This is a genomic window from Ruegeria sp. G10 (genome assembly GCF_056533645.1).
In genome coordinates this window covers 111,440-225,612 of record NZ_JBQFOQ010000001.1, presented here as the reverse complement: position 1 = coordinate 225,612, position 114,173 = coordinate 111,440, and the positions used below count along the sequence as shown (strand labels likewise).

At 59.7% G+C, this 114,173-nt stretch carries 101 protein-coding genes, 3 tRNA genes, 1 pseudogene and 1 riboswitch (2 of these 106 running past the window's edge); of the genes and pseudogenes, 61 read left to right on the top strand and 44 right to left on the bottom strand.

The window, feature by feature from the left end; genetic code table 11:
* The 10 genes from ACR0KM_RS01070 to cbiE all read right to left on the bottom strand — a co-directional run.
* Positions 1 to 1,018: the 5' portion of a tetratricopeptide repeat protein gene (locus ACR0KM_RS01070; protein ID WP_480819527.1), read on the bottom strand. The gene continues 353 nt to the left of window position 1, outside the view; only the first 1,018 of its 1,371 coding nucleotides appear in the window; the start codon lies at positions 1,016 to 1,018; its stop codon lies off the left edge, out of view.
* A 179-nt stretch (positions 1,019 to 1,197) separates the two neighbouring features.
* The gene (locus tag ACR0KM_RS01065; RefSeq protein ID WP_480857115.1) at positions 1,198 to 2,382 is read right to left on the bottom strand and encodes a CaiB/BaiF CoA transferase family protein; all 1,185 of its coding nucleotides are present in this window, start codon (positions 2,380 to 2,382) and stop codon (positions 1,198 to 1,200) included.
* Positions 2,369 to 3,988, bottom strand: coding sequence for a thiamine pyrophosphate-binding protein (locus ACR0KM_RS01060; RefSeq protein ID WP_480857116.1), 1,620 nt, complete (start codon positions 3,986 to 3,988; stop codon positions 2,369 to 2,371). Before ACR0KM_RS01060 ends, ACR0KM_RS01065 begins: the two co-directional genes overlap by 14 nt.
* Positions 3,989 to 4,067: 79 nt before the next feature.
* Positions 4,068 to 4,532, bottom strand: coding sequence for a DUF302 domain-containing protein (locus tag ACR0KM_RS01055; protein WP_480857118.1), 465 nt, complete (start codon positions 4,530 to 4,532; stop codon positions 4,068 to 4,070).
* Positions 4,533 to 4,615: 83 nt separating this feature from the next.
* Positions 4,616 to 5,365, bottom strand: coding sequence for a precorrin-6A synthase (deacetylating) (cobF, locus tag ACR0KM_RS01050; RefSeq protein WP_480857120.1), 750 nt, complete (start codon positions 5,363 to 5,365; stop codon positions 4,616 to 4,618).
* The gene (gene cobA / locus ACR0KM_RS01045; protein ID WP_480857122.1) at positions 5,358 to 6,086 is read right to left on the bottom strand and encodes a uroporphyrinogen-III C-methyltransferase; all 729 of its coding nucleotides are present in this window, start codon (positions 6,084 to 6,086) and stop codon (positions 5,358 to 5,360) included. The genes cobF and cobA overlap by 8 nt, the downstream gene beginning before the upstream one ends.
* Positions 6,083 to 7,405: a cobyrinic acid a,c-diamide synthase CobB gene (locus ACR0KM_RS01040; RefSeq protein ID WP_480857124.1), complete on the bottom strand. Its 1,323-nt coding sequence runs from the start codon at positions 7,403 to 7,405 to the stop codon at positions 6,083 to 6,085. The genes cobA and ACR0KM_RS01040 overlap by 4 nt, the downstream gene beginning before the upstream one ends.
* The gene (cobM, locus tag ACR0KM_RS01035) at positions 7,392 to 8,186 is read right to left on the bottom strand and encodes a precorrin-4 C(11)-methyltransferase (protein ID WP_480857126.1); all 795 of its coding nucleotides are present in this window, start codon (positions 8,184 to 8,186) and stop codon (positions 7,392 to 7,394) included. The genes ACR0KM_RS01040 and cobM overlap by 14 nt, the downstream gene beginning before the upstream one ends.
* Positions 8,183 to 8,551: a cobalamin biosynthesis protein gene (locus ACR0KM_RS01030; protein ID WP_480857128.1), complete on the bottom strand. Its 369-nt coding sequence runs from the start codon at positions 8,549 to 8,551 to the stop codon at positions 8,183 to 8,185. The genes cobM and ACR0KM_RS01030 overlap by 4 nt, the downstream gene beginning before the upstream one ends.
* Positions 8,548 to 9,747: a precorrin-6y C5,15-methyltransferase (decarboxylating) subunit CbiE gene (gene cbiE, locus ACR0KM_RS01025; protein ID WP_480857130.1), complete on the bottom strand. Its 1,200-nt coding sequence runs from the start codon at positions 9,745 to 9,747 to the stop codon at positions 8,548 to 8,550. Before cbiE ends, ACR0KM_RS01030 begins: the two co-directional genes overlap by 4 nt.
* Here cbiE and ACR0KM_RS01020 point away from each other — a divergent pair.
* The gene (locus tag ACR0KM_RS01020; RefSeq protein WP_480857132.1) at positions 9,746 to 10,495 is read left to right on the top strand and encodes a cobalt-precorrin-6A reductase; all 750 of its coding nucleotides are present in this window, start codon (positions 9,746 to 9,748) and stop codon (positions 10,493 to 10,495) included. The genes cbiE and ACR0KM_RS01020 overlap by 2 nt on opposite strands.
* Here ACR0KM_RS01020 and cobJ read toward each other — a convergent pair.
* From cobJ to ACR0KM_RS00985, 7 genes are read right to left on the bottom strand one after another with little or no spacing between them, the layout of a single operon-like run.
* Entirely contained in the window at positions 10,468 to 11,220 is a 753-nt protein-coding gene (gene cobJ / locus ACR0KM_RS01015) for a precorrin-3B C(17)-methyltransferase (protein WP_480857134.1), read from the bottom strand. The two genes, ACR0KM_RS01020 and cobJ, sit on opposite strands and share 28 nt — an antisense overlap.
* Complete coding sequence (locus tag ACR0KM_RS01010; RefSeq protein ID WP_480819538.1) at positions 11,217 to 11,945, bottom strand: precorrin-2 C(20)-methyltransferase; 729 nt, start codon at positions 11,943 to 11,945, stop codon at positions 11,217 to 11,219. The genes cobJ and ACR0KM_RS01010 overlap by 4 nt, the downstream gene beginning before the upstream one ends.
* Complete coding sequence (locus tag ACR0KM_RS01005) at positions 11,942 to 12,571, bottom strand: precorrin-8X methylmutase (protein ID WP_480857136.1); 630 nt, start codon at positions 12,569 to 12,571, stop codon at positions 11,942 to 11,944. The genes ACR0KM_RS01010 and ACR0KM_RS01005 overlap by 4 nt, the downstream gene beginning before the upstream one ends.
* A complete protein-coding gene (cobG, locus tag ACR0KM_RS01000) occupies positions 12,571 to 13,698 on the bottom strand; it encodes a precorrin-3B synthase (protein ID WP_480857138.1) in 1,128 nt (375 codons plus the stop codon). Before cobG ends, ACR0KM_RS01005 begins: the two co-directional genes overlap by 1 nt.
* Complete coding sequence (gene cobN, locus ACR0KM_RS00995) at positions 13,695 to 16,988, bottom strand: cobaltochelatase subunit CobN (RefSeq protein ID WP_480857141.1); 3,294 nt, start codon at positions 16,986 to 16,988, stop codon at positions 13,695 to 13,697. The genes cobG and cobN overlap by 4 nt, the downstream gene beginning before the upstream one ends.
* A gap of 3 nt (positions 16,989 to 16,991) precedes the next feature.
* Positions 16,992 to 18,047 (bottom strand): cobalamin biosynthesis protein CobW, encoded by a 1,056-nt coding sequence (cobW, locus tag ACR0KM_RS00990; protein ID WP_480857144.1) that lies wholly within the window; start codon positions 18,045 to 18,047, stop codon positions 16,992 to 16,994.
* Positions 18,044 to 18,424: a DUF1636 family protein gene (locus ACR0KM_RS00985; protein WP_480857145.1), complete on the bottom strand. Its 381-nt coding sequence runs from the start codon at positions 18,422 to 18,424 to the stop codon at positions 18,044 to 18,046. Before ACR0KM_RS00985 ends, cobW begins: the two co-directional genes overlap by 4 nt.
* Positions 18,425 to 18,507: 83 nt before the next feature.
* Positions 18,508 to 18,710: riboswitch (cobalamin riboswitch) on the bottom strand.
* On the opposite strand from ACR0KM_RS00985, the gene ACR0KM_RS00980 reads away from it, so the two are divergent.
* Positions 18,676 to 19,812, top strand: a complete 1,137-nt coding sequence (locus tag ACR0KM_RS00980) for an NAD(P)-dependent oxidoreductase (RefSeq protein ID WP_480865448.1) — start codon at positions 18,676 to 18,678, stop codon at positions 19,810 to 19,812. (Overlaps the previous riboswitch by 35 nt.)
* 113 nt (positions 19,813 to 19,925) lie before the next feature.
* On the top strand, positions 19,926 to 20,726 hold the full coding sequence (locus ACR0KM_RS00975; RefSeq protein ID WP_480819544.1) for a DeoR/GlpR family DNA-binding transcription regulator: 801 nt from the start codon (positions 19,926 to 19,928) through the stop codon (positions 20,724 to 20,726).
* Positions 20,727 to 20,762: 36 nt separating this feature from the next.
* On the opposite strand, the gene ACR0KM_RS00970 is transcribed toward ACR0KM_RS00975, so the two are convergent.
* The 6 genes from ACR0KM_RS00970 to ACR0KM_RS00945 all read right to left on the bottom strand — a co-directional run bounded on the left by ACR0KM_RS00970 (position 20,763) and on the right by ACR0KM_RS00945 (position 25,572).
* Positions 20,763 to 20,837: transfer RNA gene (locus ACR0KM_RS00970), tRNA-Glu, on the bottom strand.
* Between the two features lie 21 nt (positions 20,838 to 20,858).
* A tRNA-Glu gene (locus tag ACR0KM_RS00965) sits at positions 20,859 to 20,933 on the bottom strand.
* A gap of 109 nt (positions 20,934 to 21,042) precedes the next feature.
* Positions 21,043 to 22,785: a single-stranded-DNA-specific exonuclease RecJ gene (recJ, locus tag ACR0KM_RS00960; RefSeq protein WP_480857146.1), complete on the bottom strand. Its 1,743-nt coding sequence runs from the start codon at positions 22,783 to 22,785 to the stop codon at positions 21,043 to 21,045.
* 91 nt (positions 22,786 to 22,876) lie between these two features.
* Complete coding sequence (gene glpX, locus ACR0KM_RS00955) at positions 22,877 to 23,860, bottom strand: class II fructose-bisphosphatase (RefSeq protein ID WP_480857149.1); 984 nt, start codon at positions 23,858 to 23,860, stop codon at positions 22,877 to 22,879.
* Between the two features lie 69 nt (positions 23,861 to 23,929).
* Complete coding sequence (locus ACR0KM_RS00950) at positions 23,930 to 25,216, bottom strand: homoserine dehydrogenase (protein WP_480857151.1); 1,287 nt, start codon at positions 25,214 to 25,216, stop codon at positions 23,930 to 23,932.
* Between the two features lie 107 nt (positions 25,217 to 25,323).
* Positions 25,324 to 25,572: a hypothetical protein gene (locus tag ACR0KM_RS00945; protein WP_480857152.1), complete on the bottom strand. Its 249-nt coding sequence runs from the start codon at positions 25,570 to 25,572 to the stop codon at positions 25,324 to 25,326.
* A gap of 100 nt (positions 25,573 to 25,672) precedes the next feature.
* Here ACR0KM_RS00945 and ACR0KM_RS00940 point away from each other — a divergent pair, with 100 nt between their 5' ends.
* Entirely contained in the window at positions 25,673 to 26,260 is a 588-nt protein-coding gene (locus ACR0KM_RS00940) for a TetR/AcrR family transcriptional regulator (protein ID WP_480857154.1), read from the top strand.
* Between the two features lie 2 nt (positions 26,261 to 26,262).
* On the opposite strand, the gene ACR0KM_RS00935 is transcribed toward ACR0KM_RS00940, so the two are convergent.
* A complete protein-coding gene (locus ACR0KM_RS00935) occupies positions 26,263 to 27,174 on the bottom strand; it encodes a pirin family protein (protein WP_480819550.1) in 912 nt (303 codons plus the stop codon).
* A 160-nt stretch (positions 27,175 to 27,334) separates the two neighbouring features.
* Between ACR0KM_RS00935 and ACR0KM_RS00930 the strand changes: the two genes are divergently transcribed.
* Positions 27,335 to 27,814 carry a hypothetical protein gene (locus tag ACR0KM_RS00930; RefSeq protein WP_480857155.1) on the top strand — a complete coding sequence of 160 codons (480 nt, stop codon included), beginning with the start codon at positions 27,335 to 27,337 and terminating at the stop codon, positions 27,812 to 27,814.
* Here ACR0KM_RS00930 and ACR0KM_RS00925 read toward each other — a convergent pair.
* The 3 genes from ACR0KM_RS00925 to ACR0KM_RS00915 form a co-directional block, all read right to left on the bottom strand.
* Entirely contained in the window at positions 27,811 to 28,368 is a 558-nt protein-coding gene (locus ACR0KM_RS00925; RefSeq protein WP_480819552.1) for a hypothetical protein, read from the bottom strand. The genes ACR0KM_RS00930 and ACR0KM_RS00925 overlap by 4 nt on opposite strands.
* A gap of 72 nt (positions 28,369 to 28,440) precedes the next feature.
* Positions 28,441 to 28,974: a TadE/TadG family type IV pilus assembly protein gene (locus tag ACR0KM_RS00920; protein ID WP_480819553.1), complete on the bottom strand. Its 534-nt coding sequence runs from the start codon at positions 28,972 to 28,974 to the stop codon at positions 28,441 to 28,443.
* Entirely contained in the window at positions 28,971 to 30,671 is a 1,701-nt protein-coding gene (locus ACR0KM_RS00915; protein WP_480819554.1) for a pilus assembly protein TadG-related protein, read from the bottom strand. The genes ACR0KM_RS00920 and ACR0KM_RS00915 overlap by 4 nt, the downstream gene beginning before the upstream one ends.
* Positions 30,672 to 31,001: 330 nt before the next feature.
* Between ACR0KM_RS00915 and ACR0KM_RS00910 the strand changes: the two genes are divergently transcribed.
* From ACR0KM_RS00910 to rpoD, 9 genes are all read left to right on the top strand, one after another.
* Positions 31,002 to 32,432, top strand: coding sequence for a Glu/Leu/Phe/Val family dehydrogenase (locus ACR0KM_RS00910; protein ID WP_480857157.1), 1,431 nt, complete (start codon positions 31,002 to 31,004; stop codon positions 32,430 to 32,432).
* 120 nt (positions 32,433 to 32,552) lie between these two features.
* Complete coding sequence (locus ACR0KM_RS00905; protein ID WP_480857159.1) at positions 32,553 to 33,422, top strand: hypothetical protein; 870 nt, start codon at positions 32,553 to 32,555, stop codon at positions 33,420 to 33,422.
* Positions 33,423 to 33,565: 143 nt separating this feature from the next.
* Positions 33,566 to 34,819 carry a sarcosine oxidase subunit beta family protein gene (locus ACR0KM_RS00900; RefSeq protein ID WP_480857161.1) on the top strand — a complete coding sequence of 418 codons (1,254 nt, stop codon included), beginning with the start codon at positions 33,566 to 33,568 and terminating at the stop codon, positions 34,817 to 34,819.
* 55 nt (positions 34,820 to 34,874) lie between these two features.
* Positions 34,875 to 35,138 carry a sarcosine oxidase subunit delta gene (locus tag ACR0KM_RS00895; RefSeq protein WP_480857162.1) on the top strand — a complete coding sequence of 88 codons (264 nt, stop codon included), beginning with the start codon at positions 34,875 to 34,877 and terminating at the stop codon, positions 35,136 to 35,138.
* Positions 35,135 to 38,068 (top strand): sarcosine oxidase subunit alpha family protein, encoded by a 2,934-nt coding sequence (locus ACR0KM_RS00890; protein ID WP_480857163.1) that lies wholly within the window; start codon positions 35,135 to 35,137, stop codon positions 38,066 to 38,068. The genes ACR0KM_RS00895 and ACR0KM_RS00890 overlap by 4 nt, the downstream gene beginning before the upstream one ends.
* Positions 38,061 to 38,606 carry a sarcosine oxidase subunit gamma gene (locus ACR0KM_RS00885; RefSeq protein WP_480857164.1) on the top strand — a complete coding sequence of 182 codons (546 nt, stop codon included), beginning with the start codon at positions 38,061 to 38,063 and terminating at the stop codon, positions 38,604 to 38,606. Before ACR0KM_RS00890 ends, ACR0KM_RS00885 begins: the two co-directional genes overlap by 8 nt.
* 35 nt (positions 38,607 to 38,641) lie before the next feature.
* Positions 38,642 to 38,938: a hypothetical protein gene (locus tag ACR0KM_RS00880; protein ID WP_480857165.1), complete on the top strand. Its 297-nt coding sequence runs from the start codon at positions 38,642 to 38,644 to the stop codon at positions 38,936 to 38,938.
* Between the two features lie 80 nt (positions 38,939 to 39,018).
* A complete protein-coding gene (gene dnaG / locus ACR0KM_RS00875) occupies positions 39,019 to 40,968 on the top strand; it encodes a DNA primase (RefSeq protein WP_480857166.1) in 1,950 nt (649 codons plus the stop codon).
* Between the two features lie 114 nt (positions 40,969 to 41,082).
* Positions 41,083 to 43,071 carry an RNA polymerase sigma factor RpoD gene (gene rpoD / locus ACR0KM_RS00870; protein WP_480528654.1) on the top strand — a complete coding sequence of 663 codons (1,989 nt, stop codon included), beginning with the start codon at positions 41,083 to 41,085 and terminating at the stop codon, positions 43,069 to 43,071.
* Positions 43,072 to 43,242: 171 nt separating this feature from the next.
* On the opposite strand, the gene ACR0KM_RS00865 is transcribed toward rpoD, so the two are convergent.
* Entirely contained in the window at positions 43,243 to 44,256 is a 1,014-nt protein-coding gene (locus ACR0KM_RS00865; protein ID WP_480819563.1) for a helix-turn-helix domain-containing protein, read from the bottom strand.
* Between the two features lie 309 nt (positions 44,257 to 44,565).
* On the opposite strand from ACR0KM_RS00865, the gene ACR0KM_RS00860 reads away from it, so the two are divergent.
* From ACR0KM_RS00860 to ribD, 6 genes are all read left to right on the top strand, one after another.
* The gene (locus ACR0KM_RS00860) at positions 44,566 to 44,991 is read left to right on the top strand and encodes a thiol-disulfide oxidoreductase DCC family protein (RefSeq protein ID WP_480819564.1); all 426 of its coding nucleotides are present in this window, start codon (positions 44,566 to 44,568) and stop codon (positions 44,989 to 44,991) included.
* Complete coding sequence (locus tag ACR0KM_RS00855) at positions 44,981 to 45,535, top strand: DUF4166 domain-containing protein (protein WP_480857167.1); 555 nt, start codon at positions 44,981 to 44,983, stop codon at positions 45,533 to 45,535. The genes ACR0KM_RS00860 and ACR0KM_RS00855 overlap by 11 nt, the downstream gene beginning before the upstream one ends.
* Before the next feature lie 68 nt (positions 45,536 to 45,603).
* Positions 45,604 to 46,008 carry a hypothetical protein gene (locus tag ACR0KM_RS00850; protein ID WP_480857169.1) on the top strand — a complete coding sequence of 135 codons (405 nt, stop codon included), beginning with the start codon at positions 45,604 to 45,606 and terminating at the stop codon, positions 46,006 to 46,008.
* Between the two features lie 3 nt (positions 46,009 to 46,011).
* Positions 46,012 to 46,425 carry a secondary thiamine-phosphate synthase enzyme YjbQ gene (locus tag ACR0KM_RS00845; protein WP_480857170.1) on the top strand — a complete coding sequence of 138 codons (414 nt, stop codon included), beginning with the start codon at positions 46,012 to 46,014 and terminating at the stop codon, positions 46,423 to 46,425.
* Between the two features lie 119 nt (positions 46,426 to 46,544).
* Positions 46,545 to 47,015 carry a transcriptional regulator NrdR gene (gene nrdR, locus ACR0KM_RS00840; RefSeq protein ID WP_480469369.1) on the top strand — a complete coding sequence of 157 codons (471 nt, stop codon included), beginning with the start codon at positions 46,545 to 46,547 and terminating at the stop codon, positions 47,013 to 47,015.
* On the top strand, positions 47,012 to 48,112 hold the full coding sequence (ribD, locus tag ACR0KM_RS00835) for a bifunctional diaminohydroxyphosphoribosylaminopyrimidine deaminase/5-amino-6-(5-phosphoribosylamino)uracil reductase RibD (protein ID WP_480857173.1): 1,101 nt from the start codon (positions 47,012 to 47,014) through the stop codon (positions 48,110 to 48,112). The genes nrdR and ribD overlap by 4 nt, the downstream gene beginning before the upstream one ends.
* A gap of 3 nt (positions 48,113 to 48,115) precedes the next feature.
* On the opposite strand, the gene ACR0KM_RS00830 is transcribed toward ribD, so the two are convergent.
* From ACR0KM_RS00830 to ACR0KM_RS00820, 3 genes are all read right to left on the bottom strand, one after another.
* Positions 48,116 to 50,116, bottom strand: coding sequence for a capsular polysaccharide biosynthesis protein (locus ACR0KM_RS00830; RefSeq protein WP_480857174.1), 2,001 nt, complete (start codon positions 50,114 to 50,116; stop codon positions 48,116 to 48,118).
* Positions 50,117 to 50,119: 3 nt separating this feature from the next.
* Positions 50,120 to 51,253, bottom strand: coding sequence for a polysaccharide biosynthesis/export family protein (locus ACR0KM_RS00825; protein WP_480819570.1), 1,134 nt, complete (start codon positions 51,251 to 51,253; stop codon positions 50,120 to 50,122).
* Between the two features lie 79 nt (positions 51,254 to 51,332).
* The gene (locus tag ACR0KM_RS00820; RefSeq protein WP_480857176.1) at positions 51,333 to 52,631 is read right to left on the bottom strand and encodes a capsule biosynthesis protein; all 1,299 of its coding nucleotides are present in this window, start codon (positions 52,629 to 52,631) and stop codon (positions 51,333 to 51,335) included.
* Positions 52,632 to 52,772: 141 nt separating this feature from the next.
* Between ACR0KM_RS00820 and ACR0KM_RS00815 the strand changes: the two genes are divergently transcribed.
* The 6 genes from ACR0KM_RS00815 to ACR0KM_RS00790 all read left to right on the top strand — a co-directional run bounded on the left by ACR0KM_RS00815 (position 52,773) and on the right by ACR0KM_RS00790 (position 56,640).
* Positions 52,773 to 53,360 carry a riboflavin synthase gene (locus ACR0KM_RS00815; RefSeq protein ID WP_480857178.1) on the top strand — a complete coding sequence of 196 codons (588 nt, stop codon included), beginning with the start codon at positions 52,773 to 52,775 and terminating at the stop codon, positions 53,358 to 53,360.
* A 72-nt stretch (positions 53,361 to 53,432) separates the two neighbouring features.
* Positions 53,433 to 54,554: a 3,4-dihydroxy-2-butanone-4-phosphate synthase gene (gene ribB, locus ACR0KM_RS00810; RefSeq protein ID WP_480857180.1), complete on the top strand. Its 1,122-nt coding sequence runs from the start codon at positions 53,433 to 53,435 to the stop codon at positions 54,552 to 54,554.
* 2 nt (positions 54,555 to 54,556) lie between these two features.
* Positions 54,557 to 55,108: a 6,7-dimethyl-8-ribityllumazine synthase gene (locus tag ACR0KM_RS00805; protein ID WP_480857182.1), complete on the top strand. Its 552-nt coding sequence runs from the start codon at positions 54,557 to 54,559 to the stop codon at positions 55,106 to 55,108.
* On the top strand, positions 55,105 to 55,587 hold the full coding sequence (nusB, locus tag ACR0KM_RS00800; protein ID WP_480819575.1) for a transcription antitermination factor NusB: 483 nt from the start codon (positions 55,105 to 55,107) through the stop codon (positions 55,585 to 55,587). The genes ACR0KM_RS00805 and nusB overlap by 4 nt, the downstream gene beginning before the upstream one ends.
* A gap of 59 nt (positions 55,588 to 55,646) precedes the next feature.
* A complete protein-coding gene (locus tag ACR0KM_RS00795; RefSeq protein WP_480857184.1) occupies positions 55,647 to 55,952 on the top strand; it encodes a hypothetical protein in 306 nt (101 codons plus the stop codon).
* Between the two features lie 256 nt (positions 55,953 to 56,208).
* The gene (locus ACR0KM_RS00790) at positions 56,209 to 56,640 is read left to right on the top strand and encodes an MmcB family DNA repair protein (protein WP_480819577.1); all 432 of its coding nucleotides are present in this window, start codon (positions 56,209 to 56,211) and stop codon (positions 56,638 to 56,640) included.
* Here ACR0KM_RS00790 and ACR0KM_RS00785 read toward each other — a convergent pair.
* Positions 56,637 to 56,825 (bottom strand): DUF6324 family protein, encoded by a 189-nt coding sequence (locus ACR0KM_RS00785; protein WP_480515802.1) that lies wholly within the window; start codon positions 56,823 to 56,825, stop codon positions 56,637 to 56,639. The genes ACR0KM_RS00790 and ACR0KM_RS00785 overlap by 4 nt on opposite strands.
* A 78-nt stretch (positions 56,826 to 56,903) precedes the next feature.
* Between ACR0KM_RS00785 and ACR0KM_RS00780 the strand changes: the two genes are divergently transcribed.
* From ACR0KM_RS00780 to ACR0KM_RS00765, 4 genes and pseudogenes are all read left to right on the top strand, one after another.
* Positions 56,904 to 57,386 carry an N-acetyltransferase family protein gene (locus tag ACR0KM_RS00780; RefSeq protein ID WP_480819578.1) on the top strand — a complete coding sequence of 161 codons (483 nt, stop codon included), beginning with the start codon at positions 56,904 to 56,906 and terminating at the stop codon, positions 57,384 to 57,386.
* A gap of 47 nt (positions 57,387 to 57,433) precedes the next feature.
* Positions 57,434 to 57,510 (top strand) — tRNA-His (locus ACR0KM_RS00775).
* A 1,460-nt stretch (positions 57,511 to 58,970) separates the two neighbouring features.
* Positions 58,971 to 59,955: pseudogene (locus ACR0KM_RS00770) on the top strand (transposase); the annotation flags it as partial.
* A 290-nt stretch (positions 59,956 to 60,245) separates the two neighbouring features.
* The gene (locus ACR0KM_RS00765) at positions 60,246 to 62,159 is read left to right on the top strand and encodes an adenylate/guanylate cyclase domain-containing protein (protein ID WP_480857185.1); all 1,914 of its coding nucleotides are present in this window, start codon (positions 60,246 to 60,248) and stop codon (positions 62,157 to 62,159) included.
* 571 nt (positions 62,160 to 62,730) lie between these two features.
* Here ACR0KM_RS00765 and ACR0KM_RS00760 read toward each other — a convergent pair.
* The gene (locus ACR0KM_RS00760) at positions 62,731 to 64,587 is read right to left on the bottom strand and encodes a sigma 54-interacting transcriptional regulator (RefSeq protein WP_480857187.1); all 1,857 of its coding nucleotides are present in this window, start codon (positions 64,585 to 64,587) and stop codon (positions 62,731 to 62,733) included.
* 203 nt (positions 64,588 to 64,790) lie between these two features.
* Between ACR0KM_RS00760 and ACR0KM_RS00755 the strand changes: the two genes are divergently transcribed.
* From ACR0KM_RS00755 to ACR0KM_RS00735, 5 genes are all read left to right on the top strand, one after another.
* Positions 64,791 to 66,182: a CmpA/NrtA family ABC transporter substrate-binding protein gene (locus tag ACR0KM_RS00755; RefSeq protein ID WP_480857189.1), complete on the top strand. Its 1,392-nt coding sequence runs from the start codon at positions 64,791 to 64,793 to the stop codon at positions 66,180 to 66,182.
* On the top strand, positions 66,183 to 67,019 hold the full coding sequence (gene ntrB, locus ACR0KM_RS00750; RefSeq protein ID WP_480819582.1) for a nitrate ABC transporter permease: 837 nt from the start codon (positions 66,183 to 66,185) through the stop codon (positions 67,017 to 67,019).
* Positions 67,020 to 67,031: 12 nt separating this feature from the next.
* Positions 67,032 to 67,937, top strand: a complete 906-nt coding sequence (locus ACR0KM_RS00745) for an ABC transporter ATP-binding protein (RefSeq protein ID WP_480819583.1) — start codon at positions 67,032 to 67,034, stop codon at positions 67,935 to 67,937.
* Positions 67,938 to 67,976: 39 nt separating this feature from the next.
* Complete coding sequence (cynS, locus tag ACR0KM_RS00740; protein WP_480798096.1) at positions 67,977 to 68,447, top strand: cyanase; 471 nt, start codon at positions 67,977 to 67,979, stop codon at positions 68,445 to 68,447.
* A gap of 227 nt (positions 68,448 to 68,674) precedes the next feature.
* Positions 68,675 to 68,854, top strand: a complete 180-nt coding sequence (locus ACR0KM_RS00735; RefSeq protein WP_480857191.1) for a hypothetical protein — start codon at positions 68,675 to 68,677, stop codon at positions 68,852 to 68,854.
* A 58-nt stretch (positions 68,855 to 68,912) separates the two neighbouring features.
* Here the strand turns inward: ACR0KM_RS00735 and ACR0KM_RS00730 are convergent, their stop codons facing one another.
* The 3 genes from ACR0KM_RS00730 to ACR0KM_RS00720 all read right to left on the bottom strand — a co-directional run bounded on the left by ACR0KM_RS00730 (position 68,913) and on the right by ACR0KM_RS00720 (position 74,664).
* Positions 68,913 to 72,029: an efflux RND transporter permease subunit gene (locus ACR0KM_RS00730; RefSeq protein WP_480857193.1), complete on the bottom strand. Its 3,117-nt coding sequence runs from the start codon at positions 72,027 to 72,029 to the stop codon at positions 68,913 to 68,915.
* On the bottom strand, positions 72,029 to 73,135 hold the full coding sequence (locus ACR0KM_RS00725; protein ID WP_480857195.1) for an efflux RND transporter periplasmic adaptor subunit: 1,107 nt from the start codon (positions 73,133 to 73,135) through the stop codon (positions 72,029 to 72,031). Before ACR0KM_RS00725 ends, ACR0KM_RS00730 begins: the two co-directional genes overlap by 1 nt.
* A gap of 140 nt (positions 73,136 to 73,275) precedes the next feature.
* Entirely contained in the window at positions 73,276 to 74,664 is a 1,389-nt protein-coding gene (locus ACR0KM_RS00720; RefSeq protein WP_480857197.1) for a tetratricopeptide repeat protein, read from the bottom strand.
* A gap of 123 nt (positions 74,665 to 74,787) precedes the next feature.
* Between ACR0KM_RS00720 and ACR0KM_RS00715 the strand changes: the two genes are divergently transcribed.
* The 9 genes from ACR0KM_RS00715 to ACR0KM_RS00675 all read left to right on the top strand — a co-directional run bounded on the left by ACR0KM_RS00715 (position 74,788) and on the right by ACR0KM_RS00675 (position 83,306).
* Entirely contained in the window at positions 74,788 to 75,006 is a 219-nt protein-coding gene (locus ACR0KM_RS00715) for a hypothetical protein (RefSeq protein ID WP_480819587.1), read from the top strand.
* 483 nt (positions 75,007 to 75,489) lie between these two features.
* On the top strand, positions 75,490 to 76,908 hold the full coding sequence (locus ACR0KM_RS00710; protein WP_480819588.1) for a circularly permuted type 2 ATP-grasp protein: 1,419 nt from the start codon (positions 75,490 to 75,492) through the stop codon (positions 76,906 to 76,908).
* A 1-nt stretch (position 76,909) separates the two neighbouring features.
* Positions 76,910 to 77,851 carry an alpha-E domain-containing protein gene (locus tag ACR0KM_RS00705; protein ID WP_480819589.1) on the top strand — a complete coding sequence of 314 codons (942 nt, stop codon included), beginning with the start codon at positions 76,910 to 76,912 and terminating at the stop codon, positions 77,849 to 77,851.
* Between the two features lie 3 nt (positions 77,852 to 77,854).
* Positions 77,855 to 78,652, top strand: coding sequence for a transglutaminase family protein (locus ACR0KM_RS00700; RefSeq protein ID WP_480857199.1), 798 nt, complete (start codon positions 77,855 to 77,857; stop codon positions 78,650 to 78,652).
* 11 nt (positions 78,653 to 78,663) lie between these two features.
* Complete coding sequence (locus tag ACR0KM_RS00695; RefSeq protein WP_480857201.1) at positions 78,664 to 79,413, top strand: proteasome-type protease; 750 nt, start codon at positions 78,664 to 78,666, stop codon at positions 79,411 to 79,413.
* A 488-nt stretch (positions 79,414 to 79,901) separates the two neighbouring features.
* Complete coding sequence (dusA, locus tag ACR0KM_RS00690) at positions 79,902 to 80,909, top strand: tRNA dihydrouridine(20/20a) synthase DusA (RefSeq protein WP_480857204.1); 1,008 nt, start codon at positions 79,902 to 79,904, stop codon at positions 80,907 to 80,909.
* Positions 80,910 to 80,937: 28 nt separating this feature from the next.
* The gene (locus tag ACR0KM_RS00685) at positions 80,938 to 81,762 is read left to right on the top strand and encodes a sulfite exporter TauE/SafE family protein (RefSeq protein ID WP_480857206.1); all 825 of its coding nucleotides are present in this window, start codon (positions 80,938 to 80,940) and stop codon (positions 81,760 to 81,762) included.
* The gene (locus ACR0KM_RS00680) at positions 81,756 to 82,541 is read left to right on the top strand and encodes a hypothetical protein (RefSeq protein ID WP_480857207.1); all 786 of its coding nucleotides are present in this window, start codon (positions 81,756 to 81,758) and stop codon (positions 82,539 to 82,541) included. Before ACR0KM_RS00685 ends, ACR0KM_RS00680 begins: the two co-directional genes overlap by 7 nt.
* Positions 82,542 to 82,577: 36 nt before the next feature.
* The gene (locus tag ACR0KM_RS00675) at positions 82,578 to 83,306 is read left to right on the top strand and encodes a SpoIIAA family protein (protein WP_480819595.1); all 729 of its coding nucleotides are present in this window, start codon (positions 82,578 to 82,580) and stop codon (positions 83,304 to 83,306) included.
* A 495-nt stretch (positions 83,307 to 83,801) separates the two neighbouring features.
* Here ACR0KM_RS00675 and ACR0KM_RS00670 read toward each other — a convergent pair whose 3' ends face one another.
* From ACR0KM_RS00670 to ccmI, 3 genes are read right to left on the bottom strand one after another with little or no spacing between them, the layout of a single operon-like run.
* A complete protein-coding gene (locus ACR0KM_RS00670) occupies positions 83,802 to 84,035 on the bottom strand; it encodes a DUF1289 domain-containing protein (protein ID WP_480857209.1) in 234 nt (77 codons plus the stop codon).
* Positions 84,036 to 84,052: 17 nt separating this feature from the next.
* Positions 84,053 to 84,517 (bottom strand): Holliday junction resolvase RuvX, encoded by a 465-nt coding sequence (ruvX, locus tag ACR0KM_RS00665; protein ID WP_480819597.1) that lies wholly within the window; start codon positions 84,515 to 84,517, stop codon positions 84,053 to 84,055.
* Positions 84,514 to 85,734, bottom strand: coding sequence for a c-type cytochrome biogenesis protein CcmI (gene ccmI / locus ACR0KM_RS00660; RefSeq protein ID WP_480857211.1), 1,221 nt, complete (start codon positions 85,732 to 85,734; stop codon positions 84,514 to 84,516). Before ccmI ends, ruvX begins: the two co-directional genes overlap by 4 nt.
* A 176-nt stretch (positions 85,735 to 85,910) precedes the next feature.
* Here ccmI and ACR0KM_RS00655 point away from each other — a divergent pair, with 176 nt between their 5' ends.
* The 7 genes from ACR0KM_RS00655 to ACR0KM_RS00625 all read left to right on the top strand — a co-directional run bounded on the left by ACR0KM_RS00655 (position 85,911) and on the right by ACR0KM_RS00625 (position 94,332).
* Positions 85,911 to 87,155 (top strand): sarcosine oxidase subunit beta family protein, encoded by a 1,245-nt coding sequence (locus ACR0KM_RS00655; RefSeq protein WP_480819599.1) that lies wholly within the window; start codon positions 85,911 to 85,913, stop codon positions 87,153 to 87,155.
* An 88-nt stretch (positions 87,156 to 87,243) separates the two neighbouring features.
* Positions 87,244 to 87,573: a sarcosine oxidase subunit delta gene (locus ACR0KM_RS00650; protein ID WP_480819600.1), complete on the top strand. Its 330-nt coding sequence runs from the start codon at positions 87,244 to 87,246 to the stop codon at positions 87,571 to 87,573.
* A 67-nt stretch (positions 87,574 to 87,640) separates the two neighbouring features.
* A complete protein-coding gene (locus ACR0KM_RS00645; protein ID WP_480857213.1) occupies positions 87,641 to 90,670 on the top strand; it encodes a sarcosine oxidase subunit alpha family protein in 3,030 nt (1,009 codons plus the stop codon).
* Entirely contained in the window at positions 90,663 to 91,229 is a 567-nt protein-coding gene (locus ACR0KM_RS00640) for a sarcosine oxidase subunit gamma (protein WP_480857214.1), read from the top strand. Before ACR0KM_RS00645 ends, ACR0KM_RS00640 begins: the two co-directional genes overlap by 8 nt.
* A 391-nt stretch (positions 91,230 to 91,620) precedes the next feature.
* Positions 91,621 to 92,220 (top strand): superoxide dismutase, encoded by a 600-nt coding sequence (locus tag ACR0KM_RS00635; protein WP_480857216.1) that lies wholly within the window; start codon positions 91,621 to 91,623, stop codon positions 92,218 to 92,220.
* A 406-nt stretch (positions 92,221 to 92,626) separates the two neighbouring features.
* Positions 92,627 to 93,478: a glycosyltransferase family 2 protein gene (locus ACR0KM_RS00630; RefSeq protein ID WP_480865368.1), complete on the top strand. Its 852-nt coding sequence runs from the start codon at positions 92,627 to 92,629 to the stop codon at positions 93,476 to 93,478.
* A gap of 401 nt (positions 93,479 to 93,879) precedes the next feature.
* Complete coding sequence (locus ACR0KM_RS00625; protein WP_480819605.1) at positions 93,880 to 94,332, top strand: host attachment family protein; 453 nt, start codon at positions 93,880 to 93,882, stop codon at positions 94,330 to 94,332.
* Positions 94,333 to 94,375: 43 nt separating this feature from the next.
* Here the strand turns inward: ACR0KM_RS00625 and ACR0KM_RS00620 are convergent, their stop codons facing one another.
* On the bottom strand, positions 94,376 to 94,927 hold the full coding sequence (locus tag ACR0KM_RS00620) for an LOG family protein (protein WP_480819606.1): 552 nt from the start codon (positions 94,925 to 94,927) through the stop codon (positions 94,376 to 94,378).
* Positions 94,928 to 95,053: 126 nt separating this feature from the next.
* Between ACR0KM_RS00620 and ACR0KM_RS00615 the strand changes: the two genes are divergently transcribed.
* Genes ACR0KM_RS00615 through ACR0KM_RS00605 form a run of 3 tightly spaced genes read left to right on the top strand, consistent with a single transcriptional unit; the run spans position 95,054 to position 98,708 of the window.
* On the top strand, positions 95,054 to 96,394 hold the full coding sequence (locus ACR0KM_RS00615) for a LysM peptidoglycan-binding domain-containing protein (protein WP_480857218.1): 1,341 nt from the start codon (positions 95,054 to 95,056) through the stop codon (positions 96,392 to 96,394).
* A 57-nt stretch (positions 96,395 to 96,451) separates the two neighbouring features.
* Positions 96,452 to 98,263: an ABCB family ABC transporter ATP-binding protein/permease gene (locus ACR0KM_RS00610; protein ID WP_480857220.1), complete on the top strand. Its 1,812-nt coding sequence runs from the start codon at positions 96,452 to 96,454 to the stop codon at positions 98,261 to 98,263.
* A 52-nt stretch (positions 98,264 to 98,315) separates the two neighbouring features.
* Complete coding sequence (locus ACR0KM_RS00605) at positions 98,316 to 98,708, top strand: DUF2147 domain-containing protein (protein ID WP_480857222.1); 393 nt, start codon at positions 98,316 to 98,318, stop codon at positions 98,706 to 98,708.
* A 33-nt stretch (positions 98,709 to 98,741) separates the two neighbouring features.
* Here ACR0KM_RS00605 and ACR0KM_RS00600 read toward each other — a convergent pair whose 3' ends face one another.
* Both ACR0KM_RS00600 and ACR0KM_RS00595 read right to left on the bottom strand, forming a co-directional pair.
* Positions 98,742 to 102,506: an efflux RND transporter permease subunit gene (locus ACR0KM_RS00600; protein WP_480857224.1), complete on the bottom strand. Its 3,765-nt coding sequence runs from the start codon at positions 102,504 to 102,506 to the stop codon at positions 98,742 to 98,744.
* Positions 102,503 to 103,732, bottom strand: a complete 1,230-nt coding sequence (locus ACR0KM_RS00595; RefSeq protein WP_480857226.1) for an efflux RND transporter periplasmic adaptor subunit — start codon at positions 103,730 to 103,732, stop codon at positions 102,503 to 102,505. Before ACR0KM_RS00595 ends, ACR0KM_RS00600 begins: the two co-directional genes overlap by 4 nt.
* Positions 103,733 to 103,957: 225 nt before the next feature.
* Between ACR0KM_RS00595 and ACR0KM_RS00590 the strand changes: the two genes are divergently transcribed.
* The 5 genes from ACR0KM_RS00590 (at position 103,958) to ACR0KM_RS00570 (ending at position 109,286) form a co-directional block, all read left to right on the top strand.
* Positions 103,958 to 104,629: a hypothetical protein gene (locus tag ACR0KM_RS00590; RefSeq protein ID WP_480819612.1), complete on the top strand. Its 672-nt coding sequence runs from the start codon at positions 103,958 to 103,960 to the stop codon at positions 104,627 to 104,629.
* Positions 104,630 to 104,671: 42 nt separating this feature from the next.
* A complete protein-coding gene (locus tag ACR0KM_RS00585; RefSeq protein ID WP_480857228.1) occupies positions 104,672 to 105,994 on the top strand; it encodes a PQQ-like beta-propeller repeat protein in 1,323 nt (440 codons plus the stop codon).
* Between the two features lie 49 nt (positions 105,995 to 106,043).
* Complete coding sequence (der, locus tag ACR0KM_RS00580; RefSeq protein ID WP_480857230.1) at positions 106,044 to 107,507, top strand: ribosome biogenesis GTPase Der; 1,464 nt, start codon at positions 106,044 to 106,046, stop codon at positions 107,505 to 107,507.
* Positions 107,508 to 107,670: 163 nt separating this feature from the next.
* The gene (locus ACR0KM_RS00575; protein WP_480857232.1) at positions 107,671 to 108,657 is read left to right on the top strand and encodes a fatty acid desaturase; all 987 of its coding nucleotides are present in this window, start codon (positions 107,671 to 107,673) and stop codon (positions 108,655 to 108,657) included.
* A gap of 80 nt (positions 108,658 to 108,737) precedes the next feature.
* A complete protein-coding gene (locus tag ACR0KM_RS00570) occupies positions 108,738 to 109,286 on the top strand; it encodes a helix-hairpin-helix domain-containing protein (protein WP_480865367.1) in 549 nt (182 codons plus the stop codon).
* Positions 109,287 to 109,337: 51 nt separating this feature from the next.
* On the opposite strand, the gene serS is transcribed toward ACR0KM_RS00570, so the two are convergent.
* Both serS and ACR0KM_RS00560 read right to left on the bottom strand, forming a co-directional pair.
* The gene (gene serS / locus ACR0KM_RS00565) at positions 109,338 to 110,630 is read right to left on the bottom strand and encodes a serine--tRNA ligase (protein ID WP_480857238.1); all 1,293 of its coding nucleotides are present in this window, start codon (positions 110,628 to 110,630) and stop codon (positions 109,338 to 109,340) included.
* Between the two features lie 72 nt (positions 110,631 to 110,702).
* A complete protein-coding gene (locus tag ACR0KM_RS00560) occupies positions 110,703 to 112,367 on the bottom strand; it encodes a mechanosensitive ion channel family protein (RefSeq protein WP_480819618.1) in 1,665 nt (554 codons plus the stop codon).
* Positions 112,368 to 112,569: 202 nt separating this feature from the next.
* Between ACR0KM_RS00560 and yajC the strand changes: the two genes are divergently transcribed.
* Both yajC and secD read left to right on the top strand, forming a co-directional pair.
* Positions 112,570 to 112,857, top strand: a complete 288-nt coding sequence (gene yajC / locus ACR0KM_RS00555; RefSeq protein WP_480819619.1) for a preprotein translocase subunit YajC — start codon at positions 112,570 to 112,572, stop codon at positions 112,855 to 112,857.
* Between the two features lie 33 nt (positions 112,858 to 112,890).
* On the top strand, positions 112,891 to 114,173 hold the 5' portion of the coding sequence (gene secD / locus ACR0KM_RS00550) for a protein translocase subunit SecD (protein ID WP_480857239.1). The gene runs 379 nt beyond the window's last position; only the first 1,283 of its 1,662 coding nucleotides appear in the window; the start codon lies at positions 112,891 to 112,893; the stop codon falls past the right edge of the window.

The following is a 114,173-nucleotide window of genomic DNA, read 5'->3' as shown; positions in this document are numbered from 1 at the left end:
CTTTCTGGATGCGCTGCAACATCTTGCCGGTCGCGTCCGAACGATTGTCGCCGGTCAGGGCCAGCAGGTAATGCAGATCGGCAAAGATCAGGCAGCCATCTTCGGTGCGCGCAGCGCTGAGGTCCGCCAGTTCTTCCCAGCGGTCGCCTACATCCACACCCTCAAGCTCGAGCCGCGACAGCAGCGAGGTGGCATTTGATATATCGCGGTAATCGTCCGTTTTATCCTGACGGATGTGGTGATCATAAAGCGCCATCACCTGATCGACCTGACCCAGATCCAGATGCATCAGCGCCTTGTGCCACCAGACGTGATAGCGGAAGTTGTTGCAATGCGCCCAGGCATCCTCGCGCCCCGCCAGCCAATCCAGACCCAGCTGCGCGTTGCCCGTCATTTCATGCACATGCGCAACGGCGTGCAGACCCCAGGCGTCGTCCGAGACCATCCAAAGCGCCTGACGTCCGGCGATCTCGGCCTTCTCGTAAGCGCCGGTTTCCTCAAGCGCGAAGGAATGACAGCCCAACAGGTATCCGCGACCGGCGTGATCAGGTTCATAGGCGGGCATCACACGTTCAATCGATCGACGCATCCCCTGCGCGTCACCCAGAACAAACCGGGTGGCATGGCTGAGTTTCATCGCCAGCGTATCGGTGGGGTGGGCGCGCAGAACCTCTTCGAATTTCTGCACCGCCTGCGAAGGCAGGTCAGCCATATACAGCGCCAGCGCCTCAACATAGAGCCTTTCGCGCGCCGAGACCGGCTGCCGTTCCATCGCCGCATTGGCTGCATTCAGCGCCTCGGTCGCGACTGGGATCATCTCGCGCCGACCCAGCAGAACCATGAACAAACCCTTGACCGCATGACCCAGCGCAAAATCGGGCTCAAGCTCGAGCACCTTACCCAGATGCTGAGGTGTAACAGCCGCGTGCGCCATGAACCCGAGCAGAACACCATTCCAGGCCTCGACACTTGCCGGCAGGCTCAGGGTGTTCATCTGTCCAAAAACGTCTTGTTTCATGCTCGGGTCCAATCTGGTTGCGATTTTTACACTCTACGACTTAGCAGAGAGTGTATGCGGGTCGTAACAGTATCGACCCTGCTCTCGAATTGGTGAAAGCCCGTGTGGGCAAAAAATGAAAAAAACCGCCGATTCAAGGGCATGTTTCAGCAACTTGCCGCCGAATTAGGCGGAGTGTTTCAATCCTCGAAGGGATTTTTGGCGTTCAGAACCGCGTCGGTATCGGCCCCGCAGACCGGGGGTGCGCTGCGATATGTTACAGGCGTACGCGACAGGTTCAGTGGATTCCCGATCAGATTGACCGGGCCCGGTTCGGCCTGCATCGAAATCTGCATGTCCCGCGCAGCGACCTGATCGCTGGCAAAGACCTGATCCAGCGTCTGCACCGGCCCGACAGGGACTTTCAGCGTTTCCAGACCGTCGATGACGGTTTCGGTATCCAGCATCTGTACGGCGGGGCGCAGAATAGCGTTCAGGGCATCGCGATGTTCCAATCGCGCCGGGTTGGTGGCGAAACGCGGATCATCGGGCAAATCGGGGCGTTTGATGAAGCCGCAGAAGCGTCTGAACTGACTGTCATTTCCAACGGCCAGAATCACATGCCCATCCGCTGTCTGGTAGACATCATAGGGCACGATGTTCGGGTGCCCGTTTCCGCGCCGCTGAGGCACATCGCCTGACGTCAGATAGTTCACGCCCTCATTGATCAGCCACGCGACCTGCGCGTCGACCAGCGCCAGATCGATTTGCTGACCTTCGCCAGTCCGGTCGCGGTGGCGCAGCGCGGCAAGGATTCCAACACAGGCATACATGCCGCACATCACGTCGGCGATGCCGACGCCGACCTTCATCGGCGCTCCATCGGGGTCGCCAGTCAAAGACATGACGCCACCATAGCCTTGCGCCATCAGGTCATAACCGGGCTTGCTGGCATTTGGCCCTGTTTGCCCATAGCCGGAGATCGAACAATAGACGAGGCCCGGAAATTCCTGCGAAAGAGTGGCATAGTCGAGCCCATATTTCGCCAACCCGCCGGGTTTGAAATTCTCGATCAGGATATCCGCATGGGCCGCCAACCGCCGGATTTCCGCCTGACCTTCGGAGGTTGCAATGTCCAAGGCCACGGATTTCTTGTTGCGGTTCGAGGACATGAAATAGGCGCTCAGGTCAGATCGCTTGCCGTCCGCGTCCTCGACATAGGGCGGGCCCCATTGCCGCGTATCGTCCCCTCCGGTGGCGGGGTTTTCGATCTTGATGACCGTTGCACCAAGATCGCCCAGCAACTGCGTACAGGTCGGCCCCGCGAGAATACGTGACAGGTCCAGAACCTTGACGCCTTTCAGCGGTCCCTCAGATGCGGCCATCATATCCTCCACGCTCGATCTCTGCTGCAATCACGGTGAATTTGTCCGCTTTTACAGCATCTTCCAGCGCAGAGCGCAACTCGGATCGGGTGCGCACGGTATGGCCATAACCGCCAAAGGCGCGGCCCATGGCGGCAAAGTCGTGACGGTCGAAATCCACCCCGCGATTGCCCATCTGACGCTGGCGCTGCTTCAGCTCGATCAGCGCAAGGCTGGCGTCGACAAAGACCAGAAAGATGGGGTTGCCGCCCAGCTCAGCGGCGGTCGAAAGCTCTCCGGCGACCATAAGGAACCCGGCATCACCAGAAAAGCTGATCACGGGGCGGTCGGGTTCGGCCAGTTTCAGGCCGATTGCCATCGGCACCGCGCAGCCCATGGTGCAGAGCGCCGAGGACTGGATCAGCCCGCGCTCCTCGGTGCATTGCCACATCTGGCTGAGAAGAATGCGATGCGCGCCGCTATCAGCGGTGGCCAGCGTTTCGGGCGGCAGGGCGGCGCGGGTCTCGGCGATGATCGCTGCTGGTCCCCAGTCTTCATCCGTCGGGAAGGCCTGCGCCAATGCGGCCTTGACCTGCCCAGGTTCGCCGCCCGGCCACGTCGCCCGGGCCGGGTTGCCCTTGGCTATAGCCTCAAGAGTTGCGCCAGTGTCGGCAACCAGATTGAGCCCCGACTGGTGCATATAGTGATCGTTGACCACCGCCGAGATATCGATGACGCGCTTGGTTTCGGGGTCCCAGATCTCGCGCCAGCCGGGGCGCATTTCGATGGGGTCATAGCCCAGACACAGCACCAGATCGGCCTGTTCCACCAATGGCACCAGATGTTTGTCGGCCAGCGGGGACAGCCCCGCGCCACCCAGACATAACGGATGATCCTCGGCCACGACACCCTTGGCCTTATAGGTGGTCACGAAGGGAATGCTGAAATGTTCCAGAAACGCCTGCACCACCGAGCGCGAGTCGTCATAGAGCACGTCCAGACCGACAATCGCGATGGGCCGCTCGGCCTCGGCCACCCAGCGGCGGGCTTTCTCCAGACATTCACCTTCGGGCGCGACGGGGGCGACTTTGGCCAGACGGCGGCGTTTCACATTCGCCACGCGAGTATCAGCCACCGAGATAGGCACGTCGATATGGACCGGGCCGGGGCGCGGCTGGTTGGCCAGCGATACGGCCTTGTCAGCAATGATATCAGCACCCTCGGCCGTTAGCATGAACGTACCCTTCGTGATCGAGCGATAGACCTGCGCGTGGTCCATCACCTGATGGGTGTAGGTCAGCGCCTCATCCGCGTCGACGCAGCCGGTCAGCACGATCATCGGCACCCGGTCCTGCAGCGCGTTGGCGACCACGTTGATCCCATTCATCGCACCGGGCCCCAGCGTGGCCACCAGAATCGCGGGCGCGCCATCGCGGTGGTGGACGGCCTCGGCCATGAAACCGGCGGAATTCTCGTGTTTGGCCAGATGGAAGGTGATCCCCGCCTGCTCCAAAGCGTCCACCAACGTTAGAACCTCACCGCCCGGCATGCCAAAGGCATGGCGGCATCCAGCCTCATAGAGGCGTTGCGCCAACAGATCCGCAGCGCGGGGGGACAGGTCCTGCATCACTCAAGCTCCGATCATCACGTTATGCAGCAGATTGCGGAGGACAGGCCCGGACGCAAGCAGGTTCACGTCAGTGTGACTATTTGACTGCGCTTTCCGCGACTGCCTGAAACTTGGCGTCAAGTTCGGCGGCGATCTCGCTCAGCGCTTCTCCGCCTTCATGGGCATAAGGGGCAAAGACGAATCCCGGGGTTTTGTAAGACAGGGTTGCAGTGCCATCGCCATTTTCGGTCACATAAAACCGGATCGGTGCTTCGATCATCGCGTTGGTCGAGGTTTCAAGCACCCGCACCGCATAGTCATTGTTGAACGCCCCGATCACCCGGTTGCCCGGAATGGTAATGCCGCGCGCAGCGGCGGCCTTGGTTGGACCCGCCTGCGTGACGACGATCAGTCCATTTTCCTTAACGGCGGTATTGGTGTCCTCGACCAGTTGGTCATAGCTTTTGGCGCTGGGATAAACTGCCCACCCGGGAAGAGGCTCGGGGCTGTCGGCCCATGCGGGCAGGGCCAGCAGGGATAGTACGATGCAGAATGCTCTCATGTTCCAGCCTTCCTTCGGTGGTCATCGAAGTGATGGCAGAAAAGCGATGAAATCGCACTCACAATCGCGTGGGCGGCGGCTGGTCAGCTCTGATCCGGGCGTTTTTTCAGCAGATAGATATCCATGATCCATCCGTGATCGGCGCGCGCACGAGCGCGGGTGTCAAGGATTTGCTGCGCCACCTCGGCCAATGGCCCCTTGACCAGCAGCTCTTCGGCCATACCCACATAAGCCCCCCACCAGATGTCATAGCCGTCCATCTCAAGGCTCTGGAATGAGCATTCACCGTCCAGCATCACGGCCACGGTCGAGGCTGCTTCAGGCCAGCCCTCCTCGCGGATGCGCCGCCCGGTGGTGACCACATAGGGCGCGCCCAGATCGTTGATCGGGATCGCATGCGCCGCCGTCAGCGCCTGCAGCGCGGTAATGCCGGGTATCACTGTGGTTTTCGGTTGTGGACGCAGCCGCGCCGCGATGCGCAGCGAACTGTCATAAAGCGACGGGTCCCCCCAGATCAGCAGCGCCACATGGTGCGCGTCCGGGTTGGCGGCCATCGCGTCTTGCCAGCGCAGAGCTATGGCGTCGTGCCACGCGTCGACCCCGCGCAGATAGCCGTCATCCGAGCGTCGCTTGGGGATGTCGAAATAGGCGATGCGCGGCGTGGCATCAGTGACCCGAGCAATGATCTGCTCGCGCAACCCGGCCAGATCGGCCTTGTTCTCACCCTTGCGGGGGATCAGAATCAGATCGGCGTTTCGGATCGCCTGTGCGCCCTGAAAGGTCACATGATCCGGGTTGCCGGTACCAATACCGATCAGGCTGAGTTCAATCATCATCGAACTCCGCCAACGGGCCATAGAGTATCAATGCCGGGGCCTTTCCGATCTCGGATTGCAGCTTCTCGGCCAGCGCGCCGATGGTTGACCGATGCAGCGCCTGTTCGGGGGTCGAAACGGATTCAGCCATCAGCGCCGGGGTGTCCAGCGGCAGACCATGGGCATGCAGGGCTTCGACCAACAGCGGAAAGGTCCGCTTGCCCATGAATACAACCGTGGTTGCCCCGGCATCGGCCAAGGCGGGCAGGTTCAGATCGGAGGGCAGCTTGCCGCTGATATCATGGCCGGTGACAAACTGCACGCGCCGCGCCGTCAGGCGCCGCGTCAGCGGGATACCAGCCGCCGCAGCGGCCGCGATGGCCGAAGGGATGCCCGGAATGATTTCATATTCGATCCCGGCGGCACGCAGTGCGACCAGCTCTTCCTCGAGGCGGCCGAACATACCGCCATCGCCGGATTTCAACCGCACGACGCGTTGCCCGGTCTGCGCATATTCGACCAACAAACGGCTGACATGATCCTGCTTGGGCGAGGGGCGACCCGCGCGCTTGCCAACGCCGACCAGATCGGCATCGTCGCGCGCATGGGTCAGGATCGGCCCGCTGCTGAGGTCGTCAAAAAGCACTGCATCGGCCTTTTGCATCCGGTCCACCGCCTTCAGCGTCAGCAGTTCCGGGTCGCCGGGGCCGGAGCCAATGAATGAGACAAACCCGTTCATGCCGAGGCCTCTGCGATCAGGTGGAAGAACGTGCCGGTCACGTGGCCACGTACCGATCCGGTTTGCGGCCCTTCCGCGCCTTCGGCGTCAAACACACGCGCGAGCGGGGCATCGGGTTGCTCGACAATCGACGAATAATGGAACTCATGCCCGCGCAAAGCTGCCCCTTCGGCAAACCCGGGCATCTTGGAAAGCAGTTCCGCCCGGCGATAGCCCAGATTGAATTTGCGTTTCTGGTACGACGTTACCAGCCCCAGCAGGCCCGCCATCTCATGTCGCACACCCTCTTTGTCGATCAACGCCTGACCTAGCGCCATGTACCCTCCGCATTCCCCATGCACAGGTTTTGTCTCAGCATGTTTGCGCAGCCCGGCCAAAAACGTTCCCGCAGCGGCCAGCGTGCCCGCGTGTAATTCTGGATAACCACCCGGCAACCACACCAGATCGGCATCCTGTGCAGGGGCCTCATCAGCCAACGGTGAGAACGGCAAGATCTCGGCCCCTGCCGTTCGCCAACCTTCCAGCAAATGCGGATAGGTAAACGAAAACGCCGCATCCCGGGCCAACGCGATCCGTTGTGCCGGAGGACGCGGCAGCGCGGCTGACGATGGCCCCGAGGGGCCTGAGGAGGCCGCCCGTTTGATCGCCTCAATATCCACATGCTGGCGCAGAAACGCGGCGTATCCGGCAATCGCGCTTTCCAGATCGGGATGCTCGACCGCCTGTATCAGCCCCAGATGCCGCTCGGGCAGGGTCAAGTCTCCGCGACGGGGCAACACGCCCAGAACCGGCAGGCCCGCGCGCTCCATGCCCAACCGCGTCAGCCGCTCATGTCGGGGGCTGGCACAGCGGTTCAGGATCACGCCGGCAAAGGGCAGGTCGGGATTGTACATTTTGAACCCCAACGCCGTGGCTGCCGCCGATTGCGCCTGGCCGCCCACATCCAGCACCAGAACCACCGGCCAGCCCATACGCAGCGCGGTTTCGGCGCTGGACCCATGACCCAATTCTCCGGGTTTGGCCACGCCGTCAAACAAGCCCATCGAGCCCTCGGCGACGACAATATCCGCGCCGTCAGCCTGCTCGGAAATCGCGTTCAGCAATGGATCGCCCATCGCCCAACTGTCCAGATTGAACGACGCCCGCCCCGCCGCAGCGCGGTGAAAGGCCGGGTCGATGTAGTCCGGCCCACTCTTGAAAGGTTGGACGGTCAACCCATCCTCGGCCAGAGCTCGCAGCAGGCCCAGCATCACGGTGGTCTTGCCGGTCCCCGACGAGGGGGCCGAGATCAGAAGGCCGGGGGGATTAGTCATCGCCATGGCTCCAGCTTGACCATGGGCTGTCGGCGCTTTGCGGGCGATAGCGGCGGTCATAGGTCTTTGAATACAGGCAGCTTTCGTCAAACCCTTCACCCGCCAGTGCCGGGCCGACCAGAATCAGAGCGGTGCGCGAGATGCTCTCGTCCAACGCGTCCTTCAGGGTCGCCAGTGTTGCGCGGATGATCCGCTCATCCGGCCAGCTGGCGCGGTATACCACGGCCACCGGGCAGTCAGCGCCATAGGCCGGGGTCAGGTCAGCGATCACGCGCTCCAGATTGCCAATCGACAAATGAATGGCCAGTGTCGCGCCGGTGCGGGCGAAGTTCTCAAGCGTCTCACCTTCCGGCATTGACGACGCACGTCCCGGTGTGCGGGTCAGCACCACCGATTGCGCCAGCCCGGGCAAGGTCAGCTCGGTGCCCAAGGCCGCTGCGGCAGCGGCAAAGGACGGAACACCGGGGGTCACGCTGACCGGGATGCCCATCTCTTTGAGCCGACGGATCTGTTCGCCCATCGCCGACCAGACGGACAGATCGCCCGAGTGCAACCGCGCTACGTCCTGACCGGCCTGATGCGCGGCGTCGATCTCGGCCATGATCTGATCCAGATCCATCGGCGCGGTGTTGATGATTTTTGCACCTTCGGGGCAGTGGCTCAGGATCTCTTCGGGCACCAGAGAACCCGCGTACAGGCACACAGGGCAGGAGGCGATGATATCGCGCCCGCGCAGGGTCAGCAGGTCGGCGGCGCCGGGTCCGGCGCCGATGAAATGAACGGTCATGATTGTCCTCCGATGGCGATGGCGCAGGTGGCCAGCCGGTCGTCCGAGATATGTCTGGGTGAAAGCAGCCGCGCGCCAATCCCGGCGGCAGCCAATGCGGATGCTTCGGCCACGCTGCCGGTGCCATAGGTCGCCCGGCTGCGGTTCGAGCACGTGAGGGTTCGCTGTCCTGCCAGATCGGATGCGGCAACGAAATGCACTGGCACCGGCAGGTCTTCGGCGAAGGCGACAAGGGCGGGGTGCCCTTCTTTGTCCGCCACGGTCGCCAGCGCCTCGACCTCATGTCCTGCCGATGCGGCGCGGTATGCGGCGCGCAGGCTGTCCGCTGTCGCGGCTGATGAAAATCCGATCCCGGCAACGATCATAGCGTCACGCTCCACTGCACGACCGGATAGGCCGACTTCCAGCCCCGGCGCGGACCCAGAGGCGCGGACTGCGCCAGTTCGATGCGCAATAGGTCTCCGCCCAGTTCTTCGTGCCAGATGGCCAGCAAGGCCTCGCTTTCCAGAGTCACCGCATTCGCGACCAACCGTGTTCCGGCGGGCAGGGAATCGCGCAGCCATGCGAGCAGGTTCGCGCTGAGCCCACCTCCGATGAACACGACATCTGGTAAGGGAAGACCAGGCAGCGCGTCCGGGGCAGTGCCGTGCACGACGTTCAGGCGGTCTTGTCCCAGAGCGTCGGCATTGCGCCGAATACGCTCGGCGCGATCCTCGCGTGGCTCAATCGTGGTGGCCGTCAGCGTCGGATCGCACATCAGCCATTCGATGCTGATCGAGCCGGTGCCGCCGCCGATATCCCACAGATGCTCTCCGCGTTGCGGAGCCAGCGCCGAAAGGGTCAGTGCGCGGATGGGGCGTTTGGTGATCTGGCCGTCGGTTTCAAATATCTCATCCGGCTTTCCGGACGCCTTGGGCAGCGCGCGTCCCTCGCCCGCCACCTCAAGCGCGACGCAGACCGGGTGATCGAACGTACCCAGCAGCGCCTCAGTCAGCGACACCGAGCGGGCGCGTTCGCGGGGGCCGCCGAGGGCCTCAAGTACATGCAGCGTTGTGTCGGCAAAGCCTGTTTCGGTCAGGTAAGATGCCAGTTCGGCAACCGCCGCGCCGTCGCGCAGCAGAATGATGGCGCGCAGGCCGGATGACAGATGCGGGCGCAGGCGGGTCAGGGGGGCTGCGTGCAACCCGAAGGTTTGCGTGCTTTCCAGTGGCCAGCCCAAGCGCGCAGCGGCTAGCGAGAATGTCGACTGACCGGGCAACGCAGTCCATTCCCCCGCCTCGAAATTCCTTGCAATGACGGATCCCGCACCAAACCAGAACGGATCGCCCGAGGCCAGAACGACAGTCGCCCGCCCGCGCTGCTGTTGTAACAGCGGCAAACCGTCCGAGAAGGGCACCGGCCATGCAATTCGCTCGGCCTTGTTTTCGGGCACCAGCGACAAGTGGCGGGGCGGACCCATCACGACCTCGGCCCGGTCCAGCACTTGACGGCTGGCAGGAGACAGGCCATCAAGCCCATCTTCGCCCAAACCCAGAACGGTCAGCCACGGAGCGTCAGACATGCCAAACCTCCTGATCCTTGGCGGTACGACCGAGGCCAATGCCTTGGCCAAAGCCGTTTCCGAACAGGGGATTGCGGCGGTCTATTCCTATGCAGGACGGGTGGAGAACCCCCGACCGCAGCCATTGCCGACCCGCGTGGGAGGTTTCGGAGGGTCGGACGGTCTGGCCCGTTACATCCGAGATCACGGGATCACCCATGTAGTCGATGCGACCCATCCCTTTGCGGCGCAGATGAGCCGAAATGCGATTGAGGCCTGCCGAGAAATGCAGACCCCGCTGGCTGCCTTGACGCGGACGGCGTGGGTCGCGCAACCCGGCGACGTATGGCGGCACGTGCCGGATGTCGCTGCAGCCGTCGAGGCACTGTCGAGCGACCCGCAGCGGGTGTTCCTCGCCGTGGGGCGCATGCATCTTGAGGACTTCGCCGCTCAGCCCCAGCATCACTATCTGCTGCGGCTGGTGGACGAACCAGACGCATTGCCCCTGCCGAAGGCCGAGGTCGTGGTGGCCCGAGGGCCCTTCACCGAAGCCGACGACCGCGCGCTGATGCAGCGCCACGGCACGCAGTTGGTTGTGTCCAAGAACGCAGGCGGCACCGGCGCGCGCGCCAAGCTGGACGCGGCGCGGGCGTTGGGCCTGCCGGTGCTTATGATCGACCGTCCGGTTCTGCCGCAGCGGACCGAAGTGACGAGTGTCGCGCAGGTTCTGGACTGGTTGAATCATTCCGGTGTGAACCTCGGCGTGTAGACGATGGGCGCGCCGTCGCGTTCGATCAGCCGGGTGCGGGACGATCCCACGATGACCACGGTCTGCATGTCTGCCATGTCCGGAGTGGCCTCTGACAAGGTCGAAACACGGATCGCCTCATCTGCGCGTGATACGGCGCGGGCGAACAGGATCAGACGCTCAGGCTCGCATTCGTCACGCAGGATTTCCAGCGCCTTAACAAACCCTTCTGGGCGGGACTTCGAGCGCGGATTGTAGAAGGCCATCGAGAAATCCGCTTGCGCCGCCAGACGCAGCCGCTTTTCGATCAGCGACCACGGTTTGAGATTGTCGCTGAGGTTGATAGCGCAGAAATCATGCCCCATCGGGGCACCCGCGCGCGCCGAGGCCGCCAGCATGGCGGTGATACCCGGCAGCACCTCGATCTGGATATTCCGCCATTCGGAGGGGCCGTTCTCCAGCGCCTCGAACACTGCCGCCGCCATCGCAAACACACCCGGATCGCCCGAGGATACGACAACTACCCGCTTGCCCTCGGCGGCCATCTGCAACGCGTGTTGGGACCGGTCGATCTCAACCCGGTTGTCACTGGCATGCAGGGACAGGCCTTCGCGCTCGGCCACGCGGGCGACGTAGGGGATATAGCCGACCACATCGGTCGCCTCGGCCAGTGCCGCCGAGACTTCGGGTGTCACAAGTGCCTCATCGCCCGGCCCAAGCCCGGCGATCTTCACCCAGCCGCTCATGGCCGCCGCCCTTGCCCGTGGACGATGATGATCGAGAAATAGGGGGTGACCTTGTCGCAGGCCTCGGACAGTTTCGTCACTGTCTGGTTGGGCATTTGCGCGAATTCCACGATCCAAGCGCGATCATACAGGCCTGCGGTTTTCAGCGCCCGTTTAACCTTTTCGATATTGCGCCCGATCTTCATCACAACCAAAGCGTCGGTCTGCGCCATCCGCTCGGCCAGAGTATCCTCGGGCAGAGTTCCGACCAGCACTGTCAGCACGTCATCGCCCCAGGTGATCGGGTCTCCAGTGGCTGTCCATGCGCCCGACATGCCGGTGATGGCGGGGATCACATCAACATCAGCTTCGTCTCGTAGTCGGTTGTAAAGATGCATGAAAGAACCGTAGAAAAACGGATCACCCTCGCACAGAACCACGACGTCCTCGCCTTGCTCGGCGAGTGATTTAAGATGCGCCGCGCAGTCCTTGTAGAAGGTCGAAAGCAGTTCATTGTAGCGCGGATCGGTCACAGGGATTTCCGTTGTCACGGGGTATTCCATCGGAAATTCCACCGCACCCTCGGGGATCATTCCGTTGACGATCTTGCGTGCCTGACCGCTGCGCCCCGGCTTGCGAAAGAACGCCACATGCCGCGCGTTGCGCAGCAGCCGGTCGGCCCGGACGCTCATCAGGTCGGGGTCGCCTGGGCCCAGACCTACGCCATATATCGTTCCCATCTTCATTCGGCCCGGCTCGCGATCGCGTTGATGGCGGCGACGGTGATGGCGCTGCCGCCCAGACGGCCCTTGACGATGCAGCACGGCACCGGTTGCGCGGCCCACAGAGCATCCTTCGATTCCACCGCGCCGACAAAGCCCACCGGGCAGCCGATGATGGCGGCCGGGCGCGGGCAGTCGGGATCTTCCAGCATATTCAACAGGTGGAACAGGGCGGTGGGGGCGTTTCCGATTGCAACTACAGCGCCCTGCAGGTGCGGACGCCACAGCTCCAACGCGGCAGCAGAACGGGTGTTGCTCATCTCGGCAGCCAGGGGGTGCACACGTTCGTCATGCAGGGTGCAGATCACCTCATTCTCGGAGGGCAGGCGAAAGCGGGTGACGCCCTCGCTGACCATGCGCGCATCACACAGGATCGGCGCGCCACCTTCCAGCGCTGCACGGGCGGCCTGCACAAAACCGGGTGAGAAATGCACGAACTCTTCCAGCCCGACCATCCCGGCGGCGTGGATCATGCGGACGGCAACCTGTTCCTCGTCGGTATCAAACCGGGCCAGATCGGCCTCGGACCGTATGGTGGCAAAGCTTTCCTTGTAGATCGCCGCGCCATCGGTTTCGTAAGTGTAGGGCATCAGGTGAAGTCCATGGTCATAAGTGTTTCTTCGGTCAGGCCGGTCTGGCAGGGCTCATCCCCTGCGCGGCCCTGTTTGACAAGATCAAATCGTCCATCATGGCCGACCAGAGTGATATCGGCAGCCCCCATCCGGGCACACCCCTTGGCGCAGCCTGAAACATGCAGGCTGCCGGGTACGCGCGGGGCTAGCGCACGGGCGATGTCGCGGGTCGCCATATGCGCCTGCGGGCAGAACGGTGCGCCGGGGCAGGCGTCGGTGGTCATAAGCGGGTCGGTGCCGTCCGTAACAAAGGCCGGGGCAGGTTTCGCCGCCCCGCCTTCCAGCAGGATCAGCCGCCACGGGGTGACACGCAGGGCAGTTGCACCGCTTTTCTCAATCAACCGGGCAAGCTCACGCGCAGGCAATTGCCCGAACGCCGCGCCGTAAAGTGTCCCTTGTCCGCAAGAGCCGGGTTCAAGTGCGGCTCCAACCGGACCGGGCGCGGTGCCTTGCCATTCTGGCGGTAGGCCAAGTGCGGCGATGGTCCGCGCCATGCGGCGGGTCTCGGGGGTGTAATTTTTTGCGAACCATCCGGCCAGCGCGATCAGTTGATCGATGGCTTCAGCCTCCGAGACTTGTCGTCCTGTCTCGACCCCGTCAGCGCGCAGGATCAGGCCATCCGGGCTGGCTTCCAGTCGGATATCCGCCGAATCCGCTGCAAGGAGTCGCTCGGGACCGGTGTCCACTGCAAACCCGAACTTGGCGGGCAGGGCAGGCAATTCGGACAGACGATCTATCAGCTCTTGTGTCAGACGTGCAGTCAGGTCGCCCGTTTCGTAGAGCGGGGTGACAAGAATATTGCGCCGCACCTCGATGCCCGGCTCTGCATCCAGCAAGTTCAGCGCGGCCAGTTCTGCCAAAAGCGGTTGATGATCCGCCTCGGCCACCCCGCGCAGTTGCAGGTTGGCGCGGTTGGTCAGGTCGATGGTGCCATTGCCGAATTTTCCGGCCAGTTCGCACAAACCCAAGGCCTGCTTGGCGTCCAGACGCGCCAGCCGGGGGCGCACCCGCACCACGAGGCCGTCGCCCGACATCATCGGACGGTGCGCGCCGGGGCACCACCCCTGAACGATGGGGCCGCTCATCCCAGCCCCTCCAGATTGGCGCGGATCGAATTCCGGCGGGTGTCCCACAGACCCGCCTCCAGCAGCGCGCGGAACCGGTCCTGCATGGCCTGATGCGCTTGCGGATTGGATTCCTGCAAAAACGCATCCACCTCGGCATCGCCCAGCGTGGCATCGTGGTAGAGGTCAAACAGATGCGGCGCGACGGTGCCCGACAGATGCGCGAAGGAGGCCATGTGATCCAGCGTCGCGGCGATCTCGGCAGCCCCTCGGAAGCCATGCCGCTGCATCCCGGCGATCCAGCCGGGATTGGCGGCGCGGGCATGGACGACGCGGCTGATCTCTTCGGGCAAAGTGCGGGCGCGTGGGTTTTCGGGGTTGGTATTGTCCAAGTGGTAAAGCTGCGCGGTTCCGCCGGTGATCTTCTTGGCGGCAGCGAACCCGGCCTCATGCGTGGCATAGTCATTGGCCAGCAATAGGTCGGTCTCGGTCAGGTCCTGCAGGTGGACAAAGCTGTCGGCATTGGCGACGCGCTGGGTGATGCCGTCTTTGTCCTGCGCGATATGCTCGCCTTCCAGCGCAAAGGAACTCGCGTTGAGCCATGCTTCACCCGCCTGTGCCCGCGCCTCGTCGGTATAGGTTTCGGACAGGTGGGTCATGTTCAGACCATAGCTGCCGGGGGCCGGGCCATAGACGCGAGCCGCCGGTTCCTGACCGGCATAGGGGTTCCAGTCCGGGGCCTCATCCCGAGCGGACAGGGCGCGAATGGCTTGGCCGTAAAGCGCCGAGAGCGTCGGGAATACGTCGCGGAACAGGCCCGAGACCCGCAGTGTCACGTCCAGACGCGGGCGGCTAAGGTCGGTGATCGGCAGAACTTCGATACCCGAGACCCGCTCGGACCCCTTGTCCCAGACCGGTTTCACGCCCAGCAGGTGCAGCGCCATGGCGAATTCTTCCCCGGCGGTGCGCATGGTGGCTGACCCCCACAGATCGACGATCAGGCCCCTGGGATAATCGCCTTCCTCTTGCAGGTGCCGTCGCACCAGTTCCTCGGCCAGTTTCACACCTTGGGTATAGGCCGCGCGTGTGGGTACAGAACGCGGGTCGGTGGTGTAGAGGTTTCGCCCTGTCGGCAGCACGTCCGAACGCCCGCGATAAGGAGAGCCGGATGGACCAGCCTCGATCCGTTTTCCGGCCAGCGCGTCGATCAGACCCTGCCGTTCGGCATGGGCCGAGGGTGCAGGGTCGAAATTGCCAGTCACTTCGGGTACGCGGCCAAAGATGTGCAGCCCGTCGCCGAATTGGCTTTCCTTGATGTCGCAGACGAAGCGGTCGATGCGCGTGATCGCCTCGGCGGTGCAAGTGGCCTGATCCAGCCCCAGATCATTTTCCAGCCCAATGGCCTGCGCCTCGTCCCTGATGTCTTCCTGTAAGCGGTCGCGGCGCTTGGGGTCGAGCCCATCTGCATTCGAGAACTCATCCAGCAGCGATTCCAGCCGCACCATCCTGTCCGGCGTGCCGCTATCCTTCATCGGGGGCGGAATATGGCCCAGAGTGACGGCCCCGATGCGGCGCTTGGCCTGAGCGGCCTCGCCGGGGTCGTTGACGATGAAAGGGTAGATCACCGGTAGGTCGCGGATCAGAGCCTCGGGCCAGCAATCGGCAGATAGGGCGACCGACTTTCCCGGTAGCCATTCCAGAGTGCCATGGGCGCCGATATGGATCAGCGCATCCGCGCCAAGGTTTATGCGCAGCCACAAATAGAAGGCGACATAGCTATGTCGCGGGGTGCGGCTGAGGTCATGGTAGTCATCATCGCGCAGCTCGGGTGTACCGCGTTCCGGCTGCAACGCGACCAGAGCCTTGCCGCGGTATAAGGCAGTGAAGTGGAAGGCGCCATCGGTGCAGGCGGGGTCGTCTTCGGGTTTGCCCCAAACGGTTTGCAGGTCTGTGCGTAACTGTTCGGGCAGGTCCGCCAGCGCCGTTTGATACTCCGAAAGGGACCACGAGAGCCGGGCATCCAGCAGCGTTTCCGCAATCGGTTCGGCGGGCGCTGTATCATATCCTTCGCCTTGCAGGTCGGACAGCATCGCCTCGGCTGAGGCCAGTGCGTCCAGACCCACCGCATGAGCCATCTGCCAGTCTTTGCCGGGATAGGTGGACAGTACCAGCGCCGGAACCTGATCTGCTTTGGGGCTGTCCACCAGATTCAGCCAGCCGGTGACGCGGTCGATGATCGCCTCGATCCGTTCGGGTTCGGCCCGGTGGGCAAAGCGGGAATATTCCAGATGCGGGTCGCGTTTGCCGGGTTCCTTGAAGGACGCAATGCCTGCCGAAATCCGCCCGTCCACCTCGGGCAGCACCACATGCATGGCAAGGTCGGCGGGGGACAGGCCGCGTTCCGCCTCGGCCCAGGCTTTGCGGCGCGAAGTGGCAAGGGCGACCTGGAACACCGGTACATTGGCAGCGTCCAGAGGGGATGTGCCCGACGCGCCTTTCCCCGAAAAGGAGGTTGCGTTGATGATCGCCGAGGGGGTCAGCGCCACGACCTGTTCGCGTAGCCAATCGGCGGCTGCGGGCGCTTTCAACGAGGGGGCGAACAGGCCCAAGGCCTCATACCCCCGCGCGCGCAGGCTGCGGATCAAGGCTGCGACCGGAGCGGTGTCGGCAGAGGTCAGATAGGCGCGGTAGAACGTCACGAGGATGCGTTTGGCATCGCCGGAGAACGCTGTGTCCACCGGGATCACACCGCGATCCGGGCACCAGGCGCCGCATTCGGGGATCGTTTTGGCCCCCATTACCGGCCCGGCATAGAGACCCGCCGCCAGCGCCATTTGCGCCAAGGCGGCCTGTGCCGCTACCTCTCCGCCCGTATCGCAGAGATGTGCCAGCCGTCGCAGGGTTGAGACGGGCAGGGTAGAATAGTCATCCAACCGCGTATCCTCACGCCCGTCGGCGGGCAGAACGGCCACAGCAATTCCTTTGGCCTGCGCAAGCGCCAGAACCTGCTGCAGCCCGTAGGCCCAATAGGGCACCCCGCCGATCAGGCGGATCAGGATGCCCCTGGCACCCTCCAACGTCTGCTCGACATAGGTATCCACCGAGAGGGGATGTTTCAGCGCCGTCAGATTGGCTAGCCGCAGGGTCGGCATCCGACCCTCGGGGCCGCCGCCACGATGCCAGCCTGCCGCGAAAGCGCCGAGGTCACTGTCCGAAAAGGACAGCACCACCAGATCCGCCGGGCTCTGGCCCAGATCGGTTGGGGTCTCGGTTTCCTCGAGCCCGTGGCTTTCGCGGAAGACGACGTGCATGGCTTACTCGGCGGCCTCGGTGACACCCACGAGGATGTCGCGGATTTCGGCTTCCTTGATGTCGTCATGCTCGGCAATGACCACAAGGCGCGAGCGGCGGTCTTCGCCGGGTTCCCACGGGCGGTCGTATTGATGACGCACACGCGCACCAACGGCCTGTACCAACAGGCGCATCGGTTTGCCCTGAACGGCGGCATAGCCTTTGACGCGCAGGATGTTCAGTTCCTTGGCCAGACGTTCGATCTTGGCAACCAGATCCAGCGGGTCAGACTGTTCCGGCAACTCGACGATGATGCTTTCGAAATCGTCATGCTCATGATCGTGGTGGCCGTCGTGATGCGAGGGACGTGCGTCCATGTCATCCTCGGCGGCGGCTTCAAGACCCAGCACGACGCGGACGTCAACGGCTCCCTCGGCGACCTCAACTACGGGCAGGGGACGCGGGGCTTCGGCGGCGATGATCTCTCGCGCTTTGGCGACACCTTCGGGACCGGCCAGATCGGGCTTGGTCAGCAGGATGATGTCGGCGCAGGAAATCTGATCTTCGAACACCTCGGACAGGGGCGTTTCATGGTCAATCGAGTCATCGGCCAAGCGCTGGGCGTCCACCGCCTCGACATTGGGCGCGAAACGACCGGCGGCCACGGCTTCGGCGTCGGCCAGAGCGATCACGCCATCGACGGTGATCTTGGACCGGATATCAGGCCAGTCGAACGCCTTCAGCAGCGGTTTGGGCAGGGCGAGGCCAGAGGTTTCGATCAGGATGTGATCGGGGCGCGGCTCCAGCGCCATCAGCGCCTCGATGGTCGGGATGAAATCATCGGCCACGGTGCAGCAGATGCAGCCATTGGCCAGCTCCATGATGTTTTCCGCTGGGCAATCGGGGATGGCGCAGGATTTCAGGATGTCGCCATCGACGCCAACATCGCCGAACTCGTTGACCACAACGGCCAGACGCTTGCCCTGCGGGTTCTGCATCAGGTGCCGCACCAGCGTCGTTTTGCCCGAACCCAGAAAGCCGGTGATCACGGTGACGGGGAGTTTCTCAAGATTGCTCATTTCAGGGCTCCAATCGGGGGAATGCGGGCCGCACAGTTTTTGCGGAAATGTTCGGGGCGTTCGCGCCACTTGACCAGACCGTCCTCGGTCTCAAGGTACTTGGTGGCGCCGTCAACGATCACGTCGACATGGTCGGTTTCGTTCAGGTGTTCGTACACGAAGGTCCAACGATCCGGTCCGCCACGCAGGACGATGGAACAACCCTCGTCACAGTTCGACAGGCATTCCACGGCTTTCAGGGTTATCCCTTCGGGTAGCTCCGCCTGTTCCAAAGCCTTGTGCAACAGGGTGCCGGGGCGTTGCGCATCATCTTCTACGGGCAGCCCGCGACGACAAGTGGTGCAAACCAGCAATTCGACCGGAGCGGTCTCGGTCATGTCTCTCATCCCCCCAAATCCTCATCGTGGGGGACGGGGTTTCATGCGGGTCCCTTGACCCGACACCGGAACACCCCGTCCGGTTTCATCTTCGGGTGTTGGCAGGTCTCCCGGCTTGCGGATGTCAGAGGAGGCCTCTGTCGGATGTCCCGCCTTCCCGGCATTCGCCAGTGGCTTGGGCACCCTCTCCGGTCACGGTCGCGGGGGCGGCTGCGTTTGACGGATGATCCGCTGACGCATTCCCTTTTCATCTGCTGTCGCAGACACCAACGAAAGGGACATGCGGCAGGGTTGCCCCGCTTGTCAAGCGCAACACGCTGATCCGTGATCACGCGGGTAAAAAGCGACCTGTCCGGGTCGCTGGGCGGCATGATCCGGTTGGGCCGACATGCTGGCATGGTTCGCAAGACGCGAACAGGAGGATGCGGCGGATGAAAGTAGGGTTTATCGGGTTGGGAAATGTGGGGGGCAAGCTCTCGGGATCGCTGCTGCGCAACGGAATCGATCTGACGGTGCATGATCTGAACCCGGATCTGGTGGGCGCGTTTGTCACGAAAGGGGCCAAGGCCGCTGAAAGCCCGGCCCAGCTAATGCGCGATTGCGATGCGGTGATCACCTGCCTGCCATCCCCCGCCGCCTCGGATGCCGTGATGCAGGAAATGCTGCCCGAGGTCACCCCCGGCAAAATCTGGATGGAGATGTCGACCACCGACGAAGCCGAGGTCAAACGCCTTGGCGCGATGGTGATCGAGCGGGGCGGGGCTGCGGTGGATTGCCCGGTTTCGGGCGGCTGCCATCGGGCTGCGACGGGCAATATCTCGATCTTCGCGGGATGCGACCGCGCGACGTTCGAGCGTATCCTGCCCTTCCTGACGACCATGGGGCGGCGCATCCTGCATACGGGCGAACTGGGCTCGGCGTCGGTGCTGAAAGTGCTGACCAATTATCTGGCCACCGCCAACCTGATCACCTGCGCCGAGGCTTTGGTGACCGCAAAGGCCGCCGGGATGGACCTTGGCACCACCTATGAGGCGATCAAGATTTCGTCGGGCACCTCCTTTGTGCATGAGACGGAAAGTCAGGTCATCCTGAACGGCTCGCGCGATATTTCGTTCACCATGGATCTGGTGAGAAAGGATATCGGCCTGTTTCAGGAGGTCGCCGACCGCGCCGGAGTGCCGCTTGAGATCAACCCGTTGATGATCAAGATTTTCGAAGACGGGATCGCGCGCTATGGCGAGCGCGAGCTGTCGCCGAATATCATCAAACGGCTTGAGGACGCGACGGGGCTTGAAATTCAGGCCCCAGGCTTCCCGCCCGAGATGCAGGACGATGAACCCGAAGAACCGGGCTATGAGGTCGTCCCCCAGAACCGCAGGGTATCATAGACACGTTTGCATCAGGCGCGACCGGTCTGCGGGCTGCAGCACGTGTTTCGGGTTGATTGCCGAGTGGTTTTTGTGCCTTTGTCTGGGCGAATTTGGGAAATACGGAGCGTCCAGTGAAAACCCGCACCCCGCACACCCATCGTGAGCTGGAGCTGCTTGATGTCCTCAGACGTCTTGGCGGCACGGCCCGGAACTCGGAACTGGCCAAGACGCTCGGCGTGTCCGAGGAGACAGTGCGGCGCACGATCAAGTCGCTGGCGTCTTCGGGGGCCGTCGAGCGGGTGCATGGTGGTGCCTATCTGGCAGGCACACAAGGCGATCCCAGCTTCTTCCACCGCATTGCGCAGCATTCCGAGGAAAAGCGATTGATTGCCGGGCATGTGGCGGGCCTGATCCGGGACGGTATGACCGTGTTTCTGGATGTCGGATCTACCACCGCCTATGTCGCCGAGGAGTTGCGTCAGTCGGGCAATCTCACCGTCGTGACCAACTCGATCGGGGTCGGGCAGACGCTGGCCGGAACCCCGGGCAACCGTGTGCACCTGCTGGGTGGCGAACTGCAAAGCGATGAGCGCGGCGCCTTCGGCCATGTCACGCATCGGCAGGTGCAGCGCTATGCCTTCGATGTGGCCGTGCTCAGCATCGATGCGATCTCGGCGCGGCGGGGGTTCCTGTACCACAGCTCGGTCGAGGCTGATCTGGCAAGCGTTGTGGCGGGGAATGCGGATCGGCTGCTGGTGGCGGCGGCGCATTTCAAGTTTGGTGAAACCGCGCCATACGTTGGTCCCGAACCGCGCATGATCGATCAGCTTGTCACCGATCAGGCACCCGGCGGAGACGTCGCCAACGCATTGAATCAATGGGGTATTGAGGTCCAGATCGCGGTTGCAAGCGGGGTGCAGGCCGCAGGCTGACGTGGGTGTGTTCGTTGAGGCTGATCTTTGGAAAAATGGCAGCCCGTAGGGGAATCGAACCCCTCTTTCCAGGTTGAAAACCTGGCGTCCTAACCGATAGACGAACGGGCCATTTGGTTCAAACAAGCAAAATGGCAGCCCGTAGGGGAATCGAACCCCTCTTTCCAGGTTGAAAACCTGGCGTCCTAACCGATAGACGAACGGGCCACGCTGGCTTGTGGAGGGCCTTTTACGGTTTACCTTCCCCCCCCGCAAGACGAAAAACGCAAGGCTACGAAACTTTTTTGGCCGTCTCCGAAAGGCTTTGAAACGGGTATCAGACGGCCTCTGCAGCATCCTCCAACCGCAGCTGCACGCTCTGCCGACCGCCCCAGGAATTCACCTCAAGCCGGCCCGCAAAATGGAAACGCGCCCCGCCGTGATTGGACAAACGATCCCCCAGCGGGCCATCGAAGGCCCCAAATGCGATGGCGTCCAGCCCACCCGACATGCCATCCGACAGCGAGAGCTTCAGATGGGTCTCGCCGACGCGCTTGGCAAAGCGCACCTGCAGATCGGGCAGGGCATAGCGGGGGGCAGGGGCTCCAGCCCCGAAGGGACCCGCCTTTTCGATCTGTTCGATCAGGTCAACCGTTGCTGCCCCCGACATCAGAGCGCCGTCCAGTTTCAGATCGGCGGGGCCGCTTTGCCCTGCACCCTGTTTGGCAAGCAGTTCCGATAGCCGCGCCATCGCGGGCTCCAATTGATCACGCATTACGGTGAGTCCCGCCGCCATCTTGTGACCGCCGCCTTTGACCAGCAGTCCCTCGGCCGCCAGCCGCTGGATCGAAGCGCCAAGATCAACGCCCGAGACCGAACGGCCCGAACCCTTGCCCTCATCCCCGTCAAACCCGATCACGATAGCGGGGCGGTTTGCGGTCTCTTTCAGGCGCGAGGCAACGATGCCCACGACGCCCGGATGCCAGCCGTCGCCCGCCGCCCAGACCAGCGGCGCGTTCAGCCCTCGCTCCTCGGCCTGCGCTAGTGCGGCTGCGCGCACCGTGTTCTCGATCTCGCGCCGCTCCGCGTTCAGCGCATCCAGCCGCTCGGATAAGGCTTCGGCCTCGGTCGCCGAGTCGGTGCTCAGCAGCCGCGCGCCCAGATCGGCCTGCCCAATGCGCCCGCCTGCATTCACGCGCGGCCCCAGCAGGAACCCAAGATGATAGCTGTTGGGGGCGGTATCCATGCGCGCCACATCCGACAGCGCCACCAGCCCCGGCCTTTGCCTCTGGGCCATGACCTTCAAACCCTGCCGAACCAGCGCTCGGTTGGCCTCGATCAAAGGCGCGACATCGGCCACCGTGGCCAGCGCCACCAGATCGAGCATCGCCATCAGGTCCGGCCCCTTGGCCCCGGCCTCGCGCAGCTGCCGCCCGGCCTCGACCAGCATCAGAAATACCACCGCAGCGGCACAGAGATAGCCCAGATCGCCGCTTTCATCCTGTCGGTTCGGGTTCACCACGGCCACGCAATCCGGCAGGGTTTCCCCGCCCAGATGGTGGTCAAGCACGATTACGTCCGAGCCTTTGGCCGCAGCGATGGGTTCGTGGCTCAGTGTTCCGCAATCCACGCAGATGATCAGATCATGGCGTGCCGCCAGCTCTTGCATTGCGGGCACGTTGGGCCCATAGCCCTCATCAATCCGATCCGGCACATAGAGCGTTGCAGCAATCCCCATCTGTCGCAGCCACACGAGCAACAGCGCCGCCGAAGACCCGCCATCCACGTCATAATCCGCAAACACCGCGATCTTCTGACGCTTACGCACGGCCTCCAGAAACCGGGCCGCAGCAACCTCCATATCCTTCATTGCACGGGGATCGGGCAGCAGCTCTTTCAGCTTGGGCTCCAGAAATCCCGCGGCCTCCATCGCCGGAACCCCGCGCCGGGCCAGAACCTGGCACAGAGCGCGCGGCAGATCGGTCTGCTGCGCCATCATCTCGGCCGCCCGTTCGACCTCGATCCCCGGTCCAACCCAGCGCCGCCCGCTCAACGATTGCTCAACACCCAGAAACGCCACATCTCACCTCATGCACCAAGGCCGGACCCATCAGGACCCGGCCTCTTCATCTTTTCACAAATACTCTCGTCGAAGGCAGCGGCGCAAGCCGCTATGCGTCGGTATGCGACCACATCGGCGTGCGGTAGGACATGCGCCGGACCGAGCCTGTCTTGGACCGCATCAACAGCGTCGTCGTCTCGACCCAGCCCGGTTCCCGCTTGATGCGCGGCAGCAGCGACCCGCCCGTCACGCCAGTGGCGGCAAAGATCACATCGGCTGTCACCATCTCATCCCGCGCGTACACGCGGTCCAGATCGGTGATACCTGCCTTGGCAGCACGCCCCCGTTCGTCGTCATTGCGGAACAACAGCCGACCAAAAATCTGGCCACCCATGCATTTCAGAGCCGCTGCAGCAAGAACACCCTCAGGTGCACCGCCCTGACCCATATACATATCGATGCCGGTCACTTCGCTTTCGGCACAGTGCATGACACCGGCCACGTCGCCATCGGTGATCAGACGGATCGATGCACCGGTCTCGCGCACCTCGGCGATCATCGCCTCGTGGCGCGGACGTTCCAGAATGCAGACGGTGATATCGGCAGGTTCGCAGCCTTTGGCCTTGGCCAGCGCCTCGACGCGTTCGCGCGGGGTCATGTCCAGATTGACCACGTTCTCGGGGTAACCCGGACCAACCGCCAGCTTGTCCATGTAGACATCCGGCGCATGCAGCATCGAGCCGCGCGGGCCCATGGCAATCACGGTCAGCGCGTTGGGCATGTCCTTGGCGGTCAGAGTGGTGCCTTCCAGCGGGTCCAGTGCGATATCCACGCCGGGGCCGTTACCAGTGCCGACTTCTTCGCCGATATACAGCATGGGGGCCTCGTCGCGCTCGCCTTCGCCGATGACCACAACGCCCGCGATGTCCAGCAGGTTCAACTGCTCGCGCATGGCGTTAACCGCAGCCTGATCGGCTGCTTTTTCGTCGCCACGCCCAACCAGCGAGGCCGAGGCCAGTGCGGCCTGTTCCGCCACCCTTGCCAGCCCCAGCGACAGCAGGCGGTCGTTAAAATCGATCTTGGCAGCACTCATTTGTTCTTATCCTCAGGTCAACAAAGCCGTTTCTTCCGGCATAGCTTGCGTTTCATGCAGGCCGCAAGCTCAAACCTCTTCAATGCGCAGGGCAACGGGGTCGCCCGCAATAACATCGGTCTCGCGTAGGCCTTCAAGCGCGACGCCCAGCGTGGCGCGGGTGGTCTTGTGGGTGACGATCAGAACCGGCGCGGTGCTTTCAGCGTGGGCATACTGGCGCATCCGGTCGATCGAGACACCGGCATCACCCAGAATGGCCGCCACCTTGGCCAGCGCACCCGGCTTGTCCAGCAGGCCCAGCCGCAGATAATACGGCGCAGGCAGGCCGGTGACGGCGGGCGTCGCGTCTTGCAGCGAGGTGGCGGGGCGTCCAAAGGTCGGGATGTGCAGCCCGCGTGCCAGATCGCAGACATCGCCCATCACGGCACTGGCGGTGGGGCCTTCGCCGGCACCGGGGCCGCGCAGAACGATTTGCTCGATCGAGTCGCCATCCAGCACCACCATATTCGTGCCGCCTTCCAACTGACCTAAAGGCGAGTCACTGGGCACCAGACAGGGCTGCATCCGCTGAACCAGACCGCGCGCAGTGCGTTGTGCCACGCCGAGCAGCTTGATCCGATAGCCCATGTCATCGGCCTGATGGATGTCATCCAGGCTGATCTGCTGAATGCCCTCAATCTCGATCCCGTCGAAATTCGGCTTGGTGCCAAAGGCAATCGAGGACAAGAGCGCCAGCTTATGCGCCGCATCAATGCCGCCCACGTCCAGATTCGGGTCGGCCTCCAGGTAGCCAAGCTGGGCACATTCCTCGAACAACGCGTTATAGCCCAGTTCCTGCGACTGCATCCGGGTCAGGATGTAGTTGCAGGTGCCGTTCATCACACCCATGACGCGGGTGATTTCGTTACCCGCCAACCCCTCGGTCAGAGATTTGATGACCGGGATGCCGCCGGCAACAGCGGCCTCGAACCGGATCACGCGACCAGCGGCCTCGGCCTTTTCGGCAAGTTCCTGACCGTGAATGGCCAGCAGTGCCTTGTTGGCGGTGACCACATCCTTACCGCTGGCCAGCGCCGCCTCGACCGAGGCCCTGGCGGGGCCGTTTTCACCACCCATCAGTTCTACAAAAACATCAACGTCGTCGCGCTTGGCCAGCGCGACCGGATCGGTTTCCCACGCATAATCCGACAGGTTCACGCCGCGATCCTTGCCAGCATCACGGGCCGAGACTGCGGTGATTTCGATGGGCCGCCCAGTGCGGGCCTGCAGCAGTTCCGCGTGGCGGCGGACGATCTTGACCACGCCAATACCCACGGTTCCCAAACCGGCAATTCCAAGCCGCAGCGCCTGTGTCATCCCTATGGGTCCTTTCCGCTCGAAACTCCGCCGGTGGCGGGCCATCCATTGCGGGCTGCCTTAGCGGGTTCGGGGCAGGGGTGCAATCCGTCAGAACGCAAAGCGCGCTAGTTTATCTCGGCGTTTTGAAGGGCCTCGGCACGGTTTGCCAGCGCCTCAGCGCGGGCGGTCAGCTCTTCTTCGACCTCTGCAGCCTCGCTGACCGGATCGGCGGGCGCGCCCAAAGCCGCATCCAAAGGGATCAGCTTGGGGTAGGGGGCTTTGCGCAAGGCCTCGGTCTCGCTGTCTTTTAACTCTGGGATATCAACGCAGCCAGCAGCGACGAACAGCAAAAGTACCAGTGGCAGAGGCTTCATGATGATCCTTTGGGTTGCGCCGTGACCTATGTGATGCACCTTTTGTCGAGGCGGTTCAAGCGGGCTTCTATCTGAACGTTTGTTCAGATACGGTCGGATCATGGCACGCACACAAGGCTCTCATTCCGATATCACAGGCCCGCGCATCCGCAAGGCGGCGTTGGGGCTTTTTGCGCGCCACGGCTATGCCGCGGTTTCGATGCGCCAGATCGCGGGGGCGGTCGGGGTGCAGGCGGGTGCGCTTTATAATTACACCCCCGACAAGCAGAGCCTGCTTTACGATCTGATGCGTACCCATATGCAGGACCTATCGGCTGCGTATAGCGATCTCACCCGGTTTGACGATCCAAAAGACGCCCTGCGCCAGTTCGTCGGCTTCCACATCCGCTTTCATCTGGAGCGACCGGATGAGGTCTTCATCGCATATATGGAGCTGCGCAATCTGACGCCCCCGAACTTCGCCGAGATTGAAGCCCTGCGCCGCCAATACGAGGACTCGCTCGAAAACATTCTGCGACGTGGCCACGAGACCGGGCAGTTCGCGGTGACCGATACCAAAATCGCCACGCTTGCGGTCATCGCGATGTTGAATGGTGTGATCACGTGGTATCGCAGCGGCGGACGGCTGTCTCTGGACGAGGTCGAACAGGTCTATTGGGACATGGTGCGCAAGGCCGTATCCGCCTGACCCTAGTGAGCCGGGCGGATGAACGTCCCATTGCGCAATTCCCGAAACGCCTGTTGCAGCTCGGCCTGCGTGTTCATGACGATCGGTCCGTGCCATGCGACAGGCTCATTGATCGGAGCGCCCGAGATCAGCAGAAACCGCACGCCCTCGGGCCCGGCCTGAACCGTCACTTCATCTCCCGAGCCAAAGCGGATCAGCGTCCGGTCGCCGGACATATCGCGGATATTGACCTCATGCCCCGCCACCTCTTTTTCCAGCAGAACGCCAGTGGGCTGCGAGGCATCGGCAAAGGCGGCCTGACCTTCGAATACATAGGCGAACGCGCGGCGATACGTGTCGATGCGAAAGGTCTTTTTCACGCCTGCCGGGATGCTGATGTCCAGATACTGCGGATCGGCTGCAATGCCATCCACAGGGCCTGTACGCCCCCAGAATTCACCCACGATCACCCGCACCGTGGTTCCGTCATCATCGACGATCTCCGGGATATCCCGGCTTTGAACATCCTGATAGCGCGGCGCAGTCATCTTCTGATCCGAAGGCAAGTTGCCCCAGAGTTGGAACCCATGCATCTGACCGCTGGCGGTACCCTTCGGCATCTCCTGATGCAGAATGCCCGAGCCTGCGGTCATCCATTGCACATCTCCGGCCCCAAGCGTCCCGCTGTTGCCCAGCGAGTCGCTGTGATCGACTGTTCCCGACAGAACATAAGTAATCGTCTCGATTCCGCGATGCGGATGCCACGGGAAACCGGCCATGTAGTCCTGCGGGTGTTCGTTCCGGAAGTCGTCAAACAGCAGGAAAGGGTCCAGCTCCGACGGGTCCTGAAACCCAAAGGCCCGGTGCAGTTTGACACCCGCGCCCTCCATCGTCGGCACGGCTTTGCGGGTTTCCAGAGTAGGTCTGAGCGACATCCAAGCCTCCATCATCGTTGGCTGCAAATCTAAGCCGCATGTCAGTGCAATCAATTCGCGCAGAAACACGCAGTCTGTGCAGGGGTGCTCAGATCCATCCGGGGGCTCTGTCCTTTGCGCGGCAAAGCCGCTAAAGCAGGCGGCAAAGCAGGAGAGACACATGCAAGAAGATGTTCTGGCCACTGTCGCGGCCTCAGCCCCGCGCCGCTGGATGGGGGTGGGGATGCTGACAACGGTCGGCGCGCTGGTGATTTATGTCGCGCTGGCGAGCCCGCCTCAGCTGGGGTGGCAGGTGTTTCTGCTGGTTATCGGTGCTGCATCTTTCTGGCTGTCTCAGCGCATGTGGCGCGCGACCGCAGATACGATCGAGTTGACACGATCGACGTTGCGCACCGGGTCAGGGCAGGTCATCTGCACCGTCGATGAGATAGAAGCGATTGACCGGGGTATCTTTGCGTTCAAGCCGTCGAACGGCTTCCTGATCAAAACCGTTGCGCCGGCACCCAATGGCTGGGCACCGGGCCTCTGGTGGCGCTTGGGTCGGCGTGTCGGCATCGGCGGCATGACAGCGGCCGCCGAAGCCAAGTTCATGTCCGAAATGCTATCGGCGATGCTGGCCGAGCGCGGTTCAGGCGCTTAGATCGAGCCAGACTCCTCAGCATCGTCAATATCGTTGCCGACATCTTCCAGATCAATGATCAGGGTTTCAAACTCTGCACCGATCTTGTTTGTGAAGCGGGGCCGGGTGAAAACGAAATTGTCGAACGAGATATCCTTGACGATGTTTTCGTTAAAAATCGGCTGATACTTGTTTGATGTCTCAACAAGGATCAGAGTGTCTTGATTGGGCATCGGAGGCAGAGAAGTGCGAAGATGTTCAACGTTGTCGTTTGTCCATATGAACTGATACCCACGCGCTGTCGACCATTGAACGAGATGGCGATCTTTTTCCTCGTCAAAGACCAACAGCGACACGCGCATCGACAAAGGAGACCCATTGTTGATCATGCGCTTCATCAATTGGTGCAGTGAATTGATGTAAGTGTCATTGATTGTCCCAGTCTCGCGTGAGATGAGGTCGCTTACGGTGTAAGCGGCCTTCAAGTTGGACGCGCTTTGCCGAAAACCGTCGAACCACGTATATGTCCCAGTGGCGGTGAACAAAAGCAGTGGGAACATCAGGACGGCATCCAAAGTCATGGAGCCGGATTCTTTGCGCGTCAGGACTTTCAGATACTTTGAGAGTTTTGCTAGTTGTAACATCGCTTAAATCGGCTCCTGAACAAACGCGGTTGTCGCGGTAAGAGAGTATTGGCCAGACTTGTCGGATATTCCTTCTGCCATCTTCGACGTCGGGAAGATTGGATCAATACGAGCGCAGGCACGCAGGATCATGAGCTCATTCGATTGCCCATTGATGAAGTTTCTGACCGGTTTCACCTCTTCCGAGTTGTCCGTGCAATCTGGTTCTTCTTCAAGGACGATTCCTTCGAATGCACTCTGCTGAATCATCTCAAGCCGCAGGTTATTTGAACAATTTTTGATGAAAGCAGTGCGTTCACAGATGACGTCTTTGATGTCGTCATGCTCAAGGGTTGTCCCTGTACCCAAACGAATGTCTCGCACCGTCATGTCTACGGCTCTCTCAAGCATGGTCTGCTGAGCTGTTATGATTGTCAGCTCCGCGGCAGATAGAGTGAAGAGCATGAAAGCAGGAAATATGATGGCAAATTCAATTGTAGCATTGCCATTCTCCGCCTTGCGAAACCGCCGCGCGAATGAGGAAAACTTACCCATCATTGTGTCAGCCTCAGTTTGCGGATTGACGACGCGATCGACTCAAAGGCGCTTTCAAGATCCAGCCCTTTTACATTGTAGACGTGACTTGACTCAGAGCTGGCGCAATCCTGAAGCAGGCGATACCCGCTCCGAGGAGCTTCGAATGCGATACCGTAGATAATGATACCTTCGTCTTTCGCGGCGTTGCACACGTGCTTCGTACGCTGGTTCTTGGCCGAGGTTTCAACTTTTGAGAAAGCTTTTGAATACCACTCGGCCCAAGCACTGGACTGCCAGTAGAAATTGTATTCAGCATTCCAGGCCAGCGAAACGCGGTTGAACAATTCCGGATACGTCAGGCGTACAGCATCACCAGGTTCGTTGTTCTTGGCGGTTTCGGGTTCCGGGTTGCCGTATGGATGATCAGCCCACTGATTGCGCTGAGGCCAGAAGTAGTTCGGCTTACCTTGCGAGTGAAAGATTGTATAGTCGCCCTCTACATTATGACGTGTACGGCGGCCATAATCGATCCAACTGGTCAGGTTTCCAGAGTCGGGATTATACCACACATCCGAGTATCCTTCGCGAAGCGACGGATTCAGCATGTATTGATCGGTGTTCTTCCCGTCGGTCATGACGATAACGACCTTCAGCACATCCGTATTGTAGTCCGTAGGACGTTGGCTGAAATTCGCTGGAACGATGGTTGATGACGAGAACTGCGGGTCCGGATCCGTCTGTTTCGACAGATCATTCACGATGCCACGCATGCTGGGGTCCAGAAGAGCGACACCCCATTTCATACCGATATCGATCGACGTGTTCCCATTTGGCGTCAGCTGGCTGATGTGCTTCAGCAGTTTGTCACGGTTGTTGGTCACAGCAGTAATGGCACTGCCAGCGCGAACAGGACAGACCGGAATTCGGATTCCATTCTCTGAGTAGGTGAACGGATCAAAATGCGCGGTGCGTTCAAGTGTGTCACCGCGATGCAGGTCCGAGTCGCTATATTGTTCGGGAATAAAGTTCACGCAATGCGAATAATCGTGCTCTTGAGTGACATTCGTGAACTTGTCCAGGAGATCTTCGCCCGCGTTGACCTGGGTGGCGTAGGGGACGATCGAAATCGAAATCTCGCTCTCGCCAGGCTTGTCCAGCATCAGATTAACGAATTCCGTCGCCGAATCCCGCAAAACTGCCATTTTTGAATAGAGCGGATCGGCAGACCGTTCACTCATCGACCCCGAGATGTCCAGAACGAGCGAGATTTCCACCGCGCCGATTGACTCCTCAGCCGTGCTTGCGGCCGGCGCGATCATGGTTTCGACGCCAGACAGGCGCATAAAGTGCGTATTGACGATCGTTTCTGCTGTGGCCGAGACCTTCCGTGAGCCGAAGCCCTCGACAACGGTCACATCTTTCAGCTTGTCGCCAAGACCGGCTTTGTCGAGATAGGCTTCTACAACCGCTTTCGGTGGCTCTTTTTGGTCGAGATCTGCGGCAGCAAGAACCGCGCGATCAAGCGTCGACTGAAGGGCCGCGCGATCACGCTCGTAATTCATCATATCGACGCCAATCCCCGTCGTCGCAATCATGAGCAGGAAAAGAAAGACCGTGAGGATGGTGAACGAACCCTCCTCATTTTTGGGGAATTGACGGACTGTATCAAATTTGTTGTTTGGCTTGATAGAACCAAGACTGGGTAAGTTACTCTTCATATTTGGTGACTCCGCTGAGCAGGCCGATAAAGCCCCCAAGGAAAAATTTACTGTATTACGTTAATTTCCAAACGTGGCGGGAATTGGGCGAAAAAGGCTTAGTTTAGGCTGGTTTGCGGTAATTCCGAAGATAATCCCGCGCTCCGGTGTCGCTCTGTCGTCCTGCCGTGAACAATTGTCTGAGCCCACCATTTGCGACGCGACTCAGGCGCGCGACGGCAAGCTGAGTTCTCAAATTGATCAAAAAATATGCAGTTGGTGATTGCAGCCCGAGCGCAGTGGTGCGACAAAACGTCATGACATTCGTCATTTACCGGTACGGAGGATTACATGACGGCAATCAATGAACCCAGCTTTCGCGAAAGTGTAGATCTGATGTTCAACAGGGCGGCATCCTTGATGGACCTGCCGCCCGGGCTCGAAGAAAAGATACGGGTTTGCAACGCCACATATACCGTGCGCTTCGGCGTGCGCCTCCGCGGCAAAATTCAGACATTCACCGGATACCGTTCGGTGCATTCAGAGCATATGGAGCCTGTGAAAGGCGGTATCCGCTATGCGCTTGCGGTAAATCAGGACGAGGTCGAGGCGCTTGCAGCACTGATGACTTATAAATGCGCCCTGGTTGAAACTCCGTTCGGTGGCTCGAAGGGGGGGTTGTGCATCGACCCACGTCTGTACGAAGAGCACGAGCTTGAGCAGATCACCCGCCGTTTCGCCTATGAACTGGCCAAACGCGACCTGATCAATCCTTCGCAGAACGTGCCCGCCCCCGATATGGGTACGGGTGAGCGCGAGATGGCCTGGATGGCTGATCAATACGCGCGGATGAACACAACAGACATCAACGCGCGCGCCTGTGTGACTGGCAAGCCGCTGAATGCCGGAGGCATCTCAGGTCGTGTCGAAGCGACCGGACGTGGCGTTCAATACGCGCTGCGTGAATTCTTCCGCCACCCCGAGGACATCGCGAAGGCAGGTCTTTCGGGTAAGCTGGACGGCAAGCGCGTGATCGTTCAGGGGCTTGGGAATGTGGGCTACCACGCGGCCAAGTTCCTCAGCGAAGAGGATGGCGCGCGCGTCATCGGTGTCATCGAGTGGGACGGTGCGCTTTTCAACCCCGAGGGGATCGATGTCGAGGCGGTACGACAGTGGATCGTCAAGCACGGAGGTGTAAAAGACTATCCTGACGCAAATCACTCGGCTGAAGGATCTGCGGTTCTTGAAGAAGACTGCGATATTCTCATCCCGGCGGCCCTGGAAGGGGTCATCAACCTGTCGAATGCCGACCGTATCAAGGCGCCTCTGATTATCGAGGCGGCGAATGGTCCGGTGACCGCGGGCGCGGATGAAGTCCTGCGCAAGAAGGGCACGGTGATCATCCCCGATATGTATGCCAACGCTGGCGGTGTGACGGTGTCCTATTTCGAATGGGTCAAGAACCTGAGCCATATCCGTTTTGGCCGCATGCAGCGCCGTCAGGAGGAATCGCGCCACGAGTTGATTGTCAGCGAACTGGAGCGGTTGGACCGTTATCTGGGCGATGCTTGGTCAATGTCGCCGGACTTTAAGGCGAAGTATCTCAAGGGTGCCGATGAGTTGGAACTGGTCCGCTCGGGCCTCGATGACACGATGCGGATTGCTTATCAGGCCATGCGAGAGGTCTGGCACAGTCGTTCTGATGTCGAGGACCTGCGCACAGCAGCTTATATCGTCGCGATCGACCGCGTCTCAAAAAGCTATCGCGCCAAGGGGCTTTGACGCGACAGACCCAGACAGAAACCGGACCAATTTCATTGGTCCGGTTGCAGCCGCCCATCGTATACATACAAGGTGTCGAGAGGAGCGGAGCCATTGGAATTTTCCATCAGAACAGTTTTCTTGGCAGCATCGCTGTCGCTCAGCGCACCAAGCGCGATGGCGCAGGCTCCGTCAGGCTGGGGGGGCAGTGTTGAAGGCCTGGCGGTCTATCAGGGCAAGGCCGATTTGGATGACGGCGGAGATTTCAGCGCCAATCGCGCGTTCCTGCGTGGGGGCGCGATCAACCGCTTCGACGATGGGTCCTTTGCCGGTGTCCTCGTCAGCTATGGGTTGTTCTCATACGACTTTCAGCGTTCCGAAAACGCGCCGTGGGAGGATATTCGCGACATCCGGGTCACCGCGCCGATGCGCCTTATTCTGGACAATGGTGCCAGCGTGTTCATCTCGCCGCAACTGCGCTGGGATTATGAGCTGGGGGCCGATACGTCCGAGGGGTTCAGCTATGGTGCTTTTGCGGGGATTTCTTGGCAGCTGACGCCGAACCTACGGCTGGGTCCTGCGTTTGGCGTGTTTTCAGAGATTGGCTCGGGTGGCCCCGAGGTGTTTCCGGCGGTGCTTGTGGATTGGGAATTCGCTGACCGTTGGAAGCTGAGCACGGGCGGGGGTTTGGGCGCGACGCAGGGGCCGGGGCTAACCCTAGAGCGCGCGGTCTCTGACGATTTGACGGTTGGCTTGGCCGCGCGGTTCGAGAGTGTTCGTTTCCGGCTGGACGATGACGGAATTGCACCGGGTGGTGTCGGCGAGGACCGCAGTTTTCCGGTCGTGTTGTCCGTTCGATATGCCCCGAACCCGGGCGTAGCGCTGACGGCATTCGCCGGTGCAGAGTTTGGCGGCGAACTGACCCTGGAAGATGAAAATGGTCGCGAGATCAGTCAGCAGGACTATGACACAGCGCCGATCGCGGGCGTTGCTTTTCAGTTGCGCTTCTGACCTGTATTGAAAATTCGCATTCCGCTCATGTTTCGTCGCCCACGGACAAGTTGGTGTCGAAAACAGCGGTGGCGCGCCCTGGTGACATTGCTACTGCTGGTCAGAGTTTGTTTGATGCCACTCAGGGCTGCAGGGAGGTCTGAATGCGTTTTTCCGGCTTTAGGATTCTCAGAGAGGGGCTGACCGGTAACAAAGGTTGGGCCCCGCACTGGCGTGATCCGCAGCCCAAGGACGAATATGACATCATCATTATTGGCGGTGGCGGTCATGGCCTGAGTACGGCGTATTATCTGGCCAAAGAACATGGTCTGACCAATGTCGCCGTGCTGGAGAAGGGTTATATCGGCGGCGGCAATGTCGGGCGCAACACGACCATTGTGCGCGCGAACTACTTTCTGCAGGGCAATTCCGAGTTCTATTCGCATTCGCTGAAGCTGTGGGAAGGTCTTGAGCAGGACCTGAACTACAACGTGATGCACTCGCAGCGCGGGATCATCAACCTGTTCCACTCGGACGGGCAGCGGGACGCGGCGGCGCGGCGGGGCAATATGATGATCAGCCAGGGCGATGACGCCATCCTGCTGAGCCGTGATCAGTTGCGTGAGATGTTGCCTTATCTGAATTACGACGATCTGCGGTTTCCGCTATATGGCGGGTTGTACCATCCGCGTGGCGGCACGGCGCGGCATGATGCGGTGGCATGGGGTTATGCGCGCGGCGCGGATCAGCGCGGGGTGGACCTGATCCAGAATTGCGAAGTGACCGGGATAGATATCGAGAATGGTGCCGTGCGCGGCGTTCAGACCACGCGTGGTGCGATCCGGGCCAAGAAAGTGGCCGTGGTGGTTGCTGGCCGGTCGGGTCAGGTCGCGGCGATGGCCGAGATGCGCCTGCCAATTGAAAGCCATGTTCTGCAGGCTTTTGTGACCGAAGGGCTGAAGCCTTGCATCGATCACGTCGTGACCTTTGGAATGGGGCATTTCTATATTAGCCAGTCGGACAAAGGCGGTTTGGTTTTCGGCGGCGATCTGGATTTTTATGCATCTTACGCGGCCCGGGGGAACCTGCCCACGGTGGAAAGCGTGATGGAGGCCGGGGTCGCCCTGATGCCGATGATCGGCAAGGCGCGGGTGCTGCGATCCTGGGGCGGGATCATGGATATGTCGCCGGATGGCTCTCCGATCATTGATCGCACGGATATCGACGGGCTCTATCTGAACTGCGGCTGGAATTATGGGGGATTCAAGGCCGTGCCGGGCTCGGGCAATGTGTTTGCCCATCTGATCGCGACGGATCGCTATCATGAGAACGCGACCGGGTTCCGGCTGGATCGGTTCCGCACCGGGCGGAGGATTATTGATGAAGAGGGCAAGGGCTCTCAACACAATCTGCATTGAGGGTGGCGATGTTGGATTTGAGTATTTTTGAAAAGATGAAGCAACGGGTGCGGGTATGAGGGTTACCTGTCCCTATTGCGGTGAGCGTGATCGGCGCGAGTTTTACTATCGTGGCGCGGCGGTGGATCTGAATCGTCCGGCCCCGGATGCGGGGGATGATGCCTGGGATGGTTTCGTACATCTGCGTGACAATCCTGCAGGTGTGACTAGGGAGCTTTGGTATCACGAAGGCGGCTGCGGCGCGTGGATCGTTGTGACGCGCGATACGGTCACGCATGAGATGTTGGGCTCTCAACTGGCGTCCGAGGTGAAGGCATGAGGATTTCGGGCAAGGGACTGGTTGATCGGACGCAAACGGTGCCGTTTGTTTTTGATGGCGTCGGTTACGAAGGGTTTCAGGGGGACACGCTGGCCTCCGCCCTGTTGGCCAATGGCGTTCGGCTCATGGGACGGTCATTCAAATATCATCGCCCGCGTGGTGTGCTGACGGCGGGCAGTGAAGAACCCAACGCATTGGTGACTGTCGGTCACGGGGCGGCGCAAGAACCCAATGTGCGTGCCACCATGCAAGAGATTTACCCCGGGCTTGAGGCGCGCAGCCAGAATCGCTGGCCCAGCCTTGGGTTTGATGTGATGGCGGTCAATGATCTGGCCGCGCCGTTTCTGGGGGCGGGGTTTTATTACAAGACCTTCATGTGGCCCAAAAGCTTTTGGGAAAAGCTTTATGAACCCGTGATCCGCCGCGCCGCTGGGCTGGGGGCGCTGTCCGGCGAGGATAATGCCGACAAGTACGAAAGCGCCTATGCCTTCTGTGATCTGTTGGTCATTGGTGCCGGGCCTGCGGGGTTGATGGCCGCGCTGACTGCCGCGCGCGCCGGGGCGGATGTTATTCTGGCGGATGAGAATGCACGGATGGGTGGGCGGTTGTTGGCCGAGACCTATGAGGTCGACGGCAAGCTGGGCCCTGTCTGGGCGGATGAGGTTCTGGCGGAACTCAGCGGCATGGACAATGTGCGTCTGATGACCCGCACCACGGTCGCGGGTGTCTATGATCAGGGCACCTATGCGGCGCTGGAGCGGGTGTTGCATCATTCGGATCGCCGCCCGAACGGGGCGCCGCTGGAAACGTATTGGCGGATCGTGGCGAAGCGATCTGTTCTGGCCGCAGGCGCGTTGGAGCGCCCGGTCGCCTTCCGCGACAATGACCGTCCGGGGATCATGGCCGCCGGTGCTGTGCGGGCCTATTTGAACCGTTGGGGCGTCAGCCCGGGGCGCAACGTGACGATCTTCGGCAACACCAATGACATTCACCGGACCGCCCGGGATTTGCTGGACGCCGGTGTGCATGTCGCCGCAGTGATCGACAGCCGCCATGATGCGCCGTTGTCTGATGAGTACGAAGTGCTGCGTGGTGCTCAGGTCTGTGGCAGTTCCGGTCGCAAGGGGCTGGAATCGATCACGGTGCGGCGTGCCAGCGGCGAGGAGCGTATTCATACCGACTGTCTGGCGATGACCGGCGGATGGAATCCCTCGGTCCACCTGACCTGTCATATGAATGGCCGTCCGACTTGGAAACGTGAAATCGAAGGGTTTGTGCCCACACCCGGCGCTGTTCCGGGCATGGTGACGGCAGGGGCTTGCAACGGCGCGTTCTCGACCGCGTCCTGCCTGCGGGAAGGGGTTGAGGCGGCTGAAAGCGTACTGGCTGATCTGGGTTTGAAAGCGCCTAAGACCCTTCTTCCGCAGGCCGAGGATACGCCTTATGAGATTACTCAGCTTTGGGCCGTTCCCGGCAAGGGGCGCGCGTGGCTGGATTTTCAGAATGATGTGACGGTGAAAGACGTCAAACAGGCCGCGACGGAGAACTTCCGGTCCGTCGAGCACATGAAGCGTTACACCACGCAAGGTATGGCGACTGATCAGGGCAAGAACTCGAACGTGGCGGCGCTGGCCATTTTGGCCGATGCCACCGGGCGAGGGATACCCGAGACCGGGACCACCACGTTCCGCCCGCCATATTCCCCGATTGCCATTGCGGCGCTGGGCGCTGGTGCGGAAGGAAAGGGGTTCAAACCTCAGCGGTTTACCACATCGCATAAGGCGACCGTGGCGCGGAAGGCGCCTTTGATCGAGGCGGGTCTGTGGTACCGGCCCAGCTATTTCCCGCAGGACGGAGAGACCAACTGGCGGCAATCCTGTGACCGTGAGGTCAACATGGTGCGTCAGGCCGTTGGGGTCTGCGATGTCTCGACGCTTGGCAAGATCGACATTCAGGGGCCGGATGCGGGGGTATTTCTGGGTTTTGTCTATACGAACATGTTCTCGACCCTCAAAGTTGGTCGCGCGCGATATGGCCTGATGCTGCGCGAGGATGGGTTCGTCATGGATGATGGCACCACGGCACGGCTGGGTGAGACGCATTATCTGATGACCACGACCACCGCTGCGGCGGGTGAGGTGATGAAACATCTGGAGTTTGTGCATCAGGGCCTGCGCCCCGATCTGGATGTCTCGTTCACCTCGGTGACCGAGCAATGGGCGCAATTCGCTGTCGCCGGGCCGAAATCGCGCGAATTGCTGAACGACCTGCTGGATACTCCGCTGGATGATGAAAACTGGCCGTTCATGGCCTGTGGGGCGGTCTCGGTCCTGGGCGTTCAGGGACGTCTGTTCCGGATCTCATTCTCGGGCGAGCATGCCTATGAAATCGCCGTGCCCGCGCGCTATGGCGCAAGCCTGTTCGACATTCTGACCGAACGGGCCGAGGCGCTGGGCGGAGGCCTTTACGGGATGGAGGCACTGAACGTTCTGCGCATCGAGAAGGGCTTTATCACGCATTCCGAAATCCATGGTCGGACAACCGCATATGATATCGGCATGGGGCGGATGGTGTCGCAGAAGAAAGACTGTATCGGCAAGACCATGTCCGAACGTCCCGGTCTGGAAGAGGCAGGGCGCGAACGGTTGGTTGGGCTGAAACCCATCGGGGAAAGCAAGGAATTGCTGGCCGGAGCGCATCTGTACAACGAAGAGGCCGAGCCGGTGCGCACCAATGATCAGGGCTATCTGACCTCGGTCTGCTATTCGCCCACGCTCGGGACCATGTTGGGGCTGGGTTTCCTTGCGGACGGGCCGGACAGGTACGGGGAAATCGTGAAGATGGTCGATCACCTGCGCGGTGTGACCACCCTGTGTGAAGTGGTGAATCCGGTCTTCTTTGACCCCGAAGGAGGGCGCGTTCGTGGATAAGCTGATCGCCGAAACCCCCTGCGACGGGCTGCTGCCGTTGACAGTCGGATCTGTGACAGTCAGCGAAGAAGATGCGGGTGCGATCCATTCGATCTCGCCCTTCAAAGGCAAGCAAAAGACGGTGTCCGAGGCGTTGAAGGCCGCGCATGGGATGGCCTATCCGGCAGCCAATCGGGCGACGGGAAAGACAGGGGCGCGGGTGATCTGGTTCGGACCGTCCCATGCGATGCTGATGGGGCCTGTGCCCGATGCGGTGCTTGGTGAACACGCGGCCGTTGTGGATCAATCGGATGCGTGGACGGTCGTTCGGTTAGAGGGTGCTGGCGTCGAGGACGTGCTGGCCCGCGTGGTACCTGTTGATCTGCGCAGCGCACAGTTCAAGCGGGGACACACCGCCCGGACTTTGCTGTTTCACATGACAGCTTCGATCACCCGTGTCGGAGGAAACGCGTTTCAGATCATGGTTTTCCGGTCCATGGCTGAGACACTGGTTCACGATTTGAAAAGGGCGATGGAAGGCGTCGCCGCGCGCGGGTAAACTGCCCGGAACGAAACGAATCCTCGGAGAACTTTATGTTGCGTATCGCCATTGTCGCGGCCCTGCTTGCCACCCCGGTAGTTGCTCAGGAAACCAAGGAGCAAAGCTGCAAGTATCAGGCAGAGGTTGTGGCCGCGATCCAGAAGGCGCGCCTTGATCGGGTCAAGGAACGGGACGTGGCGCAGGCCGTCGCTGACAGTGGCCCGACATGGCCCGAGAATTATAACGCGGCGGTCCCGCTGATCACGCCGTGGGTTTATGAACAAAAGATGCGCGACGTGCGGAAAAAGGACCTTGGTGCAGCGTGGCTGGAGCTGTGCCTGCAGCAGTAATCCACAAGGCGCGCATTTCCTTGTGGACAACCGCGCGCCTTCCCCTTGGCGCGCGTTTTCATTTCTGGCAGGTTTGACCCATGTCTTTGCCCCCCGGATTTCTGGATGAACTGCGCACGCGCCTCAGCCTGTCTCAGGTTGTCGGGCGCAAGGTCATGTGGGACCAGCGTAAATCCAATCAGGGCAAAGGCGATATGTGGGCGCCGTGCCCGTTTCACCACGAAAAGACAGCCTCGTTCCACGTCGATGACCAGAAGGGGTTCTATTACTGTTTCGGCTGCCATGCCAAAGGCGACGCGATCAGTTTCGTGAAAGAGACCGAGAATGTCTCGTTCATCGAAGCGGTCGAGATTCTGGCGCGCGAGGCCGGGATGCCGATGCCCGCGCGCGATCCCAAGGCGCAGGAAAAGCAAGACCGCCGCGCGCAACTGGCCGAGGTGATGGAGCAGGCGGTGCAGTTTTTCCGCCTGCAGCTAAAGACCGGGGCAGGGGCGGCGGCACGCGATTATCTGACCCGCCGGGGCTTGAATGCGCAGGGGCTGGACCGGTGGGAGATCGGCTTTGCCCCCGATGGCTGGCAGGCGCTGTGGGATCATCTGACCGGCAAGAACGTGGCCGAGGATCTGATCCTGGGGGCCGGGCTGGCGAAACCGTCGAACAAGGGTAAGAAGCCCTATGACACCTTCCGCAACCGGATCATGTACCCAATCCGCGATCCGCGCGGGCGGTGCATCGCGTTTGGCGGTCGGGCGATGGACCCCAATGACAACGCCAAATACCTGAACTCACCCGAGACCGAATTGTTCGATAAAGGCCGCAGCCTCTATAACCACGGCCCCGCGCGGCAAGCGGCGGGGAAGGGGCAGCCTCTGATCGTCGCCGAGGGGTACATGGACGTGATTGCTTTGGCCGAGGCCGGGTTCGGCGCGTCGGTCGCACCGTTGGGAACGGCGATCACCGAGCATCAGTTGCAACTGCTCTGGCGGATTTCCGATGAGCCGATCATCGCGCTGGACGGCGACACGGCGGGCCTGCGCGCTGCGATGCGGGCGGTCGATCTAGCTTTGCCGTTGTTGGAAGCGGGCAAGTCCCTGCGCTTTGCCCTGATGCCCGAAGGTAAGGACCCTGACGACCTGCTGCGCGCCGAAGGGCCGGGGGCGGTACAGGCCGTTCTGGAAGGCGCAATTCCGATGGTCAAACTGCTGTGGCAGCGCGAGACGGACGGCAAGGTCTTCGACAGCCCCGAGCGCAAGGCGGCGCTGGACAAGTCGCTGCGGGACAAGATCAAGCTGATCCGCGACCCCTCGATCCGGTCCCATTACGGGCAGGAAATTAAGGACCTACGCTGGCAATTGTTTCGCCCACAGCGACAATCGCCCAACCGCCAATGGCAACCGCGCGGAAAATGGCAACCACCGGCGCAGCCCGCGACACCGGGCGCGCGCGCGTCGTTTCTGGCCTCGTCCGAGAACGCGGATATTCAACTGCGTGAGGCGGCCATTCTGGCAATTGCCATTCTAAATCCGCAGGTTGTCGTGCAATTCGAAACCCAGCTTGAAGAAATGGAGTGCCACGATCCCGACCACGCGGCGCTGCGTGGGGCGATCCTGCGCCATGCGATTGACGACCCCGAAAACCTGCAGGACCACATCATGCAAACTTTGGGGCCTGAACCCCTTGAAAACCTGCTGGCCCTTCGCCATGTGGCAGTGATCCCCTGTGTGTATAAACCGGGCGACGTTGAAAAGGCCGAGATGACGCTGGCCGAGGAACTCGCAAAGATCAAAGCGCTCCGGGGGTTGGATGCTGAGATTGCCGAAGCGGCGGAGGAGTTGTCTGATCTGGCCGATGAGGCGCTGACATATCGGCTGGCGCAAGCCGCCGAAGAGCGTAACCGCACAAGCCGCAGCCAGAATGAGGACAGGGCCGTTTTCGACATCGCCGACAATGGTGCGCGAATCAACCGCGACGAGAAAGACGCGTTTGAAGCCATCATGTCTGGTATCAATTTCGAGCGGAAACGCCGGTAAACTGGTGTTTTCGTAAGGCACTGGAAAAGAAAAACAGGTAAACGGGTGGCCGAATCACTTCTACGCGCTAATGATTCGGCTTTAACGAATCACCCATCCCTGCAGGAGCATTGAATGGCCGCCAAGGATACGAACGAAGACCGCAAATCCGACGAGCAGGAACAGGAAATCTCGCTGGACATGAGCCAGGCCCAGGTCAAGAAGATGATCGCCGAGGCCCGCGAGAAAGGCTACATCACATACGACCAGCTTAATCAGGTGCTGCCGCCTGATCAGGTCAGCTCGGAACAGATCGAAGACGTGATGTCGATGCTGTCCGAGATGGGCATCAACATCATCGAAGATGAAGAGGCCGAGGAAGAAGAAAACAAGGGTTCAACGGAACTGGTCACCACGGAAGGCCCGCGCGAGGTTGCGCTGGCCGGTGCCGCGACCGAGAAACTGGACCGTACCGACGACCCCGTGCGCATGTATCTGCGCGAGATGGGATCGGTCGAACTGCTGAGCCGCGAGGGCGAGATTGCCATCGCCAAACGGATTGAGGCGGGGCGGAACACCATGATCGCCGGGCTGTGCGAAAGCCCGCTGACCTTCCAGGCGATCACCATCTGGCATGACGAACTTCTGTCCGAAGACATTCTGCTGCGCGACGTCATCGATCTGGAAACCACCTTTGGCAACCAGATGGACGAAGACGGCGATGTGTCCGAGCCGGTCGTCGATACCTCGGCGGTGCAGGCGGCGAAGCCTGCCAAGGATGAGGGCCCCGAGTTGGATGCCGATGGCAATCCGATTGCCAACGATGACGACGATGATGACGACGATCAGGCCAATATGTCCCTCGCCGCGATGGAAGCGGCGCTGAAGGATCAGGTGCTGACCACGCTGGAACGGATCTCGACCGACTTTGCCATGTTGTCCGAGATGCAGGACAGCCGGATTTCGGCGACGCTAAACGAAGACGGTTCGTTCAGCGAAAAAGACGAAGACACCTATCAGAAGCTGCGCGCCGAGATTGTCGAGCTGGTGAACGGCCTTCACCTGCACAACAACCGGATCGAGGCGCTGATCGACCAGCTTTACGGCATCAACCGCCGGGTCATGTCGCTGGACAGTTCGATGGTGAAACTGGCCGACCAAGCCCGCATCAACCGGCGTGAGTTCATCGATGCCTATCGTGGCCGTGAGCTTGACCCGAACTGGCTGTCCGAGATGGCTGAAAAGCCGGGCCGGGGTTGGCAGATGTTCATCGAACGCTCGACCGAGAAGGTTGAGGAACTGCGCAACGACATGGCTCAGGTCGGGCAATATGTTGGTCTCGACATCCCTGAATTCCGCCGCATCGTGCAGCAGGTTCAGAAGGGTGAGAAAGAGGCGCGGCAGGCCAAGAAAGAAATGGTCGAAGCGAACCTGCGTCTGGTGATCTCGATCGCCAAAAAATACACGAATCGCGGCCTGCAATTCCTTGATCTTATTCAGGAAGGCAACATTGGCCTGATGAAGGCGGTGGACAAGTTCGAGTATCGTCGTGGTTATAAATTCTCGACCTATGCGACGTGGTGGATTCGTCAGGCGATCACGCGGTCTATCGCGGATCAGGCGCGGACGATCCGTATCCCGGTTCATATGATCGAGACAATCAACAAACTGGTTCGGACCGGTCGTCAGATGCTGCACGAAATCGGCCGAGAGCCGACGCCGGAAGAATTGGCCGAAAAGCTGCAGATGCCGCTTGAGAAAGTGCGCAAGGTGATGAAAATCGCCAAAGAGCCGATCTCACTGGAAACGCCCATCGGCGACGAAGAAGACAGCCAACTGGGGGATTTCATCGAGGACAAGAATGCTGTGCTACCGCTGGACAGCGCCATTCAAGAAAACCTCAAGGAAACCACGACCCGGGTTCTGGCCTCGCTCACCCCGCGTGAGGAGCGGGTTCTGCGGATGCGGTTTGGCATCGGCATGAACACTGATCACACGCTGGAAGAGGTGGGTCAGCAGTTCAGCGTGACCCGCGAACGTATCCGTCAGATCGAGGCGAAAGCGCTGCGAAAGCTCAAGCATCCCAGTCGGTCGCGGAAGTTGCGGTCGTTCCTGGATCAGTAAGTCAAAGGCGCCCTGGGGCGCCTTTTTCTTTGCCTCGCTCACGCTGTCCAAACTTCAAATCAATTTGGCGAGAACGCGCAAGGATCGCTGCGGGGGGCTCTTTATATCGGCGGTGTCCACTCATGGGACAGGCCGGGGCGAGGTGGCAACGCTGATGACCCTCGGCCACCCTCACCTCAGGGGATGGTCGACGCGATTGCGAAATGCACTGGGGGCTTGTCCGGTCCAGCGTTTGAACGCGGTGGAAAAAGCAGCCTGATCGGAATAGCCCAGCGCATAGGAGATTTCGGACAGGGACATGCCGTTCTTGATGAAGGTCTGCGCAAGATCGCAGCGCAAATCCTCGACAATCTCGCGATAGCTGGTGCCCTCATCTGCCAGCCGACGGGCCAAGGTGCGCGGGCTGAGGCCCAGTTGCGCGGCGGCGTCCTCGGCCTGAATGAGACCGCCGGGCATCGACCCGGTGATCAGCCCCTCGACCCTGGCTCGTGTTTTCTGGCGCGGGGATTGCCGCTCGGCCAGCAGGCGTTCGCCATACTCCAGAAGATGGGTGCGCAGGCTGGGATCGTAAGTCGGGATCGGGATCTCCAGCGAGGGTAGGGACAGGATGATCTCCAACCGCTCGGCCCCGAATGTAACGGGGAAACCGCCGATTTTCTCAAACCTGCCAGCGTGTTGCCCGACCTCGTGCTGAAACCGTATTTCAATCGGATGCAGCTGGGTCTGTGTCAACGCTCGCATCCGCGCGATGGCGGCAAACAACAAGAATTCGGTACGGCGGTGATAGCGGGAAAAGCCGGGGTCCTTCCAATCAGCCTCAAGCGAGGCGGAATTGCCCGAGACGCGCAGGCGGAAGGCCAGAGCTGGATCGATGATGCCATGAAACCGCGCGGTGTTTTCCATGACCTGTTTCAGATCACGCGAGTATTTACTGATATAGGCCGTGATGCTTGACGAGGCGTTGAATCCCAGCCCGGCGCGCGCGCCAAAAGTAATATCGGCCACCGCGTCGCAGGCATGGCGAACAAACTGCGCCTCTTTATGCGCACTGTATAGCGTGGCGGGCGGTGCAATCTGAGAGCGGTCCAGATCGCAGCGACTTAGCACGCGATCAACGACTGAGGTGCCCACCTGTTCCTCAAGCGTGCGTGACAGCAACTGAATTCTCGAAATGTCGACGTCCATCTGAAACCAAACACTGTTAACCCACACAGCCTAACGCCAAATCTGCGCTCAGTGCGAGTCTTTCAGATGTCCAATCCGCACAAGGAGTTGACCGAAATTGCCAAGACATGCCGGTGGATCCCGGCCTAATCTCTAGATGTTGTCGGGTCAGCGCCTCACGGGGAAGAGGTCAGAGCCTGGGCGAATGGTCCACCAAACCGTTTCAACGGGTTCCCCGACACTTCAAACCTTGCGCCCTGCGTGTCGCATTGCCACCGACAGACAGGCGTGCCAAATTCGACGAACATGCTGGCAATCCTTTGAAAAACGATGCGCGACCTGACGATTTCTGAACCGGATCTGATCGTCTTTGACGGCGAATGCGTGCTCTGTTCGGGGTTCTTTCGATTCATGCTGCACCGCGATACCGAGCATCGCTTTAGATTTGCCACTGCGCAGTCCGCTCTGGGGCAGCGCCTGTATGCGCAGCTTGGCCTGCCAGTTGCCGATTTCGAGACCAACCTTGTGATCGTCGACGGGCGGGTCCATCAGAGGTTGGATGCCTTTGCCGCCGCTATGCGTGTCTTGCCGGGGGCATGGTGGGTGTTGGGTCTGTGCAGGTACCTGCCACGCTGGATGAAAGACCCGTTGTATCATGCGATTGCCAGAAATCGATATACGCTTTTTGGACGTCGCGACAGCTGCCTCGTCCCGAATTTCGAGGTAAGGGCGCGGTTTGCCAGCGATGGATACTGAGCCCGATCCCTTCCTGCAGGCGCTGGGCAAGTCACCCAATCTGCCTGCAGCGATCCGGGCTTTCCATCAAGGCGGGGGTCGGTACCACGGGCGCTGCAGTATCACACGCGGGCGGGGGCGGCTGATCGCATTGGCGCTGTGGGCCGGAGGGTTTCCGCCTGCGGGCGACGATGTTCCAGTGGCGATTACCATTCGCCGCAATGATAAGGATTGGCTGTGGGTGCGCGAGTTTGCGGGTCACCGCACACGATCACGCCTGCGTTTTGATGAGCGCCGCGGCTGCGTTCGAGAGCGTATGGGCGCCCTGACCCTCTTGCTGCGCCCGGTGCTGACTCAATCCGGCATTGCAATCGACATCCATCGCGTCAGTGTGCTTGGCATCCCATGCCCAAGGATGCTGCGGCTCAGATCGACCTCTTCCGAAGGTCAGGATGATCAGTCGCGCTTCTGCTTCGATATCGGCGCTCATGCTCCGGGTCTTGGGGTGCTGATCCGCTATACGGGGTGGCTGGTGCCGGATGGGGAAAAACAGGGTGTTGCCTGACATGATTGTGGGGCACAGTGATTTGAAAGTGCAATTTACTATTCTAGCTATCAAGTTGAAACTGGAAGATGGTGATGATGAAACAGTTTAGCTCGCTGATGCTTATGATCCTGGTGATGCTGGGCGTGTCTGCCAGCCCAAGTGCAGCGCGTAACGGCTATCAGGCGCACGCGCTCAATGGCACCGATTTCGAAGTTACTCCGGGGCCGCGCATGGACTCGGGTGGTTATTGGTGTACCGCTGCTGATTATGCGCGTCGAAACCTGGGCGCAGGCTGGCAAGACAGAATCTATGTGCTGCGCGGTTACGGACCGAGCGTGACGACAGGACGCAAGACCGCCGTGCAATTTTCAATGCAGATGCCAGCAAACGGATCGCAGCAGGGATTTGTTTCAGCCGGGTTCAAACCGGGATACAGCATGTCTGTGCAGCGCGCCAATGGTCGATGCAACGGTCGCGCAAACACGCGTTGACCCGTGCGCCAAACCGAATTCACAATCCAGACGAACGGGGCCGGCCTTTATGAGTTCACCGGCCAAGTGCGCGCTTGGCTGCCCTCTGCATCAGACGGGCTGCTGACTCTGTTCGTGCGGCACACCTCGTGCTCGCTTCTCATCCAGGAAAACGCCGATCCCGAGGTTCAGACCGATCTGCACGCGTTTTTTGACAGGCTGGTACCGTCGTCTGACCATCCATCCATGGCCTATCTGCGCCACACCTATGAGGGGCCGGATGACATGCCTGCCCATATCAAGGCGGCCATGATGCCGGTGTCGCTGTCGGTCCCGGTCTCGGGCGGGCGGCCTGTTTTGGGCACATGGCAGGGCATCTACCTGTTTGAACACCGCAGCGCACCCCATCAGCGCAAGGTTGCCGCGCATTTTGCGTGACGCTTTATATTGCGGTGAAAATTTCCGACTACCCAAATCCTAGCGGCTGCCCTATAGTTGTGGATAAGTAAGCCGTAGTGCTTACAAAAGAGGCGGAACTAGGGACGAGGAGACGGCGGATGCGCTGCCCGTTTTGCGGAAATATCGACACTCAGGTCAAGGATTCACGCCCTGCAGAGGATCACGTCGCGATCCGCAGGCGTCGGTTCTGCCCCGCATGTGGTGGCCGGTTCACCACCTATGAACGGGTACAACTGCGCGATCTGGTGGTCATCAAAACCAACGGCAAGCGCGAGGATTTCGACCGCGACAAGCTGGAGCGCTCGATCCGCATCTCGATGCAGAAACGACCCATCGAACCGGATCGGATCGACCAGATGATCTCGGGCATCGTACGCCGTTTGGAAAGCATGGGTGAGACGGATATACCGTCCAACAAAATCGGTGAAATCGTTATGGAGGCGCTGGCCCGGATCGACACGGTTGCGTATGTTCGCTTTGCAAGTGTCTACAAGAATTTCCAGGCGGCCGATGATTTCGAGGAGTTCGTCCACGAGTTGCGCCCGCCGCAGCCCACGACGGATGAGTGAGCGAAACAGATAAGCGATTTATGGCGCTGGCCCTGTCTCTGGGGCGGCGCGGTCAGGGGCAATGCTGGCCCAACCCGTCCGTCGGGTGTGTGATTGTGCGCGATGACCGGATTGTCGGTCGGGGCTGGACCCAGCCCGGCGGACGCCCCCACGCCGAGACCGAGGCTCTGACGCGGGCCGGATCGGCGGCGCGGGGTGCGACCGCGTATGTTTCGCTGGAACCTTGCGCGCATCACGGCAAAACGCCGCCCTGTGCGCAGGCCCTGATCGACGCGGGTGTCGCGCGTGTTGTCTGCGCTGTCGAAGACAGCGACCCGCGCGTGGCCGGGCAGGGCTTTGCCATGTTGCGCGCCGCGGGGATTGAAGTGCAGACCGGTGTCTTGACGTATGAGGCCGAGCAAGACCACGCCGGGTTCTTTCTGAAAACCGAGCAGGGCCGCCCGTTCGTGACGCTTAAGCTGGCCAGCAGCTTTGATGGCCGGATCGCGACCGAGACCGGCCACAGCCAATGGATCACCGGACCCCAGGCGAGGCGCGCGGTGCATGCCATGCGCGCCCGTCACGATGCGGTGATGGTTGGCGCCGGGACGGCGCGGGCGGATGATCCGTCGCTGACCGTGCGCGATCTGGGCATCACGCAACAGCCGGTGCGTGTGGTTGTCTCTCGCCATCTGGATTTGCCGCTGATGGGGCATCTGGCCCGCACCGCGACCGAGGTTCCAGTCTGGTTGTGCCATGGTCCGCACCCCGACCCCGAACGCGCCCGCGCGTGGGAGGGGTTGGGCGCCAAACTGATCCCCTGCGCATTGCAGGGGCATCATGTTGATGCCGCTGACCTGTTGCAACAACTGGGTCAGGCAGGATTGACGCGCGTGTTCTGCGAAGGTGGATCGGCGCTGGCCGCCTCGCTGCTGCGAGGTGATCTGGTGGATGAGCTTGCAGGCTTTACCGCCGGTCTGACCATCGGTGCAGAAGGTCTGCCCGCGATCGGTGCCTTGGGCCTGAATACGCTGGGCAATGCACCCCGATTTGATCTGGTCGAAACGCAGGTTCTGGGCCCAGACGTTTTGCACCGCTGGGTCCGCACAACGCGCTGAAGGTCAGCGCCACAGATGGGCGTAGGTTGCAAAAGCGCCTTGCAGTTTTGACAGAATCCGATTGATCGGCCCGGTAAATGCCGGGGCGCCAAGCGCCAGCCGCTCGACCGCGATTTCGACCGGGCAGGGCTGCTTGGTGACAGGATCGAAATAGCGCGGGTAGTCGATCAGCGCTGCATGCACCAAACCCGACAGCGAAGGCCGCGCGCCGCGCCGCGCCGGAACTGCGCCAAGATCAGTCGTCAGCCCCCACCCGGCATAGAACGGCGCGCCGAGCGTGGTGACCTGAACGCCGCGCAACAGTGCCTCGAACCCTATCAACGAGGTCATGGTCCAAACCACATCGACTTGCGTCAGTAACGCGGCCGGATGGGTGTCAGCGGCAACCACGTCGGCCAGACCCTCGGCGTCGATCTGCCCCTCGCGCAGCCCGGCCTCGACATCCGGGTGGGGCTTGTAGATCAGAACCGCATCCGGGTTGGCCGCGCGTGTGGCACGCAGCAGGTCCAGATTGGTGCGGACAGCACCGGTGCCCAGGCGGATAGAGGCGTCATCCTCGACCTGTCCGGGCACCAGAATGCGACGCCCCTGGGGCAGGGGGACGGCGGGATTTCCGGTGTTGTATTTGCTCAGACCCTCGGCCAGCAGCAGGGCCACCAGCCGTTCGGCCCGCTGGTTCTGATCCGGGCGCAGGGTTTCGCGCGCGGCGATCCATTCCTCAAGACGGCTGGGGCGGGTGGGGTCGTAATAGATACCCAGATCATCGGTGACCAGCGACAGAGGAGGCACCAGTTCAGCCCCCAACCCGCGTGAGCGCAGGAACCCATCCTCGATCCGGACCACATCCGGCGCGTCACCGGCGCGGCTGGCCCAACTCATATGCGGCTGTGTTTGCGGTTTCGGGGGCTGGGCGACAAAGCGCAGTTTGCCGTGTTGCCCGAACATTTGCTGTAGGTGACGGCGTTTCCAGACCCGCATGCCGGACGCGGTCCAGCCATTGTGATCCTCACGCCACGCACGGGTTGTGGCCTCGAACGCGTTCAACGCGGTCTCAAAATCGCAAAGACAGTCATGAAACGGATCATACCAGCGCGGATACAGGATCATGGCTGCAGCAAACATCTGAGCCCGCGTGAGGTTGCGCTGACGGCGCTGCACGGGAAACTCATCCTGCGTCAGACCCCAGCCCGCATAGAAAGGCTGGCCAAAGACGCGCGGTTTGTGTCCGGCCAGAATAGCCTCGAACCCCATCTGCGAGGACACAGTGTAAACGCCAATCGCGCCGTCCAGCAGCGACCACGGGTTGATCGGATCGGTCAGAAAGGATACGCGGTCGTTCTGGTCCCCATCCTCGAAGTAGCCATTTCGGTGGCCCGCGGCAGTTTCCGGGTGGGTCTTGATCAGAATGGGCGCACTGGGGTTTTCCTCTTGCGCGACGAACAGCATTTCAAGAAAGCGCGCGCGGTCGGCCCGGCTTGCGGTGACCGAGGCATCGCCCTGCGTCTGGTCGATGACAAGGACATACCCGGGGTCGGGGGGGGGGTGGTTGGGATCAAAGCCCGTGTACTTGCTCAGATGCCCTTCGCGTATCCGGGCCATGCCGTCGCGCGCGCGGTTCAGCAGCGCGGTGTCGTCCAGAGGGTGGGTGGCCAGCAAAACCTCGAGGTCGGACGGGGCGCTGGGGTCGAAATGCAGGCCGGACCGATCCAGCAGCAGTCCCAGCGGCGGTTCGCCTGCGCGCCCGGGGCGGACCGAGCGCAAAAATGCATCCTCGACCCGTAAGACGGGCGCGCCACTCTTTTCGGCAACTTGCAGGCCGCGATGGGCCGTCGGGCTGTTGCCCCAGACGCCGATTAGGTCGCCTGTTTCAGGTCGACCGAGTTTCAGGTCGTAGCCCGCCAAAGACAGAATGCGTCGGACTCTGCGCTGTGTCAGAAACCCGCCATTGTAAACAAAAAGCCGAGAGCGTGCGCCCCCGGCCGATTGTTCCTGTTCGGGCAGCATGTATCAGCCACCCGTCAGGGTCGCCACGTTCGCGATTGGCGTCAGCCCTCCCGCGATCAGCGAGATCGACTTGGTCCATTGTGCATACGGCGCTTCGGTCACATAGATTGTGTCATCGTCGCGGATGACAAAGTCACGGGCTACGAACAGGCCGTTCGGCGCGGTCAGGTTCAGCAGATAGATCATGCGCTGATCACCCTGCAGGTCTGCCCGGCCCATCACGTTGCGCGCGATGTCTTGTCGTTCTTTGCGCAGCACAAAAATGCCGGTCGGATCCGAGGACAATGATTGCAATCCGCCGACCTGGGCCAAAGCCTCGAGCGCAGAAAGATCCTGGCTTTCGAATGGCACACGCGATTGCCCGCCGGTCGAACCCAGCGCTACAAATGATCGGCTGTCCTGTTCGACCAGAATGCGATCACCGCCGCGCAGCGCAATATCGGTTTCTGGGTTGCGGAACAGATCATTGTACCAGATCGTTCCGCGCTGTTTGCCGCGTATGACGGTCACCAATGCGATGTCGGGCGCGACAGCCACACCACCAGCGCTGGCCAGCATGGTCGACAATGTGCCGGTGGGCCGCTCGATCGGGTAGATGCCCGGCGCGCCAATCGTGCCTGTCAGCGACACGGTGGAGCCATCGCCGGGGGTGCGGCTTACCTGAACCTGAGGATCCGGCGTCTGTTCTTCCAGTTTAGAGGCGATCAGCGTACGCAACTGTTCGGGCGTATTTCCCGCCGCGCGCACGCGTCCGGCATAGGGCACGAATATAAAGCCGTCGCTGTCGACCTGAAGTTCGCTGAGATTGGCGGCGCCGCCCGCGGCCGTGGTCAGCAAACCATCTTCGACATTTTCCCAGACCGTCAGATTCAGCGTGTCGCCGGGGCGAACAGTATCCGAAGCTATGCTTTCCGCGCCTCGGAAGGATTGCGAGAAACCGAATTGCGGTACGGCGGCTGTGGCACGCGCGACGCGATCATCCACCTCGACAACAAACGCATCGCCGCCGTTTACAGTAGACCCAGCCAGAATTTCAGACTTGCTTGGACCAGCTTTCGGAAGCTGGCATGCCGCCAGCAATCCAAGGGCTGCCACAAAAGAAGCTGCCCGCATCCATCGGGTAGAAAAGCGCTGCACTGCCGGTGTCCCTCAGTCGTCTTTGTTTTGCGTAGATTATCCGGTTGATCGCGAAACTTCCAGCGCGACTTGAGCGGGTTTAGCGAACGAGGCGCAACTGTGGCGTGGCGGTCGCGTCGCGGTTCAGAACGGCCTGATAGGGATCGTGCGGCGGCAGCATCAGGTCGACTGCACGGCGCAGCAGCTGTCGCCGCCCGCGATGCGAATAAAATCCTCCGGCCACCTGACTGGTTTCAAGCAGAAACTGGCGATAGGTGCGATATGCGGCGGCATCCGGGGCCTGCGGGGCTGTGAAAAAGGCTTCGATGCCCTGACCGGATACGAACTCGGGCTTGTCGTAGACGGACCTTCCGAACGCCTTGAGCGGGATGCCTCGCCACAAGGCTTGCTGCCCTGCAGTCGAGTTGACGGTGATGGCCGATACGGATTCGGTCAGCAGTTTGGCCAGCTTGCCCCCCGGCACATAGTGCACCCGGTCAGCAAGCCCGTGGAGACGGGCAAACTTGCGGGCAAGCTGGCGCAAAGGCTCCCGATGGTTTTCCAGTGGGTGTTCCTTGATAACAAGGTGATGGTGGGCGGGTGCCCCCTTGGCGAATCCGGCAATGACTTGTTCCAGAAACGCGCTCATGCAGGTGAAATCGGAATGCGACTGGACCGAACTGTCATGGCCAAGCTGCAGCAGCACCAGATGATAGGGAAACCCGCCCCATTTGACGCGCGCCGTCGCCAGACCGCGTTGCATACGGTGAAATGGCATCAGTGCCAGGCGTTTGAAATACAGGCGAAATTCTCTTGCGACCGGAAGCTCTCGGTGAGATCGGAAGTTGCGGTAGCGGCGGTTCAGGAACAAAACGAACCAATGGTAGAGTGCGCCATAAAAGATGTGCTGGCGCATATCGCCCCAATGGGAGGGGGGCGGCGGAGTTGGGCCGTCAGATTGCGCCAGCGCTCTCTGCATGTCGGCCACATTCAGGTGCATCAACCGAGAGTTCCCGTTTGATCCGTCGCGCTCGTAGGTGACCCACCATGGACGCAGATAGCCTTCTTCAAAAACGTGAACTGTCAGATGGCGCTGTTTCGCAATGCGCACGGCCTGCGCATGTATCGGACGGGTGTCGCCATACAGGACAATGTCAGTCACATCATGGTCGTCAATCAGATCACAGAACGCCTGCGGCCAGTGTTCGGGCTTGCCCAGATAGGGGATATAGGTGGCCCTATCACGCCAGAAGGCCTGATCGCCCGCGTTGAATCCGACGCGCAGCGTGCGCGCACCCGTCGCGCGCAGCATCCGGCCAAGCGCGTTGAAGAACGGGCCATGGGGCCCCTGTAAAAACAGAAACACACGCCTGTTCGGGCGAAGGTTGGAAGGGCTCATGCGGTGTGCTCGTGCCGTGGTGGAGTGGTGCGTCTTGCTAAAAATATGCCTCTTTGTCACTTTGACAGCAAGGCGGGGCTTGCCGGTTGGGTTATCGGGCTTTACCTGCAGGCTCAACGCTAGGCTCTGAGGGTTACGAATATGTTTACAGGGATCGTTACCGACATCGGTACTGTCTCCGAACTGGATCAACAGGGCGACCTGCGCGCCCGGATCAAGACCGCCTATGACACGGCGGGTATCGATATCGGTGCATCAATCGCCAGCGACGGCGTTTGCCTGACGGTGATCGCGCTGGGGGATGACTGGTACGACGTGCAGATCAGCGCCGAGACGGTGTCGAAAACAAATCTGGACAGCTGGCGTCTGGGCAAACGGGTCAACCTGGAACGTGCGCTGAAAGTGGGTGATGAACTGGGCGGCCATATCGTCTCGGGCCATGTCGATGGCGTAGCCGAGGTCGTGGTCGTCGAGGACGAGGGCGACAGCACTCGCGTCACCCTGCGCGCGCCCGCCGATCTTGCCCGGTTCATCGCGCCCAAAGGCTCGGTTACGCTGAACGGCACCTCGCTAACGGTGAACGACGTCGACGGGTGCGATTTTGGCATCAATTTCATCCCCCACACCAAAGAGGTTACGACGTGGGGCGATGTGACGGTGGGGGACCGTGTGAACCTCGAAATCGATACGCTTGCGCGGTACGTGGCGCGCCTGGCCGAGATGTCCTGACTTTGCGCTCTGGCCTTTGCGCCCGCTCTGGTCTATTCCGCGCAGCAAACACGCCATCTGAAAGGCTGCCCCATGAGCTTTGAAACCCCCGGCCCGGTCGAGGCGCAACTGCGCCAGGCGATCAGCCCGATCGAAGACATCATTGAAGACGCCCGCAAGGGTCGGATGTACATCCTGGTCGACCATGAGGATCGCGAGAACGAAGGCGATCTGGTCATTCCCGCCGAATTCGCCGATGCCGAGGCGATCAACTTCATGGCCACTCACGGGCGCGGCCTGATCTGTCTGCCGATGACGGCGGAACGGATCGAGGCGCTGGGTCTGCCGATGATGGCGGTGAACAACTCATCGCGGCACGAGACGGCGTTCACCGTATCGATCGAAGCGCGCGAGGGGGTCTCGACCGGCATTTCCGCCGCTGACCGGGCGTTGACCGTGGCGACGGCGATCAATGAACAGAACACGATGGCAGATATTGCGACACCGGGGCATGTCTTTCCGCTGCGCGCCAAGCGGGGCGGGGTGCTGGTGCGCGCGGGTCATACCGAGGCTGCCGTGGATATCTCGCGCCTTGCGGGTCTGAACCCGGCGGGCGTTATCTGCGAGATCATGAAACCCGACGGCACCATGGCGCGGCTGCCCGATCTGGTGGCCTTTGCCAAAGAGCATGGCATGAAGATCGGCACCATCAGCGACCTGATCACCTACCGCTCGCGCAATGACAATCTGGTTGTCGAAACCTCGCGCGATACGGTGACTTCGGAATATGGTGGCGAATGGGAGATGCGGATTTTCACCGATCAGACCCATGGCATCGAACACGTGGTCATGATCAAGGGCGACATCACCACGCCCGAGCCGGTTCTGACCCGGACCCACGCCCTGCACGAAGCGCCGGACATTCTGGGCCTTGGCCCGAAATCCTCGCGCGAATTGCCGCGCGCGATGGAGAAAATTGCAGAAGAAGGGCGTGGCGTCGTCTGCCTGTTCCGCCAGCCACGCAACTCGCTGTATGCCGCCGACGACGAAGGCCCCCGGACCATCAAGCAAACCGGTCTGGGCGCGCAGATTCTGTCGAAGATGGGCATTCAGGAACTTGTGCTGCTGACCGACTCGCCGGAAACCGTATATCTGGGGCTCGACGCCTTTGGGCTATCCATCGTCGGCACCCGCTCTATCCTCAAGGAAGACTGATCGTGGCTGAACAAGACAAACACGGCGTCCTGCCGACCCCGACATTCGATAAACCGGTGAAACTGCTGCTGGTGGTGGCTCCGTTCTATCGCGCCATCGCCGATAACATGGTCGCCGGTGCCAAGGCCGAGATCGAGGCTGCAGGCGGCACGTGTGACGTCGTCGAAGTGCCCGGCGCGCTGGAAATCCCGACCGCTATTGCGATGGCCGACCGTCAGTGCAACTATGACGGCTATGTTGCGCTGGGCTGTGTGATCCGGGGCGAGACCACACATTATGAGACCGTCTGCAATGACTCGAGCCGTGCCATCCAGTTGATGGGCCTACAGGGCCTGCTGATCGGCAACGGCATCCTGACTGTAGAGAATGACGAGCAGGCCGAGGTGCGTGCCAATCCCGAAAAGATGAATAAAGGCGGCGGCGCGGCCGCTGCGGCCTTGCATCTGATCGCACTCAGCCGTAAGTGGGGCTCTTCCAAAAAGGGCGTCGGTTTCAAGCCGCCGTCCGAGTCCATCCTTGTGGCGGGCGACAGCAACGGACCCTCGACAGCATGACAAAGACCGACGCGCCGAAACCGGCCAACCAGAAACGCCTGATGAAATCCGCCGCCCGGCTTTACGCCGTGCAGGCGCTGTTCCAGATGGAGCAATCCGGCCAGACGACCGAGGCGGTCGTGACCGAGTTTCTGGATCATCGGTTTGGTGCGGTCTATGAGGGCGAAGAGATGCTGGACGGTGATATCAGCGTTTTCCGCAAGCTGGTTGATGATGCCGTGAACTATCAGGCCCCCATCGACCAGATGACCGACCGGGCGCTGGTCGCCAAGTGGCCCATCGCGCGCATCGACCCGACCCTGCGCGCCCTGTTCCGCGCTGCAGGCGCAGAACTGACCCAAAGCGACACGCCGCCCAAGGTCGTGATCACCGAATTCGTCGACGTGGCCCGCGCCTTCTTCCCCGAAGGCAAAGAACCCAAATTCGTGAACGCAGTTCTGGACCACATGGCGCGCGAGGCCCAACCCGAGGCGTTCTGACGCCTTTACGCGGCGCGGACATGCACTAGACTCAGGGCATCAGAGCAACGAGGTTCGCCATGCCCAAACTGATCCGCCTTTACATCACACAGGTCGCGTGGGGGTTCGTCATCTCGGCGGTGTTTGTCGGGGTTCTTCTGGCCCTTAACGTGGCTAACCTGCGCCACCTGATCTCCGGCTCCGAGATCGGCCTGATCGCACTTCTGATGATCTGGTTTATGAACGGCATCGTCTTTGCTGGCGTGCAATTCGCTTATGCAATCATGAGCATGGCCGAAAAGCCCAACAAACCGCGCGGGGGCACACCGGTTGCGCATGGGCTGAAACCCGCGCCCGTGAAACAGGAAGCCCGCGCAAGGCGCTGAAATATCTTGGAAAATGTGGCGGGACCACCAGTCAACCGTGCGGTTTGATTCCCGAGGACCTGTATGTACAGGTGGGCGCCAGGTAATCAGGCCAGGACCTGAACAGAGCCAGCCCCCTCGGAATTGCTTAAGGCCACCAGAATGCTACCTGTCACAAGAAGGGCAGAACCCGCCACGGGTTTAACTAGGGTTTGGATGCCCGCAGCGCAAGAGCAAGCTTCTTGATTTTTGTTCACTAATTGTTCACATTTCTCATATGACACTGGACCTGCAACCCGGACAGAGGCTCGCGCGGGGCGTTTCGCGCCACCTGTTGACCCATGGTTATGTTTCAATTGAAGAATTCGTCCCCACGCGTGGGCTGCGGGTCGATGTGATGGGGCTTGGCCCGAAGGGTGAATTATGGGTGGTCGAGTGTAAATCCAGCCGGGCCGACTATCAGTCGGATTCCAAATGGCAGGGCTATCTGGATTGGTGCGACCGATTCTTCTGGGCCGTCGATATCGCGTTCCCGACCGAACTGCTGCCCGCGGAAACAGGGCTGATCATCGCTGATGCCTATGACGCCGAGATCATCCGAATGGGGCCGGAGAGCAAACTGGCCCCGGCACGGCGCAAGAAGATGGTGCAGAAATTCGCGGTCGACGCGGCCCGCAGATTGCAGGCCCTGCGCGATCCGCGGATTTAGCCTTTGACGGCGCGTGCGGCTTCAGCGGCGGCGCGGATTTCCTCGGCGATTTCTTCCGCCTCTTCGGGGTCGAAATCCATTGGGATCTCGATCCCTGCACCTTCGATGAACAGGCGCACCATGCCCTGATCGGTCGGCCCGATCTGTAGATTCGCTTCGATATCGCGTTCGGTGTTGATGCCCATTTGCGCCTCCGGGAAATGCGATTTGGTGCTAACGTGCGATGGGGCGAGAATCAAGCAGGCTATGCGTTTAGGTGCGACATGGATGACATTACCCTTAGACCGTTTACCGCCGCGGATGCGCCTTGGTTGGTCGAACAGCACGACGTTCTCTATACCCGTGACGAAGGGTTCGACCACAGTTTCGGCAAGCTGGTCGCGCGCATCCTGGATGAATTCATAGCCGATCACGATCCCAGCTGCGAACAAGGTTGGATCGCCGAGCACGCAGGCGAACGCTTGGGCAGTATCTTCTGTGTCAGGGCGGATGACAAAACCGCCAAACTGCGCCTGTTTTTGCTGGTGCCTGAAGCGCGCGGGCAGGGGCTGGGCAAGCGCCTGCTGTCTACCTGTATGGGCTTTGCCCGCGATACCGGGTATCAGGAAATGGTGCTGTGGACCCATGAAAGTCACGCCGCCGCCTGCGCGCTCTATCGCGCCTCAGGGTGGCACCTGATCGACAGCAAGCCGGTGCACTCATTCGGCGTCGATCTGGTGGAACAAAGCTGGCGAATTCAACTTTAATCCCCTTGCAATCCCCGCACGCCTTCGCTAAATCGCCCCTCACGAGTGCCGCCTTAGCTCAGTTGGTTAGAGCGCTGGATTGTGGATCCAGAGGTCCCCTGTTCAAGCCAGGGAGGCGGTACCATAAAAACCCCCACAAAATCATTGAGATACGGACACCAAGTGTTAGACGATCCGGCTGCTGTCTGGAACAAAGACACGCCACAGACACGTTATTCATCTGTAAATCGAGGTGTATTCTACAAAATCTGGTGGTCGGGGTTGAAAGGGCTACAAGGCGACCTTACCTACACCGATAAGACCAGCGGTTAGCCGAAAACCCAAAAAGCGGCAAACTGGCGTGGGGTGTGGGTGGCTGGTACAACAAGCGTCCCCCGCACACTTGAAGATGGAGGCGCTCATGCGAGCAACTTTCATCCTCGAAGCCAGCAGGTCGGACAGTTCGAAGTACCGTGTGCAGACTGTTTTTGACCTTTACGGTCTTGGCTGGCTGTTTCGGGGTATCGGACTTTAAAACTTGCTAAGAGAGGTCGTCCTTCGGGGCGGCCTCTTTAATTATTGGCGAACAGTGTACTTCTTCAGAGTGAAGAAAAGCTGACACCAACTCCAGAAACTAAAGCGACCAAAATCTGACAACTTGGCAGTGCGAAGCATCTGCTTACCGGATTTCCGGTAGATACGGATTTCATACATACCGACATCTTACCACAAATGAGAACATTTATCGAACAATCTGTGTGAATTAGACACATCTCAGACATGAAAATCACACTCATAAGAAACGGTCTTTTATGTGACTGAAATCATTTAGCTTAGAAAGAAGGGCTTCTGGACGGTTTATCCAGAGGTCTAAATTATCTTGTGTTTTCAACGGTTATTTGGGTTTTGTGGATCCAGAGGTCCCCTGTTCAAGCCAGGGAGGCGGTACCATTTCCCCAAGATTGAGAACGGTTTGCCGAATGAACCCCTTTCGATACATCCGGTATTTGCTGAAAATTGCATCCTGATGACGTGACCAAGATATGCCGGACGAGAAGCCCAAAGATATCCACAGAAGCGCCCGCCTGAGGGTGGCACCTATGATGAATTTTTGAATCAGGTTTTAGGTATCTGTATTTAAAAGATTTTTTGGGGAATTGGCCTCGCCGTCTAGCACATACTTAGAAACTGGTCAGACTTGATCATGAAGCTTCGCTTCAATCAGTTTCTCTAACAAGGTATAAGCGTGCTGGGCAAACGACTGCTTCACCGCAATACGCGCTGTGTCGCCGGATCGCAGTGAAGTTTGAAGATGAGGTCTAATTAGACGAGGCCAAACCTGATTTTGCGGTGGACGCTCATTCGCCATTCTTTCCGGCGCAGGCTGTTTCTGCCGGGCCCATACCGAAATCCCGAAAAAGCAACTGTACAGCAAAACATCGCCGACTTCATTCATTTTTTTGAATGGCAATCCGCTTCAGATCAGTCAGTTGTCGCGCCATAGTTTCAGACAATCGATCAGCATCATCCTGGTTCTTGCGAAGGTAACGGGCACCATCGGAAAAGGCGAAAGTCTATTGAAAAACTCTTCCTTGATCGAGGCATGAACTGCCGATCCGGATGTTGCTGGTGGGCCATTGCTTCGGTATCTGATCCGAGTGACGGTCGTGCGAAGAGGTACATCTGAACGACCGAGTGCGGGATCATTGGACGTTCTCCAAGAACCGGCACGGTCGGTTCTGCGGTGCATCCAAGAAGGTCTGGTCAGCGCGCAGCGCGTGCCGATTGATGACAGTCAGATCAAAACATATGCCGACCAGCAGAACTGCACACCGAAGGAAGAATTGAAAGCGGAGAGCATCGATCCAGCAGACGCAACCCGAGCGCTCCGGGGGTATCTCGACACACTGGATAAGGCGGCGTTTGGTGGGGGGCAGCGTTCTTTGGCTATTCCGGCAACTGGTTGATCGACACCGATCACGGGGTCATTGTCGATTTCGAGGCGGACCGCTCGACCTTGTAAGCCCAAGTTGGGTTAATACAGACGATGTTAGACCGCGCGACGTTAAAGTTCGATCTGCGTCCAGAACGGCTGATTGCCGATACAGCCTAAGGCACCGGTCCGCTTCTGGTGTGGCTGGTCGATCGCAAGATTGCGCCGCATATTCCAGTGTTCGCTAGATTAGAGCGCAACGAAGGAACCTGGAGCTTTACGCACTTCGAATGGGATGCCGAGAACGATCAATACATCTGCCCGGAGGTCCACGCGCTTAAGCAATTCCGCCGCAACTACTCCGATCCGAACCGGGGTCCGACCGGCAAGGGCAACGCCCGTTATGGTGCTTTGAAAGAGATCTGCCAGGTCTTCCCGTCCAAAGCCAGGCGCTGCCCGAACGCCGATGCCCGCAAGGTCAGCCGCGAAGACACGAGGATGCCCGACAAGACCCGCGGGCAAGGCATCGCAATGGAGCTCAGGAAGAAGGTGGAAATACTCGTCGCCCACCCCACACGCGTCCTCGGGATGCGACGGCTCTAATTGAGCAGTACCTGCGGTGCGAAAGACGAAATTCTCCTCGCCGCCACCGCCTAGAACCTCCGTAAATTGGCCAAGATTTTTATTGAACTGCAGCAGACATACAGATCCTGATCAGAAAGGCGTCTACGCCGTGTTACGACCATCGCATTCTGCGCCCGCAACGCAGCATTATTCAAAAGAACTAGCGGAAAGCTGGCTTTCTTGGCACCTGCGGAGAGTAGGAGCCGTCGAGGCGAAGCGGACATTTGGTCTGGGACATAACTCATAAAGAAGCTTGAGCTACCAGAAAGGCACGCATTGGCTAGACTTCATGACTTTAGTTAGACTGTGAACAGGAGGGTCCTATGAAGCGCCGACTCGCCGCGATCATGGCTGCCGATGTCGTTGGGTATTCGTCGTTGATGGGCAGCGACGAAGCAGGGGTATTGTCCGCTCTCAAAACTCTGCGTTCAGAGGTTTTTGATCCCGCAATTGCCAGGCATCACGGGCGCCTCGTCAAGGTGATGGGGGATGGTGCTCTTGTCGAGTTTGCTTCGGTTGTCGATGCCGTAAACTGTGGTGTCGAGATCCAGCAGGCAATGGCTGAGGCTGCTCCGGCCCTCGACAACGGGTCGCGGTTGCAACTTCGGATCGGGATAAACCTCGGTGATGTCATGATCGCTGATGGGGACCTCTATGGTGACGGGGTGAATGTTGCCTCCCGCATTGAAAGTTTGGCGGACCCAGGCGGCGTCGCGGTTTCCGAGAGTGTCGCGCATCAGGCTATGGGCAAGGTGGATGTCGGATTTGAGGATCTCGGTCTGAAAAACCTAAAGAACATCGCCGAACCGGTTCGGGTTTTCCTCGTTATGCCCGACAGAGCGCCCGCATTCAAACGGCGATCAAACAAGCTTCCATTGACGGCCGGTGCATTGGTTCTGGTAGGTCTTGGGGCTGTAAGCATATTAACGTGGTGGATCGGCTTTGATCGCGAACCGCCCGATGCCATGACCTTTGATGAAGCTGCTCTGTTGTCAGAGCCAACAGGCCCGACCGTTGCGGTTCTGCCATTTCAAAACCTTAGCAATACGGACGCCCGCGATTTATTGGCTGTTGGCATTGGCGAAGACATCATCGTTGAGCTGGGGAGCTACCAGGACCTCAACGTACTGTCCCGCCAATCCACCCATTCCGTCGGACCGGACGAAAGTGACCCGCGCAGTATCCGGCAGAAATTCGGCGCGGACTATGTGCTGGAGGGCTCAGTCCGGCAGGTTGCAGATCGTCTGCGTGTGACAGCACGACTGATAGACACAGCTTCGGAGCTTCAGGTCTGGTCGGAGGCGTATGACGAAAGCCTCACGACTTCAAGTATTCTGGACGTTCAACTGAACATAACTGAAAAAGTAGCCTCGGCTGTGGGTGACGCGGGCGGGGCGATCAAGCGCATTCACGCAGGTCATGCGCGTGCGAAACCTCCGCAACATCTCTCGTCTTATGAGTGTTCCCTGCTGCGCGTTGGTTTTCTGAACCGACGGGATATGCAAGAGCGTGTCCGCGGCTGTATCCTGCGGGTTGTTGAGGACGAACCCGAGTATTGGCGAGGGTGGGCGCAATTGGCCGAGGCACTGCTTACCGATGTGAAGCTTTTTACCGGGCTGTATCCAGGGACACAGGACGAGAAAATCCAACGCGCGGAAGAGGCCGCGCGGAACGCGGTGTCTCTGAATCCGTATTCTGAGCGCGCACACTTCCTTTTGGCGCTTGTGCTGCAGATTCAGCGCGATCTTGACGGGTTCTTCTCGTCCGCCGAAACAGCGCTTGCGTTGGGGGCAGATCGGTATCTGCAAGGTCAGATCGGCTATGAGTTCATTTGGTCCGGGCGTCTGGAATTGGGCGCCGCTCTTGTCGAAAACGCAATTGCGCTTGACCCAAATGCAGCAGACCCAAACTGGTATCAGTCACTGGCCGAGTATCATTTCTTGAACGGAGATTATGAAACGGCGCTGAGCACCTATCGCAAAGGGGCACAGCCGGACGTTTGGTGGTCGGTCTCCATTGAGGTTGCAATTCTGGCCGAACTGGGCCCGCGCAACGCCGCCATTGCCGCACGGGACAGGCTCAACAAAATTCGTCCGGGGATAAAAATTGCTGACATCGTCTGGATGTACCGGCGCTTTGCGCGCCCGGATGAACACATCTTGCCTTTTGTCGAAGCCTACAGAGCCGTGGACATGCCCGAGGGACAGTTTGCTCCGCTTCAGGATAGTGCAGGCTGACCGACAGAGGGCGGCAGGCCATAGCGTGGTGCCAAGTTTGGCACCGATTCTCATTTGGCACGTCCGCGATTTGCAAGCTTGCCAGCCAGATCCGTCGGTTTTCGGGGTGGTTTTTGATCCTGCGAATTGCCTGCGCATCGCCGAAATTGACAGTTTCGGGTCAGTCTCAAGCGCATCTTTGACGGCCTCTTGGGCATCCTCTTGCCTGCTCATCTCGGCAAGAGTGGCCGCGCTCAACAGGTGATGAAACAGCCGCCAAGTATTGCTTGTTGCCACCGCGCCCAACTGCCGGGCTGCGTCCAGCGCTACTTCGTAGCGTTCCAGGTGAAACAGGATGTGACCCCGTTAAAAGTACATGTTTTGCAACATCGGATCGCGCGGGCTCAACCGGATCGCAATCTCTATCTCGGGCACTCCTGGCCGACATTGCGTGCGTGATGATCTATTATTCGGAGGCGTTTGCCTTTGGGTTCAGATGCCAAGCTTCGATTGATTTCATGCTCGACTTTCTCTCGGACGGGTGCTTTGGGGACGATCTGGTCGTTATGTGAAACCCTCATGCGAACCTGACCTATTGCCATTCGGTATCGACAATGTTCATGGACTTTATCCGCGAATACAAAGTCGTTGGCCTGACGCCCAGCAACGCTGCGGCGCCGGAAGGGCCGGAAACCAGTCCTTGTGTTTCGCGCAAGGCTGCGATCAGGTTTAATCGCGCCAAGTCCTGCATCTGAGCTTCTGTTTTAAAAGAGGCGTTTGTGGGTGCGCCTGGTGACGCGCCCTCAAGCTCGACTACAAGCTTTGTATCATGAGAAACAATTGCGGCACGCTCGATCACGTTGTGGAGTTCGCGGACGTTTCCCGGCCAGTCGTAGCTCTGTAATTGCTTTACCCCATGCTCGGTCAGAACCGGCACCGGCCGGTTCAGCCTGCGGCAGGCGATCTTGAGCAAATGCGTGGCCAGTTGCGGGATATCCTCGGGCCGGTCGCGAAGGGGTGGACAGGTGATCGGAAAGACGTTGAGGAACAGATACAGGTCCTCGCGAATACGGTCGGCCCGTCGTGCTTGCGCTTCGGTCAGAGAAGTAGCGGCGATGACGCGCAAGTCGATCGGTTTTTCCCGCGTGTCGCCCAACCGTGTCACTACGCCGTTCTGCAAGACCGCCAAAAACTTGCCCTGAATCTCCAGCGGTAAATCTTCCACATCGTCCAGAAACAGCGTGCCACCATGGGCCAGTTCCAGCTTGCCAGGTTTGTCCCGCGTGGCCCCGTTATGGGCACCGCGCACCTGCCCGAACAGCTCGGCCTCAACTTCTTCGCGCGCCACGGAACTGCATTTGAAATGGATCAGCGGACGGCGGGCGCGCGGGCTGGCTTTGTGAATTTCGGTTGCTACCAGAGATTTGCCGGTGCCTGTCTCGCCCGAGATCAGCACGGTTGCATCCGTACCGGCTACCAGGTCGATCCGCGTCACGATCTGGCGGATCGCAGGCGAGGTGCCGATGATGTCGTGATGCGCCCGTTCCGAGGTGATCGCCTCTTGCAGATAGGCGTTCTCCTGCTCCAACCGGTCGCGCAGGGCAGCGACTTCATCCAGAGCGTCGCGCAGCTTGCGCTCGTTTTCCTTGCGTTCAGTAATGTCGCGAAAGATTACCACGGCCCCGGCCAGAACCTGTTGGTCGTAGATTGGGGTCGAGACATATTCGACGCGGATCGGCTTGCCATCCTTGCGCCAGAACACCTCATCCTCAATCCGGTTGACCTGTTCGAACCGGAATGAGCGGTAGATCGGGCATTGCTGAGATGGGTAGACTTCGCCGTTCAGATGATGGTGGTGGATCATCGAATGGATGTCTTTGCCCAATAGATCACGGGTTGTCCAACCCAGCATCTCTTGTGCGGCTCGGTTGACGAAGGTGGTTTTTCCCTCGGCATTGACGCCGTAAATCCCTTCACCCGCCGCGTTCAGGATCAGCTGGTTCTGACGTTCCAGTTCGGCAAAGAACCCCTCGGTCCGCTTCCATTCCAGGATACCGGCGCGAAAGGTCTCGGCCATCGCGGTCAACTCGGCCCGGTGGTCCAGCGCGTCCAGATCGGTCAGCGTCATCATCAGCCAGCCCGGTTTGCCCGGCATCTGACGTGCGCGCAGTTCGCAGCGCGTCACCTTTCCATTGGCCGAGGTCAGGGGAATATCACGGGTCCAGCTTTCGCTTCGGTGGTCGACCTCTTCAATAAACACGACGAATTGCGGCAGCGCGGATCGCAGGTAGCGCGAGAAGGGCAAAGGCCGGGTATCAGGCCCTGCACCCAGAAAATCACTTGCACTGGTATTCCATTCGACAATCCGGTCGGCAGAGGTGTCCAGCACCAGCGCCGCCTCGGGCAGCGCGTGCAAAAGGGAATCGGGGGGCAGCAGGGCAAGCGTCATATTCGCAGTCTAGCGCTGCGGCGCGGCATCTGAATTCGAGATTTCGTAATTTACGATTTATCGTAAAATCTGTCAGGCCTCATTTTGATTAAACTATTATTTTCAATTGATTTTATTCGACGCACAAATTTTATGCGCCCCCTGTTTTGGCGCCATTCCGGCTGGCACCATCATGTCAACTTCACTGAAACAAGGGGAAAACCATGACGATCAAGAGCCTTGGAAATCCGTTTTCCGCAAAGACCGACCTGCGCCACGGGGCCGATTGCGGTTGCGAGGGATGCCTGTCCGGCCACGGCCATGACAAGGACTATGCCGAGCCCGAGGTTATGACCTCGGAACAGATGACCGAACGCGTGGTCGAAAGCGCGATCGTGCGGTCTGTGTTCGGGCAAAGCGACATCAACCGTCGGTCGTTCATGGGGATGCTGGGTGGCGGGACCGCTGCTGCGGCGCTGGCCTCGGTCTTTCCGCTTGAACAGGCCAAGGCGGCCATCCTGGACAATCTGGGCACTCCCGAGAAAACCGATCTGAATATCGGCTTTGTTCCGATCACCTGCGCCACGCCGATCATCATGGCGCAACCGATGGGGTTCTACGAACGCTACGGCCTGAATGCTCAGGTCATCAAAACAGCCGGCTGGGCCGTGGCCCGCGACAAATCGCTGTCGGGCGAATACGACGCCAGCCACATGCTGACACCCATGCCATTGGCAATGACCATGGGCGCGGGATCGGTTGCGACGCCTTACATCATGCCTGCCATCGAGAACATCAACGGGCAGGCCATCGTTCTGTCGAACGAACATCTGGACAAGCGCGACCCGAAGCAGTGGAAGGGTTTCACCTTCGGCGTGCCGTTCGAATACTCGATGCACAACTTCCTGCTGCGCTATTACGTGGCCGAGTTCGGGCTGGACCCAGATGTCGATATCCAGATCCGTGTTGTACCGCCGCCAGAAATGGTTGCGAACCTGCGCGCCGGAAACCTCGACGGCTATCTCTCGCCCGACCCGTTCAACCAACGCGCCGTGTGGGAGGGGATCGGCTTTATCCACACCCTGACCAAGGACATCTGGGAAGGCCATCCCTGCTGTGCCTTTGCCGCGCCGCTGAGCTTTGCAACCGAGCTGCCAAATACCTATGGCGCGCTGCTCAAGTCGATCATCGACGCTACGCAGTTCGCGTCGAACCCCGATAACCGCAAGGATATCTCGGAAGCGATTGCGCCAACCAACTACCTGAACCAGCCGGTCCCGGTGATTGAGCAGGTTCTGACCGGTACCTATGCCGATGGGTTGGGTGAGGTGCAGCAAGTGCCGGACAGGATCGATTTCGACCCGTTCCCCTGGCATTCGATGGGCGTCTGGATCCTGACGCAGATGAAGCGCTGGGGCTATATCGAGGGCGATGTGGATTACAAAGGCGTGGCTGAGCAGGTCTATCTGGCTGCTGATGCCAAGAAGGTCATGACTGATCTGGGCTATGACGCGCCGGACGTGACTTACAAAACCCACACCATTATGGGCAAGACCTTCGATCCGAAAGATCCCGAAGGGTATGTGTCCAGCTTTGCAATCGGGAAAGCGTCGTAAATGTTGGACAACCTCTCGATCAATCAGCGCGCGGCGCTGCTGTCGGTGGTGATGCTGGTGGTCGGCCTTCTGATATGGGAGGCCGCCATTCCCGCCCAGAAAGCCGCCGAAGAGCTGACCGAATACGAACGCCTGACCGGTGGTGGCGCGCAGAAGGCCGGTGTGCCACCCCCAAGTCAGGTCATCGCCAAGGCGTGGGAGCAGCTGTCGAACCCGTTCTACGACGCGGGCCCCAACGACAAGGGGATCGGCATTCAGATCGGCTATTCGATCTATCGTGTTCTGGCCGGGTATTTCATGGCCGCCCTCGTGGCGATCCCGCTGGGTTTTCTGATCGGGATGAGTCAGGTCGCCTACAAGGCGTTCAATCCATTCATTCAGGTGCTGAGGCCCATTTCACCACTGGCGTGGATGCCGCTGGCCTTGTTCATCATTCAGGACAGTGAGGCAAGCGCGATTTTCGTGATCTTCATCTGCTCGATCTGGCCGATGCTGATTAACACAGCCTTCGGCGTCGCCGGTGTCCGGCAGGACTGGGTGAATGTCGCGCGCACGCATGAACTGGGGCCGTTTCGCACCGCCTTTACCGTCATTCTGCCCGCCGCGGCCCCAACCATCATCACGGGCATGCGCATCTCCATCGGCATCGCTTGGCTGGTCATTGTAGCGGCTGAGATGCTGGTGGGCGGCACAGGCATTGGCTATTACGTGTGGAACGAGTGGAACAACCTCGACCTCACTTCGGTGATCTTCTCAATCCTCATGATCGGCGTAGTTGGCATGCTGTTGGATTCGGCTTTTGCCTACCTGCAGCGCGCCGTCGCTTATGCCGAATAAGGAACAACACTCATGGGTAAACCGTTTCTAAGTATCGAATTGTTGACACAGCAATTCCCGGACGGGCAGGGCGGTACGCTGACCGTGTTCGAAAACGCCAGCTTTGGCATCGAAAAGGGCGAATTCGTCTGCATCCTGGGCCATTCCGGCTGCGGAAAGTCGACCATCATGAATATTTTGGCCGGTCTGGCAGAGCCCACGTCAGGCGTGGTGAAGATGGACGGGTTCGAGGTATCCGGCCCTTCGCTGGATCGCGGCGTGGTGTTCCAGAACTATTCGCTGCTGCCGTGGCTGTCGGCGCTCAAGAACGTGACCTTCGGTGTCAAAGCCCGCTATCCCGACTGGCCCGCCGCCAAGGTCGAGGAACACGCGCGCGCCTTCCTGGCCAAGGTGGGGCTTGAGGGTGACGTGGTGCACCGCAAGCCCAGCCAGTTGTCGGGTGGTATGCGGCAGCGCGTGTCGATTGCCCGCGCTTTTGCCAACCAACCCAAGCTGTTGTTGCTGGATGAACCCTTCGGCGCGCTGGATGCGCTAACGCGAGGCACGATTCAGGACGAATTGCTGAAAGTCTGGGGTGAAACCGAACAGACCGTGTTCATGATTACCCATGACATCGACGAAGCGATCCTGCTGGCCGACCGCATCCTGCTGATGACCAATGGCCCGTTTGCACGGGTGGCCGAGTCGGTCGAGATCACCATTCCCCGTCCCCGTACCCGCACCGAGATCGTTGATCACCCCAACTACTACGCGATCCGAAACCATCTGGTGCAGTTCCTTGGTCAGCGTTCGAAGGAACTCGCCGGTCAGGCCAGCGATGGTGCGGCGCAACGGCCTGAGTCGGTTGTGATCGACCTGACAGATTCGGCCCCCGAGGTGCCCGAGACCAACCCTCAACTGCGGGCCGTCAACGACTGAAAGCCCCGCGCACGGACATTCAAATCAGGAGGAACCCAAATGAAAGACACAATCGAAATCCCCGCTATGATGACCAAAGAAGATGTCACCATGATGATCCTGTCAGCCAAGAAACAGGCTGGCCTGACCTGGGAGGGCATCGCCGAGAAAATCGATATGTCGCCGGTATGGACCCATTCGGCCTGCATGGGCATGAACGCTTTCCCCGCCGACAAGGCCGACGCCATGGTCACCCTGATGGGCCTGCCACAAGAGGCCGCAAGCGTACTGGCCGAGCCGCCCACAAAGGTCTGGGAACAAAGCGTCCCTACCGACCCCTGCATCTATCGTTTCTACGAAATCGTCGGTGTCTATGGTCCGACCCTCAAGGCGCTGATCGAAGAGAAATTCGGAACCGGCATCATGTCTGCCATCGATTTCGACATGCAGGTCACCCGCGTTCCGCACGAGAAAGGCGACCGCGTCAAAGTCGAGATGTCGGGTAAATACCTGTCCTACAACTCCTGGTAAGTAGATCACCGGACATTGAGCCCTTTGCGGACAGCCTCAGGGCTCAGGCTGTCCGCAAACGGTGGGTTCGGAAACAGCGGGGCATTGGATTCCCAGCGAATGCCTCCTCGGGTAGGCCGCACCTATCATCGAAATTCACTGTTTAAGATCAGCTTTGGGCTATACGAAAACCCTTCAACTACGGCTCAGCGGTTTCTTCATGATCTCAGCGCGGCAGACGATGGATCATGGCCGGCGACCGCTCCTCTGTTAACGCGAACAAACGCGATGCTTCGGGCATTGCGACAGCGGCGGGGATTTACCGTATGGCCGAGCGCATCGAATGCTGGCGCAAGAGGCGGCTCACTGAACCGGCGCCTGTCAGGTGTCAGTTCTTCAAGGTCTGGTTCGGCCAGATCGGTCGCTGATCGCAGTTGCAACTTCCTGCCCAAAGCAGTGACTTCGACTAGAATTCTTGGCTCGAACCTATGTCACAGCGTTTATCTCATCAAAGTCTGTTCTTCCGGGTTTGGTACCCCAAATTCCATGGAAGGTCGCATAAAGGACGGGAACGAGGATCATCGTCAGGATTGTGCCGACCGTTAACCCTCCCATAATCGTAACCGCAAGACCGATCCAAAAGACGTCGGGCAAAAGCGGGATAACCCCCAAAACCGTCGTGGCAGCCGCCAGGGTCACGGGACGCAGGCGCGATACACCGGCGTCAATCAAAGCATCGTATGGTGCAAACCCGTCGGAGAGGTTGTCGTTTATCTGATCGATCAGCACGATTGCATTTTTTATCATCATTCCCGCCAGACTCATCGCTCCCAAAAGCGCGACGAAACCAAACGGAGTTCCTGTCAAAAGCAGGCTCGGGGCGATGCCGATCAGGACAAAGGGAATGACTGAAAAAATCACAAGCGGTGGGCGATACGCGTTGAATAGGCCAACTACAATCAACGCGATCAGGGCCACGGCGGGGGCGATACCGGGTATTAACGATGCTTGAGCTTCAACTGTGTCTTCGTATTCACCACCCCATTCCATGCGATAGCCGACCGGCAACGAAGCGGCGATAGCCTCAAAATCGTCCAGCAGGCTATCGCGATAGCTTGGTTGTGTGATGCCATCGATCGGGTTTGCCTGCACTGTCAATGTCCGCGCCCGGTTGAGGCGCTGGATCACCGGGTCTTCTGTTTCCGCTCTGAGATCACTGATGACTTGCGCAAGAGGGATTGTTCCGGGGACTTGCGGATTCTGCACCTGCAAGAGCTGAAAATTGTCTATCGCGGTCAAATCAGCCTCTGGCGGGCGCAAAACAATTGGCAGCAGTTCATCTCCATCGCGGAAAATGCCAATCGTCCGCCCGTCAAATGCCCGCTTGGTGGCATTGCCGAGATCTTCATAGGTGGTCCCGGTCCAACGAGCACTTGCCTGATTGAACTCTGGGACCTGAGTGAGGACTTTGTTGTGCCAGTTGGTGCGCGAAACCTTGGTCCAGGGATGTGCCTCCAAGAGTTGCAGAGCCTGGTCGCCATATTCGCGCAGGACCTCCGGGTCCGCATCTGCCGGACCTACGATCCTTGCCTCAAAGCCCCAGGTTGTTGCAGGACCCACGCCAAACCGCCGCGTGAATGCGGTTGCTTCGGGGTAAGCTTCAGCAAGCCAATCTGTGATCGCTTCTGCGATTTGCGGGATGTCCTTGTAGCTTTCGACATTGACGATCACTTGCGCATAAGCCGGGTTGGTCGGCTCAGGATCAACCGGCAGATAAAACCGGGGCGGGCCTGCGCCGATGAAGGCGGCAGTGCCGGTCACGCCGTCTTCTTCGGACACGCGCGTCTCAATCTCTGCGGCTGCCGCAGCCACGGTTTCGATCCGCGTACCTTCCGGTGCGTAGAAATCGATCATGAACTTGCTCATTGCAGATGTGGGGAAGAACAGCTGCGTGACCGACCCAAAGGCCACAACGGATGCAATCAGAAAGGCAACTGCTATTCCGATGGTCAGGTAACGCAGGCGAACGGCGGCTTCCAACAGCCTACGATATCCGCGAAGGAACACCCCCTCACTTTGCGCACCTTGGGCTGCAACCTTTAGCATCGCGACACATTGCACAGGCGTAACCGTCATCGACAAAAGCCAGCTTATCAGCAGCGATATTGCCACCACTGAAAACAGGGTTCGACAATACTCACCTGCGCTTTCGACCGATGCGAAGATTGGATAGAACGCCATTATGGCCACGATCGTCGCCCCCAACAGCGGGATAGAGGGGCGGGCAGCAGCCTCAACCGCGGCCGTGACGCGATCCATGCCTTTTTGGATACGCACACTTGCGCCTTCTGCAACCACGATGGAGTTGTCCACCATCATGCCCAAAGCAATGATCAAAGCCCCAAGAGACATCCGCTGAAGGTCGATGCCAAACATAGCCAGTGGAATGAACGTGGCAAGGATGGTCAGCAACAACCCACTGCCGATGATCAGACCCATCCGGACCCCCATCGCCAGCGTGAGTACCGCCAGAACAATCGCAACGGCCTGAGCCAGACTGATCAGGAAACTGCTAACGGCGGTGTCCACATCATCCGACTGCCAATGCACTTTCTCGATCTCGATCCCGATGGGCAGCGCAGGCAACAACTCATCCAGTCGCGCATCGACCGCCTGACCAATCGCGACAACATTCGCGCCGGATTGGAACGACAACGCGATTCCAATCGCAGGCTTCCCGTCAAAACGCATCAAGGTCGTCGGAGGATCGACATAGCCTTCCCGCACGTCGCCAATATCACCCAGGCGTATGATTTCGTCGGTGACGACCCCAGTTGTTGTCAGCGCGTCCAGGGCGCTGGGCCGGATGGCAAGATCAGCGATGTCCTCGGGGCTTTTGAAAGCGCCAGTTGGCGCAATGCGTATCCGGTGATCGCCGACATTCAGTCGCCCGGCATCGACAACCGTGTTCTGTGCATCAATCGTCGAAAGTAGAGTTGCGCCAGAAATGCCCAGAGCGGCTAGGGATTCTTCAGTAGCATCTACATAAATCGCGCGGTCCTGAATCCCCCAAATATCGACGCGTCCGACGCCATCGACAAGCGCCAGTTCTCTCTCCAAATCCTCGGCATACCCACGCAATTCGGTTTGGGAAAATCCGTCCGATGTCAGGGCGATCACCAAGCCCAGTACGTCCCCGAAATCGTCATTGATGATCGGGCGTCCGACGCCAGGTGGCAACTGCCCTTCAATGTCCCGAACCTTGCGACGCAGCGTATCCCAAATCTGCTGCAGCTCATCTGACCAGTACTGCGCTTTGATATCGACAACAATCGACGACATCCCGGCCCGGCTTTCGCTGGTTATCTGGTCAATCTCTTTGATTTCCTGCAGTTTTCTTTCGATCCGCTCAGTGACTTCCTGCTCGACCTCTTCGGGGCTTGCACCGGGGTATGGCGTTGCGATCACTGCTGTTTTGATTGTGAACTCGGGGTCCTCAAGCTGGCCCAGCGAAAAGAAGGACACGATCCCGCCAAAGCTGAGAAGCACAACCGTGAACCAGGTAAATTTGGCGTTGCGAATTGCGAAACCTGCAAAGTTCATCACTGCGCCTCCTCAAACATGCGCACCTTCTGGCCGGGTCGCAGACTGTTAGCTCCGGCGGCGACCACGATCTCGCCCGGCACGAGGCCATCTTTGACAGCCACACCACGGGAATCCGCAAATCCCAGTTCCACGTCCCGGGCGGATACGGTCATTGTATCTGCGTCAAGGACCCAGACTTGCGTTTGCGTCTGCCCTTCCGGAGTGAAAACGGCGCCAATCGGTACCGAGATCGCGCCCTCAACAGCATCGCCATCTTCTGGTTGACCGCGTACTCGACCGGTCATACCCGGAAGGATGCGTGCATCTTCCGGCTGGTCCATCGCCAGGGTGACGGGAAAAGTACCAGTGGTGGTCGAGGCTTCTTTGCCGATTTCACTGATGCTGGCGGGCCATTCCATCACGCCGACAGCGGGAAAGCTGACCACCAGATCGCCAATCTCTGGCAGGACCGAAATAAACCGTTCCGGCACGTCGATCACCATCTCGATCTGCTGATCATCCAGGATTCTGAGGATTTGTTCCTTGGCTTGGACCTCTTCAAAGACCTCAACGAAATCTGCAGTCACAATACCGGAAAATGGCGCAGAGATTTCCGTGTATGAGAGGTCAAGCTTGGCGTTTTCAAGCGCCGCTGTAACCGATTCGACGGCCGCGCGCGCAGATGCCTCTTGCGCAATGAAGCGGTCCAAGGTCGCCTGTGCCGCAACATCGCGCTCGACAAGCTGGCGCTGCCGATTGGTCTGGGTTTCTGCATTTTCAAACGTGGCCTCAGCGCTGGCGAGTTCTGCGGTCAGGCGATCGACTTCTGTCTCGAATTGCGCCCTGTCCAGACGCGCGACTGGATCGCCTTCTCCCACATCGTCGCCAACTGCAACCAAAAGCGCCTCGACCGTGCCCCCGACGCGGAAACTCAAAGTCGCCTGGCGTGCGGCTTGAGCAATGCCTACGAAAAAGCGGTCATGTTCTTCGGTTCGATCACTGATGGTCAGTGTCTTGACCGGGCGCACCACCTCTTCTTCGGTTTGCTCACTCAGTTCTTGGGTTTCGGCAACCGTCGCGACCAGAAATGGTACTGCAACAAAGGTTCGAAGCAATCGTCTCATTTGGCTATCCTGTTTCCAAGAAAACGTTCGCGGCGCGAATACGCGCGGCAATTTTCTTTTTAGGAGATCGCTGTCAGAGAGATCGTAGTAGGCATTTTACGGCGTTTTACCGTGAACTCATCTTGAAAATTGGGGCGAACCTAGCTGATCTGGTCGAATTTACGAAATATCTCGTCGACATGAGCCGGGTCAAAGAAAAGCTGATTGAGCAGCGGCCTGAGATTGGCATCTGGCCAAGCCCGTTGCATACGTTCCTTCGTATTCCTGGCTTTTTGCGACTGCCCATCTGCCTGATAGGCAGCGGCCAGGACTGCGTGGTTTATGACGCTGATGGGGTCACCCAACGCAGCGGCCCTTTCGAATACTTTCACTGCAGCGCCCGGATCGCCGCCTAGATACAGGGCCACACCAAGTGCGTTTTGCGACGCACCCCGGCGATGAGGCTCAGCGCTTTGTGCGTCCGCCGAACCGGTCACCGCAAAAACCATATCGAAGTCACCGGCAAAAAGTGCAATCAGTGTGTAATAGTCTCGGACATGAGGGTTGCCGGGATCGACTTTCAGCGCACGGTCCAGACGGGCTTTTGCGGACGGATAGTCATTCATCAAATAATCATAGAGCGCGCGCGCCGTCAGGCTCAGCGGATCAGTTGCATCAAGCTCCAGTCCCGCGTCAGCATGGGACTTCGTCAACGCAAGCGAGGCATCCCGGTTTTCACCTGCTGGCGTCAATGCGGTCCTAATACCAGATGCCAAAGCAGACGCTGCCGGAGCACCGGCGTAAGACGGGTCAAGCGCTGCCGCACGTTGGAACAGGATCATACCCGCCTCAGTTCGAACAGGGTCTGGCGCGGGTAGAAGCATATTCAAACCTTGTTCCACAAGGTTCAACGCCTGCAATCGTTCAGGCGCTTCGTTGAAAAGGATTTCCCGGCGAATAAGCATATCCCCGCGATCCTCTTCGGATTTACTGGTCAAATCCGAAACTGCAGCCTGGGTCTGTTGTAGTTGGTAAGCGCGCAAAAAAAGCCCGCCTGAAACCAGCAAAGAAATCAATGAAACGATCACGACCAATTGCATCCAAAGCGGGGCATCGCGCCAATTCAGTGCTTGTGTCGACCGCTCAGATTCATCTTTGGGTCCTTCCAAGTGGTGCTCGGTTTTTACTTCTGCACGCGTTTCATAGCGTGGGACATAGCCGCCGCGATCAATGTGGATCCGAATGGGAACCTGGTCTCCGCTCCCCGCGTAGTAAACGTCCAATCGCCGGCGCAATCGCCCGGCATCAACGCGCACCAGATTTTCTGCATCCGTCTCGCCAGAACTGCGGTGGTATATGTCCATAGCGATGGTTTTCGCGCGTGTCAGGTTTGACCGGCCAGCAAGATCTTCCGACACCACGTACCGGAGAAATTCCTTCAGGCGATCGGCACCGGAAAACTCTTTGCTCGTTAGAACCGCGTCGAGCGCATTCTCAATCTGGTCTTTATCCAGCTTCGAGTCGCTATTCTGAACAGCGTCGTGTTTCAACGATCGAAGCCCCGCATTGTAACAAACAAACCCATGGATCGTGTCACCGTATCACGCAGTAAATTACCTTACAAATATGGAAGAAATGCGGTTATTACACGGGCAAAACCTCGGTGAGTCCAGATGCCAGTCTCTGATCCGTTCGAAGACAGTTTTCCGAATGAGCGCGACGCAATCGCAGCGTTGCGCCAGCAAAATCCGACATTTGATGAACTCTGCTCTGACTTTGAAGACCTAAGTTCGCGTATTCCGACGACCGCACGTATTCACGCCCCTGCGATTGAGAGCCTGCAGGCATTGGAACGCGAAATCCGCGATTGGTTGCATAACGAGATACGGTGAGCCGTGATGTGCGAGAGATGTACGTTTCAAGTGCGGAGATGAATGTCCGGTTTTGGCAAAGTGCGTCGCAGCGTTCCTAGGCCTTTTGAACGGAAGCTATGGGCTTTTGAAAAGGTTGTGAAATACGTCCGGTAGCTGTTGCTGGATATGCGCGTAGGTCTGCGAAGAAGCCGACTCGGCCATTGAAGTTTCATAAGAGAGTGGAGCAACCTGTGCCAACACCGCGTGAGGACCTGGCGATGCAAGATTAGTCCGGGAACGTGGTTTGGGCGTCTGCATCCAATTCCTGACTTTCTTGGAACCGCTTGCCCTGCGGCATTGAACGCCAAAGAAGCCCTCGCAAGCGAGCTTCCAACGCAGCTGCAATAGCCCTTTCAAATTCGGCACATCACTTCGCCTGAAAAATAGGCGTTCTGCGGAGGGGTGTTGGCTGATCCAGCCCGTAGCACTTGAATCCGCAGGCATGTCCGTCACACTTCTCGCATGAGCGACTATTTTGACGAAATGTTCAGTGCTGACGGATCTCTGCGAGGGTCTTACGAAGAAATCGGGCGCTGGTTCAATGCAGAGGACGCTTCAAGGCTGAGAGCCAAACAGCGCGAAGCTGAAGAAGTTTTCAGACTGACCGGGATCACATTCAACGTTTACGGCAAAGCAGAAGCGGAAGAACGGTTGATCCCCTTTGATATCGTTCCACGGGTGATCTCCGGGCGGGAATGGCAGCGGCTGGAGCGCGGTATCGAACAGCGCGTCAGGGCGATTAATGCCTTTCTCTACGACATTTACCATCGTCAGGAAATTGTGCGTGCAGGACGGATTCCCGCCGAGATGATCGCTGGCAACGAAGCGTTCCTGCCACAGATGCTCGGCGTAGCGCCGCCCGGTCAGGTTTACACGCATATTGTTGGCGTCGATCTGGTGCGGACCGGGCCGGATGAATTCTATGTTCTGGAGGACAATGCGCGCACGCCATCGGGCGTCAGTTACATGCTTGAAAACCGGGAAACCATGTTGAAGATGTTCCCCGAGTTGTTCAGCGCGACAAATGTGCGGAATGTATCGGACTACCCCAAAAACTTGCGGCGATCGCTTGCCGCCTGTGCGCCCAGCTGCGCTGAAGGAGAGCCAACCGTCGCCGTGCTGACACCCGGCATCTACAACTCTGCCTATTACGAGCATGCCTTTTTGGCAGACCAGATGGCCGTTGAATTGGTCGAGGGGCATGACCTGCGGGTTGTTGATGGTCGCGTCTGCATGCGTACAACGCGAGGCTACAAACCGATCGATGTTCTGTACCGGCGGGTCGATGACGAGTTTCTGGACCCTTTGAACTTTAACCCAGAGAGTGCTTTGGGTGTGCCGGGTATTATGGACGTGTATCGCGCGGGTGGAATCACGATTGCCAATGCACCGGGTACTGGGATTGCTGACGACAAGGCGATTTATTCCTACATGCCCGAAATCGTTGAGTTCTACACGGGTGAGAAGCCGCTTTTGCAGAACGTACCGACATGGAGGTGCAGCGATCCGGACTCTCTGGCCTATGTGCTTGACACCCTGTCAGAGCTTGTCGTGAAAGAAGTGCACGGCTCTGGCGGTTATGGGATGCTGATCGGGCCCACGGCCAGCAAGAAAGAAATCGCAGCGTTCCGCGACAAACTGAAATCGCGGCCCTCGAACTACATTGCCCAACCGACGCTTTCTTTGTCGACGGTGCCGATTTTCGCAAGATCCGGGCTGGCGCCAAGACATGTTGATCTGCGGCCGTTTGTTTTGGTTTCGCCTGAAGGGATCAAAATCACTCCGGGAGGGTTAACACGCGTAGCACTCAAGAAAGGGTCACTGGTTGTGAATTCCAGCCAGGGCGGCGGGACAAAAGACACCTGGGTTCTGGAGGACTGACATGCTGGGAAAAACGGCTGGCGGGTTGTTCTGGATGGCCCGGTATCTGGAACGCGCGGAAAACACAGCAAGACTGTTGGAAACCGGTCAACGAATGGCTTTGACGCGCACCCACAACTCGGTCGAGGAGTGGGCTTCGGTATTGAAAACAGCGGGCGTTCTGGACGGGTTTCTTGCCAAGTATGAAGAGATAACCAAAGAAAATGCCGTGGACTGGATGCTGAGGGACGGTGAAAACCCCTCATCCATAAAATCGGTCATCAAACAGGCCAGAGATAACGCGCGCCTCGTGCGAACGGCGTTGACCCACGATGTCTGGAGTGCGGTAAATGGCACCTGGATGAAAGTGGACGCGGCAATGAAACGTCGCGTGAATGAGCGAGACCTGCCGGGTACGCTTGAGCTGATCCGCCAGCAGACGGCCCTGGTGCGTGGCGCGACCCTTGGCACGATGCTGCGCAATGACATCTTTGATTTCATGCGCATCGGAAATTTTATCGAACGTGCCGACAATACCGGGCGCATTCTGGACGTTAAGTATTATGTTTTGCTTCCCACGGCGTTTTCGGTCGGGTCGTCGCTGGACAATATCCAGTGGGAGAGCATCCTGCGCTCGGTGGGGGCCGGTGGCGGATACCTGATGACCCACGGGCAAAATACCACGCCTTCGGATATCGCTCAGTTCCTGATCCTGGATCAGCGCATGCCCCGCAGCCTTCATTTCTGTTGCAGGAAGATTCAGGAGAACCTGTCCTATCTCAAGAAAGACTATGGATTCACGGGCCCCTCATGCGAAGCATCCAATCAGCTTTCCGACAAGTATCTCGGCCGACAGATATCAGATATTTTCGACTATGGATTGCACGAGTATATCGAGGATTTTCTTAACGATCTTAGTGCGCTAAGCTACCAGATCGAAATCGACTACCGGTTCTATGAGTAACCCATGAAACTGCGCATCAAACATGAAACCCGATACGATTTCGATGCTCCAATTCCTTTTGGCCTTCAGCAGTTGAGGAAAACGCCCAAGTCTTTTCGCAACCAGCGCATCGAAAGCTGGACGACTAAGGTTAATGGTGGTCGCAAGGAACTGAGCTATGAGGACTATCATCGCAACACGGTGGAACTGATCAGCTTTGATGTGAACACCCAATCTGTTTCCTTGATTTCGGAAGGCGTGGTCGAGGTTGAAGACACGCATGGTGTATTGGGGCGCCATGAAGGCGCGACTCCTCTTTGGCTTTTCAAACGCAGCACGGAAAAGACAAAGCCGGGCAAGGGTGTCAACGAACTGGTCTGGTCCTTGCCGAATGATGAACCCCTGGCCCAAATGCACGCTTTGTCTGAAGCAATCCGAGGCTGCGTTAACTATGAGATCGGGAGCTCGCACCCCGATTGGAGCGCGGAAGATGCGATCGAGGCAGGCAGCGGAGTATGTCAGGATCATACCCATATCTTCATCACCTGTGCGCGCAAGATCGGACTGCCCGCCCGCTATGTCTCCGGCTATCTGATGATGAATGAAACCGAACTTCAGGATGCAACCCACGCTTGGGCCGAGGTGCATCTGGAGGGGCTCGGTTGGGTCGGTTTTGACGTGTCGAACGGGATTTCCCCAGATGATCGTTACGTTCGCGTCGCAACCGGTCTGGACTATACACAGGCTGCCCCGGTAATAGGAAGCCGAGTTGGAACGGCGGATGAGCAATTGACGGTACAGTTGCAGATCGCACAGCAATAACGGAGAAGACAATGACCTATGCTGTGGGCATGCGGCTAAGCCGCGGACTTGTTTTCATGTCCGACACACGCACAAACGCTGGCGTCGATAACGTCTCGACCTTCAACAAGATGTTCAACTGGACGGTAGAGGGGGAGCGGTCCATCACTCTGCTGACGGCCGGAAACCTGGCGACGACCCAAGCGACAATCAGCTTGCTTGAAGAACGTACCGAGGTGCCCGAAGAGCGCACGCCATCGATCCTCGAAGCGCCTACGATGTTTCGGGTTGCACAATTGGTGGCGGAAACACTGAACAGTGTGATTGAACAGCATGCGAAATCGGGCCAACAAGCCGACAGCGCCTTTCACGCCACAATGGTGCTGGGTGGACAGATCAAAGGCGGACCATCGCGCCTGTTCCTGATCTATCCGGAAGGCAACTTTATCGAAGCCGGAGATGAAACTCCGTTCTTTCAGATCGGAGAAACAAAATACGGTCGTCCAATCCTGGTCCGCGCTTATGATCCCGAGATGAGCTTTCCTGAGGCCGTTAAACTCTTGCTCGTTAGCTTCGATTCCACGATCAAAGCCAATTTGTCCGTCGGGGCACCGCTGGACCTGCTGCTTTACAACGAAGACAGCCTTAAGGCCGGAAAACGCTCGCGGTTCGAAGCGGATGACGAATACTTCCGCACCGTTTCAGAAGGCTGGGGCGATGCGCTAAAATCAGCTTTGTCCAAAATTCCAGAGTATTCCCGCGCAGGCGAACAAGACCTTTAACTGCCGCTGAGGTGTGACGGAGATTTGCAAGCGACTCAAATGCTGTGCGGTTTCGATGGGCAGGATTGGGGTGGGGGCCAATCAACATCCGTTCGAAGTGATCAGGGCGCGTGTATGACAGACTTTCCACACAAGAATGACCGAAGGTCGAATTGCTATTGGTAGGTTTGTCCAACTCCAACATTGGGCCCGCATAACAAGACATCTTTGACTTGATTTGCCCAATCTTCAGAAACAGTCATGTGTCCGACCTGTTTGCACCGCTTTGACCACTGGCCTTACCCAAATATATCCAGGGAATGATGGCCTCTTTCCGGTGGAGTAACGGAGAGAAGGGACAGGGTGTGCCCAGCTCAGAAACCAGCAGTATTCGGGCCACTGTTTGTATTCTCTGGATATGCTACACCGTAGCACGCTCGAATCGAAAACCCCCGGAAATCGGATGAAGTCGTGGTATACGGTATTCAGATGCGAATGAAGTTAACACCATGAAAAATAACGCACAAAAAGCAGCGCGTTTAAGCGTGGCACCTATGATGGATTGGACCGACAGGAACTGCCGGTATCTGCACCGTCTGCTTAGCTCGGAAACCCTACTTTACACCGAGATGGTCACAGCACCGGCGCTGGTGCGTGGCGGGGCGTTGCATCTGTTGGACTTTAGCCCACAGGAACATCCGGTGGCGCTGCAGTTGGGGGGCTCAGACCCGCGGGAATTGGCACAGGCGGCCAAACTGGGGGCCGAGGTAGGGTATGACGAGGTCAATCTGAACTGCGGTTGCCCCTCGGATCGGGTGCAGTCGGGGACTTTTGGGGCGGTGCTCATGCGATCGCCTGAGAAGGTCGCTGATTGTGTCGCGGCGATGCGCGAGGCGGTGGATGTCGAGGTCACCGTGAAATGCCGCATCGGGGTGGACGAACAGGAGCCCGCCGAGGTTCTGCCCGCCTTCCTTGACCAGATTCACGCGGCGGGGTGCACGCGTGTCACGATCCATGCGCGCAAGGCGTGGTTGCAGGGATTAAGCCCCAAGGAAAACAGGGATATTCCGCCTCTGGATTATGATCTGGTGCATCAGATGAAGGCGTGTTTTCCAGAAATGCATATCTCGATAAATGGCGGCATCACTTCGCTTGCGCAGGCGCAAGAGCATCTGCAGGCGGGGCTGGACGGTGTCATGATCGGGCGCGCAGCGTATCATCAGCCCACTGATATTCTGGCCGCTGCGGATCCACTGATTTTCGGAACCGGAGAGGTCGCCGACCCGATAGACGTGGTGCACAAAATGCTACCCTATGTCGAGGCGCATCTTGCCCAAGGCGGGCGCTTGCACCAGATCACCCGACACATGCTGGGCCTGTTTGCCGGGCGCCCCGGCGCGCGCGGCTGGCGGCGGATGCTGTCTGAGGGTGCGGTGCGCGACAATGCTGGCCCGGATGTGATCCTGCAGGCGCTGGACTCTGTCACCGCGTTGGCGCAGGTGGAACAGGTGGTTTGATACGGCCTCGGGCCGGTTTGGGGGGATGATGCCCGAGACGATGTTGCTGGCACAGATGTTGGGCCTTTTGCTTGTGATCGGCGCGTTGGCCGGCGTGCTGGCCGGTTTGTTGGGCGTGGGCGGCGGCATTGTTCTTGTGCCCGCGTTCTTCTACGCATTTCAGACACTTGGATATGGTGGGCCGCAATTGATGCAGCTTTGTCTGGCGACGTCACTCGCGACGATCATTGTTACGTCTGTCCGCTCGGTTCTGAGCCATAACAAGAAAGGCGCCGTCGATTGGGATATCCTGCGCGGCTGGGGCCCGGGTATAGCCGCAGGGGCCGTGGTCGGCGTATTGGTGGCCTCGGCACTGCGCACCGAACTGCTGCAAGCGCTGTTTGGTGTGCTGGGGATCGTGATCGGCCTTTACCTTGGCCTCGGCAAATCCGAATGGCGGCTGGGGGATGCGATGCCCAAAGGGCTGCACCGTGCCGCTCTGTCACCCTCGGTTGGATTCCTGTCCGTGTTGATGGGCATCGGCGGAGGTAGCTTTGGGGTGCCGTTGATGAGCCTCTATAACACGCCCATTCACCGCGCGGTGGCCACGGCGGCAGGGTTTGGCGTGATCATCGCGGTGCCCTCTGTATTTGGCTTTCTGTTCCTGAACATTGCGGCTGAGCATCGTCCTCCGCTGACGATCGGCGCGGTCAATCTGGTGGCCTTTGGCATTGTGGTGGCCATGACCATGATCACCGCGCCCTGGGGGGTGAAGCTGGCCCATGCGATGGACCCGAAACCGCTAAAGCGGGTATTCGCGGTCTTTCTCACTCTGGTCGCGTTGAACATGCTGCGAAAGGCACTGGGATGGTAGAGGCGTTGCACGAACGCGGGTGGGTCAAGTTTCCGTTTGATCCGGTTTTGGCGGAATGGGTGGCGCACGCCTTGCCGGCGGCGCAGGCATCGGTGAATGATCCTGCGCATGACGAGTGGCTGGACTGCGATGGGACCTGGTTCATCGGGGTTGATGCGCTGGACAATGACGCTCAAGGCAGGGTGGCCGGATCGCCCGTCTTGGCCGGAGCTGCGGTTACGCTGGCGCATCGGCAATTCGGTGCGATCGATCTGCACAAGGGGCAGGTCTCGGTGATTTATCCGGGCTACCCGCAGCCACGGCGCGGCGAGAGTGAGGCGGCGGCGCGCTATCGTGCCCGCCGGGATGCGGCGCATGTGGATGGGCTGAAACCGATGGGACCTGACCGGCGACGGCAGGTCGATGAGCCGCATGCGTGGATATTGGGTATCCCGCTGACCGAAGCAAGCGCTGATGCCGCCCCGATGGTTCTGTGGGACGGCAGTCACAAAATCCTTGGCGATGCGTTTCGCGCGGCACTGCGCGACGTCCCGCCCGACCAACTGGCCAGCGCCGATATCACCGATATCTATCAGGCGGCCCGCCGCGAGGTGTTCGAGACATGCCCGCGCATCGAACTGCCCGCACGACCGGGAGAGGCTTACCTCTTGCACCGTCATTGCCTGCACGGTGTCGCACCCTTCGCCGAACAGGCGCAGGCGGGGCCGGATGGACGTATGATTGCCTATTTCCGCCCTGAATTGCCCGGCGGAGTGGCGCAGTGGCTCGAATCTCCGTAACCTCCTGCCATTCTTTGGTTTTGGAGGATTGGTTCGATGATTACGGTTCATACAAATGCCGATGGTGCACTGATCGAAGTAGAACTGTCGGGTGAAGTCACCAGCGCCGACTATGCGGCGACGCTGGTTCCTGCGATTGAGGCAGCGTTGGAGGAACATGACGCGGTGCGCCTTCTGGCCATCGTGGGTTCCGAGTTCAAAGGCTATGATCTGGGGGCCGCGTGGGCGGATACAAAGCTGGGCCTCAGCCATTGGCGTGGTTTCGACCGGATCGGCGTGGTCGCGGACCAGGGGTGGGTTCAGACAAGCGCGCGTTTGGCGGCACCGATCCTGCCTTGTCCCGTCCATGTGTTCGAGATGGAAGAACTGGAGGCCGCCCGCCGCTGGATGCGCGAGTCTTTGGGGGCGATCCATGTCACCGATCTGGGCGGTCCGTGCATCCAGATCAGCCTGATGGGCAAGCTCGATTCCGAGGATTATAAACAGGCGCAGACCGATCTGGATGCGCTGCTGCAAAATCGCGAGGGTTTTCGGCTGCTCATCGATCTGCGCGAGTTCGACGGGTGGCAGGGCCTGACCGCGATGGGTGCGCATTTCCGTCTGGCGGCTGGGCATATCGGCCTGCTGGACCGCGCGGCGATTGTCGGGGACAAAAACTGGCAGAAGATGGCGCAACGCATGGCGAGCCATGTGCTGGGTACGCGAACCGAGTATTTCCCGGCCGAGAGTTACGACAGGGCCAAATCCTGGCTTGCGGCCGGATAGCTCTGCCCAGCCCAAAACAGCCCATGCGCCCCGTGACGCGGCGTTACGAATGCGCATCGGATTCGTGGCGTGAAAGCGGCAAATCATTGAACTGTCGCGCAGAAACCCGAACGCGGTCTGGGTTGTGATCTGTCTTGCAGGTTTTTCCCCCTTATTCGGGCCAGGGGCTTCTCTAAATGCGTCCCATTGCTGCTAACAACCCAGACGTGCCGGCGCACCCTTCTGCTAGCCTTACGAGGCAAGCAAACGCTGGTTTTGCTCTGGCCTCGGTGGGGGACAAGGATGATTTTTCAGAAGTTATTCTCTCGGGTGTTCGATGGACCTGTTCGGCCTGCGCCGTTGCGCCATGATCGGACACAGGATCATCCACACCCCAACGACGGCGCGAAGCAGATACAGAAATCCGAAGTTCGGGCCCTGTTTCAGCGAGACTTGTCAGCGACCCCAATTGTCCTGAAGGCTCGTCAACGGCACGATCCCGAGGCGCGCCGATGATCAGTCGCGCGCCATCCGTGCTGCGCGTCCGCCGCGGCGTTTGGCCAAGCGCGGTTTTCGGTCGGGCAGGTCCTGCATGATCTCGGCGCGCTCAGTGCTGTCCATTTTGGACCAGCGCGAGATTTCATCGATAGTACGATAGCACCCGGTGCAGATACGCTCGGTGGGGTGGACAACGCAAATCTGGACGCAAGGGCTTTCGACCTCGTTTCGTTTCCAAACCATGTTTGTCATCTGCGGTTTCCGATCCGTCAAAGAAAGCGCAACCTATCCAGCGCTCCTTGCAAGATATAACCGGCGGCGACGTGATCAATAACCTGTCCGCGACGCTTTCGTGTCGTATCCGCCTCAAGCAGCGCCTTTTCTGCGGCCACGGTGCTGAGGCGTTCGTCCCAGAAGCCGATGGGCAGATCTGTGAGCCGAGTCATATTGCGGGCAAACGCGCGCGTTGACTGGCAGCGGGGGCCTTCGCTGCCATCCATGTTGCGGGGCAGGCCTAGGACGATGCCACCGATCTCACGCTCGGTCACGATCTCGATCAGCCTTGCGGAATCCAGTGTGAATTTCTTGCGTCGCACCGTTTCAAGCGGGGTGGCGACACCGCGCATCCGGTCCGAGACCGCGACGCCGATGGTCTTCTCACCCAAATCCAGCCCCATCAGGGCGGACATCGGGGTCAGCGCCGCTGCGAACTCTTCAAAGACGTCATGGATCATTGCGCGATGCCAGCCTGCAGCGCAGCGGCGTCGATCAGCTGCAACGCTTCACGGTCCCCTGCAAACACCTCCATCGCTTCGTTGCGAATGTCGATTGCGCGTTGCCCCTCGCCCAGCACACCCAGAGCGGCGATCAACCGTGCCCATTCTTCCGGGGTGCCACCTTCAGTTGCCAACCTGTCCGAAAGGCCGTCGACCATGCCGCGGATCATCTCTTGCCGCTCTTCCGGTGTCATCGAGGCGGCAGCATCCACATCATCCGCGCTGGGGCCGGGTGCGGCTGAGAAGTCGGGGGCATTGAACACCCCGGCTCGGAAGGCAAGATCATCGATCTGGGCGCGGATCGCCTCGGCCCACGGCGCGCCCGGCGGGGCGTCGTTCAGTGTTTCGACCCAGACGCGATAGGCCATATCGGGACGCCCCGTCTGCGCCAGCATCTGACCCCAGTAATACCGGGCGGGTCCCAGCCTTGGATTACGTTCAAGCGCTTGTCGCAAAGCGGCCTCGGCCTCGGGAGAGACATAGCCGCCCGCGGCCAGAATCATCATCTCGGCCAGATCTGAAAACGCCTCGGCCGAGGCGTTGGTGCCCGATAGCTCGATGACGCGCGACTGTGCTTCGTAGCCCGCTTTGAAATTACCGGCGTTGGTCTCGTGCTGTGCAAGCAGAATATGGCCCTGCAGATCATCAGGACGCTCGGCCACCGTTTCACGCAAGCGCCCGAGCAAAGTGGCATAGCTTTCTTCCAGCGCCGGGGGCTGTACCGGCGTCGCCAGGCCCTCAGCCTCAAGCTGAGAGGGGCGGTTGGTGCGCAGGTCGTCCGCCAGTTCCAGACGCGCCGACAGCGGCATGTCGGGGAAGCCCGCAGCCCCCATCTGACGATACATCGCAAGCGCACCGCCAACGAGTACGACTGCCAGTAAAATCAGGGTAATAGCTGACACAGTGCGCGAGGGCCCTGCGGTGGTTGCCTCGCCGCGCATATGCGTATCTGCGGCAAGAATGCGCCGCGATATTTCGGTTCGCAGGCGTTCTGCATCAGCCTCGGCAATCACGCCTCGCGCAAGGTCCCGGTCAACCCCTGACAGCTGCTCACGATATACCCTCAGGTCATAGGCGGCGGTCGGCTGTTCTTTGCGACGGTTGCGCAACAGTGCCATACCTAGAAATCCGGCAATCAGCAGGGCGACGAGAAATATAAGAACCCAGAACGGCATGGTGTCTCCGAAGATGTTGCCCTGACTTAGACCTCTGCGCCCGCAGACAAAAGGGACAAATGGCCGCGAGGGGCGCTCATGTCGCAATAGTGCATTATTGCGACGTTGCGCGGCGCGGGTAAACTGTCAGGGCACGGCATATCTGCGCCCAATCACCGAACCGGATGGATTCGCTTATGAAACACTATTCAGCTTTTGCTGTGGCGCGTGAAGCGCTGCGCTATCACACCGGATGGGAACGCGCCTGGCGTTCGCCCGAACCCAAGAAGCGCTACGACGTCATCATCGTCGGCGCGGGCGGGCATGGTCTTGCGACGGCCTATTACCTTGGCAAGAACTACGGCATTCAGAATGTCGCCGTGATCGAGAAAGGCTGGCTGGGCGGTGGCAACACCGGTCGGAACACCACCATTATCCGATCGAACTATTTGCAGGACCCTTCGGCGGCCCTGTATGAGAAGGCGCGCAGCCTCTACGAGGATCTGAGTCAGGAGCTGAACTACAACATCATGTTCAGCCCGCGCGGCGTGATCATGCTGGCGCAGACTCAACATGAAATCCGGGGTTACCAACGCACCGCGCATGCGAATGCACTGCAGGGCGTCAAAACCGAGTGGATCACGCCCGAGCGCGTGAAAGAGCTGGTGCCGATCATCAATCTGGACGGCCCGCGCTATCCGGTGCTGGGTGGCCTGTGGCAGGAACGCGGTGGCACTGCACGCCACGATGCGGTGGCCTGGGGGTATGCCCGCGCCTGTTCTGCAATGGGCATGGACATCATCCAGCAATGCGAAGTCACCGGTGTACGTCAGGAAAACGGCCGCGTCGTGGGTGTCGATACCACCAAAGGGGCGATCGACTGTGACAAGCTGGGGATTGTCGTTGCAGGCCATTCCGGTCAGTTGGCCGAGATGGCAGGTTTCCGTTTGCCGCTGGAAGCCGTCGCGCTGCAGGCGCTGGTCTCCGAGCCGATAAAGCCCTGCATGGATGTGGTGGTGATGGCCAACACCGTGCACGGATACATGTCCCAGTCCGACAAAGGCGAAATGGTGATTGGCGGCGGCACCGACGGGTTCAACAACTTTACCCAGCGCGGCAGCTTCCATCACATCGAGGAAACCGTGCGAGCACTGGTCGAGACCTTCCCGATGATCTCGCGCCTGAAAATGCTGCGTCAGTGGGGGGGGATCGTGGACATGACGGGCGACCGTTCGCCCATCATGTCGAAAACCCCGCTGCAAGGCTGCTTTATCAACGCGGGTTGGGGCACGGGCGGCTTCAAGGCCATTCCGGGCTCGGGCTGGGGTATGGCACAGCTGATGGCCACAGGTCATTCCCCGCTGACCGAGGCGTACACGATGGACCGCTTCAAAGAGGGCCGCTTCATCGACGAAAGCGTTGCCGCCGGGGTGGCGCACTGATGAAGATTTTTCGTCGAAAAATCGCGCGCACCTTCTACGTAGATTTTGCAGGACGCTTTGTCTCGCCTGCCGCCGAAAGGATGATCACATGCTGATCCTGAACTGCCCCTGTTGTGGCGTGGATGCCGAAGAAACTGAGCTGGCCGCTGGCGGTGAAGCGCATCTGAAACGGTTTGGTCCCGGCTCTTCGGATGATGAGTTCCACGACTACCTGTTCATGCGCGAGAACCCCAAAGGCGTTCATTTCGAGCGCTGGCGCCACGCCAATGGCTGCGGCAAGTGGTTCCACGCCGCCCGCTGTACACACACGCTCGAGGTCTTTGGCACCTATTCCGCCCAGACCACCGAGCCGCCGCAAGAGATCAAGGACGCCATCACGGCCAAGCGCCCGGGATGGAAATGGAGAGAGTTCTCCTGATGCTTCATCTTTTCCTAAATACTCCCGCCGGAGGCTCCGAGGTCTCCACACGCGAAAGGTCCGCACAATGAGCACCCGTCTCGCACAACAAGGCCGGCTGATCGACCGGTCGAAACAGGTTACCTTTACCTTCAACGGCACCTCGATGCAGGGCTACGAGGGTGATACGCTGGCCTCCGCCCTGCTGGCGAATGACCAGATGATGGTCGGCCGGTCGTTCAAGTATCACCGTCCACGCGGCATGGTCGCCAGCGGCGCGGAAGAGCCGAACGCTCTGGTCGGTCTGGGCGAAGGTAACCGGTTCGAGCCGAACCAGCGCGCCACCACAACCGAATTGTTCAACGGCTTGACTTCGGTGTCGCAGAACCACTGGCCGAACCTTGAGTTCGACATTGGCGCGATCAACACGCATCTGTCGCGCTTCTTGCCGGCCGGTTTCTACTACAAGATGTTCATCCATCCGAAACCGTTCTGGAAACATGTCTACGAGCCGTTCATCCGCCAGTCCGCCGGTCTGGGCAAAGCGCCCGACAAGGACAGCCGGGATGCTGATACCTATGAACATTTCTATACCTTCACCGATGTTCTGGTGATCGGCGGGGGTGTCGCGGGTCTGCAAGCCGCAAAAGCGGCTGCGCAATCTGGTGCGAAAGTTCTCCTGATTGAGCAGACGGCGCATTGGGGCGGGCGCGCTCCGGTTGATGGTGGAACCGTCGACGGTGAACCTGTGGATAAGTTCGTGGAACAATTGGTTTCCGAACTCGAAACAATGGACAACGTCACCATGCGCAATCGTTGCATGGGGGCAGGGGTCTATGACCACGGTTATGTGCTGGGATATGAGCGGCTGACCGACCACAAGCCGGGCACCCAAGGCCCGCGTCATCGCCTGTGGCGCATTCGTGCCAAGCAAGTCGTCACTGCCACCGGCGCGATTGAGCGTCCGCTGTCTTTCGCGGGCAACGATGTTCCGGGCGTCATGCTGGCCTCGGCCATGCGTGACTATGTTGTCAACTGGGGCGTAACACCGGGTGAGCGTGTCATCGTCGCCACGAACAATGACGACGGCTATCGCACTGCGATCATTCTGAAACAGGCTGGCGTGGATGTTCTGCGCGTGATCGACGCGCGTGACAGCGCCGGACCTTTGGCCGAGGAGGCCCGGCAACTGGGCATCCGCGTCGACCCCGGCAAGGCCATCGCCAAAGTCAAAGGCGGTAAACGCGTCAAGAAGGTCGAGCTGTGCAATCAGGACGGCATCGGTGGCGCGCGGGAAGAGGTCGAATGTGATGCGGTCGCCATGTCAGGCGGCTGGTCCCCGGTCGTTCACATGTGGTCGCATTGCGGCGGCAAACTGATCTGGGATGAGGCGAACGCTCATTTCCGCCCCGACCCGTCGCGTCCTCCGCTGGGTGCAGATGGCGAAGGCTTTGTGGTTGCGGCTGGCAGCTCGAACGGTCCGCTGGCGCTGGGCGAAGTTTTGACCGACGCACACGCGGCGGGCAAAGCGGCGGCGAAAGCTGCCGGTTTCAAGCCGAAGAACACCAAGGCTCCGGCTGGTGAAACCACCGAGGAGGCGCCGATGGCAGCCGTCTGGCTGATGCCCGCGAATGCGGACATTCAGTTGCGCATGAAATCGTGGCTGGACTTCCAGAACGACGTCAAGGTCTCGGACGTTCAGCTGGCGGCGCGCGAAGGCTATGAAAGCGTCGAACACACCAAGCGTTACACCACACTGGGTATGGCGACCGACCAAGGTAAGTTGAGCAACATCAACGGCTTGGCGATCCTAGCTGATGCGCTGGATTCGGAAATTCCGAAGGTCGGCACCACCACATTCCGCCCACCTTACACGCCCATCTCGATGGCCTCGATTGGCGGTGAAGCGCGTGGTGAGGTGTTCCAGCCGATCCGGCAGACACCGATGCACAACTGGCATGACAAGAACGGCGCAGACTGGGAGCCCGTGGGCCATTGGCGCCGGACCTATGCTTATGTCCGTCCCGGTGAATCCGTGCATGACGCGGTGAATCGTGAGGTGAAAAACACCCGCGAAAACCTCGGCCTGCTGGACGCCTCGACGCTGGGTAAGCTGATCGTCAAGGGCCCGGATGCGGGCAAGTTCCTGGACATGCTGTACACCAACATGATGTCCACGCTGAAAGTCGGCAAATGCCGCTATGGCCTGATGTGTTCGGAGAACGGCTTCCTGATCGACGACGGTGTTGTTGCCCGCATCGACGAGGACACATGGCTGTGCCACACTACCACGGGCGGGGCGGAGCGTATCCATGGTCACATGGAAGAATGGCTGCAAACCGAATGGTGGGACTGGAAAGTCTATGTCGCCAACGTGACCGAGCAATATGCTCAAGTCGCTGTCGTGGGTCCGAACGCGCGCAAGGTGCTTGAGAAACTGAACGCGCAAGCGGGTGGTGGCATGGACCTGTCGAAAGAGGCGCTGCCCTTCATGGAATGGCGCGACGGCAAGATCGGTGAGTTCGATGCGCGCGCCTATCGCATCTCGTTCTCGGGTGAGCTGTCTTACGAGATCGCCGTGCCGGCCTCGCAGGGTCAAGCGTTCTGGGACGCTCTGATGGACGCAGGCAAAGAGTTCGGCGTGATGCCTTACGGCACCGAATGTCTGCACATCCTGCGGGCCGAGAAGGGCTTTATCATGATCGGCGACGAGACCGACGGTACCGTGATCCCGCAGGATCTGGGGCTGCATTGGGCGCTGTCCAAGAAGAAAGAGGACTACCTAGGCAAACGTGCCCACACACGCAGCCATATGGCTGATCCCGAACGCTGGAAATTGGTCGGTCTGGAGACTGTGGATGGTTCGGTTCTGCCGGACGGTGCCTATGCGGTTGGCGAGGGCGTCAATGCCAACGGCCAGCGCAATATGATCGGGCGTGTGACCTCGACCTATTACTCGGCCAATCTGGGCAAAGGCATCGCCATGGGTCTGATCAAGCATGGTCCCGACCGGATGGGTGAGATTGTCGAGTTCCCCGGAACCGACGGGAAAACCTACAAAGCCAAGATCGTGGACCCGATCTTCTACGACAAGGACGGGGAGAAGCAGAATGTCTGAACCCATCAGGGCACTGAACCACGCAAGCTATGAAGGCATCGCCAAGGTCGAGGAATGCGGCCTGCAGGGCATGATCACTCTGCGCGGTGATCTGTCGGACAAGGTGCTGGCCAAGGCCGTCAAGGACGCGACCGGGCAAAAAGTGCCCGGCCAGCGTGAGGCTTTGGTCAAGGGCGACACTGGCGTATGCTGGATGTCCTCGGACGAATTGCTGGTGCTGGTGCCTTATGCCGAGGTCGAGGCGAAGCTGGCCGATATGGCAGGTGCGCTCAGCGGCACCCACGCCTTGGCCGTAAATGTCTCGGACGCCCGCGCGGTGTTCCGTGTCTCGGGTGGCAGCGCCCGCGAGGTGCTGGGCAAAGTTGCCCCGGTCGAGTTTTCGACCGAGGCTTTCCAGCCCGGTCAGATCCGCCGCTCGCGCCTGGCGCAGGTGGCTGGGGCCTTCTGGATGGACGATGCAGATACCTTCCGCGTCGTCTGCTTCCGCTCGACTGCGGATTATGTGTTCAAGCTGCTCAAGGTTGCGGCGCAGCCAGGGAGCGAGGTTGGGGTTTACTAAAACCCTGATCACTTTTTGAGATGCAGGTGAGGGGGCTTTGCCCCCTCGGCCTGCGGCCTCACCCCCAGGATATTTTTGGCCAGATGAAGCCCAATTGGTCGTGTTTGCCACGCATGTACCGGGTGGGCGTGGATGCGAAACACTTCTGATGTCGCAACATCGGAAGTGCCCTTGGTGTGGCGCGACGGGTGGCCCGAGTACCTTAGGCTGCTGGTCGCAGCATTCGAAAAAAGCGAGCTATCGGGCGAGACCGGGACGCCATGATCTGGTGGTGGACGTTTGTTGGGCGCGGTCGAGCTCAGGGTTTTGTGATCTCGGCCCTTGACCTACGGCCCTTGCCGCAGCATTTAACCTTTGGAACCGCAACACTCATTTTCAACAGGGGGCCGAGATGGCTTTTGAACTTCCTGATCTTCCTTATGCACATGACGCGCTGGCAGCCAAAGGTATGTCCGCCGAAACGCTGGAATATCACCACGACCTGCACCACAAAGCGTATGTCGATAACGGCAACAAGCTGATCGCCGGGACCGAGTGGGATGGCAAGTCGATGGAGGAGATCATCGTCGGCACCTATGACGCCAACGCCGTCGCGCAGAACGGCATCTTCAACAACATCAGCCAGCTTTGGAACCACAACCAGTTCTGGGAGATGATGGGCCCCGGCGACAGCGCCATGCCCGGTGAGTTGGAAAAAGCCCTGACCGAGAGCTTTGGTTCGGTTGACGAATTCAAGTCGCAGTTCAGCGCCGCGGGTGCGGGCCAGTTCGGTTCGGGCTGGGCGTGGCTGGTCAAGAATGCCGATGGCTCGCTGGCCGTGACCAAGACCGAGAACGGCGTGAACCCGCTGTGCTTCGGTCAGACCGCGCTGCTGGGCTGTGATGTGTGGGAGCATTCCTACTACATCGACTTCCGCAACAAGCGTCCGGCTTACCTGTCGAACTTCCTCGACAATCTGGTGAACTGGGAAAACGTCGCATCGCGGATGTGATCGCACCCGCGAAGGTTTTAAAGGGGTCCGCTGGCGGAGACGCTGGCGGGCCTTTTTCGTTGAGGGGTACTGATTTCAAGGTTCAAGCTGTTTGGTTGGTTTGAGTGTCTGATCGGAGCCCTCAGCGGACATGGTTGAACAACGAGAGTGGCACGTTAGGTCGTGGTACCTAGCCTCTCTCATTAGACGTAAGGCCCAGTTTTCCTTGAGGTTTGTAGTACTTGCTCAGGCAGTGAGTTTTCGGCATCAAAAACAAGTACGCGCAATATATGGAAATTTGACCGACAAATTCACTTCCCCTTGCCGCGATAGCCATCAAGAACCTTTTTGCACAATCCATTTGAATTGCTGCCACTTGAATATGCGCACACTACCAGAGATTGTTTGCTTGGAAGTTGGACGAGGTATGAGCAACATGAGAATCGCTGCTGTCACTATGGTGTACAAAGGCTACGCAACACTCGGAAGATGGTGCGCCCACTACGGGCAGCTTGTTGGTTACGAAAACTTATACATAGTATCCCACGGAGATGACCCCAGACACCGAGAGATTGGTGCTGGGTGCAACGTCATAGGGATACCCAGAACTGGGCTCGATCGCTTTGACTACCATCGACACAATGCGCTCAACGGATTAGCTCAGTTTTTGAGAACCTATGTTGACGTGGTGATGCAGGTCGACGTGGACGAGTTCGTTTTCGTCGACCCAAATGAGCATCAGAATCTGGCCGACTGTTTTCAATCGGGTAGCAGCGACGGCTGGTTCTGCGTCGGATTTAATCTCATTGCACGGCATGATGATATGCCGCTTGATCATGAACAGCTTTATTCGGCGCAAAGGCAGCTCGGCATCGTAGACTCAATGTACTCAAAGGCGATCGCAGGACGGAATGGAATCCAGATTGGCTTTCATGGTGCCAAGGATCCCAAAACACATGATGCGAGCCGTATGGCTCTTCCTAGAGGACTATATTTGGCCCATGTGCGTTATGCTGATATTGGCGAACCCGGTGACGCGGACAGTTTCACGGAAATGAGCCGCAGCCGCCGAAAGACTGACGATCGTTCAAACACCTCGACGGAAACAGTGTCAAATTTTGTTGTAGTTGAGGCCGAACAAGAGCTCTCGGATAGTTATGAGAGACTAGCGGCCGGATTCCAGCGCAATAGGAAAAAACGACCGGGCGTTTGGTGCGTTCCCAAGTTCAAGCGAAAGGTCGCGTTCGAATTGCCGGATCGGTTTGTAGGGCTATTCTGATCTCTAAATTCACTGTCGATATTCGCGAACGAAATTGACAATAGAAGGAGCTGACAGCGTGGTAGCCCCGATGTGGGGGTTGTCAGCAGAGCCGACCCTGCATTGGTGCCAGTATGACACCTTCCGGTGTGCTGGTGATGCCAGATTGCGTCCAAGAAGCAGTGTTTTCTAATCTGCGCATTCTAGCGCACTGCCGCAGGTAGAAACCTGCCTAAGCGTCAACTTTCGTCGCGCGCGGCATTGTACGCGGCCCCGCAATACCTAGCTATAATATGCGGAGGGAGAGAGCCGCCAACTGATTGAAAACAGACCGCTCAGCGCGCCGCGACATTGCCGGCACGCAACCGATAATCTGTGCCCGAGGGATGGGGAGACCACGTCAATCTTTGCAGGAGACCATAATGGCCGCACTTGAACAGGGAACTTGGGTTATCATTGCCGACGGGGAAAAAGCGCTGGTGATGGAGAATATCACCGACGCGCAGGACCCCAATCTGGTCGTCGTATCCGTCGAGGAACAAGACGCCGCCCCGACCAGACCAGCCGACCGGGCTGGTCGCCGGGCCGATACAGGCCCCAAGCAGAAATCTGCGGTCGAGGAAGAGAGTTGGAAGGCCCACGCGCGATCTCTGTTTGTGCAGGATGTGGCAAATCTGTTGAACCGGAAAGGGCTGAAAGGGGCGTACAAAAGGCTCGTACTGGTCGCCAGCCCGCATGTTCTGGGCTTGCTGCGCCGTCGTCTGCACAGTGAGGTTCTGGCCAAGGTGGTGGCCGAGGTCGACAAGACGCTGACCAATCATCCGTTGCATAAGGTCGAGCGTATCCTCAAGACACGGCTTGCCGCGCCTGCCTGAACGCTCAAGGGTACGGGCGGCACACCGCCCGGTTCCCGGCCCGTCAGTTCAGGAAACTGCGCAGACGGGTCATGGCCTCTTCGGGGGTGCCGACCCAGGTAACAAAATCGGCCAGCGACCCATCGGCAAAACCCTGATCGATCACCTGATCCAGCAGCGTGTGCAGCGCGTCCCAATACCCATCCACATTCAGCACAAGAATGGGCTTGTCATGCAGGCCCAGCTGCCGCCAGGTGAGCGCCTCGAACAGCTCATCCAGCGATCCGGGGCCGCCGGGCAGCACGATCACCGCGTCGGCGTTCATGATCATGACTTTCTTGCGCTCGTGCATCGTCTCGGTCACCACAAATCGTGTCAGATCGGTCTTGCCCACCTCGCGCTGCAGCAGGTGCACGGGGATAACGCCGAACGTGTCGCCTCCGGCGGCCTGTGCGGCGCGGGCGACTTCGCCCATCAGACCCACATCCCCCGCGCCATAAACCAGCCGCCAGCCTTCGTGGGCGAGAAGGGTGCCAAACGATCGGGCTGCCTCAGCATAGGCCGGAGTTGCACCATTGCGTGACCCGCAATACACACAGACGGATTTCTGGGGCATAAGTCGATCTCTCTGCTCTTGTGTTCGGGGTTTTGACCCCTGATAGCGGGATTGATAGGTTGGCTCAACCGCTCCATGTAAGGCTTGGCTGTCAAAGTACTTACGGGGCGGAGTGAAAGGAAAAGAATGGACGCCAATTCGGGAAGCGGAAGCTCGGGCACCTTCATCTGGGGGCTGGTTGCCGGGATCGTCGCAGTTGTGGGCGCGGGCGGGGTGTACCTGTTGGGCGGCTTTGGTGATACGCCAGAGCAAGCTGCACCCGAAGTGGTGGAAGTTGCACAAACGCCTGAGACGAGTGCCGAAGGTGCGCCCCAGCCCGAGGCGGCACCTGATGCCGAGGCACCGAGCCAGACCGCCGAGGCCGAACCTGAAAGCGATGAAGCCCCGACAGAGGCGACTCAAGCGCCCGTTCTGGATCAGATATTCGTGGAGCCCGATGGCAATGCTGTCCTGTCGGGCAATGCCGAACCCGGGTCTGAGATCAACGTGCTGCTGGATGGGGAAACCGTCCACAGTTTTACTGTCGATCCCAGCGGTCAATTCGCTGAGTTCGTCACGATCCCATTTGCGGATGCTGCGCGAGGGCTGGCTCTGGAGGTGTTGGGCGAAGGAGAGCCTGTGCGTTCGGATGATTACCTGATCGCAGCGTTGCCGGCACCCGAGGAAACGCCGCCGCCGGTTGATGCGCCGGACGTGGCGGCGGCTGAGACAGCCCCGGAACCTGAAGAACCGCAGGTGGAAACTGCTGAGGTCGAGACAGCGCCTGAGCCAGAGGCTCCTGCCGAAACCACTGCTGAGGCCGACCCGTCTGACGAAACCAGCGGCGCACCGCAAGTGGCGGAACAGGCTCAGGCAACACCCGAGCCGCAGCCTGAAGCCACAGAGCCCGAGCCGGTCGAAGCGCAGGACCAGCAGATTGCTGTCCTGCGTTCAGGCGAAGAGGGTGTCGAGCTGGTTCAGCCCCCGACCGTTCGGGATGTGCCGCCCAAGCAGATCGCTCTGGATACGATCGGGTATTCGGACACTGGCGATGTGCAGCTGACCGGGCGGGCGCAGGATGGATCGGCGGTACGCCTCTATCTGAACAACCGCCTGGTCGCTGATCTGCCGCCCGCGCCGGACGGGCAGTGGCGGGGTGAGGTCGAAGGCATCGATCCCGGTGTCTATACCCTGCGTGTGGATGAGGTCGCACCCGATGGCACTGTTGTCAGCCGTCTTGAGACACCGTTCAAGCGCGAACCGGTCGAGGTTCTGCGCGCCGCCGAAGAGACCGGGCAAGGCGACAGTCCGACCGAAACACCCCCGATCCGGTCCGTCACCGTTCAGCAGGGCGACACGCTCTGGGCCATCTCGCGCGAACGGTTTGGGGATGGCATCCTTTACGTTCGGTTGTTCGAGGCCAATCGGGAATCCATTCGCGACCCTGACCTGATTTTCCCGGGGCAGATTTTCACCATTCCCGAATGACACAACGCTTCGGCCCCGTGGGCCGGGCGCATTCTCTGACCGCAGTTAAGGTACGTGATGAGACGATCCTCAGCCCTGCAAGTTGATGCAGAAGAACAGCGCTCAGGCTGGCGCACGATCCGCAAGGTCGCGCCTTACCTGTGGCCCGATGATGAGCCATGGGTGAAACGCCGCGTCGTGTTGGCGTTGGTGATGTTGGTGGTGGCCAAGCTGATCGCTGTCTACACGCCGATCCTTTATAAAGGAGCGGTCGATGGTCTGGCTGGTGAAGGCGTGCCGCCGCTGGCGCTGGGCGCAATCGGGTTGACCGTGGCCTATGGCGTGGCCCGGATGATGACGGTGGGCTTTCAGCAATTGCGCGATGCCTTGTTCGCGCCGGTGGGGCAGCGGGCGCTGCGGGCACTGGCGCTTGAGACGTTTCAGCATATCCACCAGCTTTCGATGCGCTACCACGTGACCCGGCGCACCGGTGGGCTGAGCCGGATCATCGAACGCGGCGTCAAGGGCGTCGAGTTTCTGCTGCGCTTTCTGCTGTTTTCCATCGGGCCGTTGATACTGGAACTGCTGCTGGTCGCGATCATTCTGATGTGGTTGTTCGATGTCTGGTATCTGGTGGTCGTGGCCGCGACCATCGCGCTTTATATCTGGTTCACCTTTGCCGTGACCGAATGGCGCGTAAAGCTGCGTCGCGAAATGAACGATCAGGATACCGAGGCCAACCAGCGCGCCATTGACAGCCTGTTGAACTTCGAAACCGTCAAATATTTCAACGCCGAAACGCGCGAAGCTGAACGCTATGATGTCTCGATGAAAGCCTATGCCAAGGCTGCCTTGAAGACGGCGTACTCGCTGGCTTTCCTGAATTTTGGCCAGTCCTTCCTGATCACCTGCGGCCTGATCGGCGTGATGGTTCTGGCCGCCATCGGGGTGCAGAAGGGGCAGTTGACCGTCGGCGATTTCGTGATGGTCAACGCCTACATGATCCAGATCACCGTGCCGCTGAACTTTCTGGGTACGGTCTATCGCGAAATCCGCCAGTCGTTGGTGGATATGGGGCAGATGTTCGACCTGCTGGAACAGCCTGCCGAGGTTACAGACAAGCCCTGTGCGCCGAATTTGAAGGTCAACGGGGGCGAGGTCACGCTGGACAATGTACGCTTTGGCTATGACGCGGATCGCGAAATCCTGAAAGGCGTGTCGCTGACCGTTCCGGCGGGGCAGACCGTAGCCATCGTTGGGGCAACCGGATCGGGCAAGTCCACCATCGGGCGGCTGCTGTTCCGGTTCTACGACGTCACCGGTGGTGCCCTGAAAATCGACGGGCAGGACGTGCGCGATGTCAGCCAGACCAGCCTGCATGCCGCCATTGGTGTCGTGCCGCAGGACACGGTGCTGTTCAACGATACGATCCGCTACAACATCGCCTACGGTCGTGAAGGGGCCACTCAGCAGGATGTCGAGGCCGCCGCGCGCGCGGCCCAGATCCATGACTTCATCGCCAGCCTCCCCGAGGGATATGACACCAAGGTCGGTGAACGCGGCCTGAAGCTCTCGGGCGGTGAGAAGCAGCGGGTGGGCATCGCGCGCACGCTGCTCAAGAACCCTCCGATCCTGCTGTTGGATGAGGCGACCTCGGCGCTGGACACCGACACCGAACAGGACATCAAGGATGCTTTGGCCCGTGCCGGTGAGGGGCGTACGGTGATCACCATCGCCCACCGCCTCAGCACCATTGCCGAGGCCGACCGGATCGTGGTTCTGGAAAGCGGAGAGATCATCGAGCAGGGCACCCATGATGAGCTGCTGGCGCGCGAAGGCCGCTATGCCCAGCTGTGGAGCCGTCAGCAATCGGATGCGCAGGCGGCCTGATCCTGCGCGCCCGGTATGCTATGATCGGGCATTGATAGTCGGAGGATTTCAGATGCGCAGACGATTGCCCCTTATCGCAGCCTTGCTTGTGGCCCCCGCCTTGGCTGCGGCGGACCCGATTGAAGGGATCTGGAAGACCGAACCGGATCGCAAGAACCTGACCTCTCACATCAAGATCACGGCCTGCGGAGACAAGTTCTGCGGCCAGATAATGTCAGCCTATGATCCATCGGGCAAAGAGGTGCAGACGCCGAATATCGGCAAGAAGCTTTTTTGGAATGTGGCCAGCGAAGGCGGTGGCAAATACGGCGGGGGTGAGTTCTGGGTGCCCCTTATCAATGTTGACGCTGTGCCGCAGATGACGCTGCAGGGCGACACGCTTCAGGTCAAAGGATGCGAGCATCTGGTCTGCGCGCATCAGACGTGGTCGCGGTTGAAGGGCTAAGAAAAAGGGCCGGAACGACCGGCCCTGATCCTGCTATTCGGCGGCTTTAAGCGGTGGCCCCGGCGGGTGATCGGGGTCCTGCTTGGCCTCGGATGTGCCGTCGTTCCAGACAATCTCGGTCCACTGCATGTCGCGCGCGCTTTGGTCAATCGCCATGTCCTGCGCGATCTTGCTAGAGCGGCCCTGCGTGGCCCGTGCGATCGCCTTGCCCCCCCAGATCACGTAGGTCGTCACCCAGACGCGCAGCGCCAGCAGGGATGGCGTCACGATCAGTGTCAGCACCGTTGCGGTGCCCAGACCAAACACGACCGCCGTCGCCAGCTGCTTCCACCACAGTGCGGTAGGGCTGTCGATCGAATAGCCGCCATTGATGAAGTCCAGCGACAGCCCGAACATCATGGGTGTCAGGCCTGCCATGGTGGTCAGCGTGGTCAGCAGAACGGGCCGAATACGCGCCTCGGCCGTGCGGACAATCGCTTCGATCCGGGGCATATAGCGGCTGTATTCCTGATAGGTGTCGATCAGAACGATGTTGTTGTTCACCACGATCCCCGCCAGCGCCACGATGCCCGTTCCGGTCATGATGATTGAAAACGGCTGCTGCATCACCATCATCCCGATCAGAACCCCGGTGGTCGACAGCACCACCGCCAACAATACCAGCACCGAGTTGTAGAACGAGTTGAACTGCGCCAGCAGGATCACAAACATCAACCCAAGGGCGGCGAGGAATGCGCTGGACAGGAAAGCCTGGCTTTCGGCCTGATCTTCCTGATCGCCGGTCCATTCCCAACTGATGGCACGGTCAAAGGGATCGGTCTGCAACCACTCGGTCAGCACGGCAATCCGCTCGTTCGGGTTGATCAGCGCAAAGCTGGCACTGCCATCCTCGATGCTTGTTCGCAGTTGGCCGATATTCTCGGCACCGGTCAGTTGTACCAACTCGTATTCACTGCCATTCGGTCCCGTGATGATCGCACTTTCCGAGGTTGCCCCTGCGGCCAGCGGACGTACAACGGCCAGCCGTTGCGGCGTACCATCCGGACCATCGACGACAATCTTGCTGAGGCCGGGCTCAACATCTGCTTTGACATCATAATAGCGCTGCTGATCGACGCGATTGATCTCGGCCAGTTTGGCCACCGGCTGGCGGGTCACGAAGTTCGACAGCGGCACCAGCCCGTCTGGCGTGCGGACTTTGAGCGTATCGAGCGTTGACAACACCCGGTCCTGATCGGGCAGGCGGACGCGGATTTCGATTTCTTCATCGGTCGAGTCCGGGCGCATTTCGCCCAGCAGGATGCCACGGGTGACAAGCTGGACCATCGCGCCGACGGTGGCGACATCGGCCCCGAAGCGGCCCGCCTTGGCGACGTCAACGTCGATCTGCCAGTCGATGCCGGGCAGGGGCAGCGTGTCTTCGATCTTGATCAGCCCGGGCGTTTGTTCGAACACCTCACGCGCGGCAAGGGTGGATGCGGTCAGTTTTTCCCACCCATCACCCTTGATACGCAGATGGACGGGCTTGGCCGAGGCCGGGCCCTGTTCCAAAGGCAGAATTTCGACGACGAAGCCGGGGATTTGCGCCAGCTCGGCGTTCAACTCGTCCAGAACATAATCGCCGTCATAATCGGGGGCGATGATCTGGCGGTCAAAGAGACCGCCCAATATCGGCTCGGACACGTTGGGGCGGTCTTCCCATGGAATGATCTCGAACTGAACGCGGCCAACGGTATCCGCCGGCTCGCTTGCGCCGCCATTGTTCTGGTTCAGCCCGCCGTCACCCGCGAATGAGAATACATTGATCACCGCCGGGTGGGCGCTGATGATCCGTTCGGCCTCCAGCACCATCTCGTCCTTTTCGGCCAGAGACAGGTTGCCGCGCGCTCGCACATAGGCTGTCGCTTGCTCGGGTTCGCTTTCGACAAAGAACTCGACGCCCCGGTTGTTTTCCCCAAAAGCGGTCATGACGCTGATGACGGCGAAACCAACGACGGCAAGCGACACGACGGGCATGATCGGATTACCGACAAGGAACTTCACCACATAGCCAAACGGCGTATGCTCGTTGGCGGTGTGCACATGATCATCCGGAGCACGCTGAATCTTGGCCGCGCTCAGGGTGACCGAACCGGCAAACGCCCCGAACAGGAACATCAAGGCCCCCGCCGCTGCGCCACCCGGCACCAGATAGCCCGGGTTCAGCATCTGCATCGCGCCGAGGAAGATCATGTACAATGAGGGCGGCACCAACAGCGCGCGCACCCACCAGGGCGCCCGTGCCCTGAGCCAGTTCGAGCTGCGGTCGAAACTGCGGCTCATCCGGCCAGAGACACCGCCCATGACAGGCAGATAGATCAACGCCACGATCAGCGAGGCAGACAGTACGAAGATCAGCGTAACAGGCAGCATGCCCATGAACTCTCCGGGAATGCCGGGCCAGAATAGCATGGGCAGGAAGGCGCACAGCGTTGTCGCGGTCGACGACACGATGGGCCAGAACATTCGCTGCGCAGCTTCGACATAGGCATGCATGGGACCGACGCCATCCTTGATACGCTTGTCGGCATATTCGACCACCACGATGGCACCATCGACCAACATACCCACAGCCAGGATCAGGCCGAACATCACGATGTTCGAGATGCTGACGCCCATGACCGCAAGGAACGCAAAACACAGCAGGAACGAGGTCGGGATCGCAAACCCGACCAGCAGCGCCGCGCGCGTGCCCAGCGAGGCCAGAACCACGATCATCACAAGTGCAATCGCTGTCAGCACCGAACCTTCAAGCTGACTGACCATCGAACCGACGATGCGGCTTTGGTCATTCGAGGTGCCGACGTCCACGGCGGCCTGCAGCTCGGCAGGCCATTTGGTCTGCGCCTCGGCGATGGTGGTTTTGACCAGCGCCACGGTATCGATCAGGTTGAAACCCTTGCGTTTGACCACCTGCAGCGCGACTGTGGGTTCTCCGTTAAAGCGCGCGGTGCCTTCGCGATCTTCGAACGTGTAGTTGATCTCGGCCAATTCGCCCAAGGTTACGACGCGGTCGCCGTTGACCTTGATGGGCAAACCATAGACATCCTGAGCGGTTTTGAAGGACGAGGGAATCTTGACCGAGAACGTGCCTTGTTCCGTCTCGACTTCGCCAGCGGCGATCAACTGGTTGTTGTTCTGCACCACACTGATCAGTTCGGCGGCGGTGACGTTATAAGCCTCGAGCCGCAGGGGGTCGATCACCACCTCAAGCATCTCGTCACGGTTGCCGGCAATCCCGGCCTCAAGCACCGCATCCAACGACTCAAGCTCGTCCTGAAGGTCTTTGGCGACGCGGGCCATCGTGCGTTCCGGAACAGGGCCGGTCAGGTTGACAATGACGATGGGGAATTCCGAGAAGTTGATCTCGTTCAGCGAGTATTGCTCGGCCCCATCCGGGAAATCGGCCTGCGCGCTGTTCATGGCATCGCGAACATCCGCGGTGATGGCGGTTTTGTCCCAGCCGAAATCAAACTCAAGCGCGATACCGGCATAGCCTTCGGCAGCAGTCGCCGTCATCTCTTTCAGACCATCCAGATCCGCCAGTTCGGTTTCCATCGGCTTGATCAGCAGGTTTTCGGAATCCTCGGCAGAGATGCCCGGAAACTGGACCGACACGAACAGAGCAGGGATTTCGATATCCGGTTCGCCCTCTTTCGGAAGGCCCACATATGCGAACCCGCCTATGACCAGCGATATGGCGATGAAGGCCAGGACCATTCTGGCCCGGCCAGCGGCCCAACTGACGATCCCGGTCATTGTGTGGCTTCCCTATAGGTCGGCGTGACGCTGACGCCGCGGGTGACGAACTCTTGCCCGACCACGATGATGTCCGCGGTTTCCGGCAGCCCGCCCACCCAAACACCGTCGGCGGTATCGCGCAGCAGGCGAATGGGCACGAAATCCACCACATTGTCGGACACCACGGTGCGTACGCCAAGCTGACCTTCATTGTTCAGGGTCAGCGCCGATTGCGGCAGAAGGTGCGCTTTGACGCCCTCGGCCGCGATCTGGATATTGGCGGTCTGTCCGTCCCGGATCAGAAGTTCAGGGTTGGGAACCGTGATTTCCACTTCGAACGTCCGTGTGGTTTCGTCGGCAGAGCGGCTGAGAAAAGTCACCCGGCCTTCAACCTGCAATCCGGTGACCAGCTGCGCCGACGCCATAGACCCGACGAGGATCCGGTTCACCTCGGTCTCGGGGACGAAACCCACCAGCTTGATCGGGTCCAGCTGGATGACCGTCGCGCAGAGAGCACCCGGCTGCATCAAGCTTCCGAGCTCGGCTGTATCGCTCTCAAGAAGACCTTTGAAAGGGGCTTCGATTGTCAGGCGGTCCATCTCGCGTTGGGCGGCGGCGACTTCGGCGGTCGCGGCCTCGATCCCGGCCTGAGTGGCTTCCAGTCCGGCTTCGGCAGACTTGATTCCCGCTTTGGCGGAGCTCATCTCTGCTTCGCTCGAGATACGGCGCGTTTCCGAGCCAAAGCCTGTTTCCGAAAGCTTGCGCGCGGCGGTCAGATTGATCTCGGCTTCGGCCAGGCGCGCATGGGCTTCCTGCAGGCGGGCCTCGGCTTCGGGCACGCGGCTTTGTGCCTCAAGCTTTGCGGCCTTGGCCTCGGCAAGACTCGCCGGACGCGTACCGGGATCCAATTCGCACAGCAGATCTCCGGCCTCGACGAAGGTGCCTTTGCGCTTGGGCTCGGACAAAACGGTCGAGGTCGTCTCGGCCAGCACTTCGACCTGCCGGTTGGCTTTGGTTTGCCCGCGCAGCTGCACCGCGCTGCCAATCTCGCGCGCGGTGGACCTTATGGCTATGACGCCGATGGCATCGGCGACCTGCACAGGTTCAGTTTCCGCACCATCGACGGTTGCCTCGGTCTGCGCCTCGCCGCGGCCCGCAAATGCAAAAAGCGCGTCGCGTTCGAACACGAGAAAATACAATGCAACTACAACCAATATGGCGTTGATGAATGAAATCAAACGCATGCGGTGTCTTCTCCAGATATGATCGCCTACACGGCAGCGGTGCTTATGTTTTCAAAATGGGGTCGAGCCCGGTCATTTCCATACTAAACTGAATAGTTCGGTTCACTTTTTTAAGCAAGACCCGGCGACATCCAGGCAAATGTATGAATTCGGGCACTTGGCTTGGCCGGAAGGCCGGGGTATGACATAGCGCTAGAAAACCGGACACCTAAGCCTGGGGGCAGGATGAGCGATACCGACAGTTTTATCGATGAGGTCACCGAAGAGGTGCGCCGGGATCGTATGTACCTGCTTTTGCGTCGCTGGGGCTGGGTTGGCGTGGTTGCCGTTGTAGCGATTGTAGGAGGCGCTGCCTTCAACGAGTTTCGCAAGGCACGTGATGCAAGTCAGGCCGAGGCACTGGGTGACGCGATTCTGACCGCGCTGGCCGAGAATGGTTCGGCTGAGCGGGCCGCGCGCCTGCAAACGGTAGACGCACAATCCGTTGGCGGAGATGCGGTGCTGAACATGCTGCTTTCGGCCGCCCAGGTCGAGGCCGGGACCGAGCAGGAGGCCGTCAGCAGTCTCAACGCCATTGCCACGCAGGGTGATCTGCCCGAGATTTATCGCGCCATCGCGGGGTTCAAGGCGCTGTTGCTGCAGACAGACACCATGCCCGCCGCGGATCGCCGTCAACAATTCGAAGCGTTGGCGGCTCCGGGGGCTCCGTTGCGCCTGCTGGCCGAAGAGCAGCTGGCCTTGATTGATGTCGCCGAGGGCGAGACGCAGGCGGCGCTGGATCGTTTGCAGGCGCTGCGTCAGGACGCAGAGGCGAGTATTGATCTGCAACAGCGCGCGGCGCAGCTGATTGTCGCGCTGGGTGGCGCACCTGAACCCGTGTTGGGGCAACAGGGCTAACCCGGCGGCGAAACGGAATTTCACAGACGAGTTCATCAGATCATGGTATCACGTTCTTTCTCACGCTTTGGATTGCCCGCTGCGGCGCTTGTTCTGATCGCCCTGAGCGCGTGTCAGCAGCCCGAGGCGATCCTGCCCGGTGAGCGCGAGGATATCCGCCCGGCGGTCGACAACGAAACGGTTGAGACCCGCGGCGCCAAGCCGATCAGCCTTCCATCGCAAAGCCGAAATGCCAGCTGGTCGCAAAGCCCCGGCACGACTGCGTTTCGTACGACAAACGCGGCGCTCAGCGCGGCGCCACAACGGATCTGGTCCGCCAATATCGGCGCGGGCGACAGCCGCAAACAACGGATCACTGCCGATCCTGTGGTCGCGGGTGGCTTGATCTATACGCTTGATTCCGGCGCGAATGTTACGGCGGTTACGCCTCAGGGTCAGGCGGCATGGACCACCAACCTGATTCCCGCCAACGAGAAAGAGGGGGACGCCACTGGGGGTGGTCTCGCCTATGCCGACGGAGTGCTTTATGTGTCGTCCGGCTTTGGCCGTCTGACCGCGCTGGACGCCAAGACCGGCGCGCAGAAATGGCAAAATCGCCTGAACGCCACCGGCAGTGGTGCGCCGTTGGTGAGCGGGGGCATTCTCTATGTCGTCGCCGGCGATGAGACAGGCTGGGCGGTGGACACGAAAGATGGGCGCGTCCTCTGGCAAATTCAGGGCACCCCAAGCGTTGGCAACGTATTGGGTGCACCTGCGCCCGTCATTGCGTCCGAGTTTTCCGTTTTCGCATTTGGATCGGGTGATATCGCCGCGGCTTTCCGTCGAGGCGGAATTCAGCGTTGGAATGCCTCTGTGGCGGGCGGTCGGCGTGGCCGTGCTGCAGCGCAGATCGTTGACGTGACCGCGGGGCCAATGGTGACGGGTAATGCAATTGTGATTGGTAACCATTCCGGTCGCACCGTTTCGTTTGATGTCGATACGGGTGAACGCAACTGGACCGCCCTTGAAGGCGCAATCGACACCGTATGGCCGGTTGGAAACAGCGTTTTCCTGATCAGCGACCGCAGCCAGTTGGTGCGGCTGGATGCAGCGGACGGTTCGACTGTTTGGGCTGTCGACCTTCCGAGCTTTGTCAAAGACCGACCGGGCCGCCGCGGGCCGATTTTTGCCCATTACGGCCCGATCATGGCGGGTGGCCGTGTCATCGTCGCCTCGAATGACGGCTTCCTGAGGTTCTTCAACCCCGTGGACGGGGCGCTGGTGCATCAGGTCGAAGTGCCCGGTGGCGCGACCACGGCCCCGGTCGTGGCGGGGCAGACGCTGTATGTCGTGTCCACCAAGGGTGAACTGCACGCTTTTCGTTGACGAAAAGATGCGTTAAAGGGCGCATCTTGAGTCTTGAAAGATTGGTATCATGTCGCTGACCCTCGCCATCGTGGGGCGCCCGAATGTGGGCAAATCCACCCTGTTCAACCGCCTTGTGGGCAAACGCCTGGCCCTGGTCGACGACCAGCCCGGCGTGACGCGTGACCTGCGCGAAGGCGAAGGGCGGCTGGGCGATCTGCGCTTTACCGTGATCGACACGGCAGGTCTTGAGGACGCGACCGACGACAGCCTGCAAGGCCGGATGCGCCGTCTGACCGAGCGTGCGGTGGACATGGCTGATGTCTGCCTGTTCATGATCGACGCGCGCGTTGGCCTGACGCCCACGGATGAGATGTTTGCCGAGATCCTGCGTAAACGTTCGAAGCATGTGATCTTGGCCGCTAACAAAGCCGAAGGCAACGCGGCGGATGCGGGTGTGCTTGAGGCGTATAATCTGGGCCTTGGCGAACCCGTGCGCCTGTCGGGTGAGCATGGCGAGGGGATGACGGACCTCTATGCGCAGCTGATGCCGTTGGCGGATGCGGCCGAGGAACAGGCCGTCGATGATACCCCGCAAACCGATATTGAACTGGATGAGGATGGCGAGGGCGAAGCGCCTCTGATAACCGCCGCCAAGCCCTTGCAGGTCGCTGTGGTGGGTCGTCCGAACGCAGGGAAATCCACGCTGATCAACAAGATCATGGGCGAAGATCGCCTGCTGACCGGGCCTGAGGCCGGGATCACCCGCGATGCGATCAGCCTGCGCATCGATTGGGCCAGCCCCGAGGGCGACAGCACTCCGATGCGGATCTTTGATACCGCCGGGATGCGCAAAAAGGCCAAGGTGCAGGAGAAGCTGGAAAAGCTCTCGGTCTCGGATGGTCTGCGCGCGGTGAAATTTGCCGAGGTTGTGGTGGTTCTTCTGGATGCCGCGATTCCGTTCGAACAACAGGACCTGCGCATCGCCGACCTGGCCGAGCGTGAGGGTCGCGCCGTTGTCGTCGCCGTGAATAAATGGGACATCGAGGACAACAAACAGGAAAAGCTGCGCGATCTGAAAGAATCCTTTGAACGGCTGCTGCCGCAATTACGCGGCGCACCGCTGATCACCGTTTCGGCCAAGACGGGACGCGGGCTGGAACGTCTGCGCGCCGCGATCCTGCGCGCCCATGACGTCTGGAACCGCCGTGTGCCGACGGCGGCGTTGAACCGCTGGCTGACCGCGATGCTGGAACAGCACCCGCCGCCCGCACCACAGGGCCGCCGGATCAAGCTGCGTTATATGACCCAAGCCAAGACCCGCCCGCCGGGGTTCGTGGTGATGTGCTCGCATCCCGACAAGATGCCCGAGAGCTATAACCGCTATCTGGTCAATGGTCTGCGTGAGGATTTTGACATGCCGGGCACCCCGATCCGGCTGACTTTGCGCGGACAGGGCGACAAGAACCCCTACAAGGGGCGGCGCAAGAAAAATGCCGGTGCCTTGGCCAAACATCTCAAGGGACGCGCGTAACCGCGCTAATTTTCAGCATTTTCAGACAGGGGGCGTGACAGCCCCCGTTCCCCACGCTAGCATTCAACTGCGTGCATTTGTTTTCGCACGCGGCTTGTTTGCGGGCTGCCCGCACATCATTTTGAAACACGACATAACCGGACCACCCTGGGGAGCGGGCGAGATGGATCTGAGGGAATACACCAGACAATACGCGGTACAGGACAACCGGCTGGCCGCGCTCAGCTATTTCGGGACGTTTGCGGTGTATTTTGCATCGCTGACGCTGGCGATCGCCTATGTGGATCGTTGGTATATCATGATCCCGGCGGGGGTCGTTTTTGCCTTCTCTGCCGTGCGTCTTTATGTGCTGCAGCACGATTGCGGGCATCACTCGCTGTTTGAGACGCGGGCGCAGAATGAATGGGCGGGCCACGGCCTGTCGCCGTTCACCTTTGCACCGTTTGAGGTGATGAAGCAGAACCACAATCTGCATCACGCGGGGATCGGCAATCTGGAACATCGCGAAACCGGCGAAATCCACACCATGACGCTGCGCGAATGGAATGAGGCGGATTGGAAAAAGCGTCTGTTTTACAGGCTTTACCGGAACCCGTTTATCCTTGTGCCGGTGGGTGCGCTGTTCACCTACTTCATTCGTTATCGCTGGCCAAAAAACACCGTTCGCTTCGGCGTAAGAGGCGTGTTGCTGCATAATCTGTCGATCATTGTCTTTCTGGGGCTGCTCTATCTGATCGCGGGCAGCACCGGCATTCTGGTCTGGCTGATCTTCTCTTTGCTGGGCGGGATGCTTGGTGTGTTCCTCGTCTACCTTCAGCATAATTTTGAGGATACCTATTGGGATCGCCGCCCCGATCTCGATCCGCAACTGGCGGCGCTGCAGGGATCATCGGCGCTGGATTTTGGCTGGTGGTTCGACAATGCGGTGGCCTGCATCACCCTGCACGACATCCACCATTTCAACGCGCGGATACCGTCCTACCGGCTACGCGCGTGCCACTATAACCTTCCGCCCGAATACACCCCGCGCCGGATCAAATTCCCCGAGGCGGTGGCAGCGCTGAACCTGAAGCTTTGGGATGAAGAGGCCAAGCGTCTGGTGCCGTTCCCGCAGCGGCCACATCGTCAGCGGGTGGCGCAGGCTGGTTAAATGGGGGGCAGTCGGCGCTCTTGTCAGAGTGTATAGGCTGTGCATATACACAAGTAAGGGATGACAGGAAAGGATCCGTGATGACCGCAGTTACCGATGTGCGCGGCGTTGGAGAAGCGTTGGCACAGGCGCTGAGTGCGGGTGGTTTCAAGACCGCCCAGGCTGTGGCGAAAGCCAGCCCTGAGGATCTGATGAAAGTGCCGCGCATCGGCGCCGCGCGGGCCGCGCGCCTGATCGCAGCCGCGAAAGAGGCGGTGGCCGCTCCGGTCAAACCTCCGGCGCGTCGGGCGCCGAACCGGAAGCCTCCGGCGCGTCGGGCACCTGCGCGCAATACAGCGGCTGCCAAGAAGGCCGAGGCCGAGCGCAAGGCCACAGAGGCGCGTGAAGCAGCTGAGAAAGCAGCGGCTGAAGCCAAGGCGAAAAAGAAGGCGAAAGCCAAGGCCAAGGCCGAGAAAGCAGCCCGGAAGAAATCCGAGATGGAGGCCGTATTCTCGAAGGCCAAGGAAAAGGTCAAAGAGAAGGCCAAGAAAGACAAGAAGTCCAAAGGCGGCGGCAAGAAAAAGGCCGACAAGAAGAAAGCGGACAAGAAATCCAGCAAGAAAAAGGATAAGAAAAAGGCGAAGAAGTAGACACCTCTTCGCCTCGTTCGATCCAACCGGCACCCATGTGTGCCGGTTTTCTTATGCCAAGGTGCCGTCGGTTTGCAGCGTCAGCTTGCCACCCAGATAGGGGGCCAGAACCTCGGGCAGGGTAACTGTGCCATCCGCATTCTGACCGTTTTCCAGCACCGCAATCAGGCAGCGCCCGACCGCAAGCCCCGAGCCGTTCAGCGTATGCACATATTCCGGCTTGCCGCCACCTTCGGGGCGGAAGCGGGCGTTCATGCGGCGGGCCTGAAAGTCTCCGCAGGTCGAGACCGAGCTGATCTCACGGTACGTATTCTGACCCGGCAGCCATGCCTCGATGTCAAAGGTCCGACGCGCGCCAAAACCCATGTCGCCGGTGCACAGGATCACGGTGCGATAGGGAATGCCCAGCTTTTCCAGAATACCTTCGGCGCAGTGGAGCATACGCTTCTGTTCGTTGTCGGATTTGTCCGGGTGGGTGACCGAGACCATCTCGACCTTTTCAAACTGGTGCTGGCGCAGCATCCCGCGGGTGTCTTTGCCCGCCGATCCAGCCTCGGACCGGAAGCACAGCGAATGCGCGGTATAGCGGCGGGGCAGGTAGCTTTCGTCGATCATCGTGTCGTTGACGATATTGGTCAGCGAGACCTCGGAGGTCGGGATCAGCCACCAGCCCTCGCGGGTCTGATAGCTGTCTTCGCCGAATTTCGGCAATTGGCCGGTGCCCTGCATCATCTCGGACAGAACCAGAACCGGGCCGTTGACCTCGGTCAGCTCGTTCTCGTTGATATGGGTGTCCAGCATGAACTGCGCCAGCGCGCGGTGGATGCGGGCGACGCCGCCGGACAGCAGCACAAAGCGCGAGCCAGAGAGCTTCGCGGCGGTCTCGAAATCCATGCCATGCTGAACGGCTTCGATCTCGAAATGCTCTTTCGGCGCAAAGTCCAGTGCGCGCGGGGTGCCCCAGCGGCTGACCTCGACATTGTCGGCCTCATCCGCGCCTTCGGGCACATCCTCGGCGGGCAGGTTGGCGATGCGGATCAACTGGTCGGTCAGCAGTGCATCCAGATCCTTGGCCTCGGTCTGCATCCGGGCGATCTCGGCCTTTTTCTCGGCCACGAGCGCGCGCAGGCGCTCGAACTCAGCCTCATCACCGCGGCCCTTGGCGGCGCCGACCTCTTTGCTGGCCTTGTTCTGTTCGGCCTGCGCGGTTTCGGCAGCCAGAATCTTGACGCGGCGGCTTTCGTCCAGCCGCAGCAGGTCTGACGACACCGGCGCGTCCCCACGGCGCGCGAGGGCGGCGTCGAAGGCGGCAGGGTTTTCGCGAATGGCGCGGATGTCGTGCATGTCTCAGATCCTTGAATGCGTGAATCACTGAAACCGCTTATGCACCATCTGAATGTCAGGGTGTAGCGCCGGTTACGACTTATCGGATTCGTCGTGCGATTCATGTGCCAGATGACCGTCCCAGCCCTCTGCCGGAATCTTCGGTTCAGGCGGGTCGGCGATATACGAGGGCGTCATGATCTGTACATTGTTCTCATTGAACACCGCGACGATATTGCGATGCAAATCCGAGCGGATTTTTGGAATGATACTGCCCCGCGTCGTATAGCCGTTGATCTGATAGTTGATGGCGTAATCGGCCAAAGCGGTCCACAAAACAAAGGGTTCGGGCTTGGTCTTGATGCCCTTTGTACGTTGGGCGGCCTCGATCAGCATCGCCTCGATCTTTTCGGGCGGTTCTTCATAACCGATACCGACAGTGGTGTGCAGCAACAGCCCGCTGCCGTCGGTTTTCTTCGAGAAATTGACCACATCCGAATTCATCAACTGCGCGTTGGGAATTGAGATCAGCTCGTTCTTGATCGATTTCAGATGGGTTTCCATCAGTTTGATCTGCACCACATCGCCGATGTGATCGCCGATCTGGATACGGTCCCCGATCGAAGTTGACCGGCGATAGATCACAAACAACCCCGCCAGCATGTTCGATACGACCGAGTTCGCACCCAGCGACAGCATCGCACCAACCAGAATGGTCAGCCCCTGAAACGCCGCCGAGTCCGAGCCCGGTATATATGGCACCGCAAAGACCAGCGCGATCAGGATGACGACGACGCGGGCGATGTTGAAGGTTGGGCTGACCCAGTGTTTCTCAAAATCCCCCAGGTCGAAGGACCCGGCTTCGACGGCGTCGAAGAACACGCGCATGCCCTTGATGACGTACAACGCAACCCATGTAATCAGACCCAGCATAATCATGTTCGGGATGTAGCTGAGTATGCCCCTGAAGATCAGCAGAACCGGTTCGGTCAGGTAGGTCAGCAGAAGTTGCGCAAAGTACCGCGTCTCGGCGAAGGCCAGCAGCACGAAGGAGAGATAGTAATAGAAGCCCAGAAAAAAGACGACCAGCAGAACGAAATTCAAACCGTACCGCACGAGGGCCGCAATCGCTTCGGCCTGAACGCTTTTGGCCGTGGCGGTTTCTACTTCTCGTAGGTGGCGTTTGACGAATCTCAGTGTACGTCTGCGAATCCGTCGGTGCAGCCAAAGGATCAGCACGACGAAGACGACAAAGCCGATTGTCCACGCGGCGGCCTCGATCGCGCCCGAGACGCGCGCCTGTTCGGTGCGATTTGCGCGATAGGATTCGATGGATTGCCGGATCGCATTGCCATGCAGCACGCTGAGAACGCTCAGCTCCATCTGCTCCAACTCCGCGTCTGCATCGGTGACGATGGACACTCTTTCGCCATCCGCCACGATCCAGGTGCCAAATTCGGTGCGTTCATAGGTGATCTCGACCGAAAGCGCGTCTGACGCTTCGGCGATTTCTATGATCTTGTTCTGCACACCTTCCGCACGCTCAGGGGCGGGCAGGGCGCTGGAGCCCCGCAGCTGGAACAAAACATCCCCATCAACGATGACGGGGGCCACGAAGGTCTCGGAGTCATCAACCTCGGACGCGCTGTTTTCGGAAGGCGTTTCCTGCGCCCGAACCGGCTCGGCGACCCAAAGGCCCAAGGCCATTGGGATCAGGAAATATAGCAGCAAAAGGAATGGCTTGAGATACCGTCCCATATGTCCCCCTTGACCCGGACTATACCCGGTATTGCCTGTGTTCCTAGGACATATCTGCAACGTTTGGCTTGTTCTTGCGGTGGTGGGGTCGGGTTCAGGTGTGTTACAGCGCCGCCTTCGCTTGCAAACCCCCGGATCAGAGCATAGGTTCCCGCCAACTTTGCAGAGAGCCCTCTGCATCATCAGAACAAAGGAATATCCCATGGAAGGTGGCGCAATCGCCCAGTTTCTCCCGCTGATCCTGATCTTTGCGATCATGTATTTCCTGCTGATCCGTCCGCAGCAGAAAAAGATGAAACAACATCAGGCCATGGTCGAGGCCGTGCGTCGGGGCGATCAGATCGTCACCCAGGGTGGATTGATCGGCAAAGTGTCAAAGGTCAAGGAAGGCGAGAACGAGATCGAAGTCGAACTGGCCGAGAACGTAAAGGTTCGCGTTGTCAAATCGACGATCGCACAGGTTCTTAACAAGACTGAACCGGCGAAGTAACCTCGCGCGACAATTCCTTGAAAAGGCAGGGTAATGCTGCAAATTGATACCTGGAAGCGGGTTCTGATCTGGGCGGTCTGCGTGATCGGCTTGATCCTTGCCCTGCCGAATGCGTTTTACACGCGCGTAGAACAGTCCAACGATGCCAGGGCCGCGATCGAACTTGGGCTCGATACCCCTGAGATGCAGGCCGAGGCCGAGCTGTGGCCCGATTGGTTGCCGTCGTCCTTGGTCAACCTCGGCCTTGATCTGCGCGGTGGTGCGCATCTGCTGGCCGAAGTCAAAGTCGGCGATGTTTACGAATCCCGGATGGAGGCGATGTGGCCCGAAATCCGCGACGCTCTGCGCGATGAGCGTGCCACAGTTGGCACCATCCGCCGTCAGGATTCAGAACCCGACGAGATTCGCGTTCGCATCAGCCAGTCCGAAGGCATGCCGCGCGCCCTTGCGGTCGTCCGCGGGCTTGCGCGTCAGGTGCAAACACTGACCGGCGTGGGCGCAACCGATATCGAGGCCTTTGCAGATGGCGACACCATCGTGGTGCAACTATCCGAAGCTGAAAAGCTCGCCTCGGACGATCGCACAGTTCGGCAATCTCTGGAAATCATCCGCCGCCGAATTGACGAGGTCGGCACCCGTGAGCCCACCATTCAGCGTCAGGGCGCCGACCGCATCCTGATTCAGGTTCCCGGCATCGGTAGCGCCGGCGAGTTGAAAGAGATCATCGGAACGACAGCTCAGCTGACCTTCAACCCGGTTGTCGGTCGCGGGTCCGACCCCGATGCGACCCCCGGCGTTGGCGAAGAAATCGTACCCTCGCTGGACGAAGAGGGTGTCTATTACACACTGGAATCCGCACCCGTTGTGACTGGTGAGGAACTCGTTGACGCGCAGCCGTCATTCGATCAGAACGGTCGCCCTGCGGTCAGCTTCCGCTTTAACACGTCCGGTGCGCGCAAGTTCGGCGACTACACGTTGGACAATATTGGCGCACCTTTTGCGATCGTACTGGATGATGAGGTCATCTCGGCCCCGGTGATCCAAAGCCATATCCCAGGCGGGTCCGGTATCATCACCGGTAATTTTACGGTTGAAGAAAGCACCAATCTGGCCGTTCTTCTGCGTGCAGGCGCGCTGCCTGCGGGGCTGGAGTTCCTCGAAGAACGCACCATCGGTCCGGAACTGGGGCAGGACAGTATTGATGCGGGCAAGGTTGCGACCATGGTGGCGTTCGCGGCTGTGCTGGTCTTCATGGCGCTCAGCTACGGCTTGTTTGGTCTTTTCGCCAATGTCGCGCTGATCCTGAACGTGGGCTT

Excerpts from the sequence above, each read along its gene's own strand:
- ribB (WP_480857180.1), top strand. The coding sequence starts at position 53,433 with ATGAGCTTTGAAACCCCCGGCCCGGTCGAGGCGCAACTGCGCCAGGCG.
- ACR0KM_RS00625 (WP_480819605.1), top strand. The coding sequence starts at position 93,880 with ATGGCCGCACTTGAACAGGGAACTTGGGTTATCATTGCCGACGGGGAA.
- ACR0KM_RS00830 (WP_480857174.1), bottom strand. The coding sequence starts at position 50,116 with ATGCTGCCCGAACAGGAACAATCGGCCGGGGGCGCACGCTCTCGGCTT.
- cobM (WP_480857126.1), bottom strand. The coding sequence starts at position 8,186 with ATGACCGTTCATTTCATCGGCGCCGGACCCGGCGCCGCCGACCTGCTG.
- ntrB (WP_480819582.1), top strand. The coding sequence starts at position 66,183 with ATGTTGGACAACCTCTCGATCAATCAGCGCGCGGCGCTGCTGTCGGTG.
- der (WP_480857230.1), top strand. The coding sequence starts at position 106,044 with ATGTCGCTGACCCTCGCCATCGTGGGGCGCCCGAATGTGGGCAAATCC.
- ACR0KM_RS00910 (WP_480857157.1), top strand. The coding sequence starts at position 31,002 with ATGACGGCAATCAATGAACCCAGCTTTCGCGAAAGTGTAGATCTGATG.
- ACR0KM_RS00610 (WP_480857220.1), top strand. The coding sequence starts at position 96,452 with ATGAGACGATCCTCAGCCCTGCAAGTTGATGCAGAAGAACAGCGCTCA.
- ACR0KM_RS00760 (WP_480857187.1), bottom strand. The coding sequence starts at position 64,587 with ATGACGCTTGCCCTGCTGCCCCCCGATTCCCTTTTGCACGCGCTGCCC.
- ACR0KM_RS00700 (WP_480857199.1), top strand. The coding sequence starts at position 77,855 with ATGAAACTGCGCATCAAACATGAAACCCGATACGATTTCGATGCTCCA.
- ACR0KM_RS00865 (WP_480819563.1), bottom strand. The coding sequence starts at position 44,256 with ATGGACGTCGACATTTCGAGAATTCAGTTGCTGTCACGCACGCTTGAG.
- ACR0KM_RS01055 (WP_480857118.1), bottom strand. The coding sequence starts at position 4,532 with ATGAGAGCATTCTGCATCGTACTATCCCTGCTGGCCCTGCCCGCATGG.
- ACR0KM_RS01065 (WP_480857115.1), bottom strand. The coding sequence starts at position 2,382 with ATGGCCGCATCTGAGGGACCGCTGAAAGGCGTCAAGGTTCTGGACCTG.
- ACR0KM_RS00880 (WP_480857165.1), top strand. The coding sequence starts at position 38,642 with ATGTTGCGTATCGCCATTGTCGCGGCCCTGCTTGCCACCCCGGTAGTT.
- ACR0KM_RS00670 (WP_480857209.1), bottom strand. The coding sequence starts at position 84,035 with ATGACAAACATGGTTTGGAAACGAAACGAGGTCGAAAGCCCTTGCGTC.
- ACR0KM_RS00600 (WP_480857224.1), bottom strand. The coding sequence starts at position 102,506 with ATGACCGGGATCGTCAGTTGGGCCGCTGGCCGGGCCAGAATGGTCCTG.
- ACR0KM_RS01030 (WP_480857128.1), bottom strand. The coding sequence starts at position 8,551 with ATGATCGTTGCCGGGATCGGATTTTCATCAGCCGCGACAGCGGACAGC.
- ACR0KM_RS00695 (WP_480857201.1), top strand. The coding sequence starts at position 78,664 with ATGACCTATGCTGTGGGCATGCGGCTAAGCCGCGGACTTGTTTTCATG.
- ACR0KM_RS00860 (WP_480819564.1), top strand. The coding sequence starts at position 44,566 with ATGCGCGACCTGACGATTTCTGAACCGGATCTGATCGTCTTTGACGGC.
- ACR0KM_RS00895 (WP_480857162.1), top strand. The coding sequence starts at position 34,875 with ATGAGGGTTACCTGTCCCTATTGCGGTGAGCGTGATCGGCGCGAGTTT.
- ACR0KM_RS00900 (WP_480857161.1), top strand. The coding sequence starts at position 33,566 with ATGCGTTTTTCCGGCTTTAGGATTCTCAGAGAGGGGCTGACCGGTAAC.
- cbiE (WP_480857130.1), bottom strand. The coding sequence starts at position 9,747 with ATGTCTGACGCTCCGTGGCTGACCGTTCTGGGTTTGGGCGAAGATGGG.
- nrdR (WP_480469369.1), top strand. The coding sequence starts at position 46,545 with ATGCGCTGCCCGTTTTGCGGAAATATCGACACTCAGGTCAAGGATTCA.
- ACR0KM_RS00705 (WP_480819589.1), top strand. The coding sequence starts at position 76,910 with ATGCTGGGAAAAACGGCTGGCGGGTTGTTCTGGATGGCCCGGTATCTG.
- ACR0KM_RS00795 (WP_480857184.1), top strand. The coding sequence starts at position 55,647 with ATGCCCAAACTGATCCGCCTTTACATCACACAGGTCGCGTGGGGGTTC.
- ACR0KM_RS01020 (WP_480857132.1), top strand. The coding sequence starts at position 9,746 with ATGCCAAACCTCCTGATCCTTGGCGGTACGACCGAGGCCAATGCCTTG.
- ACR0KM_RS00590 (WP_480819612.1), top strand. The coding sequence starts at position 103,958 with ATGAGCGATACCGACAGTTTTATCGATGAGGTCACCGAAGAGGTGCGC.
- ACR0KM_RS00685 (WP_480857206.1), top strand. The coding sequence starts at position 80,938 with ATGCCCGAGACGATGTTGCTGGCACAGATGTTGGGCCTTTTGCTTGTG.
- cynS (WP_480798096.1), top strand. The coding sequence starts at position 67,977 with ATGAAAGACACAATCGAAATCCCCGCTATGATGACCAAAGAAGATGTC.
- ACR0KM_RS00585 (WP_480857228.1), top strand. The coding sequence starts at position 104,672 with ATGGTATCACGTTCTTTCTCACGCTTTGGATTGCCCGCTGCGGCGCTT.
- ACR0KM_RS00620 (WP_480819606.1), bottom strand. The coding sequence starts at position 94,927 with ATGCCCCAGAAATCCGTCTGTGTGTATTGCGGGTCACGCAATGGTGCA.
- serS (WP_480857238.1), bottom strand. The coding sequence starts at position 110,630 with ATGCACGACATCCGCGCCATTCGCGAAAACCCTGCCGCCTTCGACGCC.
- ACR0KM_RS00945 (WP_480857152.1), bottom strand. The coding sequence starts at position 25,572 with ATGAAGCCTCTGCCACTGGTACTTTTGCTGTTCGTCGCTGCTGGCTGC.
- ACR0KM_RS00735 (WP_480857191.1), top strand. The coding sequence starts at position 68,675 with ATGGCCGGCGACCGCTCCTCTGTTAACGCGAACAAACGCGATGCTTCG.
- ACR0KM_RS00780 (WP_480819578.1), top strand. The coding sequence starts at position 56,904 with ATGGATGACATTACCCTTAGACCGTTTACCGCCGCGGATGCGCCTTGG.
- ACR0KM_RS00635 (WP_480857216.1), top strand. The coding sequence starts at position 91,621 with ATGGCTTTTGAACTTCCTGATCTTCCTTATGCACATGACGCGCTGGCA.
- cobJ (WP_480857134.1), bottom strand. The coding sequence starts at position 11,220 with ATGAGCGGCTGGGTGAAGATCGCCGGGCTTGGGCCGGGCGATGAGGCA.
- cobA (WP_480857122.1), bottom strand. The coding sequence starts at position 6,086 with ATGAACGGGTTTGTCTCATTCATTGGCTCCGGCCCCGGCGACCCGGAA.
- ACR0KM_RS00725 (WP_480857195.1), bottom strand. The coding sequence starts at position 73,135 with ATGAGACGATTGCTTCGAACCTTTGTTGCAGTACCATTTCTGGTCGCG.
- ACR0KM_RS01005 (WP_480857136.1), bottom strand. The coding sequence starts at position 12,571 with ATGCCCTACACTTACGAAACCGATGGCGCGGCGATCTACAAGGAAAGC.
- ACR0KM_RS00650 (WP_480819600.1), top strand. The coding sequence starts at position 87,244 with ATGCTGATCCTGAACTGCCCCTGTTGTGGCGTGGATGCCGAAGAAACT.
- ACR0KM_RS00935 (WP_480819550.1), bottom strand. The coding sequence starts at position 27,174 with ATGTCGCTCAGACCTACTCTGGAAACCCGCAAAGCCGTGCCGACGATG.
- ACR0KM_RS00655 (WP_480819599.1), top strand. The coding sequence starts at position 85,911 with ATGAAACACTATTCAGCTTTTGCTGTGGCGCGTGAAGCGCTGCGCTAT.
- ACR0KM_RS00640 (WP_480857214.1), top strand. The coding sequence starts at position 90,663 with ATGTCTGAACCCATCAGGGCACTGAACCACGCAAGCTATGAAGGCATC.
- ACR0KM_RS00715 (WP_480819587.1), top strand. The coding sequence starts at position 74,788 with ATGCCAGTCTCTGATCCGTTCGAAGACAGTTTTCCGAATGAGCGCGAC.
- ACR0KM_RS00680 (WP_480857207.1), top strand. The coding sequence starts at position 81,756 with ATGGTAGAGGCGTTGCACGAACGCGGGTGGGTCAAGTTTCCGTTTGAT.
- cobN (WP_480857141.1), bottom strand. The coding sequence starts at position 16,988 with ATGCACGTCGTCTTCCGCGAAAGCCACGGGCTCGAGGAAACCGAGACC.
- ruvX (WP_480819597.1), bottom strand. The coding sequence starts at position 84,517 with ATGATCCATGACGTCTTTGAAGAGTTCGCAGCGGCGCTGACCCCGATG.
- nusB (WP_480819575.1), top strand. The coding sequence starts at position 55,105 with ATGACAAAGACCGACGCGCCGAAACCGGCCAACCAGAAACGCCTGATG.
- ACR0KM_RS00920 (WP_480819553.1), bottom strand. The coding sequence starts at position 28,974 with ATGATGGGTAAGTTTTCCTCATTCGCGCGGCGGTTTCGCAAGGCGGAG.
- glpX (WP_480857149.1), bottom strand. The coding sequence starts at position 23,860 with ATGAGTGCTGCCAAGATCGATTTTAACGACCGCCTGCTGTCGCTGGGG.
- ACR0KM_RS00645 (WP_480857213.1), top strand. The coding sequence starts at position 87,641 with ATGAGCACCCGTCTCGCACAACAAGGCCGGCTGATCGACCGGTCGAAA.
- ACR0KM_RS00930 (WP_480857155.1), top strand. The coding sequence starts at position 27,335 with ATGCAAGAAGATGTTCTGGCCACTGTCGCGGCCTCAGCCCCGCGCCGC.
- ACR0KM_RS01010 (WP_480819538.1), bottom strand. The coding sequence starts at position 11,945 with ATGAAGATGGGAACGATATATGGCGTAGGTCTGGGCCCAGGCGACCCC.
- cobW (WP_480857144.1), bottom strand. The coding sequence starts at position 18,047 with ATGAGCAATCTTGAGAAACTCCCCGTCACCGTGATCACCGGCTTTCTG.
- ACR0KM_RS00755 (WP_480857189.1), top strand. The coding sequence starts at position 64,791 with ATGACGATCAAGAGCCTTGGAAATCCGTTTTCCGCAAAGACCGACCTG.
- ACR0KM_RS00985 (WP_480857145.1), bottom strand. The coding sequence starts at position 18,424 with ATGACCGAGACCGCTCCGGTCGAATTGCTGGTTTGCACCACTTGTCGT.
- dusA (WP_480857204.1), top strand. The coding sequence starts at position 79,902 with ATGAAAAATAACGCACAAAAAGCAGCGCGTTTAAGCGTGGCACCTATG.
- rpoD (WP_480528654.1), top strand. The coding sequence starts at position 41,083 with ATGGCCGCCAAGGATACGAACGAAGACCGCAAATCCGACGAGCAGGAA.
- ACR0KM_RS00745 (WP_480819583.1), top strand. The coding sequence starts at position 67,032 with ATGGGTAAACCGTTTCTAAGTATCGAATTGTTGACACAGCAATTCCCG.
- ACR0KM_RS00855 (WP_480857167.1), top strand. The coding sequence starts at position 44,981 with ATGGATACTGAGCCCGATCCCTTCCTGCAGGCGCTGGGCAAGTCACCC.
- ACR0KM_RS00790 (WP_480819577.1), top strand. The coding sequence starts at position 56,209 with ATGACACTGGACCTGCAACCCGGACAGAGGCTCGCGCGGGGCGTTTCG.
- ACR0KM_RS00570 (WP_480865367.1), top strand. The coding sequence starts at position 108,738 with ATGACCGCAGTTACCGATGTGCGCGGCGTTGGAGAAGCGTTGGCACAG.
- cobF (WP_480857120.1), bottom strand. The coding sequence starts at position 5,365 with ATGATTGAACTCAGCCTGATCGGTATTGGTACCGGCAACCCGGATCAT.
- ACR0KM_RS00890 (WP_480857163.1), top strand. The coding sequence starts at position 35,135 with ATGAGGATTTCGGGCAAGGGACTGGTTGATCGGACGCAAACGGTGCCG.
- ACR0KM_RS00820 (WP_480857176.1), bottom strand. The coding sequence starts at position 52,631 with ATGAGCCCTTCCAACCTTCGCCCGAACAGGCGTGTGTTTCTGTTTTTA.
- ccmI (WP_480857211.1), bottom strand. The coding sequence starts at position 85,734 with ATGCCGTTCTGGGTTCTTATATTTCTCGTCGCCCTGCTGATTGCCGGA.
- ACR0KM_RS00850 (WP_480857169.1), top strand. The coding sequence starts at position 45,604 with ATGGTGATGATGAAACAGTTTAGCTCGCTGATGCTTATGATCCTGGTG.
- ACR0KM_RS00575 (WP_480857232.1), top strand. The coding sequence starts at position 107,671 with ATGGATCTGAGGGAATACACCAGACAATACGCGGTACAGGACAACCGG.
- ACR0KM_RS00950 (WP_480857151.1), bottom strand. The coding sequence starts at position 25,216 with ATGACACAGGCGCTGCGGCTTGGAATTGCCGGTTTGGGAACCGTGGGT.
- ACR0KM_RS00815 (WP_480857178.1), top strand. The coding sequence starts at position 52,773 with ATGTTTACAGGGATCGTTACCGACATCGGTACTGTCTCCGAACTGGAT.
- dnaG (WP_480857166.1), top strand. The coding sequence starts at position 39,019 with ATGTCTTTGCCCCCCGGATTTCTGGATGAACTGCGCACGCGCCTCAGC.
- ACR0KM_RS00595 (WP_480857226.1), bottom strand. The coding sequence starts at position 103,732 with ATGCGTTTGATTTCATTCATCAACGCCATATTGGTTGTAGTTGCATTG.
- ACR0KM_RS00605 (WP_480857222.1), top strand. The coding sequence starts at position 98,316 with ATGCGCAGACGATTGCCCCTTATCGCAGCCTTGCTTGTGGCCCCCGCC.
- ACR0KM_RS00940 (WP_480857154.1), top strand. The coding sequence starts at position 25,673 with ATGGCACGCACACAAGGCTCTCATTCCGATATCACAGGCCCGCGCATC.
- ACR0KM_RS00915 (WP_480819554.1), bottom strand. The coding sequence starts at position 30,671 with ATGAAGAGTAACTTACCCAGTCTTGGTTCTATCAAGCCAAACAACAAA.
- ACR0KM_RS00560 (WP_480819618.1), bottom strand. The coding sequence starts at position 112,367 with ATGGGACGGTATCTCAAGCCATTCCTTTTGCTGCTATATTTCCTGATC.
- ACR0KM_RS00630 (WP_480865368.1), top strand. The coding sequence starts at position 92,627 with ATGAGCAACATGAGAATCGCTGCTGTCACTATGGTGTACAAAGGCTAC.
- ACR0KM_RS00785 (WP_480515802.1), bottom strand. The coding sequence starts at position 56,825 with ATGGGCATCAACACCGAACGCGATATCGAAGCGAATCTACAGATCGGG.
- ACR0KM_RS00675 (WP_480819595.1), top strand. The coding sequence starts at position 82,578 with ATGATTACGGTTCATACAAATGCCGATGGTGCACTGATCGAAGTAGAA.
- ACR0KM_RS01040 (WP_480857124.1), bottom strand. The coding sequence starts at position 7,405 with ATGGCGATGACTAATCCCCCCGGCCTTCTGATCTCGGCCCCCTCGTCG.
- ACR0KM_RS00710 (WP_480819588.1), top strand. The coding sequence starts at position 75,490 with ATGAGCGACTATTTTGACGAAATGTTCAGTGCTGACGGATCTCTGCGA.
- ACR0KM_RS01060 (WP_480857116.1), bottom strand. The coding sequence starts at position 3,988 with ATGCAGGACCTGTCCCCCCGCGCTGCGGATCTGTTGGCGCAACGCCTC.
- ACR0KM_RS00765 (WP_480857185.1), top strand. The coding sequence starts at position 60,246 with ATGAAGCGCCGACTCGCCGCGATCATGGCTGCCGATGTCGTTGGGTAT.
- ACR0KM_RS00730 (WP_480857193.1), bottom strand. The coding sequence starts at position 72,029 with ATGAACTTTGCAGGTTTCGCAATTCGCAACGCCAAATTTACCTGGTTC.
- yajC (WP_480819619.1), top strand. The coding sequence starts at position 112,570 with ATGGAAGGTGGCGCAATCGCCCAGTTTCTCCCGCTGATCCTGATCTTT.
- ACR0KM_RS00615 (WP_480857218.1), top strand. The coding sequence starts at position 95,054 with ATGGACGCCAATTCGGGAAGCGGAAGCTCGGGCACCTTCATCTGGGGG.
- cobG (WP_480857138.1), bottom strand. The coding sequence starts at position 13,698 with ATGAGCGGCCCCATCGTTCAGGGGTGGTGCCCCGGCGCGCACCGTCCG.